Below are 101,018 nucleotides of genomic sequence, written 5' to 3' on the forward strand. Positions count from 1 at the left end.
AAAATAAGAAGTTTCATGCAGAAATTGAAATTTTAAACTATATTTGAAAGGTTGTGCAACAGGCACAATGGCTATAATTCATTGTGGCGGATTTCCTAAACGGAAATCCTTACTTTTATTTTAAGGTTAGATTTCGGGCGGAATGTTCACTGCGTGAAATTCCACAACGAAATCATAGCCCAACCGTTACCCAACATTTTGAGAAACGAAATGATAAAAATCAAAATTGATGGTAAAAAAATGACTGATTGGAATTCATTTCACTCTGAATTTAAAGCCAAAATGAATTTTCCTGATTACTATGGAGAAAATATGGATGCTTGGATTGATTGTGCTGACGAATTGACTGAAAAGCCAACTCTTTTACAAATTGAGAATGGTAATTTCTTGAAAGAGAATGCCCCTGAATTACTTAGTGCAATTTTAGAATGTGGAGCATTCGTTAATTATAGAAAAACAGAAATTGGAGAGCAACCGAATTTAATAATTGCGACTGATTGCTGATTGCGATGAAACAAACAATTACCAAAAACGAAAAATCATTAAAAATTCTGAATAAATTAATTGTAAATGGATTTTAAAAAGGATATGTTGAATCTGAAAAGTTTGAATTGAAAAGAAATCATTTTCTTAACAATCATAGAATAATAGGAATTTTAAATGAGCAAGAGAAATATGAAATCAAATTTGACTTTGAGAACCTAATGAGTATTCACGCGAAAATTGCATTGATTCTTGGAGTTATTTTCTCAATTGTAATGTTGATAAAAGGAAATTGGATAATCCCAATTTTACTGATTGTTGTTGGCTTGATAATCGTAACTAGTTTTAAAATAAAAGGGAAAAAGGAAATGGAAATATTCACAAGTAAATACTTGGAATTTTATAAAACCGAATATGACTAAATTATAAAAACTACACACTTAAGAAGGTCTGAGTTAAAAAACAAGTAAATTTAAGCTAATTTAGAGACAAAGTTTTCATCATAAGGTAATCCGCTTTTTGATATAGCAAATGTGTAAGCTTCCCCAAATTAGAACTGCTTAGTTTTATTTTTTCGATTTTTTTTGAATTTTAAATAAGTATTTTCCAAAAAAATAAAAATATTGAAAAACAGTTCTTTACCTCATCAACAACTGTGATTTTTTGTTGATTTTAATACAGGTTTAATAAAAAAGGCGTGGGCACGTTCCAAGTCAATGCAAATTACAAAATTAGGGGTCATCTTATATTTTACTAGAAAAATAATTTTTTGTAATTTCGAATTAAATTATTTTAACCGCAAAGGTTAAATCTGCATACGATTTTGCATACGATTTTGTAATTTTATAGCTTGTGAGCCCAGTAAATACGTTTTTAAAAACGCATATGCTGAGTTCATAACCCGGAGGTCGGGGGATCGTGCCCCCCTCTCGCTACATAATGTAATCATATCAAAACAAACGGTTTAGTTCACTCTAAACCGTTTTTTTATGTCTTTATTAAATGAATTTCTTACATTTGAACACAGAAGTGAACACGTTTTTGCACATTTTAATACTCAACCTATTTTACTCTATAACCATCTGAAAGTGTGCCTAAAAATGCAACGATGGCACTTTCCTCTTCATCTGTCAATCCTAAATTTCCGAGTTCGTCGTGGTTAACATTATCAGCAACTTCTGGCATTGGCCAATTTTCAACATCCCGTGTATTGTAAAAATGTACAATGTCCTTTAAAGAGGTAAAATAGCCATTATGTCCATAAGCTTTTATGCTTCCATTTCCTGGTTTTTTATCAATATTTCGTAAAGTAGGCACTTTATGTTTCCCCATGTTCTCGGTGGCCATCGCAACCCATGCAGGATTTTCATGTTTTGCCAAAAAACCTCCCAATCCCGAATCTATCCAATCTTCTCCATCTGGGTTAACAGGTTTCCCATTTTCAAAATAAACCTCGTTCATACCGTAAAACGGATTGTCTGGATTTCTGGGAATACCAATATTGTCGAATGTGAAATCGGTAAACAACGGAGGTTCTCCATTTGGGCCTGTTTCACTTATATGACATAAGAAACATTTTCCTTTTTCTACGTCATTAAACAATTGCATACCCCATTCCTCCTTTTGTGTTAACGCTGCATCACCCTTAAGATAAAGGTCATATTTTGAACTGAAAGAATTAACTTCAGGTGAAGCTTCAAAAGCGGCAATGGACAATCCCACACGACCATAATTTTCTTCAGTTTTTGTGTCTGAAGAATAATCAATAGGCTCGCCCCAGACCTCAGTCCAAAGATCTGCATATTTAGAATTTTCAATAACTTTTAGAACATCTTCTTTTTCTTTGTTGTTTTGCTCAACAAAATTTAAAAATGGCCCTAAAGCCTGATCAGCGGCAGGATTTCCTAATAATTCACCTGTGGCTCTACCATCTGAAAAATTTCCCCCTATAAAAAGTCCTTCCTGTTCGTCATAATGAAAAACAGGACTAAACGTCGCATAGGCTGCACTTGGCGGTTTTCGGTTACCAAAACGGTGCGGGTCTGCTCCTCGATATACACCCGCATTATTAATATTGATTCCTGCTATTGGACCAGAATAACCGAAAGAAGGTGCATGGCAGGAAGAACACGCCATCCATCCAGGGCTAGAAATCTTATCAAAGAAAATTTCCTTTCCCAATGTTTGAATAGGTGTTAGTGCGATGTTCGCTTGCTTTTTAGCAAGATTAGTTTTAAGATCGAAACTTTCAATATTGCTATATTCAATGTCTTTAGAACATGAATTTAAAAACAATCCTATTAGCACAACCAACAAAAATATATTTTTATAATGTCTCATGACTGAAGGGAATTAATTAATATTTGATAAAAAAAAGAACGGATTTTTTACTCTTTTAATTAAACCCTTAATTATTTAATATCCAATGACTTTTGTCATGTTTACACCTTAATTCTTCCAATAATCCGTAAAAAATTTGGGCGAGGATAAATAAAAAATGAATGGAATATCTTACAAAACGAAAACCGAAAAGGAACACGTTGGAATTTTTAGACGTAAAGAATATAAAATAACACCAAACGCATTACTGACTGAAAAAAGAAACTATGTAATAGTCTATATCCAATTAGAAGTTGGAAATTGCTTCCTCGCCTTTTTGTTTCTATTACTTCTGAAATTCCTGCTTTTTCTAGTTAAGAAGCTCACCAAAACCATCGCAACAGAAATTAAAATGATCGCAATAATTATCTCGTATGCTTCATCTGTTATACTCATACTTAAATATACGAAAATCTTTAGATTTGTCCTGAAACACAATTTTTTACCAATATCGAGAATATGATTTTATAATAATACTTGAGCAGATTTTTAAAACAAAAACAGAATACTAGAGTATGTGAAAATCAGACAAAAACCACTAATGCTTACTTCGTATAAAAATAATGCTTAGTTTAGTACTTAATCAAAGTTAGTGCAGTTTTGCTGTCTTCTGGTTTTCTTTCGGAAAATCCTCGCTCACAAAACCGCACCATTCGTATACATAAACGTGTAAACAATTATAATAGAGCCAGAAATACTTATGCGAATTTCAGCCAAAAATATGCAGAAGGTACTTTACGAACTTTTCGTTAAGTATAAATTCACCAAAGAAAAGGCAAAATTAATGGCTAACGTCTTTACAGAAAGCACCTTAAATGGTGTAAGTTCTCATGGAATAAACCGCGTCCCTCTTTTTATTGAATATGTTGAAAATGGAGTAATTAAAATTGATGCCGAAGCAGAAAAAATAGAATCTTTTGGCAACATAGAACGGTGGGATGGTAATCTGGGTCCTGGTATTATCAATGCAACAAGGTGTACAAACAGAGCCATAGAATTGGCAAAACAACATGGAATGGGAATGGTGGCATTGCGTAATACCAATCACTGGATGAGAGGGGGGACATATGGAAAACAAGCGGCAGACGCCAATTGCATTTCGATCCTTTTTACAAATACTAAACCAAACATGCCACCTTGGGGTGGAAAAGACAGTCGCATCGGCAATAACCCATTTGTAATATCAGTACCAAGGAAAAAGGGGCATGTTGTATTGGATATGGCAATTTCACAATTTGCATTCGGTAAAATCAACGATTATAAATTGAGAGGTAAAAAGTTACCTTACCCTGGCGGTTGGGATGACAACAATGAACTCTCCAATGATCCTGATAAAATTTTATCAAAAGAGCGGGGATTACCCATCGGCTATTGGAAAGGCTCAGCCCTTTCCATAGTTCTAGATATGCTGGCCACTTTAATGGCTGCGGGAAATTCTACCTATAAAATAAGTTTAAAAGAAATTGAGACAGCTATCTCTCAACTGTATATCTGTATTTACCCAGAGGTTTTTAACGATAAAGAACTACAGCAAAAACTCATAGAAGAAATTATTGATTTTACCCATGGTGTAGAACCCATAAATCCAGGAGACAAAATTTACTATCCAGGAGAGCGCAGTTCACTTACCAGAGCCGAAAATTTGAAAAATGGGATTATTGTCAACAAAAGTGTTTGGCAAAAGATTATGATGCTATCTAAAAAATAAAATAAACTGTTTACAATATTTTGTATTATTAATGGCAGGTAAAGTTTATAAGTATCAATGCTGAGAAACATATTGCCAGGCTAGTTGAATTTATATAAATGGCTTCCCAGTTTATGTGTATATTAATGGTCAGAAGTATATGCGCAAGATATGTTTACAGTATTCAAAAAAAAATGGATTGAGAGATACCAAAACAGAAATAAGATATAGAAAGCTCATTTTTGCAAATGGAGCCCAAAAAGAAATTGATGAAACATTGGAAGCGTTTTTAGGTAAACCTACTAACAACATGGCCTATATGGAAAGTTTAGGATTGGAGTAAACATTAATCATTACTTAAAAAAAACTTCGTAAATCACTTGAGAATCATTACAACTAGAATCCTATGAAAATTTTTATATTACTATTTACCGTATTGTTATCTACTACAATTTCGGTTTATGCTCAAAATGAATGGCAATATAACGCAAACCCAAAAGACTATCTATGATGAAATTGAAAACCAATTGGCAATACCTTTGGGTATGCAAGTTTGGAATAGATCATTACTGATCAAGGAAGCAGACGATCCAACTAAGTTAAGATATTGGGCCCATCCCATGTGGTTTTCAACCCGAGACATGGCAAAAATCGGACAATTGATGTTGCAAAAAGATAAATGGAATGGAAAGCAGATAATATCTAAAGCATGGTTAAATGAAATGATAAAACAAAGAACAAATTATAAAGAGGTGCATAAAAATTTTCCCGTTTTAAAAGAAAAAGGCGTGAACTTCGGGTATGGATATATGTGGTGGTTATTTGAAGATATGAAGGACAATAAATTTAAAGATGCCTATGCTGCTCCTAAAAAAATGGGACAGATCATAGCAGTTTTTCCGGCTATGAACGTCGTTCTTGCATATAAAACAAAACGTGCTTATGGCAGAGAAAATAGTATACTGGTTAGAATGGATATTCTCAAAAAAATCGTTAACCTGTTCAATCCTAATTAACCGTTACTAATAAGAAATATAAGCCACTTAATAACGGCTCACATATAATGACATTAACAAAAATTAAATAATAACTATTAATCAATACAATTGTATCATGGAAACTAATAACAAAAATCAAATTGACCCGTCTAAAATAATGCAAATTGGAATGGGGTTTTGGGCATCAAAAACGTTACTTACAGCTGTTAATATGGGGTTGTTTACTCATCTCGCCAGTGGATCATTATCAGGTAAAGAAATTAAAAATAAATTGGGATTGAATGAAAGATCGCTATTCGATTTTCTAGACACTTTAGTGGCACTAGGCTTTTTGTACCGTTCTGGGTTAGGAGAGCATGCTGTATATAGTAACTCAGACGATTCAGATTTGTTTTTAGACAAAAATAAACCAACCTACATTGGAGGTATTTTAGAAATGTCAAACAATAGATTGTATCCTTTTTGGAATGACTTAGAGACATGTCTAAAAACAGGCAAGCCCCAAAATGAGACTAAAAATGGAGGTAAACCCCTGTTCGAAGCCATTTACGCCAATGAAGAAAGGTTAAAAGAATTCATACATGGCATGGGCGGTGTTCAAGCGGGGAACTTTATGAAACTAGCACATGATTTTGATTTTTCGAAATATAAAACTCTTTGTGATGTTGGAGGCTCAGGGGCTAATCTTTCAATACATGTTACAAAAAATAACAGCCATATGAAATGCATTTCTTTTGATCTTCCTCCCGTGGGTCCAATAGCCAAGGAAAATGTCGAAACTTTTGGACTAAGTGATAGAATAGAGATTCGTTCAGGAGATTTTTTTATGGATGAATTACCACAAGCAGACGTACTCACAATGGGAAACATTCTTCATGACTGGGGCTATGAAGATAAAGTAATGTTAATAAAAAAAGCTTATACAGCCTTACCGGAAGGAGGAGCACTTATAGTTATTGAAAATATTATTGATGATCAAAGAAATAAAAATGCATTCGGATTAATGATGTCATTAAATATGGCCATCGAAACAGACCAAGGTTTTGATTTTACAGCATCCAACTTTAATCAATGGGCAAAAGAAGTAGGATTTAGCCAAACGAGTGTAATGCCTTTAACCGGCCCGTCAAGTGCTATCATTGCTATCAAGTAAAAGCCTTTACAAATACCGTAAAAAGAGCATTGAAAACACTCTTTTTACCTACCGTCGGTGGTAATTAAATTTAAACTATGAAAATAGGAATAATAGGAGGATCTATTGCTGGTTGTTCCGCAGCCATACTTCTAATTAAAGAAGGACATGAGGTAACCGTATTTGAGCGATCTAAAAAGGATTTGGTAGGTCGTGGAGGAGGAATAGGAACAACAGCAAGTCTAATGGAACAGATTAGAAAGGACGGCCTTATCAATAATGATTTTGCTTTTTTCCAAATAAATAAGATGCCGTTCGTTGGTAAGATAAGGACATCAGAACCTTATGGGAAGTCCGCTTGGGCCATGCCTATGAACTTTCATGTTTTCCAATGGAATGAACTTTGGAAAAACCTACGGGCCAATGTTCCTGATAAATGCTATCAGGCAGGCATCAAAATAGTTGGTGCCAAAACAATCTCAGACCAGAAAGTGGAACTGACCACTGAGTCGAATGACAGGCTGGAGTTCGACCTAGTACTGTTTGCTGATGGATACAACTCGTTGGGTCGTAGCATTCTTTTTCCTGAAAAGAAACTCAAATATCGAGGCTATGTGCTCTATAGAGGACTTTTACAAGAGTCTGAAATCGATGGCACTTCTCCGTTAAAGGATGAAATTCTCAGACTGTCTTATAATAATGAACCAGGTCATAATGTGGTTTATTTTATTCCAAATGAAAATGGTTCAATAAAAGAAGGTGAAAGGGTATTTAATTGGGCCGCTTACGTTGCAATACCAAATTCAGAATTGGATGAACTTATGACGGATAAAGAAGGAAAGATTAGGTTCGGAACACTTCCGCCAGGAAACCTTACCAAGAAAAATGAGGAACGCTTGAAAAAATTTCTCTCCAAAAATATACCCGACCACTATGCAGAGGTGGTTAACAAAACCAAAGAAAGCTACATACAAGTTATTTATACGCTGAATCTAGACTCCTACAGAAAAGATAGAATGTGCCTTATTGGAGATGCCGGAATATTTGTTCCTCCTTTCACGGGTTCGGGTGTATTCAAAGGTTACAACAACGTTAAAGATCTGGTCAATTGCCTTAAGGAAAGTAGCAATTTGGAGGGTGCGCTTGAAAAATGGAGCAAGATCCAACTCCAAACAGGTAAGCGGTTACTGGCTTTAGGCACTCAAATGGAGAATGCCTACATCTGGGAGCAACTGGATTTTGCCACAGTGGATGAAGAAACCACCAAGGAATGGTGGAAAGCGTCAGTTACGTTTCCTGAAAACTTCAATTATATGATGTAAAAATTTCCGCCAACAAACCCTAAACTGCATTAAAATGTAGTTTATCCAAGACTGTTATATACTACTACATCTGTACAAATTTCATACAGAATTTTTTATTATCCTGGACTAAATACACAAACAAATGAAAAATATATTCAAAATTGATGTTCATTTATGTCTTCTTCAGTTTTTATGCTATTTAAATGAGCACTATTGAACAGATAGAAAAGGTTCAAAGATATTATATCGACGTCATAAACAAATTTAGTAGTAGTAAATTGATTTAATTTAGAAGTGCTATATGCTGTTCATTCTTACTCAAACACTATATATATACTACTACCACAGCAAAACAGCTGCCAAACGGTAATCGAAACAAAAAAGCTTTTCTGAATATTAGGCTAGGGTTATAAAACCTGCCATCAAGCATGGCCTTATTTCTGTCAGATAAAAGATTAAAAAAGAATGATATACAAAAATGACAGTACCTTCGGACAAGATAACAAATTTTTAAAAATAAAACTTCGATATCCTGAACAAAAAACTGCATTTCATCCAAAATATTAGCGTTTTATCGATTTTTATTTTACATTTGCTCTAATTGTATGGTATAAATACCACAGTTAAAATAAAAACTGATTATTTAATGTATGAATATTTTTAATTACTGAGTTTATTTTTGATAAATGCCCAAAATTCAAAATTTAAACCAACCCAAATATTGCAATGAAACAACCTACTTATTTTAAAATAGTCTTTGTTTTACTATTATTACTTAGCCTCGGTAGTTTTTCACAAACCTACAAGCCATTTACTATTAGAGAAAAAATGGATGTAAAAGGCAGCATGTTAGTTATTGGTAACGCAATTATTGGACAAGACAACCAGCCATTTAACGATTTAACACGTGACAATCAAGATGTCTCCATGCAATATATTGATATTGATGCAGACAATTCTACCTTTAGCTCTAGTAGTGCAGATTTAGTTTTAGCAGACCATCAGGACGGAACTTCAACTGACTGTTATCGTGTAGCTTTTGCAGGATTATATTGGGCTGCACTTTTAAATGATGGAGAAGATCGATCTAATATAACCAACGTAAAGTTTAAAATACCTGGTGGCACATCGTATAGCGACATTTCTGGTGAATTAATTTATGACGCGATTGTAAATCCAATTATACCGGAAAATAACGAACCAGGAAATACGCCATATGCCTGTTTTGCCGATGTAACCGATATTGTTTCGTCATTATCAGATATTGAAGGAACTTATACCATGGCGAATGTAGTTTCGAGTGAAGGATTCAATAATTCAACAGGGTTAAGTGCGGGTTGGTCTTTAATTGTTATTTATGAAGATCCTGAATTACATACTAAATCGTTTACACTTTTTGATGGCTTTAGTCATATTTTCGATGGTCATCAAGAAACGGTACCCGTAACTGGTTTTACTACACCTCCCGCAGGGCCTATTGATTTGCAATTTGCTTATGGAGCACTTGATGGCGATAGAACAAAAAGAGCAACCAAATTAGAGATTAATGGCAAAGAGGTTACTACAGACGACAGAAGTGCTAATAAATTCTTTGGATCTGTAATTGAAAACCTTGGTTTTGGTCATAACCCTAACCCTCCTAGTATCAATAACCCAAGAGTTCCAAATAGCCAAAACACTTTAGGGTATGATACAGGTTTCCTTGAAATTTTAAATTCAGAACCTGAGTATATTAAAAATAATGATACTTCAGCCGATTTTAGACTGCAGGTAGCGCGTGGTCAAGCCGATCCTATTTTTGCTTTTTTCTCAGCCTTTGCAGTTGATATAATAGCACCAGATATTGAATTGACTAAAATTGTACTTGATGAAAACGGAAATGATATTGATGGAGACGATGTTGTTTTAGGGCAAAATGTATTTTACGAAATAACTTACCAAAACATTGGTAATGATAATATTACGCAATTCACTATTAAGGATGTTTTACCTGAAAATATTATTTTTGACCCTGCAACAGATATTGACCTAAGCAACGCAGGGGGGGCCACATTACAATCTTATGACCCAACAACAAGAACAATTATTTTTAATGTTCCGGATAGTTCTGTAGAAATAAATGATCCAATGTTTGTTATTCGATTAGCCGTGCAGGTTGTTTCAAACTGCTACGAATTGGCTCAAGCTTGTAGCAACGAAATAATAAATCAGGCCTTTGGCACATACCAAGGTGTCCTAAACCCAACCGTTATTGAAGAAGAAGGAAGTTATGCTCAGCTTGAATGCTTGAGCGAGCCAGGACCAACCAATTTTTTAGTAGATATATCAGACTGTAACTTTGAGCAAACAGAAATACTTTGTGGCGAAAGCGTAACACTTACCGCTTTAGCAGGTTATGATACCTACTCATGGTCAACAAGCCCTTCTGGTTCTCCAGTTATTGCCAATGGACAATCTTTTAGCGCTAGCGAAACAGGAACCTACTATGTTACCAATACAACAAATTCAAATTGTTTATCAGTCCAAGAGATTTTTAATGTTATAACTTATGGTAATGACATAACAAATCCTGTAATACCATACGCAGACTTATTACCTGTTTGTCCAAATGATGGTAAAGTACTGCCCTATATTTTTCTTTGTGGAGCCAATGATGAGCGTGTTATAAATACAGGAGTTAGTGATGCTGTCTCAATAATTTGGCAACAATTAGACGAAACTAGTTGTCCAGAAGTAGGTGTTGAAGATTGTGCCAACGAAAATGATTCCTGTACATGGAATCAAGTGGCTTCTGGCTCAGATTACACTGCTAACACCTCGGGGCAATTTAGATTGGTAATTAACTATCCAGGGGGATGTTTTAACATTTTCTATTTTAATGTGTACACTAATCTTTTAGAGCCTACTGTGAGCGCTGAAGATATTTTATGTACTACCCCAGGACAAATTACCGTTGGAGGCGTGCCTTCTGGTTATGAATATAGCCTAGACCCTAATGGTCCATGGCAAAGCTCAAATGTATTTGAAGTTAATACTCCAGGTTACTATTTGGTATACATCAAACAAATAGGTGTTGATACAAATCCTTGTATTTTTGAAACCCCAGAAGTTTATATAAGACAAAGAGATTTTACAGTAACATCTACAGTAATTCAACCTGTATGTTATGATGATAGAGGCTCCATTCTCTTAGCCGTTAATGATGCCCTGCCACAGTACTATTTTAGCATTTACGATGGAGCCACTTTAGTAAACAGTGTTGGCCCAATAGCTGGGAGTGATTATAGGTTTGAAAACCTCAACCCCGGGTTTTATACAGTAAACGCTACTACTGATGATGGTTGTACTTACACAGAAGACATCGAAATCATCCAACCCCCTTTGTTAGAAGTCACGGCTGCACTGACTAGTCCACTTACATGTACAGACGGAGAAATAACCATTTACCCTACTGGTGGTACGCCGCCATATACGTATTTTATTAACAGTGATACTGTTTCACAAGATACTCCAGTTTATATAGTTAACGCACCAGGTGTTTATGATATTACAGTATATGATCTTAACAGCTGTAGCGCAACAACCTCCATTACAGTTGATGCCATATCAGCACCAGATTTTACGGTATCACCGACTAATATTACGTGTACCGATGATGCCACTTCTGGGGCCATCGACATCAATGTGACCAATCCGAACGGAAACACTTTAGAATACAGTATAGACAACGGTACGACCTATACGGCATCGCCAGTATTCAATGGACTAACAGCTGGTGATTACGAGGTTATCGTAAGGTACGCCTTGGGACCAGATGTCTGTACCACAGCACCACAAACGGTTACCATAACCGCAGCTCCCCAAATTTCAGGTACGGCGACGTTAACCTCGCCCCTTACCTGTACAAGCAATGGAGAAATTTCGGTATCAGGTGTATCAGGAGGAACGGCCCCTTACCAATATAGTATTGACGGCGTTAATTTCCAAGCAGGAAATACCTTTTCAGGGTTGACCGATGGCACCTACTCCATAACCATAAGGGATACCAGTGGGTGTACGTTCATAACGGCACCGATAACCATCGCTCCGTTAGACCCGCCAACAGATTTAGATTTTAGTCCAGCAGCTTTAAGTTGTCCGGCTCTTACGTCAGATGTTACGGTGACTTCGACTGGTGGAACTTCACCTTTAGAATACAGAATCGTTTCACCGGCAGCAACGGCATACCAAGCATCAAATATTTTTACAGGTTTGGCACCTGGCACATATACTTTTGAAGTAAGAGATGCCAATGATTGTTCTTATGCCGAATCGTTTACCATCGCTCCATTGCCTTATTTAACGGCCAATACTGTGATAACAAAGGATTTGGACTGCACCGCATCACCGGATGGAACCATAACGACAACCATCTCTGAAGGAACAGCCCCGTTCAATTATCAAGTTTCTTTTAACGGTGGCGCTTACGGCAGTTCAACTGCTGTTTCGGGAACCTCTTTCGGCCATAATGCGCCATCGGATGGTACATACCAGTTTTTAATTACAGACGCCAATGGGTGTACATTCGAAACCGGTGTTCAAACCATAAATGCCATTTCGTTACCTGAAATTACATCTGTGGTCCAAACACAGCCTGTTTTATGTAATGGTGATAGTAATGCAGCAATTGAAGTTACTATTAACAACAGCGTGGGCACACCGTCTTTTACAATAAATGTATTTAATAATACAACAGGAATGAACTATGGTACGCAAACTTCAAGCCTACCTGCTGGAGATTATACCATAACACTGACCGATGCCAATGCGTGTACGGATACTGAAACCATAACTATTACAGACCCTACCCCTATAAATGTCACTTACAGCACCGAACCAATTACCTGTGGAGCAGGAGGTATATCGTTGGGTAGGATCATTATAGACGGCGTGACCGGCGGAACACCTAATTACACTTATCATGTAACGAGCGTGAATGGGTACAATAACCAGATAACCAATCAAACGGGTGGCACGCAGGTTTTTGAAGTGGTAGATTTTGGGTTGTACGAAATTATAGTTACCGATACCAACGGTTGTTCTTTTATGGAGCAAAATATATTAGTGTCATCACCACCCGACAACCTTGATATTGCTATAAACGCTACAGCAGATTGTGTTTCAGGTGGTACAGTAGAGATTAGTATAGGCACACCGCTAGCTGGTTCAGGACCATACCATTTTGCTATTTATACCGGATCAGGCATGACCTATCCTGGACCAGGATGGCAAGCAGAAGATGCCGTTGGAAGTGAAAAAACAACTTTTAACAATTTAATTACAGGGGCGACCTATACATTTATTGTTTATGATGAAAACACAATGTGCTATTACTATGAAACCGTGGCCACCCCTATACCGACAAATTCCACATTAACTGTAGATTCTGTTGTTCCTAATAATATCACTTGTGTTGGAAGCGCCGATGGCAATGTTAGCTTTAATATCAACGGTACTTATGGCACAAGCACCAATATTGATTATGAAGTACTGAATTCCCAAGACTTATCAACAACAGGCGTTTCCGGTTCTGGGGCTATTCCTGCAAATGGCACTTTATCGGTATCTAATTTAGGAACACTGCCTTTTGGAAGCTATATTATCCTCGTTACAGAAACTGTTAGTGCTGCAAATGAAGGATGTAGTGTGGTGACGCAAACACCCTTTAATATAACAGAATCTGCCATCGATTTGAATATTGATGCCACGGTGGACCAAAACGCAAACTGTAACCCCACTTCTGGAGTAATCAGTGCGGTAGCCACCAACGGCACGGCACCATATCTGTACCAAATGACCACATTGGCCACACCACCTTTGGCAAATGACCCATTATGGGCTTCTGCCAGTACGTTCAATGCGGATGCGGGCAGCTATTACGTCCATGTACAGGATGCGTACGGATGTGTTCGGTCTACTCCAGTAGTTGTTTTGGATTCAGACCCAGTACCCGTAATTTCAGCATCAACCAATAATCAATGTACGGCAACTGAGGGTAGTTTTGTCATTGATGTAACCTTATCATCTGCAGGCATTGCGCCATACAGCTATAGTGTTGATGGCGGAGCATTCCAAACGCGCACTGCACCTTTCAGCATTTCAAATCTAGCTTCGGGAACCCACACTATTGAGGTACGGGATGCCAATGGATGTGGCAATCTAGTTACGGTAGACATTGAAGCACCGATTAATTTAGTGCCAGATGTAACGGCCGTGGCGACCTGTAACGACGATGACGGCGAGATAACCGTAACGGGATCAGGAGGCTCCGGTACATACAACTATGCCATCAGTCCAAGTACGGCCTCGATAAGCTTTAGCGGGAATATATTTTCGGGAGTCCCTTCGGGAACCTATACTATTACGATTACCGATGCCGTAACTTTGTGTACGGCGGAGGCTACGGTAGTTGTTCAGCAGACCCCGGCACCAACATTTACAACTACGCCAACAGCCATAACCTGTTTCAGCGATAATAACGGCTCATTTGAAATCAACGTGAGCGGTTACAGTGGACCATACAATTATGAAGTTTTCGATAGTTTGGGTGTTTCTATAACGGGAACCGTGGCGGCAAACACAGCTACCAACCCAACGGTGGTAACCGGAATGACAGCTGGCACATTTTCGGTAGTGATTACCGAAACTGCCAATCCATTCTGTTCAGCAACATCAAGCGTTGTCATAAATTCGCCTTCAGAGGCATTGACTTTAGATGTTGATGAAACATCAAACGTTACCTGTGACGACGGCCTAGGCACCATTTCGGCAGTTGCCAGTGGTGGCTGGGGAGCTTATGAATACGAACTAACCGGAGCAGCTACGGTTGCCTATTCTCCAAACGGAACTTTTGCCAACCTATCGGCAGGATCATATACCGTAAACGTAAGAGATGCCGGTGGCTGTGTCGTTTCAGAAAATATTACCCTAGATTTACCAACACCTATTAGCGCCACGGTTACGGCCAGTACGAATTTACTGGATTGTTTCGGGGATACCAATGCCATTATTACGGTCAACGCTATAGGTGGGCAGGGCAGCAACTATACCTATACCCTAAACAGGGTTTCGCCAACGGTGAGCGCTTCTGGACCTCAAACCTCTAATGTTTTCAGCGGGTTGGGAGCAGGTACTTACAATGTGACGGTTACCGATGGCTATAACTGTGAGTTCATATCAACGGATGTCACCATAGACCAACCATCACCTATTCAGGCCAATTTGGTCAAAGAAACCTCCCATACCTGTTTGACCGATGCATCACTTACATTGAGCGCATCTGGAGGAACCGGAAGTTATGAGTACAGTGATACGGCTTCTTTTACTTCTGTTCTGGGTTCGTTTGCATCATCTGTAACTTTCCCTGTTTCCGATGGCACCCATGCCTATTACGTTAGGGATGTCAATGGCTGTACGGCTAATGTTTCTAATGAAATAACCATTGATCCGTTACCGAACTTGATAGTTAATCTAGATATATCCAACGCCACAATTAACTGTGCAGGAGACACCACGGGAGTTATCGTGGCCGTTGCCGAGGGCGGTCTAGGCAATTATGTCTATACGCTTCAAGATACCTCTGGAAACGACATTGACCCCGTAACTCAAGATAGCCCGGGAATATTTACAAATCTACCGGTTGGGAACTATCAAGTGAGAGTTGATAGCGGTGACTGTTTAACAATAAGTGAACCAGTCAATATCGATGAGCCATCAGCACCACTAACAGCAAGCTTTGTTACTACAGACATTACCTGTCCAGGAACCAACAACGGTATGTTGGAAATAACAGCCTCTGGTGGTACAGGAATCATAAAATATGCCATTTCGCCACAAATGGACCAGTTCTTTGAAGAACCTGTTTTTGATGAACTGGCACCTGGCGATTACCAGGTTATCGTACAGGATCAACTTGGATGTTATTTAATCTACGATTTCACAATAAACGACGCTATACCTGTTGCACTTACCATTGTACCCAATTCTATTGTTCCTGAAGTTTGTTCAGGTGATTTAAACGGTATGTTCAGCATTGAAATTTCGGGCGGCAACATGCCCTATAGCGTCAGTCTGGATGACTACGAGGGTACCTACACAATGGGAAGCGCGACCCAGACACAATTTGATTTTACCGGCCTAGAGGGCGGCGACCACATTGTTTACGTGCGCGATGCTTTGGGCTGTGAAACCGAATGGAACATTACCTTCCCGGAATCGGTGGCCATTAACCCATTGGTTGAGGTGACGTTTGATTGCGTCAACAATATATCGACCAATATGGTTATGGTAACGACTGATGATAGCGTCGACCCAGCTGATTTGGATTACTCGTTAAACAGTGGCCCATACCAGTCCAGTAATATTTTTATTGATGTTCCTGCGGGAATAGGTAATTATATTGACGTGAGGCACACCAACGGTTGCATACAGCGTACGGCACCTTTTGATGTGGAACAATACGAACAGCTCCAATTGGCTATTGGCGATGGCGTAATCAACCAAATCGTAGCCATGGCAACTGGTGGAGCAGAGCCTTATGAATTTACGCTGAACGGTGAGTCGTTTGGGAGCGAGAATGAGTTTGCCATTTATGAATCCGGAAACTATACGGTTACCGTAACGGATGCTTATGGCTGTACAGCAACTGCATCTGGGTATTTCGAATATGTTGATGTATGTATCCCCAATTACTTTGTACCAGAAAATGGCGGTTGGGGCCCTGGTTGTACCAGTCAATATAGAAACCTGACCTTCGATATCTTTGACCGTTATGGGCGGAAGATAGCGACCCTTAAAGTTGATGAAAAATGGGATGGTAAATACAACGGAAAAGAGTTGCCTACTGGTGATTACTGGTACGTCGTAAAACTTAACGATCCTAAGGACGACCGAGATTTTGTAGGACACTTTACACTTTACAGATAATGGTTTAGCGGAAGAACCCTCAAAAATAATATTATGAGAATAAGAACTTTAACCATATACATTCTGCTCCTGGCCATAACCAAAAGTTATGGGCAAGAACTGAACTTGCCCGTATTCACGCAATATTTGGCAGACAATAATTTTGTGGTCTCTCCAACCTATGCCGGAATTGGTGACAACCTAAAGCTTAGGGCCAATGGCCTTACACAATGGGTGGGCATCAAGGGCGCCCCCGACAACCAATCGTTCTACGGCGATATCAGGATTGCCGACCGTACGGGCGTTGGACTCTCTTTATATAACGATAGAAACGGCAACACCATCCAAACGGGTGCCAAGTTTTCGTTCGCGCACCACCTTATTTTGGACTATTACTCCAAAATGTACCTGTCCTTTGGGATTTCGTATAACTTAAATAATTTCAGGATTGATACAAGTAATTTTGTGTCATACGACGACCAAGGAGTTCCAATTTATTTTGATTCATCTGTAACTGACGATAGAAGGACCACCAACCATAATTTCGATGTAGGTGCCTTGTTCAGGCTAAAGGGCTATTTTTTGAGCTTTAACGTAAACAATGTCCTTGACAAGGATTTTGACAGTTCTTTGAGAAAGCTTGAACCCAACCTACTCCTGAACTACCAAATGTACACGGGCTACACTTTCAGGGGACCTAAAAAAAGCGGCCTGGAGTTCGAGCCGTCCATGTTCTTCCAGATGTTCACCAGCGACAAGCGTTCCAGTACCGATGTAAACTTTAAGTTCAGGAAATACAACAGAAATGAGGACTATTATTGGGCAGGCATCTCATACCGCTTTTTGAACGACCAGTTTTTTAAACCACTGAATATTGGTCCCATGGTCGGATTCAAAAAGTCCATTTTCTATTTTGGCTATGCCTACCAGATCACCACAAACGACCTTTCGGGCTACAACTCGGGTACCCACGTGGTCACCATAGGGCTGGATTTCCTCCAGGGCATCAGCAACTGCCCTTGCACGCAAAGCCCCGTGCATGATTGATGATATATTTACTTATAGATAATAGATATATCAGCAAAATTAAAAAAATCAAAAAAAGGCTTAGCTTTCGCTAAACCTTTTTTTCTAGTTATTATTAAGACTAAATATACTGATTGATAATATTCTCAAACAATTCTTGTTTTCCACTCTTTAATGGTAGCTCTCCATTTTCTTGAGCTATTTTATATAAATCTTGCATGCTTAATTTTCCAGCTTCAAAATCTTTTCCTTTTCCAGAATCAAAAGAGCAATAACGTTCTTCCCTTAATTTCTCGTAAGGTGATGATGAAATGATTTTATCAGCAATTAACAATGCTCTTGCAAAAGTATCTGCACCACCAATATGCGCGTGAAACACATCGTCTAAATCAGTTGAATTTCTTCTAATTTTGGCATCAAAGTTAACACCTCCACCTTGTAAACCTCCAGACTTAAGGAATACCAACATTGCCTCGGTTGTTTCTTGGATATTATTAGGGAATTGGTCGGTATCCCATCCGTTTTGATAATCACCGCGGTTGGCATCTAAACTACCCAACATACCAGCTTTAGCAGCTACAGCAATTTCGTGCTGGAAGGTATGTTGTGCCAAAGTAGCATGGTTTACTTCAATGTTTATTTTAAAATCTTTATCTAACCCGTATTCTTTTAAGAACCCTATAGCGGTAGCAGTATCAAAATCGTATTGATGTTTTGATGGCTCCATAGGTTTTGGTTCAATAAAGAAATTTCCTTTAAAACCTTGCGCACGAGCGTAGTCTTTGGCCATGGTTAAAAATTGCGCCATGTGGTCTAACTCACGGCCCATGTCGGTATTTAACAAACTCATGTAACCTTCGCGTCCGCCCCAAAACACATAATTTTCTCCGTTTAAAGCTATAGTGGCATCCAAGGCTAATTTTACCTGCCCACCAGCTCGCGCCACCACATTAAACTCTGGATTGGTCGCTGCTCCGTTCATATAACGTGGATTTGAAAAACAGTTGGCTGTTCCCCAAAGTAATTTTACACCAGAATCGGCTTGTTTTTGTTTGAGGTACTCGGTTATGGTGTTTAATCTAGATTCTGATTCTGAAAAAGTACTGCCCTCTTGCACTAAATCGTAATCGTGAAAGCAGTAATAACCGAAGCCCATTTTTGTGATGAATTCAAATGCTGCATCGGCTTTATCTTTTGCTGCCTGAATAGGGTCTGATGATTTGTCCCACTCAAAGTTTTGTGTTCCTGGACCAAACGGATCACTTCCTTGACCACAGAAGGTGTGCCAATAAGCTACCGAAAATTTAAACCAGTCGCGCATGGCTTTACCTGCTACTACCTGTTCTGGATTGTAGTATTTAAACGCCAAAGGATTGTCTGATTCCTTGCCTTCAAATTTAATGTCGTTGATACCTTTGTAGTATTCTTTGTTCCCTATTAATGCCATAATTTTGAATATTTATTTTGTTGATTCGTTTAAAGTTTTACTTTTTTGTTTTTAAAATTAATTCGAGTTCGTTTTTCCAATTATTATAGGCCTCTAAGTAAGTCGTTTTATCTTTTAAAGGCCTAAAGGTCATAACGTAATCATTATCAATAATGTTTTTTCCGAAGCTTTCAAAATCGCCTTTATGTAAACCTGCTGCCCGAGCTGCGCCAATGGCTCCAGTGGTATTATAAATCTCAATTTCTTGTTCTATAAGCGTCGATACAGTATTTGCAAAAATTTCCGAACGGAATAAATTATCGTTGCCGGCACGTATTACACTAGGTTTTATACCATCGGATTTTAAGATTTCTATACCATAAACAAAAGAAAAAGCAATGCCTTCAAGTGCTGCTCGGCATAGGTGTCCTTTGTGGTGATTGTTTAAATTGAGGTTAACAATTCGGGTTCCTATTTCTTTATTGTTCAGCATTCGCTCGGTACCGTTTCCGAAAGGGATTAATGATACGCCATTAGATCCAACAGGAATTTGCGATGCCAGAGTATTCATTTCATCATAACTGCTCACATCTAAATTATTCAGCAACCATCTGTACTGAATGCCTGCTCCATTAATGCACAATAATTTACCAATTCTGGCATCGGCGTCTTTCTGGTAATTAACGTGAGCAAAGTTATTTACACGGGCACTTTCCTTTACTGAAAGACTATCCGTAATGGCGTAAACCACGCCCGATGTCCCACCTGTTGCGGCCACTTCTCCTGGGTTAAACACGTTTAAAGATAACGCATTGTTCGGTTGGTCGCCCGCTCTATAAAAAATAGGAGTCCCGGCGGCTACGCCACTCTCCACCTCTCCTTTTTTGTCAACCACAGATTGTTTTCCGAAGGTATCAACAATTTCAGGTATTAATTTTCCATCGATACCATAATGGTCTAAAAGGAAATTAGCTATGGAGTCGTTTTCAAAATCCCAAAATATACCTTCTGAAAGTCCAGAAATAGTGGTATTAATAGTGTTTGAAAATTTGTATGCTATGTAATCACCAGGAAGCATAAATTTATGAATTCTTTTGAACGTTTCTGGCTCGTTTTCCTTTACCCATTTTAGCTTTGATGCCGTGAAATTTGCTGGTGAATTGAGTAAACTGGAAGCGCATTTGGCTTCACCTATTTCAGCAAAAGCTTTATTTCCAATTTCAACGGCACGGCTATCGCACCAAATGATACTTTTTCTAAGCGGATTGCCTGATTCATCAACAATTACCAAACCGTGCATTTGGTAGGAAATACCGATTCCTTTTATTTCGTCCGCGTCAATACCATGGTGTATTTTCAACTTTTTTATAGCATTACAAACATGCAGCCACCAATCGTCCGGATGTTGTTCGGCCCACCCATTTTTAGGAGCATCCATGCCCATTTCCTTTTCAGGCTCCTGTGCTACTCCAAGGCTCTTTCCTGTAGCCATTTCTACTAAAGCTGCTTTTATCGAGGAGCTTCCTATATCTAATCCTAAATAATACATAGTTTATAATGATTCTCTTAATATTAAATTTGTTGGTATAAAGGTTTGTAATAAATTGTTATTTGTAACAAAACTGGCGGCTTGAGCACCCATCTGTTTAAAATCTGTTGATATTACCGAAATGCCTTTATAAATAAAGGGTTTCATTGGTGTTTCGTTATATGATAAAAAGCCCACATCGGTACCAGGCTCAAAATGATTGGCTCTGCACTGTTCCAAAAAAAATCCCAAAATCCGATCGCTCACACTTATATAAGCTTCTCCTTTGGTGATTATAAATTCATCAGGATTCGTGATTACCTTGTACTTAATTGTATGCGTTTCACAGAATTTTTTAAAGTATGAAACCGATTCAGTTGGATGACTGGTGAACGTTGGATAAACAAAAACCAATTTTTTATACTTTTTAAACGGAACGATAGCCTTACTTAAAGCATCATAAAATGCATTTCCAAAATCTTGAAACACATAATTATGGGATGGTTTAGAATGAACCGCCCAATCAATCAACAATAGATCGTCGTTGTCAAAATCTGACAACACCTGCGGAACGTCTTTGTGATTAAAGGTCATTACCACATATTTATAATACCGGCCTTTACTATTGTTTAAAATGGTTTTGAAATTACCTATTTTGTAATGGTGAAATTGAACATCAACAATAATATTTTTGGGTAAATTATTTACAAAAGCGTGATAAAGCACTTCTTTATAGGCTTTAAAGGTATCTAAAACCAAAAGCACTTTTCGGGTGTTGCCCGCCACATAATAGCCTTTGTTGGGCACAGACTCCACTACCCCATTCTCCCTTAATATAGAATAGGCCTTAAAAACGGTATCTCTCGACAAACTATAATCTTTACAAATACTATTTACCGAAGGTAAAGCGTCACCAATGGTAATCGTGTTGTTGGCTAAAGCATCATTAATAGCATTAACTAACTGCTGATACTTTGGAATCTCACTGTTAAAATCGAAGTCAAAAATCCGCAAACTGTTCTGTTCTGTTCTGGTATGCAAATGTAACGATAAAATTTTGAATAATATCAATAGATTTTTGTATTTTCACAAGTGTAATAAAAACACTTATATATGAAATCCATTTTCACCCTTTTTGCTACTTGTTTTGTGTTATTATCGTGCAATTCAAACAAAACGTCATTTATTCTAAAAAACCCTGATAGCTCGTTGGCGGTTAACATTGAAGTTACACCAAATAAAACCATTATTTACCAAGTTTTAAAGGATAATCAAATCGTTATTGATTCTTCACAGTTAGGTATATTAAGGGCAGATAGTAATTTTTATAACGATTTAAACATCATCAATGTTTCAGATGCCGAATTTGTGACCGATTCCTATACCATGCTCCAAGGAAAGAAAAAAAACATCACTTATCAAGCCAATCAATATATAGTTCAAACCGAAAATAAAGACGGCAATAAAATGAATATCATTTTTCGATTATCAGATGATGGTGTGGCTTTTAGATATAAATTTCCGGAGGCTTCAACCGATATCAAAAAAATAACTGAGGAAAAAACCACTTATAATTTTAATGATAATACCAAGGGTTGGTTACAACCCATGTCTCGAGCAAAAACGGGCTGGGAACAAGTGCATCCGTCTTACGAAGAGCATTATGAAATGGAGATTTCAGTCAATAAAAAATCATCTATCAAAGAAGGTTGGGTTTATCCTGCCTTGTTTAGAACGGGCGATATCTGGACACTTATTTCGGAAACCTCATTGGCTGATAATTACTGTGGAACCCGCTTAAAATACAATGACGAGCTTGGTGCTTTACAGGTTACATTTCCGCAGAAAGAGGAAGTTTTTCCTGGTGGCACTTTAAACCCAGAATCTCAACTCCCATGGTACACCCCTTGGCGAATTATTACCATCGGATCTTTAAAAACCATTACCGAAAGTACTTTAGGTACCGACTTAGCCGAAAATGCCATTGATATGGATACGTCGTTCATTAAAAGTGGGTTATCATCATGGAGCTGGGTTTTGCTGAAAGACGATTTTACTAATTATGAAACATCGATTAAATTTATTGAATATGCATCCAAAATGAATTGGCCCTATTGTTTAATTGATGCCGATTGGGACCGTAAAATTGGCTACGAAAAAATGAATGAACTTACAAATTACGCCAAATCAAAAAATGTAAAGCTACTGGTTTGGTATAACTCCGCCGGAAGTTGGAATACCACGCCTTACACACCAAAAGACAAACTTTTGACCCAAAACGGCAGAAAACAAGAATTTAAAAAACTGAATGATATAGGTGTTTCCGGGGTTAAAATAGATTTTTTTGGAGGCGATGGCCAATCGATGATTGCCTATTACCACGATATTTTAAAAGATGCTGCCGAGCATAAGCTTTTGGTTAATTTTCACGGAGCCACTCTTCCACGTGGATGGCAACGCACCTACCCGCATTTAATGACTGTAGAAGCCATAAAAGGTGAAGAATTTATAACGTTTGAACAAGTCAATGCCAATTTGCAACCAAGCCATTGCACCATGTTACCATTCACCAGAAATGTTTTTGACCCTATGGATTTTACACCAATGGTTTTGGATTCAATTCCAAACATAAATAGAGTAACCACGAATGCCTTTGAGCTGGCCTTGCCCGTACTTTTTCTTTCGGGTATTCAACATATTGCCGAAACACCAATGGGCATGGCCAAACAACCAGACTTTGTTGTTGAATATCTTAAAGATATCCCCACCAACTGGGATGAATCTAAATTTATTGACGGTTTCCCAGGAAAAGATGTGATTATAGCCAGAAGAAAAAATGATTCATGGTTTATAGTTGGCATTAATGGTGAAAATAAATCGAAAGATTTTACCATAGATTTATCCTTTATTCAAAAAAACAATGGATTTATTATTGCTGACAATAGTAAAGGGTTTATTCAAAACACTATTAAAACATCTTCTGCAGTAAATGTTGCGATGAAAGCTTACGGCGGTTTTGTAATGAAGTTTTAAAATTGATGTTTATACTATAAAAAAGGGGAGCAATTTGAAATTGCTCCCCTTTTTTAATTCGATTACATTTTCTTATGACAAGTATATATAAAGTCCAATAACCGCTGCAACAACAGCATAACCAACAGGTTTTAAGAATTTCCAAGGTGTAATATCCACTTGCTTGGTGTATTCCTGTGAATAATCTGTTTCTCTAGGATAAAACTTACTAACAACAAACATGATAATAACAACAGTAGCAAATAGCATTCCCATTAAGTGTAAGAAGTGCGGAAAATAAGTACCAGACTCAATACACATCGGTCTTACCACATACAATAAAATTAAATACGTTACTGCACTGAATAAAATGGCAATATTTGCAGCCTTTCCTGAAACACGTTTTGTAAATATCCCAACAATTATTATGGCTAAAATCGGTACACTATGCGTACCGTTTAGTTCTTGTAAATATGTAAATATACCACCTTGCACACCATAAAGTAAAGGAGCTATTGCCATAGAAAACAGAGCCAGTACAATACCGAATGTTTTACCAGCCTTCACTACCTGTTTTTCGGTTGCATCATGTTTAAAATACGCTTTATAGAAATCAAGTCCAAATAAGGTTACCGAACTGTTCAAGGCACTATTAAACGAACTTAAAATGGCACCGAACAATACGGCCGCAAAGAACCCAATAAACGCTAAAGGCAATACTGCTTTTACCACCATTGGGTAAGCTTCATCAGCATTAGCTAAATCTCCATTAAAAATGTAGAACGCAATAATACCTGGAAGCACCACTATAAATGGTCCCAATATTTTAATAAAGGCTGCCAATAAAAGTCCTTTTTGCCCTTCCTTTAAATTCTTGGCCCCAAGGGCTCTTTGAATAATGGCTTGATTCGTTCCCCAGTAATAAAAATTCACGATAATCATACCAGTAAAGAGTGTCCAAAAAGGCACATCAGAATCTGGCCCTCCTATAATATCAAACTTCTCTGGAAGTTCAGTAGTTAAAGTTTTTAAACCTCTAAACACATTACCATCACCAATTTTCATTAAACCGAAAATGGGAATTAAAGAACCTCCAACAATCAAACCAACAGCATTAATGGAATCAGAAACGGCAACCGCTTTCAACCCACCAAAAATCGCATAGATACTACCAATAATACCTATTGACCAAACGGTAACCCACAGGGCTCCTTTTGGCCCCATGCCCAGCATTTCAGGAATATCGAACATCGTGTTAATTGCCAACGCACCTGAATACAACACTGTAGGTAACATTGAAATGGCATAACCCAATAAGAACAACAATGACACAATGGTTTTTGTTGATTTGCCATATCTATTTTCTAGAAACTGTGGAATCGTAGCAATACCACTCTTTAAATACTTTGGTAGTAGGATAAAGGCCGTAAAAACCATAGCTATTGCAGCAACAACCTCATAGGCCATAATAGGTATTCCATCTCTAAACGATACACCGTTCATCCCTACAATTTGCTCGGTCGAAAGGTTAGTAAGTAACAAAGAACCAGCAATAACTGGGCCTGTTAAACTTCTTCCACCTAAGAAATATCCATCAGAAGACGTCTCGTCTGTTTTTCTTGTAGACCACCACGCAATAACGGCCACCAAAAGGGTAAAGGCCGCAAAAGATAATAATGCCATAATTTAATTAGTTTAGTTAGTAAATTTTAAAATCGGCTCACAAGATACACTTATTCTGCTTTTTTCACAGAAAATCTAAAGGAAGTTTTTGTGCTATAGGTTTCTCCTGGGTTTAAAACTACCGATGGAAATTCTTCTTGGTTTGGTGAATCTGGATAATGCTGTGTCTCTAAGCAAAAACCAGTTCTATGAGCATATGTTCCTCCTGCCGGGTTTGGCAGCGTACCATCCAAAAAGTTTCCAGTGTAGAATTGAATAGCCGGTTCTGTAGAATAAATTTCCATAAAACGCCCACTATTTTTATCATAGGCAGAAGCCGCCATTCGCATACTACCTTTTTCTCCATTTAACACCCAGCAATGATCGTAACCTTTACCAAGTTCCAATTGGTTATTTTCAGAATTAATTTCTTGGCCAACTATTTTCGGACTTGTAAAATCGAAAGGCGTACCCTCCACTTTTCTAATTTCACCAGTAGGAATCAACGTTCCGTCAACAGGTAAAAATGCGTCTGCATTGATTACCACTTCATGCCCTAAAATATCATTGTTAAAATCACCTGTTAAATTGAAGTAAGCATGCTGGGTTAAATTAATTACAGTGGCTTTATCGGTTGTAGCTTTATAATCAACTTCTAAAGTATTATCTTCAGTTAATGTATAAACTACAGTGATATTTAAATTACCAGGATAGCCTTCTTCTCCATCTTTACTTAAATAGGTTAATTTTAATCCTGGATTTTTGTCGTCCTCAATTGCTTCAGCATTCCAAACGACACGATCGTAACCATCTACACCACCATGTAAATGATTTGGGCCATCGTTAGTAGCCAATGTATATTCTTCACCATTTAATGAAAATTTCCCATTAGCTATACGGTTTCCAAAACGGCCAATCAACGCACCAAAAAACGGATTATCTTCCAAGTAATCTTCTAAATTATCGAAACCTAAAATAACATTTTCAAAATCGCCATTTTTATTTGGAACTTTTAGAGATGTTATTCTTCCACCAAATGTAATCACATTCATTTCAACGCCATTGGCATTTTTAAGAACATACGCTTCTACCGTTGTGCTATCTGGCATTTTTCCGTATTCGGATTTTGTAATCGTTGATTTTTCTTCAGCTGGAACTTCCATTGTTTCGGTTAATTTTTCTTTTTTATTGTTTTTACAATTCACATTTAACCCGACCAAAGCGACGAGCAAAATAGCAAAAAAAGAACGTTTTAAAACTCTCATAAAATTGTTGTTTAGTTTGTTAGTGGCTATTTAAACATGTAATATGCTTCATTAGCTTTAATAGTATTTTTGAAATCTCTAATGGTTGTATCTTCATCAATAACTAAAGCTTCAATACCCGCCATTTCTGCAAAATCTTCCATTTGCTCTACCGAAATATTTTCGCTGTAACAGGTATGGTGAGCACCACCTCCTAAAATCCAAGCTGTACAAGCCGTTTCAAAATCTGGTAATGGTTTCCACATAACTCGGGCAACCGGTAATTTTGGTAATGCTTCGGTAACCTCTTCACCAACAGTTTTGTTTATCAGTAATCTGAAACGGTTACCAAAATCCATTAAGCCCGCGACAAGAGAATCTCCTGCCCTTCCATTAAATACCAAACGAACGGGATCTTCTTTTCCGCCAATTCCTAATGGATGAATTTCGCAAGATGGTTTTCCGACTGCCAAAACAGGGTCTACCTCTAACATATGTGACCCCAGAATTTTAGGGTCGGCTGGGTCTAAATGCAAAGTATAATCTTCCATAAATGCATTTCCACCTTCAAGTCCTGAACCAATAACTTTCATGGCTCTTGTTAGGGCAGCTGTTTTCCAATCACCTTCACCAGCAAAACCATATCCTTTTTGCATCAATCTTTGAACAGCAATACCCGGTAATTGTTTCATACCGTGCAAATCTTCGAACGTATCACTAAAGCCTTTGAAACCTCCATCAACAAGGAATTTTTCAAGCCCCAACTCAATTCGTGCTGCATCAATCAAAGAATGCCTTTTTTCCCCACCTTCTAAAAGTGATTCCGCCATATGGTATGATGCCTCGTATTCTTTTACCAAGTCATTTACTGCATCCTCTGAAATAGAATTGATAACGGCAACCAAATCGCCTACAGCATAGGTGTTCACCGAAAAGCCAAATTTAGTTTCAGCTTCCACTTTGTCTCCATCGGTTACAGCCACAAAGCGCATATTATCGCCAAAACGGGCAAACTTGGCACCTTGCCAATCGTCCCATCCAGCAGCAACGCGCGTCCAATCTCCTATTTTCTTTTGTACAGTATCCAACGACCAATGGCCAACAACTACTTTTCTGTTTTTACGTAAACGGCTTACCATAAACCCAAATTCACGGTCACCATGTGCCGCTTGGTTTAGATTCATAAAATCCATATCGATAGTACCCCAAGGAATATCTCTGTTATACTGTGTATGCAAATGGCATAGCGGTTTTTGAAGTGCCGTTAACCCTCTAATCCACATTTTTGCAGGTGAAAAGGTATGCATCCACGTAATTATACCAATACAATTCTTCTCTTGATTGGCAGCCGTAAGGGTTTCATAGATTTCATCAGATGATTTTACGGTTGGCTTAAAAACCACATTTACGGGTATTAACTTTGAATCGTTTAAAGCTTTTGCTATTTCGGTTGAGTTTTTAGCCACTTGCTTTAACGTCTCTTCACCGTATAAATCTTGGCTCCCTGTAATAAACCAAACTTCCTTTTTTGAAATATCTATCATTTTTAAATACTTGTTATTTTATTATTGACCGTAGTATGAGTTTGCTCCGTGCTTCCGATCGTAGTGTTTTTTTATTAATGAATCTTTTAGTCGTGGTGCATTAGGATTAATTTGTCTGGTTAAATAAGCCATTTCTGCACAAACTTCTAAAACTTTACTGTTATAAACTGCTTTGGCTGCATTTTTGCCCCATGCAAACGGCCCATGATTTCCCAAAAGTACCATTTCTACTTCAGAGTGTGAAATGCCTTTTTCATTAAAGCAATCTATAATTTGAATACCGGTATTATGTTCGTAGTTACCTTCAATTAGGTCATCGCGCATTGGTGGTGCGCACGGAATATCAGCCGTTAAATGATCGGCATGCGTAGTTCCAAAAATTGGAATATCCATTTGTGCTTGAGCCCAAGCTACAGAATATGTAGCATGAGTGTGAGCAATACCACCGATATCATCCCAGTTTTTATACAAATAAGCATGTGTTTTGGTATCAGACGAAGGACGCATATCGCCTTCAATAATATTATTATCAAAATCTACTATAACAATATCTTCTGGTCTTAACTCTTCGTAAGCCACGCCACTAGGTTTTATGGCAAAAACACCATTTTTTCTATCTACGGCACTTACGTTGCCAAAAGTATAAACCACCAAATTCAACTCATTGAGTTGCATATTGGCCTCGTAGCATTCTTGTTTTAAATCTTTATAAATACTCATTTTAAATATTTTTCATTATGTAATCCTCAATGTTCACCGCAAACTTACTGTAATCTTCGTAAACTTTTTGATAGGCTGAAACGTTATCAGCTATTGGGCTATACACTTTTTCAAAGGGGCTTCCCATGGCGTCCATGGCTTCAAAAGTATCCTTATGGGCTTTTGAAGCTACGGCACCGAAAATAGCAGCACCCAGAGCACAGGCCTGTTCAGACTTCACTACTTTAATTGGTGCGTTTAAAACATCGGCCATCATTTGCATCACAAACGGCGATTTTTGAGCAATTCCCCCAATGGCAATAACGCCTTTAATAGGTATGCCTTCATTTATAAATCGGTCAGCAATTTTCTTGGCTCCAAAGCAAGTAGATTCTACCAAGGCCCTAAAAACCTTAGGTGAGGTACTTCCTAAATTTATTCCTGAAATAACACCTTTTAAGTTTTGGTTGGCATCTGGGGTTCGTCGCCCATTCATCCAATCCAAGGCCAATTCTCCGGAAGAACCAATAGGTTCTTTAGCCGCTTCTTCACTTAATTTTGGCAATAAATTTGAAAGTGCTTCATCAACTAGCCTTTCTTTAGTGGCTTCATCGATAATGGAAGACTTACCTACAAGTTCGTTGATTGGCCATGCCAACATGCGACTATACCATGCGTAAATATCACCAAAAGCTGATTGCCCAGCTTCAAGCCCCAGCATTCCTGGAACAACAGAACCATCTACTTGGCCACAAATACCTTTTACCAAATGTTCTTTTTCTTCTTTTGGAGCAACTAAAATATCGCAAGTTGAAGTCCCCATAACTTTAGTTAAAAAGTAAGGCTCAATGTTTACACCTACCGCACCCATGTGGCAATCAAATGCCCCAACGGCTACCTCAACATCTGTTGAAAGGCCTAGTTTGTTTGCCCATTCAGCTGATAAGGTTCCTACTGAAACATCTGAAGTATGTGTTTCTTCAAACAATCTATCGGTCAAACCATCTAAAAGCGGATCTAATGCAACAAAAAAGTCGTTTGGTGGTAAGCCACCAAAAGATTCATGCCATAAAGCTTTATGACCAGCAGCACATCGGCTACGTTTCATTTCCGATACATCGGCACCTCCAGTTAATAAAAAAGGTACCCAATCGCAATGCTCTACCCATGAGTATGCCGCCTCATAAACATCTTTATCTGCTCTTGAAACATGTAATATCTTTGACCAAAACCATTCGGAGGAATAAATTCCACCTTCGTATTGCGAATAATCAACATCCCATTTTTGGCAAAGCGCATTTATTTCGTCGGCTTCCTTAATTCCCGTATGGTCTTTCCATAAAACGAACATGGCATTAGGGTTTTCTTCAAAACCATTTAAAAGCGCCAAAGGCGTTCCTGTTTTATCAACGGCCACTGGTGTAGAACCTGTTGTATCAACACCAATACCAACAACATTCTTTGCAATACTGTCATCAACCTGACTCAATACAGATTTAATGGTGCTTTCAATACCTTCAATATAATCTAAAGGGTGTTGTCTGAATTTATTTTTTGAGGGTTCGCAATATTTCCCTTCTTTCCATCTGGCATAATAATGAACTGCAGTTGCCAATTCTTCACCAGAGCTAATATCTACCAACAAGGCTCTTACAGAATCGGAACCAAAATCCATTCCTATTGTATATTTTTTCATGGAGTAATTAAATTTAAAATATCACAAATATAGGAATTATATTTAACAAGTGTGACGTACACACTTTTAAATTTTTACTTTAATCACATTAAAAGATTGACCAACAAGTTCTATCTCAATTTTTCCATTTATTATCTCAAAATCAGTAGTTTTTAAACCAATGTTTTTTGGATTCTCAAAAGTATTATGTGCAACTAAGTCATCACCTCTTAAAACGGTAATTGTTCCTTTCTCTTTGAACGGTTCTTCTTTTGAAGAAACTACAATTATTTGATTCGAGGAACTCGTATTTATGGCTTTAATAATTAGTTCACCTGAATTGCTATCCCTTACCGCTGAGGCATATAAATTGTGTTGACCTGTTAACGGTTTTCCTCCTTCTGTTAGTGTCAACACATCGGTTCCTGGATTGTTTCCGTATAACTTTTGAACGTAATAATTAGGTGTTCCGTAAGATTCCAGATTATTGAACCAAATTAAATCTGGCGCCCATTGAAAAGCATCAGCATGTGCCATTAAAGGCGCATAAGATGTTAGGGTAACGACATCGGCATTTCGCTCTAAACCTGTCATAAAGGCGGCTTCAGCGAGTGCACCTTCCCAATTGTTTTCGGCAGGGCCGTCCTTTACATTTCTAGGATGTGCCGCATATTCGCCTGCAAACACTTTTGGCCCATTTCTGTCGTAGCTATCGTATCTTGCTGCATTCTCCAAAAACCATGCTGGTGGACGATAATAATGCTCATCAACAATTTCTGCATTCATCTTTTTTAGTTCTTCCCAACCGTATTCAAAATAATCTCCGTCTGGGGATGGGCCACTTCCTGAAACAATAAGCATTTCTGGATATTTAGCTTTTATGGCTTTATGGAATACTTGGTAACGTTCAATATATGCCGGGCCCCATTGCTCATTTCCTATGCCAATATATTTTAAATTGAAAGGTTCTGGATGCCCCATTTCTGCACGCAGATTTCCCCATTTACTTGAAACACTTCCATTGGCAAACTCAATTAAATCGAGAGCGTCTTGAACATAGGGATCTAAATCTTCCATAGCCACCAACTCGCCAGTATTAAATTGACACGCCATTCCACAACTTAAAATTGGTAAAGGCTCTGCTCCTAAATCCTCTGATAATTGGAAATATTCAAAAAAACCAATGCCAAAACTTTGGTAATAATCTGGTGTAAATTTATGTCTAAACTCGGTATTCCAGCGGTTTACCAAAACCTCTCTGTCTTCAATGTCACCAACGGTTTTTTTCCATTGGTAACGCCTTTCTAAAGTGCGCCCTTCCACAATACATCCACCTGGAAATCTTAAAAAACCTGGATTCAAATCATCCAATAATTGAACTAAGTCTTTGCGTAATCCTTTTTTTCTGCCCTTCCAGGTATCTTCTGGAAAGAGGGAAACCATATCTAAATCGATAACACCGGTTCCTTCAAAAGTAATTTTTAACCGCGCTTTTATTTCGGTTTTGGTAGCCGTAATTTGCCCTTCGTAATTTTCCCAAGCATGTCCTTTAGGAACAACAACTGTTTCACCCAAAACATTCTGCAAAGAATCTATAAATTGAAACTTGATTTTTTGGATGTCGCCACTTACTTTTTTAGCATCAATGGTCAGATTATATTTGGCATCTTTCTTTATGCCCATACCCCTATAACCCTCGTTTATTAACTCATATTTTGGACCTTTAACTTCAGCTCGAGCATAAGTATGGTTGGTATTTTCACCAGAATATTTTACGGGACTTAAAAAGCCCGACTCTTCATTATGCTTATGTTTATTGCTATTAGGTTCTAACCACCCCATTTTTGGCAAGGTGAACTCAAATGAACGGTTTTTAACCATTTCGGCATACAAACCACCGTCTGCAGCAAAGTTGATATCTTCAAAGAAAATACCATACATGGTTGGCTGGATTTTGATACCCGTATCCTTTAAATCTAAAACTAAGTTAGCTGTTTCACTTGTAGTTGAATTAACTTCAGAATTTGTTCCTTTTTCACCATTATCTTTACAACTTAAAAAAGCAACTAAAACTAAGTTGACTATAACTATGTATTTAAAAAATGATTGTTTCATATTAATAATATTCAAAAATTGGTCTTCCGTTGACGTCAAATTTTACTTCCATCATTCTAGCATGACGGTTTGGGTCGTATAATGGATCGGCAATAATTTCTTCCAACGGTCTTTTGTCACTTTCAGGAACTACCGTGGGGTCACCAACAGCCTTTTCGTAATCTCTAGCGTGATAAATGCTTAGTGGTTTTCCATTTTCATCTACAGTAAAACTATTGTGCCCTGGGCCGTAAATGTTCTTTTCATAATCGGTTTCTAAAACTGGATATCTTGATTTTTCCCAAGAATTCCTGTCCAATAAATCGGCATTTTCATCGGCTTCCATTAATCCCATGCAGTAACAAGCCCCTGTTGCACTAGCAGAAAAGGTTATATAAATTTTGCCTTTGTTTTTTATCACGGCTGGTCCTTCATTCACCCAAAAATCGATGCGTTCCCAATCATAGTCTGGTGTAGTTAGCATGAATTGTGTCGTTTTTAGCTTAATAGGCGATTCCATTTCTGCTAGATACAAATTGGATGCTGCAAACTGTCCACCTGTTTTTTCTGCCCAACAGAAATAACGCTTTCCGTTGTGATCGAAAACAGTTCCGTCTAAAGAAAAATCGATAAAACTTTTGTTGTCGCCATCGGCTGGTTGCATTTGCCCCAATTCAATCCATTCGTCTTTTAAAGGATCTTGACCTGTACATTCAATTACATACGGTCTTAATTTCCAGATATCTTCCTCTTCACTTGCGGCAAAATACACGTACCATTTCCCATCTAAATAATGAATTTCAGGTGCCCATATATGTCGGCTCATAGGCCCGCTTTCATGTTTTTGCCAAACGTTATAGGTTTCAGTATTTTGCAATTCGTCAATGGTTTTTGCCTTTCTTAGTTCAATACTGTCATAAGTAGGTACCGAACCTGTAAAGTAATAGTAACCATCGGTATGTTTATAGATAAAGGGATCGGCACGTTGCTCTACAATTGGTGCATTTTTATCTGAATTACCCATTTTTATATGTTTAGTTTAATTTTTATTTTTTCGTAATAAGAATCTGTAATCTTGTAACGAAACATCAAAAGCCCCATTATAACATGAAATACACCTGGAATGATCGTAAGCATCAAAGCGATACCAACTAATGCCGTTTCGGTTTGAATCGAATCTGGAATATATCCGAAAAAATCCAATAAATATCCAACAACTGCTCCCGCGATTCCCATGCCGAATTTTTGGGCAAATGAAATACCTCCAAAAGATAATCCAGAAACTCGCTTACCGGATTCTGCATGACCATAATCTACGGCTTCCGCAATAGCCGACCAGAATACTGGTGCATGTAAATCGACTACGAAAGACAGGATAAAATAGAGAATGTAAGCCAATACCATATCACCTGGTTTAACCACAAAATACATAACCAAACTAATAGCACCGACCGCCAATTGTGTGTATTTAAAGAGTTTTACTTTACAGTAACGTTTGGTAATATATGTTGAAGCTGGCATAGCCAAAATTGCAGCAGTCACACCTGTTGCCATAAAGGTAGACTGTACCGTTGCATCGCCACCAAGGAAGTATTTAGCATAGAAAATTGCTACCGAACCACGAATAACATACCCAACGGTTCCTGTAAAACACACACCAAACAGCAGTGTCCATTGGCCGTTTTGCATTAATAATTTGAATTGTTCTAATAATGGTTTTTTATCAATTTTATGCTCTACACGTTCTTTAGTAGTGAAAAAACAGAATATAAAGAGCAACGTGCCTAGAAAAGCCATCAACCCCATAGCGAGCTGGTAGCCTCTAGCTAAATCGTCTTTACCTAATTTTTCTGCTAAAATTGGCACGACAATCGACACTAAAAAGGCTGCAACTTTAGCAAAGAACAATCTGTACCCATTAGCTGATAATCGTTCTTGTGGATCACTGGTTAATACACCAATTATTGAAATGTAAGGAATAGTTACCGAAGTAAACATTATGGTCACAAAAATATAGGTAACATAGGCGTATATCATTTTACCAGCATAGTCAAAGTCTGGTGTTGTAAAAGTAAGAAATACCGATAAACCAAAAGGGACAGCCAAGAATAGAAAATAATGCCTATATCTCCCCCACCTTGTAGTAATTTTATCCGTAATCATTCCCATTAACGGATCGGTAATGGCATCAATCAAACGTACCAAAAGGAATAACACCGCCATATCTTTGGGTTTAAGCCCAAAAATATCGGTGTAAAAAAACGTTATAATTAAAAACATGGAAGATATTACAACGTTTACCGCAGCGTCTCCTGAGCCATATCCTATTTTTTCAAGGACGCTTAACTTTTGGTTTTCTGATTTCATAAGTTTAGTTCAAATGGTTAGAAGTTTGATCATTAAGCAATATGACTTCCAACAGTTATTTATGTTTAGTTATTTATGTACTTGTGATTCGTTTATAATTTTACCAATCAAGTTTTATTAAAGATATAGCCTGTCTAGGTAGATCTATTTGGATATTTGTTTGTCCCTTATTAATTTGCTTCCATTCGGGTGATGTAAATAAATGCAGTTGTCCTGCTTTTTCAAGCGTTTTTATTTGACTTTTAGTTGGGTTTTGGGGCGACCCCATTTTTTTCCAAAGTGTATAGGAGTTGCTTAACTCTTGATCGACTCTGTAATGATTTACCAAAACTTTTTCCGAAGAAATATTATTGATAATGAGTTTGACCAATGATGATGGTACGTTTAAATCATTATTATCATGATAATTCCAAACCATGATGGAAATAGAATTTTTGCCTTTAGAAGCAATGGCATTAATATCGGGATTTTCCCCTCGTACACTTTCGTTCCTAACTTTTATAAAATCATAAGATAGATTATCCTGGTTTACTTTTATTCTCTCCCCTTCCATCATGCCAAACATTCTGAATACATTTAACACCGGTTTATCCACTCCATTAGTGGCCATGTCTCTAAAACCGGCATACCAAGGTTGGTTTTCAAACTCGAATCCCCAGGTTACAGCACCTAACAAATTCACCCCATAATGGTCGGCCAGTTCATATTTTCTAGCAAATGACGCTGCCGTATAGCTCGCGTACATGGTGCCGTTTCTATAGGCGTTATGTGGATAATCGGCTTCGGAACATGCGGCACAACCCTCTGGGTCTGACTCTCCAATAATAATGGGTAAGTCTTTAAACTCCGGATATGATGCTACAATTTCAAAGCCTTTACTGATATCTCTAAGCTGCGTGCCCATATTCATTTGAACCATGCCATCGACCACTTTTGGACCTCCCTTAGCATGAAAAGTTATAAAATCAAGGGGCGAACCAATCTCACCGGTTACGTAATTTTTTCCATTTTTAACATGGTCCAAGAAGGTGCGTAAAAATTCTGCTGCCTTGTCCCATCCGGGCCCTGTAGTTTCTGGACCTCCCATTTTAGCTGTTGGTAACGCTCTTTTTACCGCATCAGCACTATAATCATATAATTTTATGTATTCTTCTGTGGTACCTTGCCAGTACCCAATATTTGGTTCGTTCCAAAGTTCCCAATACCAGCTTTCAACTTCTTCTTTACCATAGCGCTCCACACAATGTGTAACCCATTGATAAACCAGTTCTGCCCATTTTTCATAGTCTTTTGGCGGGTAAGCCCAACCTGTGTAAATATCTTCATAAGCTGCACCAGGTTTCCAATAATGGCGGTAAGGGTCCGGTTTTGCTGATAAGGCCTCTGGCATAAACCCTATTTGAGCAAATGGTTTCATCCCTCGCTCTATATAAGTATCGAATATCTTGTCGACGATAGTCCAATCGTAAATTGGGTTTCCGTTTTCATCCTCAGTATATGCATTGGTTGAACCCCATTTAAGTGCATGTGTTCCCTCGCCAGTCACCAAAAGGCTATGAGCCCGAACAAATACGGGAACCGGACTTAGGCTCGCTATCTCAGAAAGCAGTTTTTTACCATCTTTCATGTAGGTGTAATTGGGTTCATCGTATCCCCACCACGCCCATATGGGTTTCATCGGCCCTATTTCTTCACTGGCATCAATTTTTATTTCTAAAGCATTTTCTTGCGCAATACTATTTAGTTGAAAAAGGATTAATCCAATTAAGAGTATTTTTTTTGAAATAAATTTGATGTCTGACATAACTTTTATTTTTAGGAAAAATCTATTTGTTTTCTAACCAAACCTTCATTTTATTTACGCCTCGGTTTGACCAAGCGTAATAAGGAATAGCTTTCAATTTACGGTTTGTGATGGTATTAACACCTTCTAAAATGTCTTCCTTCTGAACCGTAAATTCGTCGTTTGATGACACCGAAATTTTATCAAATTTTGGATTATCCACTTCTTCTACTGCATAAACCAAAGGGCCATACTCTAATGATAGTTTACCTCTATCTTCTTCTACTTTTTCATTGGCTTTAACCGTTCGCACTTCCATTGGGAAATTGATTTCGATTTTATCTATAGGATTCCAATTCCTAGTAATTTCGAAATAACCTTCTTTAATGGAAGTATTAACTTTTTCTCCGTTAATGGATAAGGTTGGTTGCGATTTGTAAATGTCTGCATAACTGTATAAATCGCTGGGTAATACTTCATTTCTACTCCATCCAGGCACACGGAATTTAACGGTGATTTCTGAATTGGCATCAATGGTCAATTTTACGTTACCGTTCCATGGATAAGATGTTTCTTGAGAAACCTTAACTTCTTCACCATTCAAATCAATGTCGGCATGACTTGAAGCATATAAATTTACGTAAATGGTTTTGTCTGATTTTGAATAAATCAATCCGGGAATTGAGGGCACGAAACGAATCACGTTAGTTGGACAGCAAGAGCAATCAAACCAAGCTTGACGGGTACAAGAACCGCGATTGGATTTATAAACACCATCAGATTCTAAAGCGTTTGGATAGAAAAAGTTGGTTCCGTCTAAAGATAGTCCAGAAATCAAACCGTTGTACAGCGTACGCTCAATAACATCAAAATATTTTACATCGCCATAAAGGTTATGCAATCTATGGTTCCAGTATACATCGCCAATGGCAGCACAGGTTTCGTTGTAAGCAGTAAGGTTTGGTAATTCATAATTTGCACCAAATTGCTCTCCATCATGCTTTGCTCCAATTCCACCGGTGATGTACATTTTTTTACTCACCATATTGTCCCATAATTTATTAATTGCAGCCTCGTATAAACTATCGTTTTGAATAGCTGCAATATCGGTCATGGCTGCATACATATACACTGCTCTAACGGAATGTCCCACAACTTCCTCTTGATTGACAACAGGGACATGGTCTTGAGAATATGGACCAAATAGTTTGTGATTATTCGGATTTCCGCGGTTATCTAAAAAGTATTTTGCAAGGTTGATATAATCTTCTTTTCCTGTTATTTGATACAATTTTATTAACCCCGTTTCAATAATTTGATGCCCAGGAACAGCAGAAATTTTATATTCGCCCTCACCAAAGGTTTTTACCATTAAATCGGCGTTTTTTAAAGCAATATTCAAAAAGTTACGTTTTCCCGTGGCTTTATAATGCACGGCTGCAGCTTCATATAAATGGCCAGCGTTATACAATTCGTGACTCATAAATAGGGCTTCCCAACGCTTACCTTCTTTTACCTCAACCCATGGCGCTGGTGGCTCTGCAGGATTAATGGTCCTCCAAGTTGTTAAATAACCATCAGGTTCTTGACCTATTTTTATAATGTTGACCAAAGAATCTAATACGGCTTCTAACTCTTTGTTTGGGGCACTTATTAATGAGTTCGAAGCACCTTCAATAATTTTATAAACATCGGTATCGTCAAAAGGCATAGCGCCTTTTACTTTACCTTCCATTTCTCCACCCGCAATTAAGAAATTATCCAAACGGCCTTCTTCTTCACATTTGGCAATGGCATATTCAATGGTTTTTTCTTGAACGCGTTTGATGATAGGTAACCAAAATTCGTCGGTAACTTTTACGTTTTGGATATCTACAGGTTCTATCTGATAGCCCGTTTTTTCTTCTACTTTAGCAATGTCCTTTTTGTCTGTTTTACAGTTGAATAAAACAATTGCGGTTGCTAAAATCAGTATGTGCTTTGATAGTTTCATTTTTTAATCCATTGGTTCTACAACTGGCCAACCATCTACCCAATTCACTTCTTTTACGATTAGTTTTGGCAACCCTTTATCGCTGGCATCATAACCATGCATAAAGGTGTAATCTTTACCTTCAAAAGTGAATACACTGTTGTGTCCAACACCATACCAGTTCTTGTTACCTTCGATAACTAAACTCCCACCACCTGCATTTAATTTTTTTCCGTCTTTATCAACATAGGGGCCAGTAACTGATTTTGAGCGACCAACCACTAATTTATAAGTACTATTTTCTCCACGGCAGCAATAATCCCATGATAGGAATTGATAATAATAATCGCCTTTTTTAAAGATAAAAGGACCTTCTAACGGCGCATCTCCGGCATCGGCATCAGGTAGATCTGGACTTCTATCCCTTCTTGCAATAGGATACCATTCCTGCGGTTGCGCAAGAGTTTTTAAATCGTCTTCTAATTTGACCATTTTTAAACCAGACCAAAACGAACCGAATGACATCCACGGCGTACCGTCTTCATCAAAAATCAAATTAGGGTCAATGGCATTCCACAAGTCCCTATTAGGTGCGGATTGAATAACAATACCCTGATCTTCCCATTTGTAATTTTCATCTTCTGGATTTAAAGTTGAATTTGTTACCAATCCAATTGCCGATGTGTTTTTTCCAAATGCGGAAATTGAATAATATAAATAATATGTTCCGTTGTGAAGCGTAATATCCGGCGCCCAAATATGACCGTTAAAGCCTGGGGCTACTTTTTTAGCCCACTTAGGACTTTCTGCAAAAACACGGTCTGCTTTTGTCCATGTTTTTAAATCTTTGGATGTAAAACTTGTTATGCCTGGTCCTGTACAAAACAAATAATAGGTATCTCCTTGTTTGGCAACAACAGGATCATGTGTTATTGGTTTATCGGTTTGAGCACATGAAACAATGGATATAAAAAAAACAAATAATGCTGTGAAATGCTTTAATATTTTCATGGTATTTAATTTTGAATTCCTTCTGATGTCATAATAATACGTTTCAAAGTACCGTCTTCGTTGTAATACAATCTATCCACACAAACCGAGCGTCTAAAACTTCCGCCATGCGTAGGAATTGAACCATTATGATAGATAAAATAATCTTTGCCTTTAAACTCAAGAATAGCCTGATGATTGGTGTTACTATTACCAGCCACCTCATTTAAAATACCCTTAAATTCCCATGGCCCAGTAATGGATTTACTCATGGCATAGGCAATCTTTTCTGGAAATTGATAAGCATAAGATAGATAGTACCAATCTCCTTTTTTGTGGATATAGGGTGCTTCGGTGAAGTTTGGCAGATCTACCGTCATAATCGGGCCGTCCAGCTCAATCATATTATCTTTTAACTTGGCGTATTTACAAACCGTATTTCCCCAGAACAGGTAAGCTTGACCATCATCGTCAATCCAAACTGTTGGGTCAATATCATCCCAACTTATCTTGGTATGCGTAGTCATATCATTAGTTATCAAGGCTTTGCCAATAGCATCTTTAAAAGGCCCTATAGGGCTATCGGCTACTGCCACACCAATGGCTTTACCATGGTGAGAATCATCATGTTCTACAGTAACGTACCAATAAAATTTCCCATCTCGTTCAATAACTTGAGCAGCCCAGGCATCCCCTTTGGCCCATTCAAAGTCTAAAGGTTTTAATGGCACTGGATGTTCTTCCCAGTTAACCATATCTGATGAAGAAAACACTAACCATTCATACATTCTATAGCCATTAACATTGTTGGGAGCCTCATCATGACCGGCATATAAATATACTTTGTCATTATGCACTATAGCTGCAGCATCAGCAGTATATTTGTCCGTAATAATCGGGTTATTAAATTTTAAAGGCTTTTTTGAAATTTCAGCTCGTTCTTCTAAAGAATTCTTTTCCTTAACTTCTTCTTTACAGGCAACTAAAGCTATAAAGAGAAATAAAAATTTAAATAAGTGTTTCATGTAAATAAAATTTAATTGACTTTTTTACCCCAAATGGCAGTTCCGTCATTATTTAAACCAGAAAGTAAAATTGTGGAGGCTACTTTGTTCTCCCAGTCTCTACCGCGCTCAACGTGTAATTTATCGGTAAAACCATTTGCCCAAGTTAAGGTTAACCAAGGTGCACTAAAGGCCCAAGAATTATTAGTATCACCATTAATAGAACCGTCCGCTCCTAGCACCAAATCAATCGAGGTTTGGAAATCGGCCGAGGTTTGCTCTTCAGCATAACCGGGTGTTACTGAATACCCCAAAATAATTTGCTCGTAAGTTCCAACCAGATCCGCATCAGTAATGGCAGATTGATTAACCGCCGCATAACGCTCTGGAGACACAATGGGCCAACCATCTTCGGTCCAATGAATTTTACGAACATGTAAAACCATAAAAAAACTGTTAATCCCAGGTCTTCCTTGATGTGCCATGTAATATTGGCCATTGCCATCATTAAACACAGCTGGATGGGAAACCCCTTGCCAACCAGAATGACCATTAAACTTATACGGCGCTAAAATCATAGGCGCATTGTCTACCTCTGTGTTGATATTTACACCATTAAAGTCGTAAAACGGTCCGTCAGGTGTATCACCTCGTCCAACCCTTACATTATATTTTGTTTGAAGCCAATCGTAAGAAATAAACATATAGTACTTTCCTTGATCTGCATTGTATATAACTTCTGGGCCTTCAATATTTCCATTTATTGAATTTCCGGTAAAACCACGTTGCGCAATGCGTGTTCCTTTATTGCCATTAACCAACGCTAAACCTGTAGTTGGGTTTAACTTTAATTTATAAATACCATCCCAAGCAGAACCGTAATAAAACCAATGCTCTCCAGATGGCGTTACAACAACGGTAGGATCAATGGCATTCGTTTGCCTGGTACCATCGGCCTCTGAGGTAACCACCAAATCTTTTTCTAACCAGGGCCCTTCAGGACTATCGGAAGTTGCCAAGCCCATAACACTGAGACGACCAACTTCTGAGGACAGCGAATAATACAATCGGTATTCATCACCTACTTTCATGATAAAAGGAGCCCAAAGCGAATTAAATGGCTCTGTGCCCTTGCTTCTTATAAAGTTAGCTCCTTTTGAAGGCAATGTATTAAACGCCCAACCAACCCATTGCCAATTTACTAAATCCTGTGATTTTCTAATTTGAATTCCTGGACGAACAGCTGACCCAAAGGACACGTCGGTATTATAGCAATAATACGTATCGCCCACTTTTATTACAGAAGGGTCGTGAACATTGTATGGCCCCCAATCCCTTACGTTCTGAACACCAGCAACATCATAATACGTATCCTCTATATTATCAACTGTATAAACTTTTGATGTTGGTCCTTCCTCTTCTTCCTCTTCCTCTTCTTCCTGCTCTTGTTGCTGTTCTTCTTTTACGGGACTGTCTTTGGAACAACTAGTACCAACAAAAACTAGCAGAAAAAACAGTACCACCAGTTTCAATTTGGTCATTATATTTTCTTTCTTCATAGCTTATAAATTTTTATTTTCCTTCCATCATAATTACAGAAAACGCTGGAATTGTTACCGTCAATTTTCCTTTTTTAAACTTGAATTTTTTAAATTCGGTGGTTTTAATTTTATCAGGGTTATCAAAAGTATTATGGTCTTGAATCTTGTCTGACGCCAAAATAGTCCCTGTAAATTCCTTTAATCCCAAATCACCTAAGTCAAGTTCAACCTCATTTTCTTTTTCTGAATCAATATTTACTAGAGAAATATTAACCTTACCGTCCTTTTTTGAAGCTGAAGCCGATATAGCCGAAAGCGATTCTCCGTTGAACGTATATTCTGGAGATTCAAAAGAAAGGGGTAAAAGCTGTGCATCTTGATGTGCCGCGTACATTTTCATTACGTGGTATGTTGGCGTTAACAACATTTTTTCACCTTCGGTTAAAATTGTCGCCTGCAAAACATTGACTGCTTGTGCCAGATTTGCCATTTTAATTCTATCTACTCTACTATTAAATATATTTAATGTTACACCAGCTATCATGGCATCTCTCATGGTATTTTGTTGATAAGCAAAACCTGGGTTAGTACCCTCTTCAACCTCATACCAGCTTCCCCACTCATCAACAACTAAAGCCACTCTCTTTTTAGGATCATATTTATCCATAATAGCAATATGCTTGTCCAAAATCTCGTTCATATGAAGACAATGCTTCATGAAAAGGAAATAATCAGATTCATCAAACTTCGTGGCTGAACCTGTAGGTGGCCATCCAGTACGAGTGTAATAGTGAACTGAAAGCCCCCACATCATTCTATGTGGCACATCCCTCATCATAACTTCAGTCCAGTGATAATTATCGGCATCAGCTCCTGACGCTATTCTTTTGATTGGTGTGCCAGGATAATCCCTAGCATATGTTGCATATTGTCTATATAAGTTTGCGAAAAATTCTGGAGTCATATTTCCACCACATCCCCAGCTTTCGTTACCAATACCCCAATATTTAACGCGCCAAGGCTCTTCCCTACCATTACTTTTTCTTAAATTTGCCATAGCCGTATTACCATCATAATTGCAGTACTCAACCCAATCATTAAGCTCTTCAACGGTTCCACTTCCAACGTTTCCTGCTAAATACGGCTCTGTTCCCAACAACTCACACAATTGTAAAAATTCATGAGTACCGAAGCCATTATCTTCTTCTACCTTACCCCAATGTGTATTAAGTATATTGGGTCTTTCCTCCTTCGGTCCTATACCATCTTTCCAGTGGTATTCATCAGCAAAGCAGCCTCCTGGCCAGCGTAAATTAGGCGTTTTTAAGCCTTTTAATGCTTCTATGATATCGTTTCTCATACCATTAGTATTAGGAATATTGCTATCCTCCCCCACATAAATACCATCATAAATACACCTACCCAAATGCTCCGTAAAATGGCCATAAATATGTTTGCTAATTATTGGTGCAGATTCATCTTCACTAACTTTTATAATTGTAGTGTTCTGTGAATAAACACTTGAAGCTGCAATAAAAAAGATTGCAATAAAATTCAAAAAAACTAATTTAGTTTTAAACATAGCCGTAAACTTATTTGTATTATTTAATTTATATAATTGTTAAAGATCCTGAATAAAAACCTATAAGTGTAATTTATACACTTACAAATTAATTAAAAAGAATTGAGACTTCCAAAAATACTAATGTTAATTTTATTAATATAACCATAAAAAAACGGTTTACTAATAAGATTAACAATTAAAGCCCCTAACTTTTAACTAATTGCTAATACTCGTGTGAAGTTTTATAAAAAAGCGTTTTAATAAGCCGAAACTTTTAAAGTTTTCAGGTTATCTGCAATATAATGACCTATCAACTTACCCTGGGTTAAACCTTCGGTAATGGCCATATTATAATGAATGCCCCCATAAAGCCTAGAAAGGGCTGCCTCTTCTGAAGCCTGAATGAACGACGTAAATGTTCTAGCCGGTAAACCATACTCCGTTTCTGTGGTATCTTCAAAACCAAAATTATCGCCAAACAGTTGCGTTAAAACTACTGCGGCCGACCCAGAAATAACCGAATGTCCACTCGTGTACTCAGGAAAAGGAGGTGTTTGCAAAAAAGGCTCCCAATCTTCATCTATCGATTTATTAATTACGGTTTCTGGGCGCACTACAAGCGTATTCCATTTTTGATCCCAACAGCTAATAAAACCGTCGAATAATGCCACCGATACATTAGTAAAGGCATTAACCGTTTCATCAAAGGTTGACCCCTTAATTTTGGTGGCAATAGATGTTATCCCCACCCAATGTCCTCCTGGTGTAATTTTTTTTGTAGCAAACATGGTATGCCCCTGATGATGTGCTACATATGGGTTACAATCCCAGAATTTTGCAATATCGGCTCCTTTGCAGTTATCCTTCCCGCCCACTTCATAAACCTCCATTAATTGCTTTTTAAAAGGGCTACCATCGGTTAAATCAAACTCAAAAGGTGGCTTAACCACAAATTGGTTGGGTGCTTGTAACACCAAAGTTCTAATTTTATTCCAATGTGGTTCTATGCCCTGCATGTAAGCCGGCGGAGTAGGCTTCCAATACTGCGGTTCTTCTCGAATTATATACTGCGGATATGTACGGGTTTGTTTGTAAAAATCGGTGTCTGCCCACTTTAGAATATGATCGGCCACTTTATCTCCGTAGTCCATTGAAGCTTCCAATACTTTTTCAGGCAGTCCAGCTCGGCTTAAACTATCGTAACAACTTTCTTGAAACTCAGTTAATTTGTCCTCTGAAAAAACAAGTGCTTTCCCAACCCTAAAAAATGCCTGTAGTGAAGCCAAATTTAAATCGATATTTTTATTGGAAGGTTCAGGTATATCTTTAAAATCTGTTACCTGCCCAACTAAGCTATTGTATTTTTCAGGATACTTTTTTTGAATTATTGCGTATGAAGCTAAACTGGGATACATGTAAACCCGAGATGCCACTGGTGGCGAAAAAATATCATAAACAATGACATCCGTTAATTTTTTCATTGCCATTCGAAACAATTCTGGATTATTCAAATCATTCTTATAGCGAGTATCTTCTTCGCATCCTGAAATTGATATCAATAGCCACGACATGGTTACTAACAAGAAAGCTCGTTTTAGGACTACATATTTTATTGATACCTGTTTAAAATCTAACATGTTTAATTTTTAATATTTGAATTCCTGCCGGTTTAGCTTTTCACAAATTTATGAATTACTTTGAATAGTAACATCTAAGACCCTTTATTACCGTAGTATTCACCTTAAAATCAATCGAAACTTAGCTTACGGGTTTGTTGACCAGAAACACTATAAAACGCTACGGATTTTATTGATTCCACGACCTCTATAATGTTGGAAGATTGTGATAAATATCCACCACCCCGTGTAAATTCATGTCTTCTTTTTGAACCCTCTTTAAAATTGATTTCAGCAAAAGCTTCATCTGAATTGGGTTTTACAAATGTTTTACCCCTCTGTTTAATTGCATTAGTTACAACGGCACCATCATTCTTGCCCACTAAAACCAAAGAGTTTTCAGGAGTATTTACTTTTACAATGCTTTTTGAATCTCCAATAACTAAAAAACCAGAATCGTTATTATTGATTACTTTAAAAGTTCCATCGCCTTTATTCCTCAAAATAAGACCAACAGATGCATCATACCTTCCTGCCCCAACTTCAGTAGCATAATTATTACCCACCATCAAAAGATCCAAATAACCATCATGGTCAAGATCTTCAGCTAATAAACCATTAATTGGAGCTATCTGACTTTCTAAAGGAAGTGGGCTCATTTTAAACTTACCACTACCCAAGTTCTCAATAAATACAGTACGTAATTCGTATGCCTCAAGCGTTTTGTATTCATCTAAACTGAACATTTCTAAAATATCTTCTGTTGAGGACTTAGCAAAATTATTATAGTAAAGAAACTTCTTTTTTATCTTAGGTAATTGCTGAATCAATTGATCTAGCGATGCCAATGGATAATATTGTCCCTCCTCGAACTTTGAAAATATAGGATCTACTGCTCCATTATCATCAAAATCGGCATAATCCAACCTAATTGGATGGTTATCTATAACTTTTAAATTTGAATTTAACCCCAGGTTTCCTGCTACAAAATCAATATCACCATCGTTATCAAAATCTCCAGATTGTATGCTGTTCCAAAGCCCAGAGCTCTTATTTAAATTTGAATTTTCAGTGATATTGGTGAGTTGTTTGCCATCTCCTTTTAATAAAGTAATTGGCATAAACTCTCCCACAACTACTAAATCTAGATTAGCATCATTATCAAAATCAGTCCATATAGCAGAAGTTACCATACCTATTTCGTTTAAAATTGGACAAACCTTATTGGTAGCTATCTCAAATTTACCTGAATTGTTTTCTAAAATATAACTCTTTGGTGCTGTTGGGTATTTACCTGGAATTAGGCGGCCTCCTACAAATAAATCTATATCGCCATCATTATCAAAATCCCCACCAGAAACTGCCGAAGTACTCGTGAGCATTTCAGGTAATTCACCTTGATGCAGCGTTCCTTTATTGTTGTAATAAATTCGATCTTGATAAGCATCGTGTTCTGCAAAGCGTTCTGAACCTCCACTTGCAACATACAAATCATTGAGCCCATCGCCATTGGCGTCAAAAATTAAAGCACCTTCATCTTCATACAACTTGGTATCGTCTAACTCAACTTTTTTAAATCTTCCATTTTTTTCTTGATAATGAATGGTTGAGTTATAACCGTAAGATCCACCAATAAAAATATCTTCTAAACCATCACCATTAAGATCACCCACAGCCATCCCAGGCCCTTGATTTGAATATTTTTGCATGAGTAATGATTGCGAGGCAAAATCGTTATAACTTTTGTCCTGATGCGTGTGCTGAAAAGTTGAATCTGCTTCAAAATACATCAGCTCTCCAGAAGTCATTGACATGTCTTGTTGAGCCGCATCATTATATGCTACGGTAACCAGTTGATTAGTACTTAAATCAAAAAGGGTATTAACCTTTCCATCTGGCCATTCCACTTTTAAACTATCAATTTTGTCCAGATTCTTTAGTCCAAAATGAAGCGTCGTTTCTACCGTACTTTGAAACCCCCTAACCGGTTGATTATATCTTATTTTTTGATTCGAAGCGCTATAAACCAACACCTTCGCTCCAATCCCTTTTTTGTTTTTTGAATCACCTTGAAGGTTAACTTTTACATAATTAGAATTTATGGTATCCTTTTCACGGAGCGTATTATTGTAAATAAAGGCCTGCTGATTGATATTATTAACTATCAAATCAAGATCTCCATCGGCATCCAAATCTGCATAAGCTGCTCCATTAGATATTGATTCCTCGTTAAAACCCCAATCGTTGGTTACTTTTTCAAAGCTTGAATCTCCGTTATTCTTATATGCGTAGTTAGGCACTTTTATAGTAGGTCTGGTATATAGGCAGTCTATTACAGATTTTTTTAGCTCATCAACATCTTTAAATGCCGAAGCTTTGCTTTGTCTGAACTTAACAAAATCCATATCGGTAATATCCTTACCAAAACCATTTGTTATATAAATATCGTTTAAACCATCATTATCAAAATCGGCCATTAAAGGTGCCCAACTCCAATCGGTTTTATCAACACCAGATAACTGGCCAATTTCACTAAATGTTCCATTGCCGTTATTGCGTTGCAACATGTTTCGCATGTGTTGGTGCCCATAACCAAATTTTAAAGCAATTTGAAATATGTCGTGAGAGTGTGCACCAGACATAAGTTTTCTTCTTCTCACATTTTCTGGAAGCATGTCAACGGTTATAACATCCAACAAACCATCATTATTAATATCGGCCACATCATTACCCATAGAAAAGTGGCTCGTGTGACCAAAGTAATTTGAGGCATCTTCCTGAAACGTACCATCTTTTTTATTTATGTATAAAAAATCGCGAGAGAGGTAATCATTAGACACATAAATATCTGGCCATTTATCATTATTGGCATCAAATACTGAAACTCCCAAACCAAATCCCTCAATGGATATACCAGCTTCGGCCGAGACATCAGTATATTTTGGATGCCCTAATTCTTTATTAAAATCATTTCTGTAAAGGCGGTCTGTATTGCGACCTTGTCCATCTTTTAAAATGGGCCTAATTCTAATAGCAGATTTTTCAAACCCGCCCCCAGTTAGAAGATACATGTCCAGATCACCATCTAGATCATAATCAAAAAAAATAGATTGTATGGATTCTCCTTGATCGGCCAACCCATATGCTGCTGCTGATTCTGTAAATGTAGAATCTCCATTGTTTATATAAAGTAGATTGGGGAACATACTTTTGTTCCCCATTCCACCAACACTTAAATATATATCATCAAACCCATCTTGGTTGATGTCTATGACATTAACACCCGTACACCATTTTCCTTCGGTATCTATACCAGAGCTTTCTGTTATATCATCAAACTCTAAATTACCTTTGTTTATATAAATTCTACTCTTTACTAAACTTCCAGAAAAAACGACATCGGGCAAGCCATCTCTATTAAAATCTCCTATACCAACTCCTCCTCCATTATAGAGATACTCATAGTTTAAAATATTAACTGAATCGTTTGTAGTAATTTTATTTTCAAAATTGATGCCTGAAAAATCAGCGCTAATACGCTCAAATAATTTATTATTCTCGGCATTTTCCTTGGCGCAACCGGTCATAAAAATAACGACCAATAAAACAATAATATTGTTTTTAACTTTCAAGCATCAATCTATTTAAAAAACTAACTCAAACTCTATTTATATTATCCTTCGTTTGCTTTGTTACCAACCATATTCGGGTTACGATCTAACTCTTCTTGAACGATAGGTTGGTATTTACGATTAGGCACGAAGGTATTGAACTCTGGATCGTGAGATTTTAACTCATCTAATTTAGTTGAGTCATCTAACCAACCCCAACGCTTAATATCCTGATATCTTGAACCTTCAATGGCAAGCTCTGTAGTTCTTTCGTGCGCCAATTGATTCATAAATTGACTTACAGAATAACCTGCAAATTCGGTTTCTCTATCTGGAAGATTTGCTCTATCTCTTACACGTTGCACTTGAGCAGCCGCTAACGGAACATTACCTGTGTTAGCTAAACATTCTGCATACATTAACAGAACATCTGCAAAACGTATAACATGATAATTGATACCACATGTAAATGGATCACCACCTTCGTTTGCCAACGTATATTTGGCAATATAGTACAAGTTTGGATCTAAGAAATAATCTCTTCCGTAGGCTTGAGTTAAACCTTCATCTGGTTGATACGATAAAATAGTAGCTGGAAAGCGTGGATCAATTTTATCATCAACCGTTCTTTCCATTGATAATGCATCAACCAAATACTGAGTTGGGAAATAATCATAGAAATCCGCACCTGAATAAGTTGGAGCCAAGGCACTAAACTGTCTCCAGTTTACGTTTGGATCACCACCCCAGTTAAAATCTGAATTTTGACTTTGGGTAAACTCTACCCAAAATATTCTTCCTGGGTTGGCCGCTTCTATGCTTGGATCCTGAGAAAACAAACCACCATAATTATCTGATAAATCATATTCTTGCGAATCTACAACAGCTTTGAAATAAGGCAGTGCTTCGCTATGCAATCCTTGATACAACTTCAATTTACCCATTAATGATTGCGCAGCACCTTTTGTAATTCTTCCAACTTGTCCTGTATCAGGTCCACTAACACTATTGTAATTAACAGGAAGTTTAGCTATCGCTTCATTTAAATCGGCCTCAACCTGTGCATAGATATCTGTCTGGGTAATGCCTTCATTAGATGGATAAAACTCTTCTCCTGACTTAGGTACCGAAAGTAACAATGGCACATTATCAAAAAGATTGGTTACATTAAAATATGCAAAAGCTCTTAAGAAATAAGCCTGTCCCAATAAACGGTCTCTTAACCCAGACTCTACCTCTTCTACATTAGGCACATTTTCCAAAGCTTGATTAGCACGATTAATTAACACATAATAACCCTCGTAACACCATCCCACAGCACCATCGGTAGCTGGCACCGTAAAATTAGCTGTTTGAGATAGAAAAGGCCAAGGACTTCTCGATTGAGTTTCATCACTTCTACTATCATTAATAGCAGGTGTCATTCTGTTGTACAAACCATCAATTATCAACGCATTATATATAGCATCAACTGAAGCTATAGCTTGATCTTGATTGGTATAATAGGCTTCAGCAGCCAATCGGTTTGGGTCTACTATTTCCAGTTCCTTTTCACACCCATAAAATAAGGCTGCAGTAACCGCTAGTAAAACTATTTTTATTCTGTATTTTTTCATTTTTCGTAACATTTAAAATTTTAATTGCACACCTAACATTGAGGTCATTGGTCTCGGGAATGTACCAAAATCAAATCCAGGTTCTAATATACCTGCCTGGAAATCTGGATTATATCCTTTGTATTTAGAAATTACAGCCACGTTTTGTAAAGTTACATAAAATCTAGCTTTTGATAAATGTAGCTTAGATATAATGTCATCTGGCAAAGAATACCCTAAAGAAATGGTATTAATCCTAAAGTAATCCCCTTTTTGCAACCATCCTGGTCTGTTTGAATTTCTACCATTGTTATTAGGATCTAAGAACACTACTCGTGGCACATCGGTATTCGTATTGGTTGGTGTCCAACGGTTTAAAATATCCTCATGCCAGTTCGTATAACCAGACGTAGGCATTAACCCACGGTATAAGTTACTGTTAATTAAATTACCGCCACTACCTTGACCAAATATGGTAAAATCGAAATTTTTGTAGTTGGCCGTAATGTTAAGACCATAATAATAAGTGGGCAAACCACTGCCTAAGTAATCACGGTCATCATCATTAATAACGTCATCTCCATTAAGATCTTTAAACTTGATATCTCCCGCTGCTGTTCCAGGTGTTTGGAAAGGCGCATCGGCAACCTCCTGGGCTGATTGGAAAATGCCATCGTAAATCCATCCGTAGTGTTCACCTAAAGATCTTCCAACTTCAGTTCTAGAACCTACCCCATTGATTATTCCTGTTTGTCCTCCAATCTCTATTACTTCATTCTTCACTGTATAGAAATTAGGAGCTATTTCTAAATTGAAATCTCCAAATTGTTTTCTTATCACTGCTGATAGCTCAATACCTGAATTCTCTAAAGAACCAGCATTGGTAAATATATTAGCTGGTAATGAACCAACTACAAACGGAATATTTACAGAAGTAAGTACATCATTAGATGTATTGGAATAGTATTCAGCTGTAAAATCTAAGCCTCCATTCCAAAAAGAAGCATCTATACCAATACTTCTGGTTACACGAGTTTCCCATTTAATATCCTTATTAACCACTTGAGAAACTGCAGCTCCAATTGCACGTCCACCATAGGCAAAACTATAAGGAATCCCTCTATTCACGGTACCTTGATATCTAAAATCTCCAATTTCTTGGTTACCTACTTCTCCAATACCACCTCTTAACTTTAATTCATTAATAAAATCTGGAAGTTCAAATTCGTTGTGCAACTTCCACCCTAAACCAACAGAAGGAAAATACTCAAAACGCAATTCTTTTCTGAATTTAGAAGAACCATCACGTCTAATATTAGCTGTTAACAAATATTTATCATCAAAGCTATAGTTTATTCTACCCAATAAAGAGCTTAAAGAATTTGGACCTAAGAAATCTGTTACACTAAAATCTGTGGCATTTCCTAAACTTTTAATGTAAGGCTCTTCCAACCCTGCACCTGTAACTCTTACCTCTCTAAAAGTATTCTTTTGATAGGTTTGCCCTACTAAAACTTTTAAATCATGTTTACCAAATACCTTCTCCCAATTTATCGTATTTTCAATTAAGAAAGAGCTTGCGTTTCTATTACCAACTTGTAATTGTGCTGTTGGATTAGGGAAGAAATACCCCAAATCGTACTGAGGCACAAACAATTGATCTTGAATACTTGAGTTATCGTATTGTAAACTTGTTTTTAAAGTTAGGCCATCAACCAACTCATAACCAGCGTAGAAGTTCGCTAAAACTCTAGTTACTTTGGTTTCGTTTTCAATTAAGGTATTAATACCAGGTACGTTTAACGTAATAGACTGGTGGATTGTAGAATCGGCCCCTCCAAAACCACCAACACGATTAGGATCGTAAACTGGGATAGTTGGCGCGGCTTGTAACAAGTCGTTTACCAATGATGGACGCCCACCAGGAAGACTAATTGTTGTTGTGAAAAACAATGGATTCTCATCAGAATGTACCAAATATAAATTTTCACCAAAATTAAACCTACCCAATTGCGTATCTGAATTTACCCTCATTGAGTAACGCTTATAGTCTGGACCAGAACCTACTAAAGTTCCTTCGTTATCTAAATAATCTAAAGAAACAAAATAGTTGGTTTTCTCTGTTCCTCCAGAAAAGTTTATATTATGGTTTTGAATGTAACCATCTTTATAACCTGCATCTTGCCAATCAGTATCAACATCATTAACAAAAAGAGGTGAGTTAGGATCATTACCTGGCACAATCGGTTGTCCAGCGTTGGTCAATAACTCAGCGTTAATCATTTGGTAACCTGCTCTATCCAAAACGGGTAACTTTTGCGTAATATTTTGGATACCATAATACGAATTAAGTTCTATAGCAAACTTTTTGCCTTTTTTACCACTCTTTGTAGTTATGATAACTACCCCATTTGCAGCTCTGTTACCATAAATAGCACCAGCGGTGGCATCTTTCAATACTTGAATTGACTCAATATCGTTAGGATTAATATCACGTATTCCACCAGTAATGGTAAAACCGTCTACAACAAATAAGGGCTCAGCACTAGCACCTTGTCCAAATGTAGCGACACCTCTAATACGAATATTAGGACTTGCCCCTGGTTGACCGTCAGTGGTAATTGATACACCGGCAACACGCCCTTGCATCATTTGGGCCACATCATTAGTTGCTTGCTTTGTCATTTCCTCGGTGTCCACAAGACTAACAGCTCCTGTTAAATCCGATTTTTTCTGAGTACCGTACCCAACAACAACAACCTCATCTAGCGACGTTAAATCTTCTTTTAAAGCAACATCAATTGTTGTTGAACTTCCCACAGTAATATCTTGAGTTAGGTAACCTAGATAAGAGAACTCCAATACATCACCAGCTGATGCACTAATGGAATAATTACCGTTGAAATCTGTTACCACCCCTTGAGATGAACCAAGAAGCAATACGTTTACACCAGGTAAAGGAATGCCCTCGTTTTCGGAAGTAACCGTTCCTGAAATTGTTTGCTGCGCAAAACCAAAATTTGCACAAGCCATCATAATCACAAACGCCATTAGCCATTTATTGTACAGCCAATCGCATTTGCGACTAAAAAATAGTAGTTTAGTTGTAATCATACTAATTTAGTTTTTAGTTAATTTTATAAGTGTAATTTACACATTTGTAAAATAATAACAAAAAATTAACATACGCAAATTTTTTTTTTAAATAAATGTATAATTAACACTTATTCTGTATATTTGAACAAATATTAAACATATACATACTGTATATTCGCTCAAAACCAATTACTCATGTATAAAGGTTACATTCCTGAAGATAAAGTTTTTCTTGCTGTAGACTGTATCATTTTTGGATTTGATGATGACGATTTAAAAGTACTCCTCATTCAAAGAGATTTTGAACCTGAAAAAGGCAAATGGTCTTTAATGGGTGGGTTTTTAAAACAATCGGAAACCTTAGATGATGCTGCTGCCAGAATTCTTTACAGGTTAACCGGTATGCGCGATATTTATATGGAGCAGCTATACTCCTTTAGTGACATTGATAGAGACCCGGTTGAGCGTACCATTTCTACATCGTACTATGCTATTGTAAATATTGAAAACCAAAATGAAAAATTGGTCGAAGGCCACAACGCGAAATGGTTTAGCCTTTCAAAAGTGCCTAGCCTTATTTTTGACCATGATGCTATGTTAGACAAGGCCATAAAAAGGCTAAGAAGAAGAACTTCCATAAACCCCATTGGGTTTGAGTTATTACCCGAAAAATTCACCATGCGGCAATTACAAAAACTCTATGAAGCCATATTGGATAAAAAGCTAGATAAAAGGAACTTTGTTAACAAGATACGGTCTATGGATATTTTAATTAAGTTGGATGAAAAAGATATGACCTCTTCTACCAAAGGCTCTTTTCTTCACATGTTTGACCAAGATAAGTACAACGAAAAACACGATAATAATTTTTATTTGAAGCTTTAGTGTTTTAAATATTGAATTAAAAAAAACAGCCCGCAAATTGCGGGCTGTTTTAGTTATATTAATTTCTATTTTTTACTACTCAGATGCGTGACCGTATCCTTGCGTAATATTTCCATTTGAAGAAGCAATTGTTTCAAAAGGAATAGCTCTAGCATATCGAGGTGGTTGCCCTTCTGCATAGTAAGAATCTGGATAGCCTTTAAAAATATCTGAAGTATATTGACTCTCGTTATCGATAATTCCTTGTCCCCAAGGTTGCTTTTCGTAACCATCAGCTTCTAAAGCAGCAGCAACTGCACCATCTGGGTCTATATATTCGTATAAACCTCTAATGGCCAAATTAACTTTATCACTGCTAAGCGTAGCAATATAATCCGTCCACAAATCACTAGTACCTCTCCATCCTGGCACTAACACCGGATATGTTGGGTCTGCGGTAGTAATTCCATCTGGTGTTTGAGTAGTCAATAAGTTTAAAGAAGGATCTACATCCTCTTTGATATTAACATACTTGGTCCACACCCAGTTAGATATGGTTACTCCAGTTTCCGCAAATGTATAATATCCATTCGCTTTTAAGCCTTCAACCATTTCTATTTGTCTGTCTCGAAGTTTAACAATTCGCTCAGGCATAGTTCCGTAAAGCGTCATATCCCAACGTGTTTTACCTTCTGCAGCTAGCTCTAATTTACGTTCTTGAGCTATCCCATCAAGCAATGCCTGACCTGAAAGCCCATTAACATAACCTGTAACATGAGTTGCCTGATCTGCTGCCGAAAACGCACGACTACGAACTTTAGTTAAATATGTTTTAGCAGTAGCTTCATCACCTGTTGCGGCAGAAGCGTAAGCTAAATCTAACATTACATCAGCCATTCTTAACTGTTGCCAGTTACAACCTGATTGACGTTGGCGTGTAGTGTATGGACTTTCAAAACGCGATTCGTCCAATTTATTATTAGCTAGTCCTCCCTTTTCACGGCTACCAGGTTGAAAGTTAATTAATACCTCTGATGCGGCACCCGAATTTGCTGTAACGCAAGCTGTTACATCGCGACGTTTATCGCTTGGCATAAAATCACCATAATAAAAACTTACATACACACGGCTTTGCCCATAATTTTTACATGGATAAGCATTTCTACCACCACCACCAGAAGGGCGACCGAACGAATAAGGAAAATCTGAGTTTTGACCTCTAGTGTAACCTGCCTCAAAAATAGACTCTGGACTCACCTCCAAATCCATTAAGTATTGGAAGTTTCTTTGAAAAGGATTATTAAAACCTGCTCCCCGATCATCTGTCTCAATCAACATTGCCGAACCTGGGTTGTTAACTACTTTTAAGTAATATTCTTTAGCGATTTCCATAAAATCCATCCAATCTGCACGTCTTGCATATACGGCCTGCCAAGTTGAATTTTCAATACCTTTTTGATCTAAGGTTACATTTCCATAATCAACGTCTGTTCGGCGTAACTGATAACCAGCAGCATCAAAAGCCAATCGGCCTATAAGGGCATCAACATACGTACCAGAAAAACGTTCTGCTGTTAAACCACCTTCACCTAACCTGTACATTAACGGAACAGCTTCTTGAAGGGCAGCAATTTCTTTTTCATAAACAACATCTCTAGAAGTTAAACCTAATGTATCAGTTTGTGATGTTGATCTAATTGGATAATCAAAGTAAGGTACATCACCAAAGTAGCGAACCAATAACTTGTAACATGTACCACGGAAAGCTAATGCCTCACCATATAATTGTGTCCAAGCATTAGTTTCACCTTTAGCAACTGCAGACTGATATTCTTGCTTACCTTCTAAAGCATCTAACATTAGGTTAACTCGGTTAATTATCAGATATGATTCATTCCACTCACTAACATTTTCTGCGTTAATAGTATATTCTGTAGCAAACAAACCTTCTGGGATGTGACGCCCTTGCGAACTATAATTTTCTGGGTGACGCCCTTCATCAGACCCTACTACTTCAGTTTCATAATACATTAACCTGTCTAAATCATGCCAAACATCGTACATTCCGGCCAACACCTTAAACGCTTCACTTGGTGATGCAAACACGAAATCTTCATCAACACTAGAAGGATTCTCAGTGTCTAAAAAATCTTTCTTACATGACGTATTTGCCAAAACAAATACCGTAAGCATTAAATAAATTACTTTTTTCATAATATTTTTTTTTAAAATTCAATATTAACACCAAACGTAAATGAACGTGAACGTGGATATGCTCCATAATCCCATCCTGGCGTAGGATAACTCGTAGAATTTTGTTTTTCATTTACGTTAACCTCCGGGTCAAAACCACTATAGTCTGTTAATGTGAATACATTAAAAATAGAACTATATACGCGGAACCTGTTTATTCCAAATTTATCCACTATACCTTGAGGCAATGTATACCCTAAAGTTGCCGTATTTAACCTAAGGTATGAGCCATCTTCTATAGCAAAAGATGACATGGCGGCATACTCTCCATAAGGCAAGTATGTACTCGCATTGGCATTCAAGGCATCTAATGCCGCAGGTTCTACTACTCTTGTCAATTGACCATTTACAATATCGTGAATTTTATAATGACCTGCAAGCTCTTGAATTCTATTTCTAAAAAGGCCTGACTCCTTGTTACCTAAATAAGCCTCAAGGTGTGTTGCATTATAAATATCATTGCCATAACTCCAAGTAAAATCTAATCCGAAGTCGAAGTTTTTATAGTTTCCATTTAGTGAAAAACCACCAGTATGAACAGGGTTGGGATCACCAATAATTCCAACATCATCAAAATTAATGATACCATCACCGTTAGAGTCACGCAATTTTTGAACACCCGGATAAGCTACTTGATCCCCTGGTTTGTTACTTACGGTACCATATAAAGGACCAAGAATACCACTATCTAAATCTGGAACGCCAGCTTTTAATGTATAGGTTTGGGTACCAGCATCATAATCAAAATCATCTGTAGTATACCATCCTTCATAAACAAAACCTCTCATTAAACCAACAGGCTCTCCTACTTCAAGGGAATAATCTTGGGAAGGCTGTAAACGCACACCAGCCCAAGCCGATGAATAAGGTCCACTAACTGCATCAACTACCTGGTCAACATTGTTTTTATTAAAGTTGATATTAAAGCTACCTGATAAATTAAAATCTTCAGTTCTTATAATATCACCAGAAAATGAGATTTCAACCCCCTTATTACTGGTTGACCCAACATTGGCATAAGTCGCTTCAAAACCTGTTAGCCCAGAAACAGGAAATCTAAAAATAAGGTCTTCTACAGTGTTTTTATAGACCTCAACGGCACCATTTAGCCTACCTCCAAACAGCGTATAATCAATACCTAAGTTTCTGGTAATTGTAGTCTCCCATTTAATATCTGGGTTGGCAATTTCCGCTGCTGGATTATATCGGGCTTGTCTTACTTCGTTAATTGAATATCTGGTTGTTCCAGGAAACCAACTTTGCTTAAATTTCTCGTTTCCTATATCATCATTACCTACGGAACCGTAAGAAACCCTTACTTTTAAGTCATCTAACCAACTTACATCTTTTAAGAAATCTTCTTCAGAAGCTCTCCACGCCAGGGCTCCTGCAGGGAAATAACCCCATTGATTAGCAGATGCAAATCTAGAAGATCCATCAGCACGAAATGTACCTGTAAGCAAATACTTATCTTTGAAAGCATAGTTAAGTTGTCCAAAGTAAGATTCTTGATTGAACGGTTGCCCTATGTTTGACCCTAAGTCAAAATTTACTTCACCCTCTTTGGTCAAAAATTGATCCATATTCGCCCAAGCGCGTTCTGCATCATAAGCCTCTGGGAATTTTTGGCCATAAACATTGGTAGACTCAGAACCAGATTCTGCTACTTCCATACCAGCCATTACACTAAGTTTATGATCTTCTCCTAAGCCTTGCACTTCATAGTTTAAGGTATTAAACCAACGGTAATTCCAACCTTGAGCATGCTGAATAGAAGCATTACCAACGACTATTGTTCCATCAGGTTCTGTGATTGTATTTGCTATACCACCGTTCCATTCTTTACTAACCCTCCAATTGTTACTCAAGCTAAAGTTTGTTTTAGCCGTAAGACCATCTATGATTTCCCAACTAAGCGAAGTATTTGCAACTAAAGAACGATTAACATTATCTAATTGGCTACTATTTAATTGAGCAATTGGGCTAAATTCATCCTGAAGTATACCATTATAATCACCTAATTGGGTATTACTTGTTACGTCTGAATCACCAAGTACATCAGCACTATCAATTGGACGGAACCAATATCCTTGAGAGTTCCCTCCGTTATCACCAACTGAAATTTGAGCATATCTGGTATTCAGGGAGAACTTTAATTTATCACTTAAATCTTGATCTAATCTTAATTGAACATTGGATCTTTTATAAGACGATCCCACTTTGTTACCCTCTTGATCGATATGGTTTACCGCCAAAAGATACTTCGTGTTATCATCACCACCAGATAGATTTATACTATGGTTGTGAGTAAATGCACTGTTATACAACTCTTTTGTATAGTCTCTACTTGACACGTTTCTATAATAATCAATACCTTGTGAATTACTTCCATTTTGCCCACCTATTAACCAAAGCTTTTCCCAGGCGTCGGTATATTGTGAACCAATGGCATCGGCATAAGCCCAGTTGAAAGCTATATAATCATATCCATTCATTACCGGTATATAATCAGGAATTACACTAAATTGTGTAAATCCGTCATAAGTTACTTTAGGTTTACCCGAAACACCATTTTTGGTGGTAATGATTACAACACCATTTGCTCCTCGTGCACCATAAATTGCAGCGGCAGAAGCATCTTTTAAAACATCAATACTTTTAATTTGGTTACTAGGAATGTTATTTATCGATGCAACCGGAAAGCCATCTACTATAAATAAGGGATCATTACTTTGTGATATAGACCCACCTCCTCTTACTCTTATCGCTATTTCTGCTCCAGGACGACCATCTTGAGTTATCACGCGTACACCAGGTAATTTACCCTGTAATGCCTGACCAACATCAGGTACCGGCACTGCAGCTAGTTTTTCACCTGTTACCGAGGCAACAGCACCGGTAAGATCTCTTCTTGTTGTACTACCATAACCAATAACTACAACTTCATCTAAAACACCAGCTTCCTCTACCATGGTAACATTGATAGAAGACCTTCCGTTAACGGAAACCTCTTGTTTCTTGTAGCCTAAATAGTTAAAAACCAAAATATCGGTTGATGCGGTTTTAATAGAATAATTCCCGTCAAAATCTGTAGTTGTTCCAGTAGAACTGTTTTTAATAATAATCGAAACCCCTGGAAGAGGCACACCAGCTTCATCTTGCACCGTACCCGACACGTTTACTTGGGCCTGGGCGTATATTGGCAAGCATAAAAGCACTACCAATAGAAAAAAGCAGTGTTTAAAATTCTTTTTTGTTTTCATACTTATTTGTTTAGTTTGTCTGTTTTTGAGTTTTTACTGATTTTAATTTGAGTTTTTTTAATTAATCATAGGCATAAAGTTTTATAAGAGTTAGTATGTAATGTTAAAATTTTTGTTTGGAATTTCTTTTTAAGAAGATTTTTTATGCAGTAATTACGTCCCATATATTCCTTCCATATTTAGCGTAAAACATTTAAAATCATATAAATCCTTTTGTGGGTATCGATTTATTTCGAATACAATCAGTTTGCAATCGATTACAATAATAAAAAAAAATAAAACCTTAACAAAATATTAATAAGGGTTTTATTGTATTATCAGAAATTTAATTTTGCCTGTTATTTTTTAAGTCTATGTTGATTTTTTGCCTTTATTTTAACACATCATCATCCATTAAAACACTTTTGTGTTTATTGCATACAATAGACTACAAAGCAAACGTAATATTTTCAACCTAAAAAAAACAAATAAAAGAAAGCACAACTAAACAAAAATAAAAGAAATTCCAGAAGACCTTTTAAAAATTCGTATTATTTTATGTGAAGAGATAAAGCTTCAATTACTTTTTCAAGTTCCGCCAAGGCCAATTTAGCCACCTCATTTGCTCCTAAATTTGACAAATGGGTATTATCATTTTTACCATTTTTGTAATACGGATGTTCTCCTTCTTCAAAATGTAAATGTAGTTTTTTTGAACCCTCAACACCATATCTTTCTTCTAAGTGCTCTGTAAAATATTGAAGGTCGATAAAAGGTACGTTAAGTTCCATTGCTACCAACCTAGTTTCTAGAGGGTATTCACCATGGGTGTCGATAAGGGTGCCATGCTCATTAAAATTTCGCCTTGCAATAGATGAAAACAACACAGGAGTGGCTCCTTTTTCCCTGGTTTCTTCAACAAACCGCATAAGATTATGCCTGTAAGTAACATGCGGATTTGTGTATCGGTCGGGCGATTTAAATTTTTGGTCGTTATGCCCAAATTGGATGAACACGTAATCGCCATGCTTCAAAGTTTTTAAAATAGAATCCCAACGTCCTTCGCCAATAAAGCTGCGGCTACTTCGGCCATTTACTGCCCGATTATCAATTGTGACGTTTTCCTTAAAGTACTGTGGTAAGACCTGCCCCCAACCATGTTCTGGATTGTTTTCAGGATTCTTTTTGTTGGCCATAGTAGAATCGCCAATTAAATAAATGGTGAAATCATTGGTTACAGTTTCCTTTTCTGTCTTTTCCTTTTGACCAACTTTATTATTACAGCCAAAAAGAGTAATTAAAAATAAAAGTGACATTGTTCTAAAAACGTTCATACCAGTTTAGTTTTGATTTGTTGTTTTGTGTAGTTAGAATATTTTGTTTTGTATATTTTTTTGCTTCATGCTTTTTTAATTGGTGTGACCAATCTACTCTTTTTTCAGGTTGATAACCTGGGCCAGAACAATTGTATTCGGCATAGAAAGATTGAACTTCGGCTTCTTTTTTGCCCCAATTGTTCCAACCATCTGGAAGAATATGGCTTCCCATTTCGCAATTGATAAACACTGTTTTTGCATTAAATCGCCAAGGCCTTCCCAAATAAACTTTTTTAACATTTTTTTCAGCGGTCAGTTTACAGTTTTTAAACACATAACCAAATTTTTGTCCCTGTGGTGTTGAGGCAGCCGTTATATAAGAATCTGATTTGCTGTGCAACCTACAATTTTCAAAAAGAACAGTCGCACCTCCAAAAATAAAGTCAACTGCGCCCTCAATATAACAATCTTTAAAATACTGCTTAAACCCTTCTCCAGCCGTATAAAGGGTATCTTGAGAACCTATTAGTGCACAATTTTTAAAATAACATCGGTTTGCATTTACCGAAAGCGCCACGGCTTGCCCAACAGGACCCGCGACGTTTTTTATGGTTAGGTTTTTTGCTAAAAAATCGTCTCCTTCCACTAAAAGCGTTGATGTATGAAAGGTGCTGTTTCTACCTAAATTTATTTTTTTGAAAAAATCATCATAGACAATTACGGTATTTTCTTTGCTTTCGCCAATGAGCGAAACGTGTGTATTCCATGAATAAACATGAACCTTTTCGTTATAAACGCCATTTTTAATATTAATAATGACTCTTTGATAAGGAAAGGATTTGGAAGCATTAATGGCTTCTTGGATGGTTGTAAAATCACCACTTCCGTCTTTGGCCACAACCATATTATATTCATCTTTAGGATTTTTATTAGTCCTTTTTGCAGTGTGTTTGGACTTCCATTTCTGATACAAATCCAAAACTTCCTGAGGGTCATCAGTATACCATGCATAACCACGCCTGCGCTCTAACCCAATTTCGGCCATGGTTGATTTTTTTATACCATCTCTATCACAGAAAAAAGGTGTATTATCTTCCAACTCCATAAATCTCGCCCAAAGCGGTTTAGCATCAGAATCTTCTATAATTTTCTTATCAACAAAACGGCCTTTATCATTTAAAACATAATCTTGCCTTATGCCAGTAACCTTTACAGCTTCAAACCACTCAACTGCCTTTTTTATAGCATTTTTTATCTCTTCTGAAGGCTTTTCAATTGACATAAGCAGCAGAACAATACCAGCTGATTCTTTTCCGCTTAGTGAGGGCAGCTCATAACTTCTTGCTTTAGCAGGTTCTAATGTCTTTTCGTGATGTTGCGCACACCAACCAGTTAATACCCCGTTTTGTTTGTATTGGGTTTTTAAAATACAGTCCACTCCTTTATTAAATGCCATCTGTATCTTTTCTATGATTTCGTCCGACGGCTTTATGGAAATCTTATGAGGATTGTCCTTTAAATCTTTTAGCAGATTTAAAATATTCACCATAGAATCATCATTGAAGGTAATATGGCTATAATAACCTTCTCTTAAAGGGTAGAATTGTGGCCAACCACCATTTTCATATTGAGCTTCTAAAATATATTCTAATCCCTTAAGGAATGCCGCTTTATAGCGCTCATCTGGCACTTGACGGTACATTTTTGATAGAAAGCGCATTTCTTGGATAGTTGCTCCGTTATCAGTAGTAACATCATTTGTGCTACTTTTTTGCTGCTTCAGTTCGGCTTTCTTATTTTCGGAAAGTTGCTCATGCATTTTTATATTTTTTGGCCAGCCACCAATATCGCGTTGATAAAGCAAAACGTTATTGGCTATTCGTTTTGCTTCTTGGGTAGCAAACCAATTACCATCTGCTTTGTACACGATACGCCGCCAAGAGACGTCATGAACTTGCCCTATAACACTAGAGCTTAACAAATGGAAAGCAAAAAAAATGGTGATAAAGTATTTAGGAGATTTCATATATATAATAGTCTAAATAGGTTTAGTTTATAACTGACAAACTAACAAAAATATTTCACAATTAAAGATTTTGAAATATTTTTAAATAAAAAAAAGGGATACCAAAATAGATATCCCTCCTTTTATTCAACACAAACAACTATTTCGTTAACAACTTAACGGATTTTTGTCCTTCAGCTGTTTTTATTGTAGCAATATATAATCCAGACTTAATACTAAAATCTGTATTAACACTTGTTTTTAATGATTTTACCAATGCACCTGTGATGCTATAAATATTGATTTCGGTATTTGATTTAACATCAGAAACATATATTCTGCTTCCAACGGCTCTTATATTGGCTGTAACTGCAGACAGATTGTCCTCGACACCAAGAAGTCCATCAACTACTGAAATTTTATGATAGTTTATGGAAGCTGTTGCATACACATAAATGGTTACGGGATCAGTACCTTCGTAAGTAGTGGTTAAAAGGATAGGTTCAGTATTATCTTCTGAAGTTGCTGTCCCTAATACATTTGTGCCATCACTTACCTCGCATGCACGACCGCCTGTCCCATTAACTCTAAAATAAACTTTTATTGTAGAAGGCCCAGTTACTGGAAAAGAAAAATAACGTCTTGTTGGCATTGGGCTACCGCCACTACTACCGTTTCCAGGCCACTCATTATCAGGTGTATAACCGTCACTAAATGGACCACTAAGGCTTGTTGAAGGTCTCATAGCACCAAATGAATTACTAACCGCGGCAACGGTTAATCCATCTATCACTATCGTTTCGTCATTAGCCATTGATAAATCTGCTGGCCAACTGGTAGAAGTTGTACCAATTTCCCAAGTTCTGTCTTGGGCAATTGTTAATGTTGTAACAAACAACATTGGTAAAATAATTAAAAGTAATTTTTTCATCATATTAAAAATAAGTTTTAGTTTAATTCGACTACACTATTGTAATCGATTGTCTAAATTAAATAAAAAAAAAACAATAAAAACAGTAAAACCTTTTTTTTTTAACTTACCCCTATAAACATTTGACATAAAATAAAAAAACACCCAGTTTTCTGGGTGCTTCTTTTAATGAAAAATTGCTATTAATTAGTGAACTATTAGTTTTAATGCTTTTTGCCCTTCTTCGTCTTTAATGGTAACGACATAAAGACCAGTTCTAAAACTAAAATCTGTATCAGAATTAGTTTTTATAGACCTGATTAAAGTACCACTTAAACTGTAAATATTAACCTTGGCACTCGATTTTACATTAGATATATATATTCTATTGTTGTAACCTTGCACCTTAACTGCCGTTGAACTTTCAATTACATCTTCAACACCTAAAGCTAATTCTGCAAATGGGTCCCAACCGTCATTTCCTTTTGTAAAGTTAAATAGGGTTATTTCAGTACCATCGTTTAGAACCGGGGTACTCAAAACAGTTGACCACGAAGCTCTGCTTCCAGAATTATCAACACCTGAAGCACCTTCTATAGAACCGTATTCATACATAAATTCAGATTCACCACCTAAAGAATTTCTCCAACCTTCTGGAAGAATCATAGATTGTCCTATATAACTTGGGTTTTGAGATTCATCAATATTGGTATTATAAAATACAACCTCACTGGTAGTTGCCGCCCATGGACGACCAAAATAACCTGGCTTACCGTAATTTGTAGAAGCCGTTTCCACACCAGGTTCAGCAGATTTAATGTTACATTCGTACATTAAATAACCTCTACCTCCACTGTGTTGTGCTGCCGTTATGTAGGCTACATCGCTACCCGAATCACTAGTGTTTAAAACTAAATCTGATTGATAAAATACAGCTATCATTCCTCCAAACAAATAATCTACAGCACCCATAATAGCACCTTTATAGATGGCTATTCTAGAATTATGTTGACCATAAAAGGAATCTTGACGCCCTACAATACGACAGTTGTTTAAAATAGTTTTATCTCCTACCACACCAATAGCTGCGGCACGCTCTACATAACCTAAACTTCTATCCTGTACAGACGTGTCTCCATAAGTTGTTGGCCTTACGCCACCACTTGGAGATGCGTTGGTAACCTCAACAATATCATCAGACTCTTTTAATGAAATATATTGATTAAATGAATTTTCTAAAATAATATTTTCAGCGGTAAACCCATTGGCTAAAACAACCACTGTAGCACACCAGTATGATTGGTTGGTTGACCCAGAAACATTATCATATAATTGATAACCGTTTGCTTTATTAACCGCCAATACCTCTGCACTCCATTTATTATCAGTTCCTTGGCTAAAGTAATTATAACCTGTTCCGTAATAAGACGTAATTCTTACCGCATTCGGGTCTATATCAACTCCTTTGTTCGCTAATGCTATACTTGGGGTAGCTGCTGCGTTTTTAAGCGTTATATTATTATTTCTAATTACAATCATTTCTTCATAATTAGCTGGATCAATCAATACTGTTACTCGTTCGTCATTAGGACGGTCCATTTCTGCAATCGCATTTAATGCTGCATTTATAGTTTGATAATCCTTATCAGTACCAACAGTAATCACATCAGAAAACGCGACAACTGGTCTTACCGATATGTTTGTAAAATACGTTGTTCCACCTGAACATGTAATAGTTGCAGTACCTGGAGAACCACCTGGATAAACGTACTCTACGGTTTCAAAATTAGAAGTACTTCCAGTGTTAGTTGTAACGGGATCGCCTCCTTCAATTGAAAATTCGGCCGAATAATAATAAGTAACTATCATTTTCTCTCCCGGATTTAATGGTACAGTCATAGTATCGGTATCTCCACCCACAATGTGCCCTTTGGCAATCTCGTTTTGCATTCCAGATAGCGCCAGTCCTTTATAGTATAAATCCGTGTTTAAAATTACTTTGTCATCGAAACTCCATTCGGTTACTGGATTGAACATTAAGTCTTTACTAGTATCTGCTCCAAATACATTTAAATTGGAAGTTAATGCCAACTCAATTGGATATTCGTCTAAACCTGCATAATCAATAGTGTATACACCATCGCGCAAAGCAACGGTACTAACGTCGGTGAAGTTATATGTATAGCCAGCTTCGTTTAAATTGTTGAATGTCAACTCCAATTTACTCAATTGCGTAGCATCCAAACCTGGCGCATTAATGGTTACATTATATAAAGGTTTTAATGTAAAGGCAATATCTGCCGATTGATCAGCATTTCCAATAATTATGGTGTTTGATACTATTTCAAAATCATTAACACCTTCGGCTGAAATAGTATATTCTACATTAGGCTCTAATTGAACGGTGTATGTAGATGCCCCGGTGTCAATCATTGGCTCTGGCATAAATATTTTATTAGCTGCTGGGTCTGGTGTATAGGTTATTACCGCATTAGAAATTTCTGAGCCTAATCCGGTAATTGCTCCACTTACGGTATATAATTCCACTTGCTGAATGTCCACGTCAAATGATGCTGTCGACTCTTCGACTAAGATGGTATTAGCAGTACTAATCACATATCCGTTGGCATTTGCCAAGCTTAAATCGTAATTATAATCTTGAGGCAAATCTATACTATAAGTTCCACTAGATGGTGCCACCGACCAAGATTTACCGGCTGCGTTTGTAAACACAATTTCATAATTGCCCGGTATTCCAGCAGCCTGCGTTACATCAACGTTACCTGTTAATGTTTTATAGGTAGCATCCTTTCTTTCAACTCTGAAATAACTTGGTTTATCTGCACTATCATAAATGCGGTAATTACCGGCTGCTTTTGCAACAAAGTTGACCATAGTTATCGAGCTGCTTGTATTAACATTTACAACATCGTCTTGTGCTTCTGGATCGGGAACATAGGTAAAGTGAATTTCCCCGCCTGCACTTTGAGCCAACATAGCCAAAGTAACCTCATCGTCTTCACTTAAGGTTAAACTCATGTATCGTCCTGTTGCTCCTGCACTATTTACATAAATTCTACCATTGTAGCCCGAAACTACACTTGATTCATCATATCGCGTTAGGTTGGTATTGGATGTTCTTAACCGATCGTTACCACCGCCAAACCAACTTAACACTCCTTCTGTCCAAGAGGAAGGCAAAACGTTACCTGAAGAACCTGGGGTTATAGCACCATCGTACCAGGCATTTATTTTAGTTTCATCTAATTTGTTGTTATACAGGTTGACATCCAGTTGTTCGGCACCGAAATCCCAAACATCAATTTTTCCATTGGAAGGTTCAATTTCCGCTGCATTTTCAATGGACATACCGTGCAAATAGATTTCTGCTGTTGGGTACCCTGCACTTACTAAAGTTGCCGTAATGGTACCGGCAGGTCCCTCATAACTAAAGTTCACTGGCACTCCATCTGTTCCATCTGCAATGTTTTGGGCAGGTATTTCACCTATTACGGTACCATTGGTATCTCTAAATTCAAATACGGCATCATCTGCAACACCATATTTATCAACTATAAATGTTATTGTGGCATCTCCAGCTACAATCATTTCAAAAGAATTTCCTGGGAAAAATACGCCACCGTGGCTAGAATCATGATAACCAAACTGCCCTGCTTCATCCGTGGTATTACTGTTCATGGTTAAAATACCGTCAGCTGTTTTGAACGTTTCATAACGTAACGATGTATAACTTGTTTGAGGCATTTCAGAGCCATCTGCAAAATTATACGCATAAGTTTCACCCGGATTAGCAGTAACCACTGCCGAGCTATCTGAAATGTTTATTATATAGGATGTTGGATCATTTCCGTCATCGGTAAACGTAATGGTAAGTTCATTCCCATTTACAGAAGTAGACGCAATATCGCCTGTTAATGCCGGTGTGAACGACGATAAATCAGTTCCTCCCAAATCTATTTCGATTGAGGCTGATTCATTTGTAGCACTAAATACTGTTCCGTCTCCAATAGTAAATGAAATGCCAGCGGCTTCAGCGGCATCGGCGCCACCTAAAAAGGTAATCTCCGTTCCGTTAATAGTTATGGTTCCAGATCTTTGAACCCATGGTGTTAATGAAATATCGTAAGGTATTGGTGAAACTTCTATATAAGGCAAGTAATTTTGGCCTGTAGCTTCAAAGCTCAGTGTACCGGCTGTACCCACATAAACAAAATCTACCCAAGGCCCACCGTCAGCACCTTGAGGGTAAGTTACAGCTGTTGCATGAGGTTGTTCCGCAATATCGAAACTACCCGTACCAGTTGTTACAGAAGCCACAACTGTTGCTCCGGAATACTGGTCTCCAGCCAATCGGATTTTACTATTTCCTGAAACCTGTAACGTAATAATGTTACCCGTTTTATAGTTTAATCCGTGCTGGGCACTGTGAAAGCCATAAGCATTTGATGCACCTGATTCTACTTTAACTAAACCTTTTTCAATGGTTACATTGCCAGGAGCATCTTGTGGCACAATTGTTTGATCCCTAAAATCAAAATAATAAGGAATATTTGATTCGTTTGAAAGGTAAGCAACACCAAACTGTGCAGGTATTACTTCTATTTGAGGTAGGTACAAATCATTGCCAGATGCGGCTACGGTAGTAAATGTTAAGGTTCTAGCTGGTCCGGAATAAACAATATCAAAAGTATCTGACAAATCGTTAACAACAACTCCAACTTGGGTTCCTAAATCACCATCATCAACAGCTGTTCCTTTAACATCAAGTCCTGAATATTGAGACCCTAAAAACCTTACGGTACAACTTCCATCAACATCTATGCTAATGGTTTGGTCAACCTTAAGGTCTAATCCATATTGCGTTCCATGATGGATATAGGCACCTCCTAAGGTTAATTTTCCATCAGCACTTTGCTGATTGGAAATAATTGTTCCATCCTTAAAATCGTAAGTCACTGTATCGTGCAGATAACTATTATCAAACAACTCAATGGTAAATGTTGTAGGGTCTGAAGCTCCATCGGCATAAGTAATATCTAAATCATTCCCATTAATAGATGCCGATGCAATATCTCCAGAAACTGATGGGGTAAGGGTCGACAAATCAGCTCCACCCAAATCAATGGCAATCATACCCGTATTGTTTGTCTCGGAGATGACAACCCCTGCACTTACGGTAATAGCGGCATTATCTGCCGAAGTAGCGCCAGAAGTAAGATTAATATCAACTCCATTGAGTGTAACCGTTCCTGATTTCTGAATATAGGAATTTAGTGATATGTCATAAGGAATTGGAGACAGCTCGATATAAGGAATGTAATTGGTACTACCAACGCCGGTTAATACCACTGTTCCAGCATCTCCTACATAGGTAAAGTCTACCCATGGACCACCATCAGCACCTTGAGGGTAAGTAACACTAGTCATATGAGGTTGCTCAGAAATATCAAATGCACCAGTTGTGCTTGAGGCGGCAATGGAACCACCTGAATATTGGTCGCCAGCAACCCTTATTTTAGTGTTGCCTGCTACCTGAAGCGTTATGGTATTTTGGTCTTTAAAAGTAATGCCATGTTGCGAACCATTCAAACTAATCCCATTACAACATCCTGCATCAATAACAATTAGCCCTGCTTCCACATGATTCCCTGCTCCTGCAGGATAGATACTCTCGTCTCTTAAGTCAAAATAATAAGCAACATTCTTTTCGGCTTGAGTAAAATCTTTACCAGCCTGAACAGGGATGACTTCGATTGATGGCAAGTACAAATCGTTACCTGTAGCTGCTACAGTAGTAAACGTGAGTGTGGCAGCCTGACCCGAATACACAAAATCAAAAGTGTCAGATAAATCATTAGTAACCATTCCAACTTGAGTTCCTAAATCACCATCATCAACAGCAGTTCCTTTTACATCAAGAGATGAATACTGCGAACCAAGAAATCTTACCGTACAACTTCCTGCAACTTGAATACTTATGGTTGCATCAACTTTTGCGTTAAGACCATAAGTTGTACCATGATGGCTGTAAGTTCCACCTAAAGTTAATAGTCCATCACCACTTTGTCCTGCACCGATAATAATTCCATCTTTAAAATCGTAGGTGACTACACCTACATTTTGCCCTTGTATCGAAAACGAAAAAAATAGCAAAGGAATCAATAAGAAAAAGTAAAATTTTTTCATTGTCATAAATAATTTAGTTAAAAGTTTAGTTGTGATTCAATTTTAACAGATTAAAATTAAATCTTTAGTTTTTGTAGCTAAGTGAGAATTTGGGCAACCAATCAACAAAACGGTCTTTCAACAATAGTCACTAAAAATAGTGAGGTGCAAAAATTATAAAAAGACTTAATGTAATCGATTGCCCAAATATATAATAAAATTATTAATCTATCAAAATAAAACTTGTTTTGTTCAAAATTTAACAAAATCCCATAGGAAATATCACCACATTATTAAAAAGAGTAAAAGATAGATTTTACAACAATAATCCGTCATTACCGGATAAAGTAATCAACTTGGTAAATATTTATGTCTAAATTCTAACAAAATCACTCAATGACTATATAACCAATCATAACTATAAACTTTAAACCTTATAATAAAGCACTGGGATTCATTTTTTAGATAAATTCCGATTAAATAGCTGCCGTTCATCGTTTTTTATTTTTAAAACAATATTTTTTTTAAATTAAAAACTATATTTGGGTAATCGATTGCACGTTATTACAATAAAAACTAAACTCTTTTTAGTCGTGACAAAAAAACTCTCTTTAAAACTTTTCTTTTTGTTTATTGCTCCCTTTGCAATGGCACAAACCGCCACTATTACAGAGACTAGTGGTTGGCTAGAAACGGCATCTATTAAATGGAACGATGTTGCCGAAGCCGAAAGCTACAATGTATATTACTCTGGAGAAGGTATCTCCAATCAAAAAATAGATGACCAACTCATAAGATGCTATGACGGTTACCACCGAGCTGATGTTTTAGGGCTAAAAGCGGGAAACTATACCGTTAGCGTTGCACCAGTTATCGCAGGTATTGAGGGCACCATCACAACCAGTGAAACCATAGCAGTTGCTGCTCACGACCGCACCGGATTTGCCTTTTCTAACGGACGAGTGCCTGGAGGCTACAACCTGGATGGCACGCCAAAATCTGGCGCTGTGATTTTATATATCACCGAAAACACTAAAAACACTATTGAACTACATGTGACCGGAGCAAACTCAAATCCATGTATCGGATTGCAAACCATTTTAGATGGCTTTAAGAAAGGTGACGATAATAGACCCCTAATTATTAGGCTTGTCGGGCAAATAACCGACCCTTCATATATGTTGAACGGAGATATTGTTATCGAAAACAAGAATAATGCATTAAGCCACATCACATTTGAAGGTGTTGGTGATGATGCCGTTGCAGATGGTTGGGGCATTCGAGTTAAAAATGCTACCAACATTGAAATTCGCAACCTGGGCTCCATGAACTGCGACAGTAGCGAGGGCGACAACATTGGCTTGCAACAAAATAATGATTACATTTGGGTACACAATGTTGATTTCTTCTATGGAAATGCCGGCGGTGATGCCGACCAAGCCAAGGGCGATGGTGCATTGGATTGCAAACGCTCAACCTATGTTACTTTTTCATATAACCACTTTTGGGATTCTGGAAAATCAAATCTTTTAGGATTAAGTGAAGACCCATCCGATGATTTATATATTACATACCACCATAACTGGTATGACCACTCTGATTCAAGACATCCGCGAGTTCGATATTACTCGGCACATGTTTACAACAATTATTACGACGGAAATTCAAAGTATGGTGTCGGTGCAACCAACGGCTCATCTATATTTGTTGAAGCCAACTACTTCAGAAATTGTAAATACCCTATTTTAACCTCTATGCAGGGTTCGGATGTTTATGATGAAAACACAGGTTCAAATGACTATTCTGATATGCCCACATTTTCTAAGGAAGATGGTGGTAGCATCAAGGCCTTCAACAATTATATTGAAGGAGCTAGACGGTTTGTTGCATATGGCGACACCAACTTTCCAAATTCTACTGTAGATTTTGACGCTTATGTTGTTTCTACAATAAATGAAACCATGCCAGCCAACGTAACTTCGGTTTATGGAGGAAACATCCATGATAATTTCGACACTAACCCATCGGTGATGTATAATTACATCCCCGATAGTCCAGAAGGCGCTAAAACGAAGGTCATGCAATATGCGGGACGCATGAACGGTGGCGACTTCAATTGGACATTTAACAATGCAACAGACGATACTTCTTATGCGGTTGATCCAGGCTTAAAAAGTGCTTTAACGGGTTACACTACAGATTTAATTTGTGTTCAAGGCGATGTTGGACCAGAACCAGCCATCACGCTATCGGCAAATGCTGGCGACGCCTTGGTAAGCCTTAACTGGAATGTTAGCAACTACACGGCCTCGGCCTACGAAATATTTAGAGATACCGATTCAGATCCTGCAGGAAGAACTAAATTGACCGATATCGCCGACCCAAATACTTTAAGCTACACAGATAATTCTGCAGTCAACGGCATAACCTATTTTTATTGGGTGGTTGCTGATAGTTCTATTGAATCTAATTTCGATTCAGCAACTCCGGTTGAAGGCGGAACTAGCACTGGAGATGAAATCCACAACTTTACTCTTTCTGGAACGAACAGCACATTTTATTCCATTACAGGAAACCTTTCAGATTCAAAAGGAACCGTAAATTACAACGGATTAACCTTGACACAATGTCTAAAAATTGAATCGAGTACCAGTATAACCTTTACCACTACAGCTACATCAAATTTAATATTGGTTTTTAACGAGGGGTATTCTGGAGATATCAAAATAAACGGAACAAGTTATGGCATAACCAACGGTATTCTAACTTTAGAACTACCTGCCGGTTCTCATGAGATTACTAAAGACAGCGTTGCCAATCTTTATTTTATGAGTGTTGAATATGAATCATTAGGTGTAAACGACATTCAAAAAACCAAATTAAGGTTGTACCCGAATCCAATAAGCGATATACTCCATATTTCGTCTGAGGCCAAAGTGGAGGAAGTTAGAATTTATAGTCTTTTAGGTGTTCTGGTTAAAGCCGCGGAAGAACATGTTAATCGTGTTGACATGACCAATTTAAATACCGGAAGCTATTTAGTAAAAATTAAAACTGCTCAGGATGTTATTGATAAAATAGTAGTCAAAAATTAATTCTATAAATCAATATAAACAACCCCGAAAGGTGATTTCGGGGTTGTTTATAATATTTACATTTTTTTTACTTATATTGGGGCCAAATAAATAATACCGTTTTGCAATTCAAGCCAAAATCCATTTAAATTTAACGGGGTTTTTCTTAATAATAAGCAACAAATTAGTTGTTTTCAAAAAAAACACCCTTATTTATGTTAAATAGCAGAAATTTAATTTGGATTTTGTACAAATTGTTATAATTTCGTGCAATCGATTGCATCTGTAATTTCCCTTACTAGGTATTTTTATGTTGTAAATCACAAACAAACTTTAAAACAAGTACTAATTAAACTAAAACTCTATGACAAATTATTTATTATTTGATCATCTTTTTTTCTCTTTTAAACTACGGAAGAAAAGAGAACGCTTAAATAAGGTTTGCTATGCCTTATTTATTGCTTTATTTATGCTTAGCTCAAATATTTATGCACAAGACAACATAAGTGTGAGCGGTGTAATTACTGACGGAGGTGAACTGGGAGGTCCGCTTCCTGGTGTAACCGTTCTTGTAAAAGGGACGACCAATGGTGCCTCAACAGATTTTGATGGAAACTACACATTAAACAATGTAGACTCAAATGCTACTTTATCGTTTTCTTATGTGGGCTACAAAACACAAGAAGTAGCCGTTAATGGACAAACAACAATCAATGTTACATTAGAAGTTGATGTAAGCCAATTAGACGAGATTGTAATAGTTGATTATGGTTATGGAAAAGTAAACAAGTTAGACATGACTGGTTCTACGGCTAGCATTGACAGCAAAGCACTTTCTACAATTCCTGTTGCGAATGCAGCTGAAGCGCTTTCCGGTAGATTACCTGGTGTTAATGTAACCTCTGCCGATGGCGAGCCTGGTGCAAGTATCAGAATTCGAGTAAGGGGTGGTACATCGCTTTCTCAAGATAACAGCCCATTATTTGTAGTAGACGGTTTCATTGTTGGAGGAATTGATAACATTCCTGTTAACGACATTGCGAGCATCGATGTATTAAAAGATGCGGCGGCGACTGCTGTTTATGGTGCTCAAGCATCAAATGGTGTAATTGTTGTTACCACAAAAAATCCAGTGGAAGGAAAAACGTCTGTTTCATATAACAACTTTTTTACTTTCAATGAATTACCTAATGACAGAAAATATGATGTTTTAAGTCCTTATGAATTTGTTTTGGCAAATTATGAATACCAAGCGTTAAGAGGAGAAACTGCTGTTGAAGGTTTTGAAAAATTCTTTGGTAAGTATGATGACTTAGAGTTATACAAAGAAAAAAAGCCAACCGATTGGCAAGACGAATTATTTGGTGGCTCTAGATTATCTCAATACCATAACCTTTCTATTGGAGGTGGTACAGAATTGACCAAGATGAACTTGAGTATTTCCCATAATGATGACGAAGGGCTTCTTACTGGTTCTGGATACCAAAGAACAGCAATCAACTTTAAATTAAATCAAAAAATATCTGACCGCCTTAAATTTGACGTTCAAACTAGGATAACAAACTCTATTAGAGATGGTGCTGGTACTTCAAGCGGACAATTAAGTATTAAAGATGCTGTGCAAACGCGTCCTGTAAACGGTATTGCCGATGAATTGGATATCGATTTAAACCAAGTAACGGATAATGATGATTTTCAACAATTTTTATTAGGTTTAATTAACCCTAACGAATTGGTAAAGCAAGACTGGAGAAAACGTACAGACCATGACTACGTTTTTAATGCAGCGTTAACTTGGAATGTAACAGACGACATTACAGCAAAATCATCTTTCTCTCGTTCAAAAGATTTTAGAACTGATTTAAGGTTTTATGGCCCTTTAACCAGTGAGTCTTTTAACAATGGAGGTAGCTTGCCTCTAGGACAAAGAACTCAAAGACAGTCTGACAACTACCGTTGGATTAATACCTTAAACTATAAAAAGGATTGGGGAGAATCTAAATTAGATGTTTTATTAGGTCATGAAATTTCTTCAAGCGGGGGGGATTCAAATTTCCTTAGGGCTGAAAACTTCCGTTTATCAGTTACTCCAGAAGAATTATTCGCAAACATGCAATTTGGTGATGTAGACAGAATATCTGGTGGAGAATTTACTCCTACAAACAGAAAGTCGTTCTTTGGTAGATTTGACTTTAACTTGCAAAATAAGTACATTTTCACCTTTACAGCAAGAGCTGACCAATCTAGTAAATTTGCAAAAGAAAACTCTTTAGGTATATTCCCGGCATTATCGTTCGCTTGGAAAATGGACGAAGAAGATTTTATGCAAGATGTTGATTTTGTAGATCAGCTTAAACTTAGAATTTCCTATGGTGAAACCGGTAACGACCGTATTGGTTCCGGCTTAACCCAATTCCTTTTTCAAGGAACAACCAACAGAGGTCCTGGATTTGGGAATGTAGATAACATCTATTATACCCCAGACAGTAGTTCTCTTTACAACCCTGATTTAATTTGGGAAACAACGGTAACAAGTAACTACGGTTTAGATTTCACCATGTTCAACAAACGATTGAATGGTAGTATAGATTACTATAGAAACGAAACTCGAGACCTATTATATACAAGTGCAATTCCTACTTCTACAGGATTTAATGAAGAATATGCCAACATTGGTAGTACAGCAAACCAAGGGGTGGAAATGGGACTTACAGCCTATATTATAGATACTAACGATTTTACTTTATCAACCAACTTTAACATTGGCCATAACGTATTGACCATTGAGAAATTAGATGGTACACAGTCACGATTTGCTCAATCTAACTGGGCTAGTACCGACCTTAGAAACAGAAACGATTACATTCTTGAATTAGGTGGCAAAATTGGTAACATGTATGGGTTTGTAACTGACGGATTCTATAGTGTTGACGATTTTGAAAGTTATGATGAAGTAACTGGTGACTATATCTTAAAAGATGGTATTGCCGATTCTAACTCCACCGTTGGAGGTGCTCAGGTTAGACCTGGTTCCTTAAAATTAAAAGATTTAAATGACGATGGTGTAATTGACAGTGATAATGACCGACGAATTATAGGTAACGCATTACCTGATTTTCAAGGTGGTTTTGGAGTTAACGTAAGATGGAAAAACTTTGACCTTTCTACTTTCTTCAACTATCAAGTAGGTAACGACGTTTACAATACCGGTAAAATTCAGTTTAATCAATTTAGAAGAATTAACAACGGTAATTTGTTAACCACTATGAGCTTAGAGAACAGATTCACCTATCTAGATGTTGATGGTACTTATACAGGAACTCCTGGCGGTATTGTTACAGACTTAGAGGACTTACGTGCATTGAACCAAGGTAAAAACATCTGGTCTCATGCCAGTCATGGTGTAGCTGCGGCGGTTGTTCACGACTGGGCCATAGAGGATGGTTCCTTTTTACGATTAAATAACGTAACTTTAGGCTATAGTTTACCTAGTAAGTTAATTTCTAAAATTGGTTTATCTAAATTTAGAGTATTTGCGACAGGAAGAAACCTTGCTATTTGGACGAAATATTCAGGGTATGACCCAGAGGTTAACACAAACAGTAACCCCTTCACTCCAGGTGTAGATGAATCATCTTTCCCTAGAGCGCGTTCTTATACATTCGGTATTAATGCAACATTTTAATTTATGAAAAAGAAAATTATCAATATGAAACTTAAACTAATACTAGCTATAATACCTATGGTTATCATAGCTACATCGTGTGACAAAGACTTTTTGGAACCCAATTCCATTTCAACGTTCGATTTAAATTATATCTATTCCAACGTTGATGATGCCAGAAATGGTGTAAATGCAGTTTACTCATACTTTAACCAAGATGCGTTCCGCTCAAGATTATCCAACAACATGACTGGTAACACAGATATTGAACTTGGAGGTATTGGAAATAACACGCAAGACAATGGTAGACGTGAGATATGGAATGTTGACGCAACCAATTCAAACAACGATTTAAATATTGTTTGGACTTTCGCATACCGTGCCATTAGAGATGCCAATATTGCTATTGAAGGTATTCAAAACTCAGGCAGCCTGAATTCTGAAGATGTTACAGTACAAAACACATTCAAACACCTTTTAGGTGAGGCCCATACTTTAAGAGCATACTGGTACAGTATGTTGGCTTATCATTTTGGCGATGTACCTTATATTACAGAAGCTCCGGTTGCTGGTGCTAATTTCTTTGTTGAAGAATCACCTAGAAATGATATACTAGCAAGTGAAATTCAACATTTAATAGATGTTGAAGAGGGTATGCAATGGGGAGAAGCCTTACCTTACGGTATCGAGCAAGTAAACCGTGAATATACCCTTGGTATGATTGCACGTTTAGCGTTACAACGTGGTGGATATTATTTAAAGCCAGACCTTAACATGGTTCGCGACAGCGACTATTTAGATTACTATGAAATTGCTAGACAGTATTCTAAAAAATTAATAGATTTAAAAGACAGAGAATTACCAACTGACTTTAGACAAATATTTTATAACCAAAATATATTTATCTCTCCTGTAAATAGAGAAATTCTTTTTGAAGTCCCATTTGCCCTTGGCGGTGGAGATGTAGGTTGGAATATTGGTATTAGCGTACAAGGTGGAACTGATGCTAAGCATGACTATGGATCGGGTGGAAACTATATGGCCATACCCGCTACTTACTACATGTCTTTCGATAGCAAAGATTTACGTAGAGAGGTAACCTGTGGACTGTTTAGAGTAACTATGGAAGATACTTTAGACCACGTTGGTGTTCGTAATATCTCTCAAGGAAAATGGAATAGACGTTTATTACCAGAACCTCCAGGAAGAGAGTCTGCTAAAGGAACGGGTATCAACTGGGTAATGATGCGTTACTCTGATGTGCTTATGATGTTCGCTGAAGCAGAAAACGAATTGAATGGGCCTACCATGGAAGCTCAAAACGCCTTCAAAAGAGTTCGTCAAAGAGCGTTTGACCCTGCAGATTGGAGTACAAAAGTAGATGCTTATATGGCACAAATTTCCGTATCAAAAGATGCATTTTTTGACGCTATTGTAGATGAACGTGCATGGGAGTTTGGCGGTGAAATGATTCGTAAATATGAATTGATTCGTTGGAACCTTTACTACGACAAAATGGTGGAAACAGTTGAAGGTTTAAAAAAGTTAGCTGATGATGCTTTCGCTGGAATAGGTTCAGGACCAGACTATATGTACTGGAAAACGGACGACGATGGTAATTTCCAGGTACTCAACCCAGATAACAAAGTGGTTGCTGCACCAGATGATACTTGGATTAGGGAAACCTTTTTGTTAGGTCTACATAATGACCAAACCACTTATCAGGGTTTCATTTTAACCGACTTTGAAAACTATGTAAACGGCCCTAATCCTGGCGTAGTTAGATACATTTTCCCTAAACCTGTAACAGCCGTTGATAATAGTCAGGGTACTTTAAGCAATGATGGATACGGTTTTAATTAAAAAAAAATGATTATGAAAACAAAGAATAACCTATTTAATATAAAAACTATATTGTTTTTATGTTTACTTGTAACCATGTTTAACGCATGTGATAAAGATGACGATCAAACATACGATAAAACACGTTTGTTCCGACCAGTTCTTAATCAGAACCTGTTCTCTGAAGGCAACACCATAGTTGTAAACATGGGGAAGCTTAAAGGAGCCGTTGGGTACACTATTGAAGTGAGCAGAGACAGTTTTGCCACTATAGAATATACCATACCATCTGATACAAATTATGTAGAAATAAATGAAAACACCAATGGTAAAAACGAAGAGCTGTTTTGGAACACGATTTACCAAGTAAGAGCAACCGCTCACGAAGCGAATGCGGAATTTGATAGTCGAATTTCAGATTTTGGAAGTGTAAGAACACAGAGATTCCCATCTATACTGAACGTTCCAGCTACTTATGATGTTATTGACGTAACTGCAAGGGTAACTTGGGAACCATTAGGTGATGCCATTACAGGTATTAAAGTATTTGGTCCTGACGATTTAAGGCTTCAAACACCGTTGTTTCCTGAAACTCCAGTAACGGAAGAAGAATTTTTAGCGGGTGAAGCATTTGTTGAAGGACTTGAGCCAGCATCCGATTATCAAATCGCAATATACAGTGGTTCTGAATTAAGAGGTTGGGTAAACTACACCACTTTAGAAGCTGAATTAGATTATACAACAGTGCCAAATTTAATCGACCTTAGGGAAGATTTAGATCCAGGTGCCGTATCAAGTGCGTTGAATACATCTCCTGATGGTGCTACTATTTTAGTTTCAAGAGGTTCTGAATATGACGCGCCTGGTATGCGATTAGATAAATCAGTTACCATACGCGCCGCTTACGGTTTTGGTGAACAAAGAGCGAAATTAATGTTTCCAAGCAATTTTGACCTAGAAACCGATGCCAATGTTGATCATTTACGATTTGTAGACTTAGAGTTGCGTGGAACAGACTGGGGTGGTAAATATGTAATTAATATTAGCAAAGCCGCTACATTAAACGAATTTAAGATTGATAATTGTTATGTAACCAATTTTAGAGGTATTTTTAGACAAAAAGATAACCCTTCAATAGTTAATAATTATATCATCAACAACAGTGTAGTAGATAGTATTAACGGCTACGGTGTTGCAGCCTGTGATAAGGACACTGCTGAACTTAGAAACATTCAATTAACAAACAGTACATTTAATCACACCATTTATTTCTTAATTTCAAGAAATAATTCTGAATCTATCCTCATTGATAATTGTACTCTTGCCAATATTAATGAATCTGGTCGACAAATGTTTAGATGGCGTGGCGGTGATGGTAAAGATAATGTCACCAATGGCATTACTATCACGAATTCAATTTTTGGACATTCTTGGGATACAAATGAATCTGAAGTTTACTCTACCCGAGGACGGCAAGGTTTAGACAATACTGTCTTTAACATTAACAACACCTTTACGGTTTCAGACTTTTCATGGACGTCAAATCCAATTGAAGCACTTCCTATCGGAAATGCTGGTAAAAGCCAACAAGCACTTTGGGTAGATCCCGCCAATAGCAATTTCAACTTCTTAGGTTCAGATTTTATTGGTAGATTTACTACCGGAGATCCTAGATGGCGAGTAAAATTATAAAACAACCATAAGGTCAATTTCCTGACCTAGAAAAAGTGGATACCTAAAAAGCCAAAAACTTTAAGGTATCCACTTTTATTTTAAATTAATTTTTCTACATTGATTCATTGAAATCTTATAAATAAGCCAAAACTTAATGCAAAAACAAACATTCTTATTCTTCACGCTTCTCTTTATTACATTTAATATGAGTATAGCACAAAACCTAGCCTTCCCCACTGCCGAAGGTTTTGGCAAACATGCCACAGGCGGTAGAGGCGGTCTGGTATATACCGTTACCAATCTCAACGATGATGGTGAAGGAAGTTTTAGAAAAGGTATCGTTAAAAAAGAACCAAGAATTATTGTCTTTGCAGTATCTGGCACTATTGAGTTAAAATCAGACTTAGACGTCAACCCAGGCAAAGGAAATTTAACCATCTTGGGGCAAACCGCTCCTGGTGAAGGCATTACATTAAAAGGGTACCCTTTTACCATAAAAGCAGACAACGTAATTGTTCGTTATTTAAGATTTAGAATGGGCGATGTTAACCAAGTTCAAGATGATGCATTAGGCTGTAGAGATGCCAAAAATGTTATTATAGACCATTGTTCGGTAAGTTGGGCAACCGATGAAAACGCGTCTTTTTATAACAACAAAAATTTCACCCTGCAATGGAGTATCATTTCGGAGGCATTAAATCGCTCTGTGCATAAAAAAGGAGCGCACGGTTACGGCGGTATTTGGGGTGGCGTTAACGCCTCTTTTCACCATAACTTAATTGCTTCAAATAATAGCAGAAATCCTAGGTTTAGCGGCTCCAAAACCACCCAAAATTCCGAAAACGAATTTGTTGATTTCCGTAATAATGTTATTTACAACTGGGGCGAAAATAATATTTATGGTGGCGAAAATGGAACATACAACTTAGTCAATAATTATTTTAAATCTGGCCCTGCAACAACGTCTTCAAAGTTGGACAGAATTGTAAGTCCATCTGAACCTTACGGAAAATTTTATGTAGATGGAAACTATGTTCACGGTTTCGAAAACATCACCAAAAACAATTGGGCTGGTGGTGTACAATGCGATAACCCACAAGCAACAAAACTAAGTTCAGAAATAAACACCGGTAACAATATAAAAACATCAAGAGCTTTAGAAGCTTTCGAAGATGTTTTAAAACATGCTGGTGCCAATATTTACCGCGATGTGGTTGATACCAGAATGGTTCAAAACACGAAAAAAGGCAATGTAAAATTCAAAAACGGCATTATCGATTCTCAAAAAGATGTTGGCGGATGGCCCAAACTAAAAAATAAAATTGGAAAAACAGATTCTGACAAAGATGGCATCCCCGATTATTGGGAAGAACAAAACGGTTTAAATCCCATCGAAAAAGATAGCAAGCTCAATAGTTTAAACGAACAGTATTCCAATGTTGAAGTGTATGCCAATTCATTAATCGACACCACACCAAAATTGACCGAAGTAAATGGCAAAACCTATCATTTTGTTGTTGACCCCAGTGGAAAGGGTAATTTCAAAACCGTACAAAAAGCTATTGATGCTGTCCCCGATTTCAGAAAAACAGAAACCAAAATCTTCATAAAAAATGGTATTTACAAAGAAAAGTTAGTCCTTCCAGCATCAAAAACCAATGTTACTTTTGTAGGTGAAGACAAAAACAAAACCATTTTAACTAATGATGATTATGCCCAAAAACACAATACATTTGGTGAAGAAATGGGTACAACGGGCTCAACCTCATTTTTTGTTTTCGGTGATAACTTTAAAGCAAAAAATATCACTTTCGAAAATAGTGCTGGCCCCATTGGTCAAGCTGTGGCCGTAAGAGTTGATGGTGATAAAGTAATTTTTGAAAATTGCAGATTCTTAGGAAATCAAGATACCCTTTACCTTCATGGAAGCAATAGTAGACAATATTACAGAGACTGCTACATTGAAGGAACGGTCGACTTTATTTTTGGATGGTCCACAGGCTATTTTGAAAATTGCGAAATATTCTGTAAAAATAATGGTTACGTTACTGCCGCTTCAACCAACCAAAATACAGAATACGGTTTTGTCTTTAAAAACTGTAAAATAACAGGAAGTGCAGACGAAGCGACTTTCTACTTAGGAAGGCCATGGCGCGATTATGCCCAAACGGTATTTATAGATTGTTATATGGACCACCATATAAAACCAGAAGGATGGCACAACTGGGGCAAACCCCATGCCGAAGAAACTACGTTTTATGCAGAGCATAATTCTTATGGTCCCGGTGCATCAAAAACACGGGTAAATTGGGCTAAAAAAATAAGCCGAAAAGACCTCTCTCGTTTTAACAAAGAAAAGGTATTAGGTGGTACAGATAACTGGAATCCAGAATTATAATTCATAAGTTCCAAATATTTTATGTTACAATTGCTCTGATTGTCAAAAATATTGTTTCATTTAATTATGCCAACCAACGCAACTTTAGTATTTTAGTACAATCGATTACAACTAAATAAAAACTCATGAAATTTTCATTTTTTAAAGGGCTACTTCCTGCCCTATTCCTCGGAATAATTTTAACCGCACAATATTCTTGCAAAGAAAAAAAAGAACAAACGGCTGAGCCCGACCCTTTCGATCAGGCCGACGCCATCATTGCTTCCATAAAAATTCCAGAATTTAAAGATGCCACTTATTCTATTTTGGATTTTGGAGCTGTTGCCGATGGAGAAACCCTTAATACTAAAGCTATTGCCACTGCTATTGATTCTTGTAGCAATTCTGGTGGCGGAAAAGTGATTATCCCTGCTGGTGATTTCCTAACAGGCCCAATCGTTTTAAAAAGCAATGTAAACCTTCATTTGGAGGAAGGTGCTAATGTACTATTTTCAACAAATCATGAAGATTACCTTCCTATAGTCCACACCTCATACGAAGGTGTTGAGTTGATGAACTATTCCCCACTTATTCGTGCTTACAAACAAAAAAATATTGCCGTAACTGGAAAAGGAACCTTAAACGGACAGGCCAGTAATACCAATTGGTGGCCTTGGTGTGGTAAAGACTCTTATGGCTGGGTTGAAGGTGCTCCTAAGCAGCATGATTCAATAAATCTACCAACACTACGTAAAATGAACGAAGCACAGATACCGGTTTCAGAACGTGTATTTGGCAACGGTCATCATCTTCGCCCTACCTTCTTTGAGCCTTTTGACTGCGAAAATGTACTATTACAGGGTGTCACTATTACCAATGCGCCATTTTGGGTAATCCACCCATTAAAATGTAACTACGTAAGAGTTGATGGTGTAACTGTGAGCAGCCATGGCCCAAACAACGATGGTTGCGACCCAGAGTATTGTAAAAATGTACACATAACAAACTGTACTTTCGACACAGGCGACGATTGCATTGCCATTAAAGCAGGAAGAAACGAAGACGGAAGACGTGTAAACATCCCGAGTGAAAATCTTGTAATTGAAAACTGTGACATGAAAGACGGTCACGGTGGTGTGGTTTTAGGAAGTGAAATTTCAGCAGGCGTAAGAAACGTCTATGCGCGTAACTGTAAAATGGACAGTCCGAATTTAGACCGTGCCATCCGAATTAAAACGAACACTCTTAGAGGTGGTTTTGTTGAAAATCTTTATGTAAAAAACATTCAAGTAGGGCAAGTAAAAGAAGCTGCACTAAAAATCAACCTTCACTATGGAATCTACTCTAATCAAGAAGGCCAGTTTATTCCAAAAATAAACAATGTGCACTTACAAGATATGACTGTAGAAAACAGTGGTAAATATGGCATTTTAATAAAAGGACGTGAGGAGGCTATCATACAAAATGTATCCTTAACCAACGTTCATATCAAAAATGCCAAAACACCATTATCGGTTGAGCATTCAGAACCTATCGTCTTTAAAAACACTACAATTAACGGAAAAGAACAATAAATCATTATGAAAAAGTTAGCAATCTTATCATTAGCCTGTTTAGGTCTTATTGCCTGTAAAGACAAAAAAAACAATACTGAATCTGTTGAAACCAACACTATTTCAGAAGAAATGACTCCACAAAAAACCTATGCAGAGATTTCTATTGCACAAGGAGGTCAATGGATTGATGGCCCTAGAGGACATAAGGAATATGACGCCGGAACGTCTTTTAAAAATGTCGATGAACTACAAGTACCTGCCGAACACACAGATCATTCATGGTATGTTCGTTACGAAGGTCCGGGATGGGAAAATAGCCAAATAGGTTACCGTCTCTATTTAGATTGGCGAAATGCCATCGATATTTTCGGTAAAAAAGTTGATTCAATTGTTTTACCTTATGTTGGTCAAGATGGGTTTGATTCATATCATGAACCATCTCCTTGGGGCCAAGACATACTAAAAGCCGGAAAATCAATGGGTATTGGTAGTTACGGCCGTATTGTAGCCGATACCATTGTACATTTCCAAAATGTAAAAAACACATTTGCAAAAGTTGATAATTCAGAAGGAAGTTCTTCCGTAAACATTTCTTATGAAGGTTGGGAAACTGGTGGAGAGACTATCGATTTAAAATCGAAATTGACCATCTTCCCTACTGGTCGTCATACGAAAGCAGAATTAACACCATCAAAAGAAATTACAGGACTTTGCACAGGCATTGTAAACCACGGCGTGGCTTTTCATAAAAAAGAAGGTGAAAAATGGGCATATATTGCAACATACGGTATACAAACTTTGGCTAGCCCACCAGATAACTTAGGTATGGCATTGTTCTACAAATTAGATGAAGTTGCTGATCAAAAAGATGGGCAATACGACCACTTGGTAATTTTTAAACCCACAACAAATACAGTTTCTTATTACTTTTTGGGGGCTTGGGAACAAGAACCAAATGGTATTAAAACGGAAGAAGGTTTTATTGCCGACCTAGACCAAAAATTAAACGTACTAAACACCACAAACACTATCAAATAAAAAACTATGAAAAAAACAACTAAATATATTGCACTTTTCACCTTGGCTCTAGGTTTAACTGCTGTCTCTTGTAAAAACACTAATAAAGAAAATACCCAAGAAGAAACAGCTACAGTAGAAAAGATAGTTCCTGAAAATTTGAAATGGTCTGAACGCATGATGCTTTCCGAAATGGAGCGTTTTCCAAACCCATCTTTATTGGACTTTAGAGAGACTCCTAAATGGAGCTATACGCCTGGTTTAGTTTTATCTGCTTGTGCAAAAGTCTATGAGGCGACGAATAAACAAGAATACTACGATTATGTTTATTCGTATGCCGATCAAATGATTGATAGTTCTGGCAATATTGAAACATACAAACTTTCTAATCAGAATCTAGATATGATAAAATCTGGAGACGTCTTATTGTATTTGTATCCAAAAACCAAAGAGGAGCGCTTTTTAAAGGCCATGCATACTTTAGATAGCCAAATGGAATCACAGCCTACAACATCTGATGGTGGTTACTGGCATAAAAAAATATACCCATTTCAAATGTGGTTAGACGGGCTTTATATGGCCGAACCTTTCCATTCTCGTTATGCAAGAGACTATGTTAAAGATGAAGCTAAAAAAGAAAAGATATTTGATGATGTAGTGCTTCAATTTGATTTAATACAGAAACACAGTCGTGATGCCGAATCCGGTTTACTTTACCATGGATGGGATGAAAGCAAGGAACAGCGTTGGGCAAATAAAGAAACTGGAAATTCTCAACATTTTTGGTCTCGTGGCATGGGTTGGTATGGAATGGCCATGGTGGATGTTTTAGACTTTTTACCTGAAGACCACCCCGGAAGAGAACGTATTATTAAATATTTAAATCAGTATGCTGAAGCCATTACCAAGGTACAGGATGAATCTGGTTTATGGTGGCAAGTTTTAGACCAAGGTGACCGAGAAGGCAACTACCTTGAAGCTACAGGAACGTCAATGTTCACATACACATTCGCAAAAGGAGTTCGCAAAGGGTATTTACCCGAAACGTATTTAGAAGTTGCCAATAAAGCGTATTCCGCTTTAATTGATAATCTAATTTCTGTAGAAGAAAATGGTGTTGTAAACCTTAACAAATGTTGTGCAGTTGCAGGTTTAGGAGGAAATCCTTATAGAGATGGTTCTTATGAGTATTACATTGGCGAAAAAATTCGTTCTAACGACCCTAAAGGAACCGGTCCTTTCATTATGGCCAGTTTAGAATTAAACAAATAAAACTATCTATGAACAGACAACTTATTTCAATGAAACTAAACGCATTTATATTTTCTTTTTTTTGCACCGCAATCTTAGTCGCACAGTCTAATAAACCCTATGTTTCCGATGTTTGGGTAGCAGATAATGATGATGGCACATACAATAATCCAATTATTTATTCCGATTACTCCGACCCTGATGTGGTTCGAGTAGGTGATGACTATTATATGACCGCATCAAGCTTTAACGCCGCTCCTGGTTTACCCATTCTTCATTCAAAAGACATGGTAAACTGGAAACTGATAAACTATGCGTTAGAAACACAGGTTCCTGAAGAAACCTTTAACGTGCCACAACACGGAAACGGTGTTTGGGCACCGGCCATTAGATACCATAACGATGAAATTTACATCTATTGGGGCGACCCTGATTTTGGAATTTATATGGTAAAAACCAAAGATCCTTACGGAAAATGGGACAAACCCGTTTTATTAATGGAAGGCAAAGGCCTTATAGACCCTTGTCCGCTATGGGACGACAATGGCGACGCTTACTTAGTACATGCTTATGCAGGAAGCCGCCGTGGTGTAAAAAGTTTGTTGACCGTCAACAAAATGAATGCTGAAGGTACAGAGGTTATTGATAAAGGCATCCATGTGTTTGATGGCCACGACAACCACGATACCGTTGAAGGTTCTAAGTTTTACAAACGAAATGGTTATTACTACATATTCGCTCCCGCTGGAGGCGTGGCGACTGGCTGGCAGCTTATTTTACGCTCAAAGAACGTGTATGGCCCTTATGAAGAAAAAGTAGTTTTAGAGCAAGGAAGTACAGAAATAAACGGACCTCATCAAGGGGCATGGGTAGATACGCCTGATGGTGAATCGTGGTTTTACCACTTTCAGGATGTTGGCGCTGTTGGTCGAATTGTCCATCTACAACCTATGAGCTGGAAAAACGATTGGCCAGTTATGGGTGAAGATTTAGATGGCAATGGTATAGGAGAACCTGTAAAATCACACAAAAAACCAAATGTTGGTAAAAGCTATCCCATTGTAACGCCTGTTGAAACTGATAATTTTGATGGTTTCAATATCGGACTGCAATGGCAGTGGCAGGCCAACAACGACGTGGTTTGGCATGCAAAATTACCGGGCAAAGACTACTTAAGATTGTTTTCTATTAAAACTGTTGAAGACACAGAAAATCTTTGGTTGGTTCCTAACTTACTACTTCAAAAACTACCAGCCCCAGAATTTACAGCTTCAACAAAAATTACTTTATATCCTGAAGAAGCCAAAGCAGGTAAAACGGCTGGTTTGATTGTTATGGGAATGGATTATGCCACCCTAAGCATTTCTCATAATGAAAGCGGATATTTCCTTGAGCAAAATGAAGCCATCAAAGCTATTGACGGCAGTGCAGAAAAAACCAACGAAAAAGTGAAACTAAAATCAAATTCGGCTTACTTTAAAGTTGAAGTGACTGCTCCTGATGCCATGTGCCAGTTTTTATATTCTGAAAACGGTAAACGTTTCAAAAAAATAGGTAAACCATTCAAAGCTAGGGAAGGCAAATGGATTGGTGCTAAAGTGGGCGTTTTCTGTATCAGCACACAAGAAGCTAAACGCGGTGGTTACGCCGACGTAGATTATTTTAAAATTTCAAAATAATATTATTTTATAACATGAAAATTTCAATAGCAAAAAAAGGGTTAATACTGTTAACCCTTTTTTGTGCAACTCATATTATTGCACAAAACATAAACGAGCAAAATATTTACGATGGTGTTGAGTTTAATATGCCAAAAGTAAAAACCACGAACTTCCCTGATTATACTATAAAAATTACCGATTTTGGTGCTGTGCCAGGAGGCTTGGTTAAAAACACAGAGGCTTTTGCCAAAGCCATAGCTGATGTCAATTCTGAAAAAGGTGGAAAAGTTATTGTTCCTAGAGGTATTTGGCTTACTGGTCCCATTACCTTAAAAAGCAATGTCAATTTACATTTAAACGACGGCGCATTAATTCTTTTTAGTGACGATTTTGATGATTATAAATTGATAAAAACCAGTTTTGAAGGGCTCAACACGATTAGGAGTGTTTCCCCAATTAACGCAAACAACGCCGAAAACATAGCTATTACGGGTAACGGAATCATTGATGGCAATGGTGATGCTTGGCGTCCGGTAAAAAAATCTAAAATGACCGATTCCCAATGGAAGCGACTTGTAAATTCTGGCGGTACGATTTCAACAGATGGCAGAATTTGGTTTCCTTCAGAAAAATCCAAAAAAGGTTATGAAAGTACTACCAACTTTAATGTCCCTGATCTAATCAGCGATGCCGAACTACAATCGGTAAAGGATTATTTGCGCCCTGTAATGGTAAGCCTAATTTACTCAAAACGTATTCTTTTAGACGGGCCAACCTTTCAAAATTCACCTGCTTGGAACATCCATCCGCTAATGAGTGAAGACCTCATCATCAGAAATCTTAATGTTAGAAATCCATGGTATTCACAAAATGGTGACGGATTGGATTTAGAGTCCTGCAAAAACGTTTTGATTTACAACAATACCTTTGATGTAGGTGATGACGCCATTTGCTTTAAATCTGGCAAAAATGAAGACGGCAGAAAACGTGGCATGCCAACCGAAAATGTTATCGTAAAAAACAATGTGGTGTATCACGGGCATGGCGGCTTCGTTATCGGTAGTGAAATGTCTGGCGGCGTAAAGAATGTTCATGTTTCCAACTGTACATTTTTAGGAACTGATGTAGGCCTTCGTTTTAAAAGTACGCGCGGCCGTGGTGGTGTGGTTGAAAACATATACATCTCTGATATCGATATGTTCAATATTCCAACGGAATCCATTCGTTTTAATATGTTTTATGGCGGAAACTCCCCTATTTTGGAAGACGACCAAGACGCAGATGATGAAAAACGTGATGAAACTATTGTTCCCGTTACAGAAGAAACACCATCTTTTAGAAATATTTTCATGAAAAATATCAACGTATCAGATTCTGAAACAGCTGCATTTTTTATGGGGTTGCCTGAAATGAGTCTTAAAAATGTATCCTTGGAAAATTCAACATTTCAAACAAAGAAAGGGATAACGGCCATTGATGCAGATGGCATCACACTGTCCAATGTAAAAGTTATATCTTCAAACGATTATGCCCTTACGGTTTATAACAGCAAAAATGTATCAGTTAGTGGTTTTTCTTTTTCGAAAAGCAAGAACTCCGTAAAAATCTTAGGAGCCAAAAGTGGTAATATCGAATTTGATAAAAACGATTTCTCTGATTCTAAAACCCAACTGAAACAAGGAAAAGAAGTTGACATAAAAGCATTTAAACTAAAATAATTATGGATGATGGATGATTACGTCATTGCGAGCGTAGGGTGGCAATCTTTTTATATAACAGATTACTTCGTCGTTCGTACCTCTCTCCTCGTAATGACGTAAATATCTAAATTTACCCGTTAAAAATAAAACCATGATGAAAAGGACATTCGTCTATTTAAGTTTTCTAATTTCTTTGACTGCCATTGCTCAAGAAAGTATCACTTTATGGTCGGAAGGAAAAATGCCCAATAGTAAAGGATTAACAATCGAACATGTTGAAGAACGCGAACGCATTACGCAAGTAGCAGAACCTAAAATGTTAGCGTTCTTTCCCCCTAAAGAAGAACAAAACGGAAGCAGTATTTTAATTTTGCCTTCCGGTGGTTACCAAAAACTCACTTATAATTTAGGTGGTATTCAATTGGCTAAATGGTATAATACACAGGGTATAACCGCATTTGTTCTATTATACCGATTACCCAATTCCCCCGATTTGTTAATCAGCGAAAACGGACCAATTCAAGATGCCCAGCGTGCCATGAAACTCATTCGGCTAAATGCCGAAAAATGGAATTTGGACACAAATAAAATAGGTGTTTTTGGTTCATCAGCTGGCGGACATTTAGCTTCTACAATAGCTACTCATACCGAAGATGTTTCAAAAATCAATGACGAATTAGACACTATTTCCTTCCTGCCAAATTTTATGGTATTGGTATCCCCCGTTATCAGCTTAGGGGAATATACCCATCAAGGCAGTCTCGAAAATTTTCTTGGAAACCATGCTACCGAGAAAAACATCTATAAATTCTCCAACGAATTTCATGTTTCAGAAAGCACACCGCCAACCATTCTATTCCATGCCCAAAACGACCATGCCGTTAACCCTATGAACAGCATCTTATTTTACCAAGCCATGTTAAAAAATGATGTAAAAGGGTCTCTCCACATTTTCCCAAAAGGTGGTCATAGCATTGGTATTTACAACGCATCAGACGTTACAGAATTATGGAAAACCATTTCAACAAAATGGCTTAAAGAAGTAGATATTATACCATAAAAGACTTACAACAACTAACTAAAACTAAATCATGAAAAACACTAGTCTAATTTTTAAAAAACTATTAGCGCTTACCCTTATTGCTTGTCTGTTTTCTTGTAAAAATGACAATACCGAAAGCCTGACACCATCAAATAATGTATTGTGGTACAACGAAGCAGCCAACAATTGGAATGAAGCACTCCCCATCGGCAACGGTCGTATTGGCGGTATGCTTTTTGGAGGCGTTGAAAACGATAAAATTCAACTAAACGAAGAAACTGTTTGGGCCGGAGAACCCGGAAATAATGTCCCCAAAGATTATTTTGAAGAGGTTGAAGACATAAGAGCGTTGCTATTCAACGGAAAATACAAAGAAGCCCAAGACATGGCTAATGCCGTATTTCCTAGAGGTGCTGAAGAAGACAATAATTACGGGATGCCATATCAAACTGTGGGTAACCTAAATTTAGGTTTTTCAAACCATCAGAATAGTACCAATTACAAAAGAACTTTAAATATAGGTAATGCTGTTTCAACGGTGACTTATACACATGATGGCGTTGACTATAAAAGAGAGTATTTTGTGTCTTATCCAGACCAAGTGATGGTTGTTCATATTACAGCCAGTAAGCCTAAAAGCTTAAGTTTTAATGTGTATATAGACAGCCCTCAGCTCAACCATTCTATTTCATATGAAAATGGAGTTATTATGTTAACTGGCACCAGTGGAAATGTAGATAATAAAAAAGGAAAAATAAAATTTACCACACTGGTTGCTCCCAAACTTGTTGGCGGAGAATTAATTGAAAATGAAGAAAATATTGAAATAAAAAATGCAGATGAAGCCACTTTACTGGTAAGTATTGGAACCAATTTTAAAAACTATAAAGATTTAAGTGGTTCTGCTGATGAGAGTGCGAAAAATTATTTAGAACAAGGGCAATCAGAATCTTTTGCTGCACTTAAACAAGCTCATGTTGAAGATTACCAAAAGCTTTTCAACCGGGTATCTCTTGAATTGGCAGAAAACACAAACGATACTTTACCAACTAATAAACGCTTAGAAAACTTTGCTACTACGGAAGATTTATCTTTAGTCTCGTTGTACTTCCAATTTGGACGCTATTTACTGATTTCCAGTTCCAGACCCGGAGGACAACCCGCTAATTTACAAGGTATTTGGAATCATAAATTATCACCTCCATGGGATAGCAAATACACAGTAAATATAAATACAGAAATGAATTATTGGCCTACTGAAGTCACCAACCTTTCTGAGTTAAATGAGCCACTATTTTCCATGTTGGAAGATTTATCGGTAACAGGCAAAGAAAGTGCTCAAAAAATGTACCATGCGCGGGGTTGGAATATTCATCATAATACCGATATATGGCGAATTTCAGGAATTGTAGATGGCGGATTTTATGGATTTTGGCCTATGGGCGGTGCTTGGTTAACGCAGCATTTATGGCAACATTACCTATTTACCGGCGATACTGAATTCCTAAAAAAATACTACCCTGTTTTAAAAGGTAAAGCACAATTTTACGCTGACGTTTTACAGGAAGAACCCGAAAACAAATGGCTGGTAGTCGCGCCTTCAATATCCCCCGAAAATAAATACATGAGTGGCGTTGGGGTAAGCTATGGCACAACAATGGACAATCAATTGGTTTTTGATGTATTCAACAATGTTATAGAAGCTTCGAAAGCCTTGAATATGGATTCTGAATTTGCAGACTCTATTCAAACACTTAAAAAGCGATTAGCACCCATGCAAATTGGTCAGCACAATCAATTACAAGAATGGATAAAAGATTGGGACAGCCCTAGTGATAAGCACAGACACATTTCACATTTATATGGTTTGCATCCATCAGCACAAATATCGCCTTTTAAAAACCCAGAATTATTCAAAGCAGCAGAACAAACATTAAAATACCGAGGTGATAAATCTACAGGTTGGTCTATGGGTTGGAAAGTAAATTTCTGGTCGCGCTTACTCAATGGAAATAGAGCTTACGATTTAATAAAAACGCAGTTAACATTAGTGCAAGATGGTACAGAAGAAGGCGGAACCTATCCAAACTTACTAGATGCACACCCGCCGTTTCAAATTGATGGAAATTTTGGCTGTACCGCCGGTATTGCCGAAATGTTAATCCAGTCGCATAATGAAGCCCTACATCTGTTACCTGCCCTACCCGATTCTTGGAGAAAAGGTTCTGTTAAAGGTTTAAAGGCTAGAGGTGACTTTGAAGTAGATTTGGATTGGAATAACAACCATTTAAGTTCAGTAAAAATCAAATCGGGATTAGGTGGAAACTTAAGGCTAAGAACAGCCGAAGTCTTGATTGATGCCAACGGAAACGAATTGACCAAAGCTTCAGGAGAAAACGAAAATACATTCTACCAAACACCTGATATTAAAATACCACTGATTTCTGATAAAGCTGAAGTAAAACCTTTAAAACTTCCAGAATTTAACATTTATGATATTAAGACTGAAAAAGGCCAGATCTATGAATTTCATGTTAAAAACTAATAAAATGAATATTAAAATTTCAACTTGCTGTTTAACTGCTTTATTCTTATTAATCTTTACTACATGTAATTCTAACAAACAGCAAGAAATTACAGAAGGAGAAAAAGAACCTGCAATAACCACCATTTATTTAATTGGTGATTCCACTATGGCAGATTATACAGGAAATTATGACCCCGGGAAAGATTACATGAAAACCCGATACCCTATAACAGGATGGGGCCAAGTGTTTCAACCTTTCATGTGTTCAGACAGTTTAAATCATTTAAAAAACCTTATTAAAACCGATAGTGTTTTTGTTGACGATCGTGCACGTGGTGGTCGTAGTACCAGAACATTTTTTCAAGAAGGGCGGTGGCGCTCTGTTTACGAAAATCTAAAAAAAGATGACATCGTTATTATGCAATTTGGACATAATGATGCTGCGGAAAACAAAACAGAGCGCTATGTAAACATTGAAGGTTACAAAGAGTTTTTAAGGCTTTACGTTAGCCAAACCAGACAAAAAGGCGCCATTCCAATTATTTTAACGCCCGTTGCACGGAATTACCCATGGAAAGATGATGTTTTAAATGATGTACATGGCGAATACGACCAAGCCCCAAAAGATGTGGCTAAAGAAATGAATGTTTTACTCATTGATCTAAACTTAAAATCTCGAGAATTTTTCACTAAAAAAGGAAAGGACTTTGTTAGCGAGAATTATTTTATGAATCTTCCGGCTGAAAAATATGAAGCCTACCCAGATGGAGCAGACGATAATACACACTTTCAAACTGAAGGCGGCACAGAAGTTGCAAGACTGGTTTTTGAAGGTTTAAAAGAAATCAATTCAACTTTAACAAATAGTTTATGAAATCGTTGTTAAGTCTTTTTATGATTTGTGTTCTAATGACATCTTCCATTTATGCCCAAAAAAAGGAAGACTATAAACCATATACCATTGAAAACACCTATCAGAATTTAAAAAAGAATTATCCCCATGTCACCCCTATTACACCATTGGTTTCTGATAGCATCAAGTATAAAGAAGATATTACCTATAAAAAAACGGAAACTAGTAAATTAAAGTTGGATGTTTATTACCCAAAAGACAATTGCAAAAAAGCGTTTCCGGCGGTACTACTAATCCATGGTGGCGGATGGCTAACTGGGAGTAAAGAAAATGAACGCGTTATGGCACAACACTTGGCTCTAAATGGCTATGTGGGTATTGCTGTTGCCTACCGATTGGGGTTTGAGGCAAAATATCCAGCCGGAGTAAACGATTTAAAAGATGCTATTGTTTGGGCTAAAAAGCATGCCAAAAAATATAACATAAATCCAGATAAAATTGCCGTTTTAGGAGCTTCAGCTGGTGCGCAACTAGCAACGTTAATTGGGACAACACCAAATTCAACTATATATAACGTAGATGAAAAAATTTCAAACGAAGTTCAAGCCATTGTAAATGTAGATGGTATTGTATCCTTTATTCATCCGGAAGCAGCGGCCGAATCAAAACCTGGTAAGGAATCTATGGGAGGTATTTGGCTTAATGGTGAAAAAGAAGAAAATTTTAAAAACTGGAAAGAAGCTTCTCCCCTAGAGTATGTTGGCAAAAACACGCCTCCTACCCTTTTTATAAATAGCTCTTACGCCCGTTTTCATGCTGGAAGAGATGATATGATTTCCATTTTGAATAAACACAATATTTATAGCGAAGTCCATATCCTAGAAGGCAGTCCGCATTCTTTTTGGTTGATGCATCCGTGGTTTGATACAACGCTAAACTATACTGTTAATTTCTTAAATAAAGTTTTTAAAGATGAAAAGTAAAATATTCAACAATTACAAAATCATTTTGGCTGTTTTATTGTTTTTTTCAACAGTTCATTCGACTTTTTCACAAGACAAAAAAACAACTATTTACCTAGTTGGCGATTCAACCATGTGTTTGTATGATGAGAGCCGATTTCCTCAAGAAGGTTGGGGCATGCCATTTGTTCACTTTTTTGATGACACTGTAGAAATTGAAAACCACGCCAAAGGCGGAAGGAGTTCGCGTTCATTTATTGAAGAAAACCGTTGGCAACCTATTGTTGATTCTTTAAAAACAGGCGACTATGTTATGATTCAGTTTGGACATAATGATGCGGCAAATTCCAAAAACCATCCAGACAGGAAGACCACTCCAGAGGAATACAAAACATACCTTGGAAAATACATAAACGAAACTCTAGCTAAAAATGCCAATCCCATAATTATTAGTCCCGTTACCCGATGGAAATTTGATGAAGACGGAAAAGCTCAGGAATGCCATGCGCCCTATCTAAAAGCGGTAACCGAAGTAGCAAAAGAATATGGCGTCCCGTTTATAGATTTGGATACAAAAAGTCAGGAATTAATAAACAAAATGGGAAAAGATTGCTCAAGATATTTATACATGTATTTCGAAAAAGGTGAATATTTTAAGTTTCCCGATGGCTATCCCGACAATACCCATTTTACAGAATTTGGTGCCCGAAAAATGGCTGAAATTGTTTTAAATGATATTATAGCTCAAGATTTAGAATTGGCCAATCACATTATTAAGCCATATAAAAGAAAGAATTAAAGTGCTAATTTTATTTCAATGAACTCAAATAGAAATATTTTCTTCGCTACTTTGATACCGTTCGCATGCGCATTTTATAGTATTAGTGCCCAAAATAGCAACAAAAAGATTCCCAGAGACACTTCCTATACCATAATGGGACAGTATAAAAAATACGTAAAAGACTATCCTGAAATAAAACCGGGCAAAGATTCACTCCCTGAAAATGTAAAAGCCAAAAGAAATGTAGTTTATACAACTTTAAAAGACACTCCTTACGGCGATAGAGATTTGCATTTAGATATTTTTTATCCAAAAAAACCAGGTGAATATCCTGCACTGATAATGATCCATGGTGGTGCGTGGGTTACTGGTGATAAATCGATGCAAGTGCCTATGGCGCAAAAACTGGCGGCCAAAGGTTATGTAACCATTTGCGTGGAATACCAACTGACTTTGGAAGCCAAATACCCTGCAGCTGTGTTTAATATAAAAAGTGCCATTAGGTGGATGCGCGCCAATGCTGAAAAGTACAACATCAATACCAAAAAGATAGGCATATCTGGTAGTTCGGCAGGTGGGCAATTGGCGATGCTTGTGGGTTTAACAAATGGTGTTAAAAGTAAAGAGGGCAACCATGGCAACCTAGACCATCCAAGCGATGTAAATGCTATTATAGATTTGGATGGTGTAATTAATTTTATGGCTCCACGTTCGCTTAATTCAGAACGTAAACAGAATTCTCCAGATGTGAAATGGCTAGGTGGCACATTTGAAGAAAATCCAAAAAATTGGAAAGACGCTTCAAGTATTTATTGGGCAAATGAGAATTCCGTTCCCATTCTTTTTATTAATAGCAATTATCCAAGGTTTCATGCCGGGCAAGATGAACTCATTGCTATGATGACCGATTGGGGTATTTATACCGAAGTTAAAAAAATGAACCTCAATGCCCATGCCTTTTGGTTGTTTGAACCATGGATTGATACTACAGTCAATTACATGGATGCATTCCTTATCAAAGTTTTTAACAACTAAAAAAGGTCGCTTATTCAGCGACCTTCTTCTTGACTAACTCAAATAAAACTTAAATACCGTGCTTGTTTTTCCAAGCGGTGTATTCAGAACCTATTAAATTTTTCGGCCAACTACCGTACCACGCATAACCATTTCTTCTTTCATATGAAATCTCAGCAATTGTCTTTTTTGGTATACCGTCTCTACTACAGAAAAATGGTTCATTAGGCCCAAATGCACTAAATAATGAAGCATATGAATATCCCGTATAATCTTCTAAACTGTAAAATCTAGCCCAGGTTATATTCCCTGGAGACTCTTTCCAAACTTTATCACCACCTTCATCTACTAAAGCATAACCAACTATTTTAACAGAATCGAACCAAGCTACTGCACTATTAACGGCATCAATCACTTCTGAAGACGGATTATCTAAAGTCATCAATAACCTCACAATACCCACTGACTCGGAACCACTATTGGATGCCAACTCATAAGATCTTGCCATCCTTGGGACTAAGGTAACTTCATCATGCTGCGCACACCAAGCTGTTTTTGTTCCGTTGATTGTAACTTGAGTGTCCAAAATAACTTGAATACCCTTGTCAAACGCGGTCTGTGCTGCAGCCACATAACTTGCGTCAAGAAGCTCCAAATTATTTTGCTCTAAGAAAATATCCCGCATTAAATTCATAACATTGACCATGGCATTATCATTGTAAGTAATGCGTCCTCGATAACCACTAAAATCAGGATAATATTGAGGCCAACCTCCATTATCGTACTGAGCTTCAAAAACCCAATCAACACCTCTTATAGCAGCATCTAAATATTCTTGATTACCAGAAGCTTGATAAGCGTTTAGTAAAATTCTAATTTCAGTAATAGTGTGGTTGTTATCAATGGTTGTATCAGTCTTGTCCTTCTGCGCTGCTTCATTCAAATCACTAGCTGTTTGCGCCCTATCATATCCAGAAAAATCGTTATGATATTTTGACCAACCACCATTGTTTCGTTGAAATAATAATACGTTTTCAGCTCTTGGAATTGTTATGGAAATTCCAGAGATTTCAATAGTGATTTCTCCTTTTACATTACTACCATCAATTGAAGCTGCAGTAACCTTCACCGTTCCGTTCTTTTTTGGGTTTACGAGTCCAGCACTAGTTACTTCTGCCACAGAATCATCAGAAACTGTCCAGACCACAACTTTATTGGTTGCATTAGCGGGTAAAACTTCAGCAGATAACTGTAAAGGTTGACCATCGGTAATTTCTGTTCCGCCCGTAACATTAATACTTTCTACAAGTACTACAGGACCTGCCACACCAGAAATATTTATTATTTTTTCTGCCGTTACACCAGAACCATCGTTGGCCTCAGCAGTAACTTCAACAGAACCATTATCAAGCGGCGTTAATAAACCTGTGTTTGAAATAGCTGCTATATTTTCGTTCGACACACTCCAAGTTACTGATCTATCGGTTGCGTTATTTGGCAACACCACAACAGATAATTGCTTTGCCAAACCATTAGTTATATCGCTACCATTAATAACAATAGTAGAAACCTCTACATCTTTTGTCTCTTCTACGGCATCACTGTCACTACTACAGGAGCCTAAAACCATTAATCCGAAAGTGAAGATTAAAAGTCCTTTTAGTCTTTTCATATAAATCTTAATTTAGTTTAATTTAACCATTGCACACATTGCCATGCAATCGATTACACAATATTACTAAAATATAAGATTGAATAAAACTATTAAGTGTTAAATTTTAATAATATTCGATATTTGACACTTTCTAAGGTTAATTGTAAAAACCCAATCTATTCTAGAAACTGAATTTTTACTCGAGTCTAATGTTTGAAAAGTATAGAAAATTAACAAAAAAAGATGACTTTTACCTGTAATTTAAATTAATATACTATATTTATGTAATCGATTACTTAACGTTAAAAAAACAAGTACGGTAATGCCCCAAAATAAATATTCTTTTTAAAATGTAATTTAGCGTTATTATTTCATCATTTATGAGTAAAAAAACGACCATTTACGATATTGCAAAAAAACTCAATATCACAGCCGCAACAGTTTCTAGGGCATTAAATAACAACCCAAAAATTAGCGAAGCTACAAGGGAACTTGTATTAGAAACTGCGGCCAAAATGAATTATGAGCGGAATAGGTTAGCTCAGGCATTAAAAAGCGGAAAAAGCTATAACGTTGGCGTTGTTGTTCCACGAATAGATTCTAATTTTTTTGCATCAGTTATACGAGGTATTGAAGAGGAATTACATCCCGCTGGCTATCATGTAATTATTTGCCAAACTCACGATCAAAAAAAATTAGAACTCGCAAACATTAATTCATTATTAAATGCGCAGATAGATGGTGTGCTGGTATCTATTTCAAACGCCAATGATGCAGCTAATGATGGAGATACAGATACTTCTACAAAGACAAATCGAAAAGACTTGAATGCTAAAGAAAATGATATGTTTAGCAATCTAATTAGAAAAAATGTGCCTCTTATATTCTTTGATAGAAAGAAGGATATCAAAGGAGTAAGTTCTGTAGTAATTAACGATTTTAAAGGAGCCTACGACGCTACACAGCATTTGATTGACCAAGGAAAAAAACGAATAGCTCACCTTTCTAACAATAGAGATATTGAAATCTTCAAAAACAGGTATCTAGGGTACAAACAGGCCTTAATTGACAATGGTCTTGAATTTGATGAGAGTTTAGTGGTAGAATGTTTTAGTAAAGTAGAACACGGCAAAAAAGTAACTGGAAAACTTTTAGCAATGCCCAATCCGCCCGATGCCATATTTTCGGTAAGCGATTTTTCCGCACTTGGTGCTATACAAGAAATAACAGAACAAGGGTTCAAAATACCTGAAGATATCAGTGTTGTTGGGTTTAGTAACGAACCATTTACTAAATTTATGGAGCTTTCTATTTCTTCAGTAGACCAATCTCCAAAAGAAATGGGAAGAATAGCAGCTCAGGTTTTTTTAGAAGAAGTTAACAACGGGAATAAAGTAAAGTCTGTTAAACACGTTGTATTAAGCCCAGAACTTATTGTACGTAATTCTTCGCTTATAAACACCACAGCCGACGTTGGTTAAGACTAAAACTATAAAAATAAAAAAGCCAAGATTTAAATCTTGGCTTTTTTATTTTCTAATTTGTCCCGTCCTGAAATAGCGATACACTAAAACCTTAGTGTAATGGAATTACCAGAAAACGATGGGTATATCAAACG

General features: G+C 37.3%; 57 protein-coding genes. 28 read left to right on the forward strand and 29 right to left on the reverse strand.

Annotated elements, in window-relative coordinates; translation table 11 throughout:
- Window positions 1–210: 210 nt before the first annotated feature.
- Together ACIEHO_RS14935 and ACIEHO_RS14940 are read left to right on the forward strand one after the other, a co-directional pair.
- On the forward strand, window positions 211–504 hold the full coding sequence (locus ACIEHO_RS14935) for a barstar family protein (RefSeq protein ID WP_406973164.1): 294 nt from the start codon (window positions 211–213) through the stop codon (window positions 502–504).
- Between the two features lie 107 nt (window positions 505–611).
- Complete coding sequence (locus tag ACIEHO_RS14940; protein ID WP_406973166.1) at window positions 612–905, forward strand: hypothetical protein; 294 nt, start codon at window positions 612–614, stop codon at window positions 903–905.
- Between the two features lie 640 nt (window positions 906–1,545).
- Here the strand turns inward: ACIEHO_RS14940 and ACIEHO_RS14945 are convergent.
- The gene (locus ACIEHO_RS14945) at window positions 1,546–2,823 is read right to left on the reverse strand and encodes a cytochrome-c peroxidase (protein ID WP_406973168.1); all 1,278 of its coding nucleotides are present in this window, start codon (window positions 2,821–2,823) and stop codon (window positions 1,546–1,548) included.
- Between the two features lie 739 nt (window positions 2,824–3,562).
- On the opposite strand from ACIEHO_RS14945, the gene yiaK reads away from it, so the two are divergent.
- The 7 genes from yiaK (at window position 3,563) to ACIEHO_RS14980 (ending at window position 17,973) form a co-directional block, all read left to right on the forward strand.
- Window positions 3,563–4,570 carry a 3-dehydro-L-gulonate 2-dehydrogenase gene (yiaK, locus tag ACIEHO_RS14950; protein WP_406973170.1) on the forward strand — a complete coding sequence of 336 codons (1,008 nt, stop codon included), beginning with the start codon at window positions 3,563–3,565 and terminating at the stop codon, window positions 4,568–4,570.
- A 178-nt stretch (window positions 4,571–4,748) separates the two neighbouring features.
- The gene (locus ACIEHO_RS14955) at window positions 4,749–4,892 is read left to right on the forward strand and encodes a hypothetical protein (RefSeq protein ID WP_406973172.1); all 144 of its coding nucleotides are present in this window, start codon (window positions 4,749–4,751) and stop codon (window positions 4,890–4,892) included.
- A 127-nt stretch (window positions 4,893–5,019) separates the two neighbouring features.
- Window positions 5,020–5,565 (forward strand): serine hydrolase domain-containing protein, encoded by a 546-nt coding sequence (locus ACIEHO_RS14960; RefSeq protein WP_406973174.1) that lies wholly within the window; start codon window positions 5,020–5,022, stop codon window positions 5,563–5,565.
- A gap of 97 nt (window positions 5,566–5,662) precedes the next feature.
- Entirely contained in the window at window positions 5,663–6,700 is a 1,038-nt protein-coding gene (locus tag ACIEHO_RS14965; protein WP_406973176.1) for a methyltransferase, read from the forward strand.
- Window positions 6,701–6,777: 77 nt separating this feature from the next.
- Window positions 6,778–8,001 carry an FAD binding domain-containing protein gene (locus ACIEHO_RS14970; protein ID WP_406973178.1) on the forward strand — a complete coding sequence of 408 codons (1,224 nt, stop codon included), beginning with the start codon at window positions 6,778–6,780 and terminating at the stop codon, window positions 7,999–8,001.
- Between the two features lie 708 nt (window positions 8,002–8,709).
- Window positions 8,710–16,947, forward strand: coding sequence for a T9SS type B sorting domain-containing protein (locus ACIEHO_RS14975; protein ID WP_406973180.1), 8,238 nt, complete (start codon window positions 8,710–8,712; stop codon window positions 16,945–16,947).
- Between the two features lie 33 nt (window positions 16,948–16,980).
- On the forward strand, window positions 16,981–17,973 hold the full coding sequence (locus ACIEHO_RS14980; protein WP_406973182.1) for a PorP/SprF family type IX secretion system membrane protein: 993 nt from the start codon (window positions 16,981–16,983) through the stop codon (window positions 17,971–17,973).
- A gap of 100 nt (window positions 17,974–18,073) precedes the next feature.
- On the opposite strand, the gene xylA is transcribed toward ACIEHO_RS14980, so the two are convergent.
- The 3 genes from xylA to ACIEHO_RS14995 are packed head-to-tail and all read right to left on the reverse strand — an operon-like array spanning window position 18,074 to window position 21,947.
- Entirely contained in the window at window positions 18,074–19,399 is a 1,326-nt protein-coding gene (xylA, locus tag ACIEHO_RS14985) for a xylose isomerase (RefSeq protein ID WP_406973184.1), read from the reverse strand.
- A gap of 37 nt (window positions 19,400–19,436) precedes the next feature.
- Window positions 19,437–20,927, reverse strand: a complete 1,491-nt coding sequence (locus tag ACIEHO_RS14990; protein ID WP_406973186.1) for a xylulokinase — start codon at window positions 20,925–20,927, stop codon at window positions 19,437–19,439.
- A 3-nt stretch (window positions 20,928–20,930) separates the two neighbouring features.
- On the reverse strand, window positions 20,931–21,947 hold the full coding sequence (locus tag ACIEHO_RS14995) for a GntR family transcriptional regulator (protein WP_406973189.1): 1,017 nt from the start codon (window positions 21,945–21,947) through the stop codon (window positions 20,931–20,933).
- A gap of 72 nt (window positions 21,948–22,019) precedes the next feature.
- Here ACIEHO_RS14995 and ACIEHO_RS15000 point away from each other — a divergent pair, with 72 nt between their 5' ends.
- On the forward strand, window positions 22,020–23,939 hold the full coding sequence (locus ACIEHO_RS15000; RefSeq protein WP_406973191.1) for a glycoside hydrolase family 97 protein: 1,920 nt from the start codon (window positions 22,020–22,022) through the stop codon (window positions 23,937–23,939).
- A gap of 72 nt (window positions 23,940–24,011) precedes the next feature.
- On the opposite strand, the gene ACIEHO_RS15005 is transcribed toward ACIEHO_RS15000, so the two are convergent.
- From ACIEHO_RS15005 to ACIEHO_RS15090, 18 genes are all read right to left on the reverse strand, one after another.
- Window positions 24,012–25,601 (reverse strand): solute:sodium symporter family transporter, encoded by a 1,590-nt coding sequence (locus ACIEHO_RS15005; RefSeq protein ID WP_406973193.1) that lies wholly within the window; start codon window positions 25,599–25,601, stop codon window positions 24,012–24,014.
- Window positions 25,602–25,651: 50 nt separating this feature from the next.
- Window positions 25,652–26,845, reverse strand: a complete 1,194-nt coding sequence (locus ACIEHO_RS15010) for an aldose epimerase family protein (protein WP_406973195.1) — start codon at window positions 26,843–26,845, stop codon at window positions 25,652–25,654.
- Window positions 26,846–26,871: 26 nt separating this feature from the next.
- Window positions 26,872–28,368, reverse strand: a complete 1,497-nt coding sequence (gene araA / locus ACIEHO_RS15015; RefSeq protein WP_406973197.1) for an L-arabinose isomerase — start codon at window positions 28,366–28,368, stop codon at window positions 26,872–26,874.
- Window positions 28,369–28,389: 21 nt separating this feature from the next.
- Window positions 28,390–29,088 carry an L-ribulose-5-phosphate 4-epimerase gene (locus tag ACIEHO_RS15020; RefSeq protein ID WP_406973199.1) on the reverse strand — a complete coding sequence of 233 codons (699 nt, stop codon included), beginning with the start codon at window positions 29,086–29,088 and terminating at the stop codon, window positions 28,390–28,392.
- Window position 29,089: 1 nt separating this feature from the next.
- Window positions 29,090–30,763: a ribulokinase gene (locus ACIEHO_RS15025; RefSeq protein ID WP_406973201.1), complete on the reverse strand. Its 1,674-nt coding sequence runs from the start codon at window positions 30,761–30,763 to the stop codon at window positions 29,090–29,092.
- A 66-nt stretch (window positions 30,764–30,829) separates the two neighbouring features.
- Window positions 30,830–32,857, reverse strand: a complete 2,028-nt coding sequence (locus tag ACIEHO_RS15030; RefSeq protein WP_406973203.1) for an alpha-L-arabinofuranosidase C-terminal domain-containing protein — start codon at window positions 32,855–32,857, stop codon at window positions 30,830–30,832.
- Between the two features lies 1 nt (window position 32,858).
- The gene (locus tag ACIEHO_RS15035) at window positions 32,859–33,860 is read right to left on the reverse strand and encodes a family 43 glycosylhydrolase (protein ID WP_406973205.1); all 1,002 of its coding nucleotides are present in this window, start codon (window positions 33,858–33,860) and stop codon (window positions 32,859–32,861) included.
- A gap of 2 nt (window positions 33,861–33,862) precedes the next feature.
- Window positions 33,863–35,203, reverse strand: a complete 1,341-nt coding sequence (locus ACIEHO_RS15040; RefSeq protein ID WP_406973207.1) for an MFS transporter — start codon at window positions 35,201–35,203, stop codon at window positions 33,863–33,865.
- Window positions 35,204–35,303: 100 nt separating this feature from the next.
- Window positions 35,304–37,007, reverse strand: a complete 1,704-nt coding sequence (locus tag ACIEHO_RS15045; RefSeq protein WP_406973209.1) for a GH39 family glycosyl hydrolase — start codon at window positions 37,005–37,007, stop codon at window positions 35,304–35,306.
- Between the two features lie 22 nt (window positions 37,008–37,029).
- On the reverse strand, window positions 37,030–38,979 hold the full coding sequence (locus ACIEHO_RS15050) for a glycoside hydrolase family 127 protein (RefSeq protein ID WP_406973211.1): 1,950 nt from the start codon (window positions 38,977–38,979) through the stop codon (window positions 37,030–37,032).
- Between the two features lie 3 nt (window positions 38,980–38,982).
- Window positions 38,983–39,969 (reverse strand): arabinan endo-1,5-alpha-L-arabinosidase, encoded by a 987-nt coding sequence (locus ACIEHO_RS15055; RefSeq protein WP_406973213.1) that lies wholly within the window; start codon window positions 39,967–39,969, stop codon window positions 38,983–38,985.
- A gap of 5 nt (window positions 39,970–39,974) precedes the next feature.
- A complete protein-coding gene (locus tag ACIEHO_RS15060) occupies window positions 39,975–40,973 on the reverse strand; it encodes a glycoside hydrolase family 43 protein (protein WP_406973215.1) in 999 nt (332 codons plus the stop codon).
- A gap of 11 nt (window positions 40,974–40,984) precedes the next feature.
- Window positions 40,985–42,511 carry an arabinan endo-1,5-alpha-L-arabinosidase gene (locus ACIEHO_RS15065; protein ID WP_406973217.1) on the reverse strand — a complete coding sequence of 509 codons (1,527 nt, stop codon included), beginning with the start codon at window positions 42,509–42,511 and terminating at the stop codon, window positions 40,985–40,987.
- A gap of 13 nt (window positions 42,512–42,524) precedes the next feature.
- Complete coding sequence (locus tag ACIEHO_RS15070) at window positions 42,525–44,075, reverse strand: alpha-N-arabinofuranosidase (RefSeq protein WP_406973219.1); 1,551 nt, start codon at window positions 44,073–44,075, stop codon at window positions 42,525–42,527.
- A gap of 239 nt (window positions 44,076–44,314) precedes the next feature.
- Window positions 44,315–45,694, reverse strand: a complete 1,380-nt coding sequence (locus ACIEHO_RS15075) for a vanadium-dependent haloperoxidase (protein ID WP_406973221.1) — start codon at window positions 45,692–45,694, stop codon at window positions 44,315–44,317.
- Between the two features lie 110 nt (window positions 45,695–45,804).
- A complete protein-coding gene (locus ACIEHO_RS15080; protein ID WP_406973223.1) occupies window positions 45,805–49,305 on the reverse strand; it encodes a VCBS repeat-containing protein in 3,501 nt (1,166 codons plus the stop codon).
- Between the two features lie 41 nt (window positions 49,306–49,346).
- A complete protein-coding gene (locus ACIEHO_RS15085) occupies window positions 49,347–50,900 on the reverse strand; it encodes a RagB/SusD family nutrient uptake outer membrane protein (RefSeq protein WP_406973225.1) in 1,554 nt (517 codons plus the stop codon).
- 12 nt (window positions 50,901–50,912) lie between these two features.
- Complete coding sequence (locus ACIEHO_RS15090; protein WP_406973227.1) at window positions 50,913–53,993, reverse strand: SusC/RagA family TonB-linked outer membrane protein; 3,081 nt, start codon at window positions 53,991–53,993, stop codon at window positions 50,913–50,915.
- A gap of 177 nt (window positions 53,994–54,170) precedes the next feature.
- On the opposite strand from ACIEHO_RS15090, the gene ACIEHO_RS15095 reads away from it, so the two are divergent.
- A complete protein-coding gene (locus ACIEHO_RS15095) occupies window positions 54,171–54,860 on the forward strand; it encodes an NUDIX hydrolase (RefSeq protein WP_406973229.1) in 690 nt (229 codons plus the stop codon).
- Window positions 54,861–54,935: 75 nt separating this feature from the next.
- Here ACIEHO_RS15095 and ACIEHO_RS15100 read toward each other — a convergent pair whose 3' ends face one another.
- The 6 genes from ACIEHO_RS15100 to ACIEHO_RS15125 form a co-directional block, all read right to left on the reverse strand.
- Window positions 54,936–57,053, reverse strand: a complete 2,118-nt coding sequence (locus tag ACIEHO_RS15100) for a RagB/SusD family nutrient uptake outer membrane protein (RefSeq protein ID WP_406973231.1) — start codon at window positions 57,051–57,053, stop codon at window positions 54,936–54,938.
- An 11-nt stretch (window positions 57,054–57,064) separates the two neighbouring features.
- Window positions 57,065–60,355: a SusC/RagA family TonB-linked outer membrane protein gene (locus ACIEHO_RS15105; RefSeq protein ID WP_406973233.1), complete on the reverse strand. Its 3,291-nt coding sequence runs from the start codon at window positions 60,353–60,355 to the stop codon at window positions 57,065–57,067.
- Window positions 60,356–60,885: 530 nt separating this feature from the next.
- Window positions 60,886–61,668 carry a rhamnogalacturonan acetylesterase gene (locus tag ACIEHO_RS15110; protein WP_406973235.1) on the reverse strand — a complete coding sequence of 261 codons (783 nt, stop codon included), beginning with the start codon at window positions 61,666–61,668 and terminating at the stop codon, window positions 60,886–60,888.
- Entirely contained in the window at window positions 61,655–63,676 is a 2,022-nt protein-coding gene (gene pelA / locus ACIEHO_RS15115; RefSeq protein ID WP_406973237.1) for a pectate lyase, read from the reverse strand. Before pelA (ACIEHO_RS15115) ends, ACIEHO_RS15110 begins: the two co-directional genes overlap by 14 nt.
- A gap of 139 nt (window positions 63,677–63,815) precedes the next feature.
- Window positions 63,816–64,589, reverse strand: coding sequence for a T9SS type A sorting domain-containing protein (locus ACIEHO_RS15120; RefSeq protein WP_406973239.1), 774 nt, complete (start codon window positions 64,587–64,589; stop codon window positions 63,816–63,818).
- Between the two features lie 183 nt (window positions 64,590–64,772).
- Window positions 64,773–70,772: a pectinesterase family protein gene (locus tag ACIEHO_RS15125; protein ID WP_406973241.1), complete on the reverse strand. Its 6,000-nt coding sequence runs from the start codon at window positions 70,770–70,772 to the stop codon at window positions 64,773–64,775.
- A 572-nt stretch (window positions 70,773–71,344) separates the two neighbouring features.
- On the opposite strand from ACIEHO_RS15125, the gene ACIEHO_RS15130 reads away from it, so the two are divergent.
- From ACIEHO_RS15130 to ACIEHO_RS15205, 16 genes are all read left to right on the forward strand, one after another.
- The gene (locus tag ACIEHO_RS15130; RefSeq protein WP_406973243.1) at window positions 71,345–73,846 is read left to right on the forward strand and encodes a pectate lyase family protein; all 2,502 of its coding nucleotides are present in this window, start codon (window positions 71,345–71,347) and stop codon (window positions 73,844–73,846) included.
- 343 nt (window positions 73,847–74,189) lie between these two features.
- On the forward strand, window positions 74,190–77,510 hold the full coding sequence (locus ACIEHO_RS15135; protein WP_406973245.1) for a SusC/RagA family TonB-linked outer membrane protein: 3,321 nt from the start codon (window positions 74,190–74,192) through the stop codon (window positions 77,508–77,510).
- 24 nt (window positions 77,511–77,534) lie between these two features.
- Entirely contained in the window at window positions 77,535–79,352 is a 1,818-nt protein-coding gene (locus tag ACIEHO_RS15140) for a RagB/SusD family nutrient uptake outer membrane protein (RefSeq protein ID WP_406973247.1), read from the forward strand.
- A 12-nt stretch (window positions 79,353–79,364) separates the two neighbouring features.
- Complete coding sequence (locus ACIEHO_RS15145; protein ID WP_406973249.1) at window positions 79,365–81,023, forward strand: DUF4957 domain-containing protein; 1,659 nt, start codon at window positions 79,365–79,367, stop codon at window positions 81,021–81,023.
- Between the two features lie 136 nt (window positions 81,024–81,159).
- A complete protein-coding gene (locus ACIEHO_RS15150) occupies window positions 81,160–83,403 on the forward strand; it encodes a pectinesterase family protein (RefSeq protein WP_406973251.1) in 2,244 nt (747 codons plus the stop codon).
- A gap of 125 nt (window positions 83,404–83,528) precedes the next feature.
- Window positions 83,529–84,956: a glycoside hydrolase family 28 protein gene (locus tag ACIEHO_RS15155; protein ID WP_406973253.1), complete on the forward strand. Its 1,428-nt coding sequence runs from the start codon at window positions 83,529–83,531 to the stop codon at window positions 84,954–84,956.
- 6 nt (window positions 84,957–84,962) lie between these two features.
- Window positions 84,963–85,976, forward strand: coding sequence for a DUF4861 family protein (locus ACIEHO_RS15160; RefSeq protein ID WP_406973255.1), 1,014 nt, complete (start codon window positions 84,963–84,965; stop codon window positions 85,974–85,976).
- A 6-nt stretch (window positions 85,977–85,982) separates the two neighbouring features.
- Complete coding sequence (locus tag ACIEHO_RS15165) at window positions 85,983–87,227, forward strand: glycoside hydrolase family 88/105 protein (protein ID WP_406973256.1); 1,245 nt, start codon at window positions 85,983–85,985, stop codon at window positions 87,225–87,227.
- Window positions 87,228–87,235: 8 nt separating this feature from the next.
- Entirely contained in the window at window positions 87,236–88,885 is a 1,650-nt protein-coding gene (locus tag ACIEHO_RS15170; protein ID WP_406973258.1) for a glycoside hydrolase family 43 protein, read from the forward strand.
- A 14-nt stretch (window positions 88,886–88,899) separates the two neighbouring features.
- Window positions 88,900–90,585: a glycoside hydrolase family 28 protein gene (locus tag ACIEHO_RS15175; protein ID WP_406973260.1), complete on the forward strand. Its 1,686-nt coding sequence runs from the start codon at window positions 88,900–88,902 to the stop codon at window positions 90,583–90,585.
- A gap of 133 nt (window positions 90,586–90,718) precedes the next feature.
- On the forward strand, window positions 90,719–91,627 hold the full coding sequence (locus tag ACIEHO_RS15180; protein ID WP_406973262.1) for an alpha/beta hydrolase: 909 nt from the start codon (window positions 90,719–90,721) through the stop codon (window positions 91,625–91,627).
- A gap of 31 nt (window positions 91,628–91,658) precedes the next feature.
- Window positions 91,659–94,154 (forward strand): glycoside hydrolase family 95 protein, encoded by a 2,496-nt coding sequence (locus ACIEHO_RS15185; RefSeq protein WP_406973264.1) that lies wholly within the window; start codon window positions 91,659–91,661, stop codon window positions 94,152–94,154.
- A gap of 4 nt (window positions 94,155–94,158) precedes the next feature.
- Entirely contained in the window at window positions 94,159–95,010 is an 852-nt protein-coding gene (locus ACIEHO_RS15190) for a rhamnogalacturonan acetylesterase (protein ID WP_406973266.1), read from the forward strand.
- Window positions 95,007–95,972, forward strand: a complete 966-nt coding sequence (locus ACIEHO_RS15195) for an alpha/beta hydrolase (RefSeq protein ID WP_406973268.1) — start codon at window positions 95,007–95,009, stop codon at window positions 95,970–95,972. Before ACIEHO_RS15190 ends, ACIEHO_RS15195 begins: the two co-directional genes overlap by 4 nt.
- Window positions 95,962–96,750 (forward strand): rhamnogalacturonan acetylesterase, encoded by a 789-nt coding sequence (locus ACIEHO_RS15200; RefSeq protein WP_406973270.1) that lies wholly within the window; start codon window positions 95,962–95,964, stop codon window positions 96,748–96,750. Before ACIEHO_RS15195 ends, ACIEHO_RS15200 begins: the two co-directional genes overlap by 11 nt.
- 18 nt (window positions 96,751–96,768) lie before the next feature.
- On the forward strand, window positions 96,769–97,767 hold the full coding sequence (locus tag ACIEHO_RS15205; RefSeq protein WP_406973272.1) for an alpha/beta hydrolase fold domain-containing protein: 999 nt from the start codon (window positions 96,769–96,771) through the stop codon (window positions 97,765–97,767).
- A gap of 49 nt (window positions 97,768–97,816) precedes the next feature.
- On the opposite strand, the gene pelA (ACIEHO_RS15210) is transcribed toward ACIEHO_RS15205, so the two are convergent.
- Window positions 97,817–99,418 carry a pectate lyase gene (gene pelA, locus ACIEHO_RS15210; protein ID WP_406973274.1) on the reverse strand — a complete coding sequence of 534 codons (1,602 nt, stop codon included), beginning with the start codon at window positions 99,416–99,418 and terminating at the stop codon, window positions 97,817–97,819.
- Between the two features lie 362 nt (window positions 99,419–99,780).
- Here pelA (ACIEHO_RS15210) and ACIEHO_RS15215 point away from each other — a divergent pair, with 362 nt between their 5' ends.
- The gene (locus ACIEHO_RS15215; protein WP_406973276.1) at window positions 99,781–100,881 is read left to right on the forward strand and encodes a LacI family DNA-binding transcriptional regulator; all 1,101 of its coding nucleotides are present in this window, start codon (window positions 99,781–99,783) and stop codon (window positions 100,879–100,881) included.
- The last annotated feature ends 137 nt before the right edge of the window (window positions 100,882–101,018 follow it).

The organism is Flavisericum labens (genome assembly GCF_045446075.1).
GTDB lineage: Bacteria > Bacteroidota > Bacteroidia > Flavobacteriales > Flavobacteriaceae > Flavisericum > Flavisericum labens.

Excerpts from the sequence above, each read along its gene's own strand:
- ACIEHO_RS14935 (WP_406973164.1), top strand. The coding sequence starts at position 211 with ATGATAAAAATCAAAATTGATGGTAAAAAAATGACTGATTGGAATTCA.
- ACIEHO_RS14945 (WP_406973168.1), bottom strand. The coding sequence starts at position 2,823 with ATGAGACATTATAAAAATATATTTTTGTTGGTTGTGCTAATAGGATTG.
- yiaK (WP_406973170.1), top strand. The coding sequence starts at position 3,563 with ATGCGAATTTCAGCCAAAAATATGCAGAAGGTACTTTACGAACTTTTC.
- ACIEHO_RS14960 (WP_406973174.1), top strand. The coding sequence starts at position 5,020 with ATGAATGGCAATATAACGCAAACCCAAAAGACTATCTATGATGAAATT.
- ACIEHO_RS14965 (WP_406973176.1), top strand. The coding sequence starts at position 5,663 with ATGGAAACTAATAACAAAAATCAAATTGACCCGTCTAAAATAATGCAA.
- ACIEHO_RS14970 (WP_406973178.1), top strand. The coding sequence starts at position 6,778 with ATGAAAATAGGAATAATAGGAGGATCTATTGCTGGTTGTTCCGCAGCC.
- ACIEHO_RS14975 (WP_406973180.1), top strand. The coding sequence starts at position 8,710 with ATGAAACAACCTACTTATTTTAAAATAGTCTTTGTTTTACTATTATTA.
- ACIEHO_RS14980 (WP_406973182.1), top strand. The coding sequence starts at position 16,981 with ATGAGAATAAGAACTTTAACCATATACATTCTGCTCCTGGCCATAACC.
- xylA (WP_406973184.1), bottom strand. The coding sequence starts at position 19,399 with ATGGCATTAATAGGGAACAAAGAATACTACAAAGGTATCAACGACATT.
- ACIEHO_RS14990 (WP_406973186.1), bottom strand. The coding sequence starts at position 20,927 with ATGTATTATTTAGGATTAGATATAGGAAGCTCCTCGATAAAAGCAGCT.
- ACIEHO_RS15000 (WP_406973191.1), top strand. The coding sequence starts at position 22,020 with ATGAAATCCATTTTCACCCTTTTTGCTACTTGTTTTGTGTTATTATCG.
- ACIEHO_RS15005 (WP_406973193.1), bottom strand. The coding sequence starts at position 25,601 with ATGGCATTATTATCTTTTGCGGCCTTTACCCTTTTGGTGGCCGTTATT.
- ACIEHO_RS15010 (WP_406973195.1), bottom strand. The coding sequence starts at position 26,845 with ATGAGAGTTTTAAAACGTTCTTTTTTTGCTATTTTGCTCGTCGCTTTG.
- araA (WP_406973197.1), bottom strand. The coding sequence starts at position 28,368 with ATGATAGATATTTCAAAAAAGGAAGTTTGGTTTATTACAGGGAGCCAA.
- ACIEHO_RS15020 (WP_406973199.1), bottom strand. The coding sequence starts at position 29,088 with ATGAGTATTTATAAAGATTTAAAACAAGAATGCTACGAGGCCAATATG.
- ACIEHO_RS15025 (WP_406973201.1), bottom strand. The coding sequence starts at position 30,763 with ATGAAAAAATATACAATAGGAATGGATTTTGGTTCCGATTCTGTAAGA.
- ACIEHO_RS15030 (WP_406973203.1), bottom strand. The coding sequence starts at position 32,857 with ATGAAACAATCATTTTTTAAATACATAGTTATAGTCAACTTAGTTTTA.
- ACIEHO_RS15035 (WP_406973205.1), bottom strand. The coding sequence starts at position 33,860 with ATGGGTAATTCAGATAAAAATGCACCAATTGTAGAGCAACGTGCCGAT.
- ACIEHO_RS15040 (WP_406973207.1), bottom strand. The coding sequence starts at position 35,203 with ATGAAATCAGAAAACCAAAAGTTAAGCGTCCTTGAAAAAATAGGATAT.
- ACIEHO_RS15045 (WP_406973209.1), bottom strand. The coding sequence starts at position 37,007 with ATGTCAGACATCAAATTTATTTCAAAAAAAATACTCTTAATTGGATTA.
- ACIEHO_RS15050 (WP_406973211.1), bottom strand. The coding sequence starts at position 38,979 with ATGAAACTATCAAAGCACATACTGATTTTAGCAACCGCAATTGTTTTA.
- ACIEHO_RS15055 (WP_406973213.1), bottom strand. The coding sequence starts at position 39,969 with ATGAAAATATTAAAGCATTTCACAGCATTATTTGTTTTTTTTATATCC.
- ACIEHO_RS15060 (WP_406973215.1), bottom strand. The coding sequence starts at position 40,973 with ATGAAACACTTATTTAAATTTTTATTTCTCTTTATAGCTTTAGTTGCC.
- ACIEHO_RS15065 (WP_406973217.1), bottom strand. The coding sequence starts at position 42,511 with ATGAAGAAAGAAAATATAATGACCAAATTGAAACTGGTGGTACTGTTT.
- ACIEHO_RS15070 (WP_406973219.1), bottom strand. The coding sequence starts at position 44,075 with ATGTTTAAAACTAAATTAGTTTTTTTGAATTTTATTGCAATCTTTTTT.
- ACIEHO_RS15075 (WP_406973221.1), bottom strand. The coding sequence starts at position 45,694 with ATGTTAGATTTTAAACAGGTATCAATAAAATATGTAGTCCTAAAACGA.
- ACIEHO_RS15085 (WP_406973225.1), bottom strand. The coding sequence starts at position 50,900 with ATGAAAAAATACAGAATAAAAATAGTTTTACTAGCGGTTACTGCAGCC.
- ACIEHO_RS15090 (WP_406973227.1), bottom strand. The coding sequence starts at position 53,993 with ATGATTACAACTAAACTACTATTTTTTAGTCGCAAATGCGATTGGCTG.
- ACIEHO_RS15095 (WP_406973229.1), top strand. The coding sequence starts at position 54,171 with ATGTATAAAGGTTACATTCCTGAAGATAAAGTTTTTCTTGCTGTAGAC.
- ACIEHO_RS15100 (WP_406973231.1), bottom strand. The coding sequence starts at position 57,053 with ATGAAAAAAGTAATTTATTTAATGCTTACGGTATTTGTTTTGGCAAAT.
- ACIEHO_RS15105 (WP_406973233.1), bottom strand. The coding sequence starts at position 60,355 with ATGAAAACAAAAAAGAATTTTAAACACTGCTTTTTTCTATTGGTAGTG.
- ACIEHO_RS15110 (WP_406973235.1), bottom strand. The coding sequence starts at position 61,668 with ATGAACGTTTTTAGAACAATGTCACTTTTATTTTTAATTACTCTTTTT.
- pelA (WP_406973237.1), bottom strand. The coding sequence starts at position 63,676 with ATGAAATCTCCTAAATACTTTATCACCATTTTTTTTGCTTTCCATTTG.
- ACIEHO_RS15120 (WP_406973239.1), bottom strand. The coding sequence starts at position 64,589 with ATGATGAAAAAATTACTTTTAATTATTTTACCAATGTTGTTTGTTACA.
- ACIEHO_RS15125 (WP_406973241.1), bottom strand. The coding sequence starts at position 70,772 with ATGAAAAAATTTTACTTTTTCTTATTGATTCCTTTGCTATTTTTTTCG.
- ACIEHO_RS15135 (WP_406973245.1), top strand. The coding sequence starts at position 74,190 with ATGACAAATTATTTATTATTTGATCATCTTTTTTTCTCTTTTAAACTA.
- ACIEHO_RS15140 (WP_406973247.1), top strand. The coding sequence starts at position 77,535 with ATGAAACTTAAACTAATACTAGCTATAATACCTATGGTTATCATAGCT.
- ACIEHO_RS15145 (WP_406973249.1), top strand. The coding sequence starts at position 79,365 with ATGAAAACAAAGAATAACCTATTTAATATAAAAACTATATTGTTTTTA.
- ACIEHO_RS15150 (WP_406973251.1), top strand. The coding sequence starts at position 81,160 with ATGCAAAAACAAACATTCTTATTCTTCACGCTTCTCTTTATTACATTT.
- ACIEHO_RS15155 (WP_406973253.1), top strand. The coding sequence starts at position 83,529 with ATGAAATTTTCATTTTTTAAAGGGCTACTTCCTGCCCTATTCCTCGGA.
- ACIEHO_RS15160 (WP_406973255.1), top strand. The coding sequence starts at position 84,963 with ATGAAAAAGTTAGCAATCTTATCATTAGCCTGTTTAGGTCTTATTGCC.
- ACIEHO_RS15165 (WP_406973256.1), top strand. The coding sequence starts at position 85,983 with ATGAAAAAAACAACTAAATATATTGCACTTTTCACCTTGGCTCTAGGT.
- ACIEHO_RS15170 (WP_406973258.1), top strand. The coding sequence starts at position 87,236 with ATGAACAGACAACTTATTTCAATGAAACTAAACGCATTTATATTTTCT.
- ACIEHO_RS15175 (WP_406973260.1), top strand. The coding sequence starts at position 88,900 with ATGAAAATTTCAATAGCAAAAAAAGGGTTAATACTGTTAACCCTTTTT.
- ACIEHO_RS15180 (WP_406973262.1), top strand. The coding sequence starts at position 90,719 with ATGATGAAAAGGACATTCGTCTATTTAAGTTTTCTAATTTCTTTGACT.
- ACIEHO_RS15185 (WP_406973264.1), top strand. The coding sequence starts at position 91,659 with ATGAAAAACACTAGTCTAATTTTTAAAAAACTATTAGCGCTTACCCTT.
- ACIEHO_RS15190 (WP_406973266.1), top strand. The coding sequence starts at position 94,159 with ATGAATATTAAAATTTCAACTTGCTGTTTAACTGCTTTATTCTTATTA.
- ACIEHO_RS15195 (WP_406973268.1), top strand. The coding sequence starts at position 95,007 with ATGAAATCGTTGTTAAGTCTTTTTATGATTTGTGTTCTAATGACATCT.
- ACIEHO_RS15200 (WP_406973270.1), top strand. The coding sequence starts at position 95,962 with ATGAAAAGTAAAATATTCAACAATTACAAAATCATTTTGGCTGTTTTA.
- ACIEHO_RS15205 (WP_406973272.1), top strand. The coding sequence starts at position 96,769 with ATGAACTCAAATAGAAATATTTTCTTCGCTACTTTGATACCGTTCGCA.
- pelA (WP_406973274.1), bottom strand. The coding sequence starts at position 99,418 with ATGAAAAGACTAAAAGGACTTTTAATCTTCACTTTCGGATTAATGGTT.
- ACIEHO_RS15215 (WP_406973276.1), top strand. The coding sequence starts at position 99,781 with ATGAGTAAAAAAACGACCATTTACGATATTGCAAAAAAACTCAATATC.